Here is a 96477-nt window from a genome sequence, read left to right as displayed (position 1 = left end):
CGCGCAGCGAGCCGAAGGCGAGCGAAGTCGATCGGGCCGCCCCCCGCGCCGGCAACCCCGGAAGCGAGCGCGCAGCGAGCCGAAGGCGAGCGAAGTCGATCGGGCCGCCCCCGCGCCGGCAACCCCAGAAGCGAGCGCGCAGCGAGCCGAAGGCGAGCGAAGTCGATCGGGCCGCCCCCCGCGCCGGCAACCCCGGAAGCGAGCGCGCAGCGAGCCGAAGGCGAGCGAAGTCGATCGGGACGCCCCCGCGCATCGGGACGCCCACGGCCGGGCGAAGCGGCTCGGCTAGCATCCGCCGCCGTGCCCGCCCTCACCTTCGGCTACGACGGCTTCGAGGCGCAGGTGTGCACGCCGAGCCCCACCCTGCTCACCTGGCTCGAGGAGTTCCTCTCTCCCTGGTTCACGACCCGGGTCGGCCCCCCGCACGCGGGCGCCCCGCGCGTCGTCGTCGAGATCGACGCCGACCTGCTCGCGGGCCGGCTGGCCGGCGCCGAGCCGACCGGGCAGGCCGCCGAGGTCTTCACGCACGACGACCCGCAGCCGCCCTGGCCGCTGCTGCGCGCCGGTGACGCCGGCACCCTGGCCGCCGACCCTCGCGGGTGCATCGCGATCGGAGTGAAGGCGGCCGGCCCCGGGTCCCCGCGCACGGTGCACGCGCTCGTGGCGGCGGAGCGCCCGCACGGCCGGCTCGTCGCGCTGCGCGCCCTGCGTGAGCTGGCGAGCGCATACGCGCTCGCCAGCGGCGCCCTCCCGATCCACGGCGCAGCGCTCGCCGGGGACGCCGGTGTCACGCTCTTCGTCGGCCGCCGGAAGGCCGGGAAGTCGACGCTCCTCCTGCACGCCCTTCTCGAAGGCGGCGGGCGCTTCGTTGCGAACGACCGGGTCTTCGTGGGCGTCTCCGCACGCGGCGCGGACGTGCGCGGCATGCCCACCATCGTGAGCCTGCGCGAGGGCACGCTCGCGCTCTTCCCGCAGCTGCGCGGCGAGCTCGACTCGAAGACGTGGCACTGGAGTGGAACGCTCGAGGAGACCCGCGCGCGGCGCCGCTCCGGCCGGCCCGCCGAGGGCGCCGGGGATCGTTGGCCGCCGGGGCTCTCGCCCCCGCAGCTCTGCGCGCTGCTCGGCGTCGCAGCCCGGGCCGGCGATCCGCTGGTCCGGATCGTGCTGCCCGCGGTCGTCGCCGAGAGCGGGAGTCCCCGCTTCGCGCTCCGGCGGCTCGCGCCCGACGAAGCAGCCGCCCGCCTGCTGGCGACGGGCCTCGTCGCGGGCGGACGTCTGGCACCCTTCGTGGCCGGCGCGCAGGGCGGCGGCCGCGACGCGCTCGCGGCGCCGGCACGCGCCCTCGCGGCCACCGTCCCGTGCTTCGCGTGTGCGCTCGGCCCGGACGCCTACGCGCCGCCTCCGGTGTGGGAGGCGATCCGGGGCGCCTAGCCGCCTCCTCACCGGGGCGTGTCGCGGAGGGTGGAGAGGAAGGCCTTCGTCCGGACGGAGGCGTTCTCGCGCAGGTTCATGAAGAAGAGCTGGTACTCGATCGGGTGGTAGTTGCCGCGGCCCAGCACGCGATCGACGATGCGGCTCGGCAGGTCGCGGGGGGCCGCCGCGACCCGATGCAGGACCAGGGTGCCCGCGACGCAGCGGGCGTCCGCGAAGCCGGGGCGCGGAGCGCGCTCGTCGCTCTCGAGGAACACCGCGCCGAGGTTGCGCTCCCTGGGCACCGGGACGCCGTCGGTGCGCCAGGACAGGGGATTCGTGCACAGCCGCTCGCGCGCGTCGGGCCGCACCATCTCGAAGTCGGTCGGCACGTACCCGGCGCCGCGTGCGTTCCACGCCACCACGCAGTGGAGGTCGGAGGGCCCGGTGCAAGGCGCGATGCCGGGGGCGCGCTCGCGCAGGCCTTCGGCCGTGACCGCTGCCCCGATCAGGTAGGCGGCGACGAGCCGGTCTCGGCGCGGCGTGCCGGCGATCCCGTCTTCGAGCAGGCGCTCGGCCAGGACGGAACCCTGGCTGTGGGCCGCGAGCAGGAACGGGCGCTCCGCACCGCGGCGGGCCTCGAAGGCCTCGAAGGCGCGCCGCACGTCGGCGTAGGCCAGGTCGATCGCGCGCTCTCCGTCCGGCGACGGGCGCGTGAAGGACGTCCCGTTCGCCTGCCGGTAGCGCGGGGCGTACACCGCACAGCAGCCGTTGAAGGCGGTGGCCTGGATGGCGGTCGCGACGCGATCGGTGGCTTCGTTCAGGGCAGGGTCGTCCACCGGCGCATTCCAGCGGCGGCCGACGTAGGAGGTGGGGTGGACGTAGAACACGTCGACCGGGACGGCGCGCTGGTCGGCGGCCGGAACCCCGTCCGGACGGGCGTCGCCCGCGTCCTCGCGCTCCGGGAGCGCGCTCCAGCTCGAGGGATCCTGGTAGTCGGGCGCCACCGGCGGGCTCTCCGCGTCGAAGGGAGCCCCCGGGGCCATCGAACACCGGACCAGCGGGCCCGGGTCCAGGGCCACGAGCGCGACGAGGAGCAGCACCGCCAGGACCACCGCGAGTGCAGGGCGTCGGGTGCGGGGCATGTCGCGCATCGGCCAACCGAGGATACGGGGCGCACGAGGCGGTAGGCGAGGCGAATCGCCGCAGGGAGGTCTGTGGCACCTCATCGCGCTGTGGCCGTTCGCAGCATCCCGATCGGGCTCGGGAGCGCTGGGACCCGACCGGACGGTCCGGAACCGGAATCCGCCGGGTGGCACGCAGCTTGCGACCCCTCCGGGCCGGCTCGCCCCACGAAGGACCCTCCCGATGGCCGACTTCCTCTCGATGTACTCCATCCAGCATTGGCTCGAATCCTGTCCCCAGGGGTACCTGGCGGGCACGGCGTACGGGCACGGCCCGGACGAGCGCGAGCCGGCGCTGGTGCTCGAGAACGACCTGCTCCGGGAGCAGGCGATCGGCGCAACGGTGCAGCTCGTCGTCGGCGAGCGCTGCGCGCTGGCGGCCTCGTCGGGCCTCGTGAACGCGGCGCCGGACGAAGCAAGCAAGCGCTTCCTCGCCACGCAGACGCTCGACGAGGCGCGCCACGTCGAGATCTTCTCGCAGCGGCTCCTGGACCTCGGCGTGAAGAAGGGCGAGATGGAGGACACGATCCGCGAACACGCGAACCCGAACCTGGTGCGCTTCGCGGAGGTGCTGCTCGAGAAGGTCGACCGCAAGGACTTCGTGGCCGGCGTGGTCGGCCAGAACATCGTGCTCGAAGGGATGGCCTTCAGCGTCTTCGAGATGATGCAGGCCGCCATGCAGGAGGTGAACCCGAAGTTCGCCCACACCCTCTCCGGCACGATCGCCGACGAGCGCCGCCACGTCGGCTTCGGCGAGAACCGGATCGGCTCGCTGATCGCGGAGCACCCCGAGAAGAAGCCCGAGATCGAACGCATGCAGAAGGAGATGTCCTACTGGATGCTGGCGACCTTTGCCGACCGGTTCCGCAACCTGTCCGCGCGCGAGGAGATCCGGAAGCTGCGCTCGGAGCTCTCGGGCTACGGATCGGCACCGGCGAAGTGGCAGGGCGCCGACTTGAGCGCGCTCGAGCCGGCCGAGATGGAGCGGCTCCTCGCCGACACCGTGCTGAAGGAGTTCAAGACCCGCCTCGGCCGGATCGGGATCGAGTACCAGACGCCCGCCCGGCCCTGAGCTGCGGAGTCACGGGATGAACCGGGTATCGGCCGATGTGCACCAGCTCGATCCGCGCGCCTTCCACGAGGAGGTGCACTCCTTCGAGTTCTGGTTCCAGTCCGTCACCGGCTACCTGGCCGGCACCCACTTCGGGCAGCGTCCCGACACGCCCGACGAGGCGCCCGCCGATCGCGAGCGGCTCGTCACCGTCCTGTGCAACTACTGCGTGGGCGAGACGGCTGCCCTCGAGGGCGCGAGTGGCCTGATCGCGATCGCGCCGGACCGGCTCTCCAAGGTGTTCCTCGCCACCCAGGTCGCCGACGAGGGCCGCCACCTCGAGGTGCTGCTGCACCGGCTCTCGGAGCTCGGCGTCGAGCAGCCGGAGCAGGAGATCGAGCGGCGCGCGAGCCGCAACCTGCTCCAGTTCAAGCGGCGGCTGCTCGCGCTCGTGGCCGGGCGCGACTGGGAGGCCGCGATCTTCGCGCAGAACGTGATCCTCGAGGCAATGGAGTTCACCGTGTTCCAGCACCATGCCCGGGAGGCCGACCCGAAGACCCGCGACGTGCTCCAGGGCATCGTGAAGGACGAGCGGCGCCACATCGGCTTCGGGGAGAACGAGCTGGGCCGCCGGATCCAGGCGACGCCGCACATCCGGGCGCGGCTGCTCGAGGTCAAGAACGAGCTCGACCACCTCGTGCTCGAGACCTTCGAGGAGACCACGCGCGAGCTCGGCCTCGCGGCCAGCGAGCGGCCCGAGCTCGGCCGCAACTACCTCGAGACCGTGGCGCGCCTGGGGTTCGAGTGATGGTCGACCCGCTCGAACGCAAGGCGGACGAGGCTCCGCGCCAGCGCTTCCTGCTCGAAGAGACCGACTTCGACGAGGTGCCGCCGAAGTACCGCCGCTTCTACCGCCGGCGGAAGGGGCCGGGCGACCCGCTCGGCCCCAACGAGGTGGTCTGCCCGGTCTGCAAGGTCGTGATCCGCTCGACGCGGGAGCTGCGCGAGGGCGATCGCGTATACTGCATGCCGTGCATGTCGCGCCTCGTGGTGGTGCGAGCCGACGACGGCACGCTCGAGGCGCGCGTCGCCTACTGATGCGTGCCGGCGCCCGCCGGCGCGAGCCGGGGCCCCGATGAGCACCCTCGACGACCCGCGTGTCGCGCAGCTCCTCGACCGGCTCCACGCGCGCAGCCGGGCGCAGGACGCGGCGCTCGGGAGCTTCTTCGCGGAACGCGTCCGCGAGGAGGGCGCCCGTGACGGGCTGCGCTTCGACGAGCGCAGCGAGCGCTTCCTCGCCGACAAGCTCGTGGCGCTCGACCGCGACAAGGGCGAGCTCTGCTACCAGCTGTGTCGCGCGCTGCGCGCGCGGCGCGTGGTCGAGGCCGGGACCTCCTACGGCGTGTCCACGCTCTACCTCGCCGCGGCGGTGCGCGACAACCTGGACGACGAGGGCGGAGCGGGCGTGGTGATCGCCACCGAGCACGAGCCCGAGAAGGCGACGGCCGCGCGCGCGCACTGGGCCGAAGCCGGCCTCGCCGACCTGGTCGAGCTGCGCGAGGGCGACCTGCGCGAGACCCTGGCGGAGCTGCCGGGGCCGATCGACTTCGTGCTGATGGACGTCTGGACGCCGATGGCACGCCCGGCGATCGAGCGGATCGCAGCGCAGCTCCGGCCGGGTGCGATCGTCGTCGCCGACAACACCGAGAGCTTTCGCGAGGGCTACGCCGACTACTTCGCGTTCGTGAACGACCCGCGCAACCGTTTCCGCACGCTCACCCTTCCCTATCCGGGCGGCCTCGAGCTCACCGTGAGGCTCTAGGCGCTCGGGACGGCACGAGGAGCCGCTCACTCGGCCGCGGCGTGGCCTGCGCCGGCACTCGCGGCCCGCCTGCGCTACGCCCGTAGGTGTGTACTCCGAACGGATCCGCCTGCGCCGGGCGCTCTGGTGGGGCCGCGACACGCCGCGCTCGCCGCGCGAGGACCTGCGGCGTCTCGCGATGCTGCTCACGCGGATCCCGGCGGGCGCCCCCGCGAGCCGCTGGCGCCGGGGCGAGCACTGGGAGCGGCGCCTGTTCAACAAGCTGAACGCGCGCGCCTTCGCGTGCGCCCAGGGCTGCCGGGTCCCAGATCTGTACTGGGAGGGCCGCTGGCTCACCCGCTCGGCCCTCGCCTCGCTCCCCGATCGGTTCGTGATCAAACCGGCGATCGACGCCGTACGCCGGAATGCGTACGTGATGGCGGGCGGGCAGGAGCTGCTCCGGGGCGAGCCCCTGTCGCGCGCCCGCCTCTTCGATCGGCTGCGGGCCGCTCGCGGTCTCGTCTCCCACGTTCCCCTGCTCGCGGAAGAGCTCGTCCCCGACGAAGCGGGGGAGCGGGTCCTCGCCGTGGACTACAAGGTCCACACCTTCGCCGGCGTGATCGGGGCAATCCAGGTGATCCACCGCTCGCCGGGACCCGCCATGCCCGCGGTCAACCGCTTCTACTCGGCGGACTGGGAGCCCTTCGACGACCCGATGTTCGCGGGCCTTCCCCAGGCGCCGCCGGGCGAGCCGCCGGCCTGCCTGGCCGGGATCCTCGCGGACGCCCGCACGCTCGGGGCCGCCGTCGGCAGCTACGTCCGGGTCGATCTCTATGCGACCTCTTACGGCAGCGTCTTCGGCGAGTTCTCGAGCACGCCGCACGGCGGCGATGGCTTCACGCCCTTCGCCAACGCGTACTTCGAGTCGCTCTGGCGGCGGCACTGCCCGGACCGGATCTGAAGAGCGACTCGGAGACGCCGCCGGTGCGGCGGGACGCGACGCCGGCGGGGCTCCGAAACGGGGATCCGGCCCTTCTCCTCGCGGCGTCTTCCGGGGGGCGTGGTCCGGCTCCCGGCTATGACCGCCATCATACCCCGGCGCCGTGCCGGGCTGGCAGCATCGCGCCGCCGACCGGGGCGGCCGATCCGCTGCCGCCCCCCGGCTCCCTGGAGGACCGCATGTCCGTCGACGAGATCGTCACCACCCTCAAGACCCTCTGGCGCTTCGACTACGAGCCCAAGGTCAAGGCCCTGCGGGACCTCTACGAGGTGGCGAAGAAGGAGCAGTGGAACGCCTCCGCGGACATCCCCTGGCACCTCGAGACCGAGCGCCCGGACGAGGTCCTGGATCCGCGCCAGGACATGCTGCGCGAGCTCGACGTCGTGAAGGCGCTCCCCGAGGAGAAGCAGGTCGAGGTCTCCGTGCGCAACGCCGCCTGGATCCTGTCCCAGTTCATGCACGGGGAGCAGGGCGCCCTGCTCTGCTGCGGGCAGCTCGTCGAAGTGGTTCCCGACATGGACGGCAAGCTCTACGCAGCCACCCAGGTGGTGGACGAGGCCCGCCACGTCGAGGTCTTCCACCGCTACATCACCCGGCTCCACCACGCCTATCCGATCGATCCCATCCTGCAGGCCGTCCTCAACCAGATCCTCGAGGCCGACCTCTGGCAGATGAAGTGCGTCGGGATGCAGGTGATCGTCGAGGGGCTCGCGATGGGCTCCTTCAAGATCATGAAGGAGGGCACCAAGGACGAGCTCTTCCGCCGGATCGTCGGGCTGACCTCGCAGGACGAGGCGCGCCACGTCTCCTACGGCCTGATCTACATGAAGGACGAGCTGCCCCGCATGCCGGATCGCGACCGCGAGCGCGTGGAGGACTTCGCGTTCGCCGCCGTCGACGCCCTGTGCGGGCGCCGGCCGGGAACCGGCCTCCTGTCGCAGGGAGCGATCCTGGCCGAGGTCGGCGCGGACCTCGGAGCGGCGGTGACCGAGATCCAGGCGAAGATCGCCGATGCCGAGTTCATGGCCTCGCAGCCGGACCCGTTCCGCGACTACGTGATGCCGCAGCTCACGCGCCTCGGGATCATCACCGACCGGACCGCTCCGCGCTATCGCGAGCTCGGATTCGAGGTCTAGCGACCGGCCGCTGGCGCCGTCCTTCGTTCCCGGCTCGCGCGTCAGGAGAGGCCCCATGGCAGCTCGCAACCGCATCCGGCCCCTGGTCGCGCTGCGCGCGATGCGCAGGCTCGGCGAAGACCCCGACGACACGGCGCAGGCGATCGTCGTGATCGCGGCCCTGGCGGGGAACTGGAGCCAGCGGCTCCTGCGCCGCTTCCGCCGCTCACCGCGCGCGGAGGCGATCCTGCGCGCGCGCCGGGACCTCTACGCCGTGCTCGGCGATCTCGAGGGGCTGCGAGCGCTGCCGGCGGGCTCGCTCGGCCGGGAGATCGGCGCATGGTTCGCGCGCGAGCGGATCGGGACCGAGGGCCTGGCACAGGCCGCAGCGGTGGCGCGGGCGCAGCTCGGGTCCGCGCCACCGGAGGCCGGCGACGAGCAGGTCTTCCTCACCCGGTTCATGAACCTGCACGACGTCGTCCACGTGCTGACCGGCTACGACCGGGATCTGCGCGGCGAGGCGGCGGTGCTCGCCTTCACGCTGGCCCAGTCCCGGAGCCCCGGAATGGCCTACATCGTGCTGCGCGTCCTGCTGCGCGAGGGTTGGGGCTCGGAGACGGGGCGGCTGATCCGGCAGGGGTTCCGGCGCGGCCTCCGGTCGGCCTGGCTGATCGACCAGGACTGGGAGGCGCTGCTGGTCCGCCCGATCGCGGAGGTCCGCAGCCAGCTCGGCATCGGCGAGCCGCCCGTCTACCCGCAGCTGCGGTCGCCCGGGGCGCCTGCGCTCGTGGCGAGCTAGGGGCTCGACGGCCGAATGCCCGCCGGTACGATGCCCGGGATCGAGCAGCCACCACCGTGGAAGACAACGTCATCTCCCTCCGGCCGGCGCGGCGGCCGCGCAGGGTTTCCCTCGACACCCGCATGGCCGCGGCGCTCGTCATCGTGGCCTTCGAGGCGCTGGTCTTCGTCGGCCTGCTGGGCGGCTTCCTGGTCACGCGGGCGGCGGCCGGCGCCGCGTGGCCGCCGCCCGGCCAGCCCTGGTTCTCCCTCGGCGAGGCGGCGCTCAACACGGCGGCCCTCCTGGCGAGCGGCACCCTGGTCTTCCGGGCGGCCCGCAGGTGGGAGGACCCGGAGGCGCGGATCTCCCCCGTCCTCTTCGCCGCCATCCTTCTCGGCGCCTTCTTCCTGTTCTTCCAGGCCGTCGTCTGGCTCCGCCTGATCGGCGCAGGGCTGCACGTGACCTCGAGCCATCACGGCAGGTTCTTCTGCCTGATCAACGCGCTCCACGCGCTCCACGTCGCCGGGGCCCTGGCGCTGCTCGGGAGCGTATGGCTGCGCCTCGGGCCGCTTCGCGACGAGGAGTCCGCTCTGCCGAGGGGACCCCTGCGCGGCAGCACCTTCTCGGCGGCGCGCATCCCCTGGTACTTCGGGGTCGGGATCTGGCCCGTCCTCTACGTCACTCTGTACCTGTGAGCGCCTGCTTCCCCGCCTCGACGACCCTCGCGAACTCCCACGCGGTCTCGTGGTACTGGTAGATCCAGACCTCCTCGCGGAGCTCCGACCCCCCCGGCTCCCGGAACGAGATCCGGCAGCGCACGCTCGACGGGGACCCCTTCTCGGCCTCGGAGCTCACGAGCACCTGGCCGGGCCGCATCCGCGCGAAGTCGGTCCTCAAGAGCCGGTGGCAGGGGTCCGCCATGTACGTGTAGGCGAGCACTGCCGCAACGGCGGTGAACAGGAGCGCGTAGTACTTCCACATCCCTGAGCTCCGGCGTGGAGTCGCGGGAGCCTCGAGGGTCTCCGCCGTCACCTGCGCTCCTTGCGCTCCTGGTCGGCGGACGGGCTCGACGATCCCTGGAACAGGCCGCCGAGTCTACGGGCCATCTTCCCGAGCGTCGAGCCGGTGCTGCGCTGGTCGGCCCGGAAGTGCGAGGTCTCCGGCCCGAGCTCCAGCGTGCGGCCGAGCTTGGCGGCCATCTTCTGGGCCCGCTCGAAGAGCACGTCCTCGGTCTCCGCGTTGTCCGGGTCCACGACGCTGGCATCGACCGGGCAGACGCGCGCGCACTGCTGGGTGTGGTAGAACCCGACGCACTCGGTGCAGAGCGCGGGGTCGATGACGAAGACGTCCTCGCCCTTGGAGATTCCCCCGGCTGGGCAGACGCTCTCGCAGGCGCCGCAGTTCACGCACGCCTCGGTGATCTTGTTGGCCATGGGTTCGGGGAGCCTCCGCGCGCGCTAGGCGGCCGGCTCGGAGAGCCGGCCGCCTAGCTTCCTGCAGCCGAGCGGAACGAGACGGTTCCGAGCTATGCAGCCCAGTCCTTCTCGTAGACGCTCCACTCCCCCTCGGACTCGAGCTCCGGCGTCTCCGCCCGCAGGCGGCCCGCCCGCGACACGAAGAACCACATCAGGGGCAGCACGCCGCCCACGATGAACAGCGTCCCACCGATCGAGCGCAGATAGGTGAGGGTGCTCCACACGGGGCCCGTCAGGACCTCCTGGGTCCGCGCGAACCAGAGGCCTTCCTGGAAGACGATCATGAGCTGGTAGAGGCCCACCGGGAACAGGTCGAGGGTCATCATCAGCAGCAGGCCGATCTGCATCGACCAGAATGCCGTCTTGACCAGCTTCTCGTTCCAGTCGTTCTTGTGGAGCAGATGCTGCATGCAGAACAGCATCCCGCCGATCGCGATGTTGCCCTTCACACCGAACATGGCCGCGTGCGCGTGGTTGCCGGTGAGATAGGTCGCGTGCTCGTAGTAGTTGACGATCGGAAGGTTGATCAGCGAGCCGAAGAGCCCGGCCCCGAAGATGTTCCAGAAGTTCACCGCGAGGATGAACAGCCAGACACCCTCCATCACGTACACCTGCCGGCCGGCGACGACGTGCCCGCGCGCGTTGCCCGCCTCTGCCTTCATGCGCCACGCGTCGAGCGTGAGCAGGAGCAGCGGCAGCACCTGGAGCGTGGAGAAGACGCCGCCCACCGCGATGATCCCGGTCGGCTTGGCGATCCAGTAGAAGTTGTGCGAGATGCCCAGCGTCGCCGTGATGAGGAACATCATGACGGCGAGGAAGATCACCCGCTCGCACATCATCCGCGAGATCAGGCCCATCTGGACCAGCATGTAGCCGACGATCACGGTGGTGAAGACCTCGAAGGTCACCTCCACCCACATGTGCACGACCATCCAGCGCCAGTAGTCGGCGACGGCCCAGTTCTGGTCCGGCGAGATCATCAGACCGAAGAACAGGAAGGCGACCATGATCCCGCTGCCGTAGAGGAGCCAGGAGGGCACCGACCAGATGTTCTTCACCGTCAGCCACGGGCGGACCGAGCGGTAGATGATGAAGATCCAGAGCGCGAAGGAGAGCAGGAGCGTGTACTGGAAGAAGCGGCCGAGCTCCATGAACTCCCAGCCCTGGCTTCCGAGCCAGTAGGCGGTCGCACCGGTGATCATCCCGGTGTGCGAGGCGTAGATCCCGACCAGCGCCCCGACGCCCGTGAGGACGCTGATCCCGAAGAGCAGGTTGATCAGGAACAGCTGCCCGCTCGGAACCCGCGAGATCCGGGGCAGGAAGAACAGCGTGTAGCCGACCCACGCCATGAAGAACCAGTAGATCTGGAACAGCGTGTGGTAGGCCCGCAGGACCATGAACGGGATGATGCTCGCGAGCGAGATCCCGAACGGGCGGACGAAGTCGGTGGCGGCCAGCATCCCGGCCAGGACCTGGAGGCCGAAGAGCAGGATCGAGAGGACGAAGAACTTGTAGGTCGCCCGCTGCGTGGCGCGGATCCGGCCCATCTCGAGGTCGTTCGTGGTGAGCGAGGTCCCGTTGCCGGTGAACGCGTCGCCCATCTCCTTGAACTGGCCGTAGATGTAGAGGATCACCAGGATGCCCGCGAACAGGCCGAAGATCGAGATCACGCTCCAGAGCAGCGTCTGGTTCGTCGCCACGTTCCCGGCTTCCGGGTCATAGGGCCAGTTGTGCGTGTAGCTGTAGTCCTGCCCCGGCCGCTTCGCGCCGGCGACCCAGCCGCCCCAGTAGAAGAACGCCGTCAGGGCCTCGATCTCCTTGGGGTCGCTGATGAACCCGGCGGGATCGAAGGCCTCCTCGTAGTTCGGGTCGTTGAACATCCGCTGGTAGTGGACCTTCAACTGCTCGATCGCGTGGATCTGGCCATCGGTGAGGACGATGTGCCCGGCGGCCTCGTCCCAGGTGTTGGTCTTGATCTCCCGGGTCACCTGGGCGTCGATCGCGTCCTTGTCGTACTGGCTGAGCGCCTGCTCGCCACCACGCTGCTGGGTGTAGAACGCCCGCATCGCGACGACGCTCCGGTGCAGCGCGTCGGCCGTGAAGTCCGGCCCCCGCTCGGCACCGTCGCCCCAGAAGGAGCCGTAGCCCATGAGGCCCCGGAGGTGGAACACCTCCTGGCCCTTCTTGATGGTGGCCTCGGGGAGCACCACCTCGCCTCGGGAGGAGACGAAGTCGACCAGGGGCGGAGCGCCCGTGTAGGTCTCCGTACCGAGGTAGACGAGTCCAGCGAGGCAGATCGCCGCGACGATCAGGAAGTGGACCCACCAGGTCTTCTTGTCGTGCAGGATTTGCGCGAGGTTCCTCTTCGCGTTGCTCATACTCGACTTCGGCTCCTGCGCCTGTCTGGCGCCCAAAGCAAGGCGGCTCGTCGCCGCTACGGGTTTCCAGTCGGCCCGGGCTCCGGGACTTCCCGGCTTCGTGGAAATCTACGGAGCACCCGGAGCGACGCGCATCGGTCGTTCGGCCGATGCCGGGGGCAGGAAACAGCGCCCCGGTGGATCCTCCTATGACCGCGATCATAGGAAGCCACCGCCCCCTCAGGGCGAGGGGGTGGGCGGCTGGGCGCTCGGGCCGATGCTGCGCACCTGGCCCGTGCGCCAGCGCCGCAGCCCGGCCGGCTGGTAGGCCGCCACGAAGACGCGGCGGTCCGTGCGGCTGCGGTTGCTCCGCGACCCGTGCACCAGGTCGCGGTGGAAGGTGAGGACCGAGCCGGCCGGCAGCTCGACCGGGTAGGGCGTCCCGGGAACCCCACGAACGTCGGTGTACAGGGCGCCGAGCGTCCCCCGGTCCGCGAGGCCCGGAAGGTGCCCGAGCTCGTGGCTGCCGGGGATCACCCAGAGGCAGCCGTTCTCCTCGCTCGCGTCGTCCAGGTAGAAGAGGACGCTCACGATCCGGTCGAGACGCTCGGCTCCGTACGCCCAGTACGGGCTCTCCTGGTGCCAGGGGAAGGGGGCGCCGCCCGGGCGCTTCACGTTGAGCTTGTCGCTGAACAGGCTCAGCGCCTCGCCGCCGAGGACGCTCCGCACGGGACCCCAGAGCCGCGGGTCGTCGACCAATGCCGCGAGGCGCGGGTCGAGGTGGTGGCAGGGCTCCATCGAGCGGACGGCGCGGAGGTCCTCGCGCCACTCCCACTTGATCGTCGAGCCCCGCAGCACCTGGTAGCGCTGGTTGTCGATCTGCTCGATGGGTGTCGTGGGCTCCGCCAGGGCGGCGTCGAGGATCGCCTGGTGCGCGCTCTCGGCGGCCTCGCGCAGCGGCCCGAGCTCGGCCTCGGAGAACACGGACGCGCGCGCGAAGAACCCGAGCTTCCGGAACTGCTCGAGCTCGTCGGGGGTGGCGTCGATCCGGGGGTCCACGGGCGTCCGGGTCCTTCCTGGCCCTGCGCGGGCGCCGCCTCAGAAGGCGCTGCGCGCGCAGCGGAATCCGAGATGGTGCAGGGTGAAGCGAGGCTGGAGGCTCGAGCGGAAGGCGTGACGCACGAAGCCGGCGTAGTTGCGCACGTCCCCGGCGCTGGACGCGCTCCCGCCGCACCAGCCATCCGATTTCCGGTCGCCCGCCTGGCCGCCCTCTTCCGGGGCCTGGAGCGCGGCCTGGCTCTCCTGGAAGTCGGACACCCATTCGAAGAACACGCCGTGCTGGTCGCGCAGCCCGTAGCGATTGGGCGGCGACGTTCCGACGTCGGGGAGCGGCTGCCGGGGACGGCCGTAGAAGGCGAAGGTGCGCTCGCGGATCTCCGCCTCCTCCTCGGGCCCGGCGGGCATGGCGGCCCACTCCCACTCCGCCTCGCTCGGCAGGCGCGCGTCCCGCGCCTGGCAATAGCTGCGGGCCGCGTACCAGGAGACGAACGTGACCGGCTGGCGCGGCCCGGCCTCGGGCCCGAGCTCGAGATCGCCCGCCCAGTGCGAGAGATAGGCGGCGTCCACGACCTCCGGCGCCGCCCGCGAGCGGCGCCAGCGCGGCTGCTCGCGGACGAAGGCCAGGAACTCCTCGTTCGTGACCGGCCGCTCGTCCATCCAGACGGCGTCGACCCAGCGGCTCGCCTGGCCCCCTCCCCGCGAGTGGAAGGGAACGTGGTAGCCGGCGGGGACGAGCCGCATCCCGGGCGGCGTGCTGGACGCCGTCACCGGGGCGGCTGCGAGCCCGAGCACGACCCCGAGCCACGCGATGGCGGTGCGGCAGGGCCTCAGTGGAGTGCCGCCTTCTGCTCCGTGCGGAGCGCCTCGCGCACGAGCGCCACCTCCTCCTCGCGGACGGCGTCGCCCTGGTTGCCGAAGCTCTTGCGCACGAAGGTCAGGACGTCGGCGACCTCGCGGTCCCCGAGGTGCATGAGCGGCGGCATGACGCTGTTGAAGGTCTTCCCGTTCACGACCACCGGCCCGGTGAGGCCCCCGAGGACGATCCGGATCGAGCGCTCCTTGTCCATCAGGTAGTCGCTCTGGGCGAGCGGCGGGAAGACGTCCCCGAGGCCCTGGCCTTCGCTCTGGTGGCAGGTGGAGCACACGGACTGGTACACGGTCTGCCCCCGTGCATGGCTCGCGTCGGGGGAATCGCCGCCCGCGGCGGCGCTGGCGCCGGCCGCCGAGTCGGAGGGCGCGCCCGCCAGGTAGGTCCCCTCCTTCTCGCGCCCGGAGTAGACCAGCCGGTTCTCGGGGCCCTTCACCTGGAGCAGCCCGAGGGTTCCCTTGTGGAAGGTCCGGAAGATCGAGTGATCGACGAGGACGTAGTTGCCCGGCACCTCCGTCGCGAACTCCGCGATGGCGGCGCCACCGGCCGGGATCAGCGTGGTCTGGACGTCGCGATTCACGGTGGGGCTGCCCTCCGGGTGCACCACGTCGAAGATCTCGCCGATCACGTGGAACGAGCTCACGAGGTTCGGCCCCCCGTTTCCGATGAACAGGCGGATCGTCTCGTTCACGTCGGCCTGCAGGGCACCCTCGCCGACCAGCGACCCCTCGCGCCCGTTGAAGAGCACGTAGGAGGGGTCCTCGTCGATCGCGCGCTGCATGTCGAAGGGCTGGTGGCCCGGCTCGCGAAAGTCTCCCTTCGTGTAGAAGTCGCCCTGCACCACGTAGTACTCGCGGTCGACCGGGCGCAGGCCCTCCTCGGGCTCGACCACGATCATCCCGTACATCCCGTTGGCGATGTGCATGCCCACCGGAGCCTCGGCGCAGTGGTACATGTACACGCCGGTGTTCAGGGCCCGGAAGCTGAACTGGGTGCGGTTGCCCGGTGCCGTGAAGGTGCTCGCGGCGCCGCCGCCCGGCCCCGTGACCGCGTGCAGGTCGATGTTGTGGGGCATCGTGTTGTCGGGGTGGTTCAGGAGGTGCAGCTCGACCACGTCGCCCCGCCGCACCCGGATCATCGGCCCGGGCACCGAGCCGCCGAAGGTCCAGAACGTGTACTTCACGCCCTCGGAGATCTCCTTCACGGCCTCGCGCACCTCGATCTCGACGACCACGCGCGCGGGGTGGTCGCGGTTCACCGGGGGCGCCGCGAGCGGCGCCACCCCGAGGCGGGCCTCGACCACCGGCAGCTTCGCAGGGTCGATGTCGGGCAGGGTGGAGGCGGACTCGGAACCGGGCGCGACCGGGGACCCGCAGGCAAGGGCCAGCAGTGCGCTACAGCCATACAACGATCGCAACGCTCGGATCACGGTCGCTCCTCCGTTCGCGCCCCCCGCCTTGGACGAGGAGCCGCCGTGCCGCACAGACGGGAGCACTTCCCCCATGCCCGGGTTATGACGATCGTCATGTCGCTCCACGAGCGTGACCGGCCGAGGCCGTATCCGGCAGGCACTCGGGATTCGAGCGCGCCTCGTCGTGCGGCCGACACCACGCCGATCGCAGGACGGGCCTCATGCGAGACGGCAACGACCAGCATCAGGCGTGATGGCGATAACCCGGAGGAACGGTCGCCTGCGGCCCTGCGGCACATGACGGCGGTCATACCCGCCGGTAGAACCGGTTCTCGACCCTGCCCGGGATGAGCGGATCCGGCGGGCGGGTGGTCGTGGTCGGGGGGGCGGTAGCCGGGCTCATCGGCGCGCTCGCGCTCGCGCGCAACGGCTGGCGCCCGGTGATCCTCGACAAGGATCCGCTGCCGATCCCGACCTCGCCAGACGACGCCTACGACCCCTGGGAGCGGCGCGGCTCGCCCCAGATCCGGCACTCGCACGCCTTCCTGGCGCGGATGCACAACCTGATCCGCGACCGCGAGCCCGAGCTGCTGCGGCGGCTGCTCGCGCTCGGCGCCGAGGAGATCCCGTTCCGCGGACAGGCGCGGGCCTGGTTCCCGGATGCCACCTTCGAGCCCGGCGACGACGACATGGTCCTGCTCGCCTGCCGTCGCGTGACGCTCGAGTGGGCGCTGCGCCAGCACGTGCTCGAGACGGGCCTCGTCGAGTACCACAGCGGCGTCGAGGTGACCGGGCTCGTGGCCGAGAACGGGGCTCCCGGCCCGCCCCGCGTGCGCGGCGTGCGCTTGCGCTCCCGCGGCGGCGAGGAGACGACCCTTCCCGCAGACCTCGTCGTCGACGCGAGCGGCCGCCGCTCGCGCCTGCCCGACTGGCTCGTGGCGATCGGCGCGCCGCGTCCGCAAGAGGTGCGGCAGGCGTGCGGGATCTACTACAGCTCGCGCTTCTATCGACTGCTGCCCGGCGTCGGGCGCCCGGCCCCCGATGCCGTGATCGGCGCCGATCTGGGCTACCTGAAGTGCGGGATCTTCCCGGGCGACGGCGGCACCTTCTCGGTCACGATCGCCGCCGCCCCCGACGACGACCCGCTGCGCGCGATCCTGCGCAAGCCCGGCTTCGAGGCCGTCACGCACGCCCTGCCGCTCGTCGAGCCGTGGGTACGGGCGGACGTCTCGACGCCGATCTCCGACGTCCACGGCATGGCGAACCTGAACGACGTGCGCCGTCACCTCGTGCAGGACGGCGAGCCGCTGGCGCTCGGCCTGGTGGCGATCGGCGATGCGCTGGCGCACGCCAACCCGATCACGGGTCGTGGCTGCACGCTCGCCTGGATCGCCGCCTACGCGCTCGCCGACGCGCTCGCCCGCCACCCCGACGATCCCCGCGCGCTGGCGCTCGACCTCGAGAGCGCGGTCGAGCGCGAGTGCGCGCCCTGGGTGGGCGCGCAGATCGCGCAGGATCGCGACGCCGTGCTCGTCAACCAGGCGCTGCGGCGCGGCGAGGACCCCTACCACTTCGAGCGCGCCGACGGGACGGTCGACCCGGTCGCCTGGGCGCGCAACGTGCTGCGCAACGGGCTGCTGCCGGCGCTGCGCGAGGACCTCCACGTGTTGCGCGCCTTCCTGCGCGTCGTCCACATGCTCGACGATCCGGGCGCGATGACACGGCCGGATGTCGCCTCCCGCGTGCTCGCGGCCCACGCCCGCCGCCACGAGCGCGCCCCCGCCCTTCCAGGCCCGCCGCGGGACGAGATGCTCGCGATCCTGGCGCGAGCCGCCTAGCATCGCGCGCGCGGCCCGAGCTCGCGCACGGATCGAGGAGGCAGGACGCGTGGACACCACCGACGGCGGCGAGCTCTTCGTCCGGGCGCTCGAGAGCGCGGGCATCCGCACGCTCTTCACGCTCCACGGCGGGCACCTCGACGCCATCTACCAGGCCGCGAAGGACCGCGGGCTGCGGCTCGTCGACACGCGCCACGAGCAGGCCGCGGGGCACGCCGCCGACGGCTGGGCGCGCGTCACGGGCCAGACCGGGGTCGCCCTCGTGACGGCCGGGCCCGGCCTCACCGACTGCATCACGGCGATCGCCAACGCCCGGCTCGACTGCGTGCCGACGCTCTTCGTGGCCGGAGCCGCTCCCCTGCGCGACGCGGAGCTGCTGCCGCTCCAGGGCGGCTTCGACCAGCTCGCGCTGGTCACGCCGATCACGAAGTGGGCGCATCGCGTGACCCACACCCATCGCATCCCGGACCTGGTGGCGCAGGCGCTGCGCATCGCACGCTCGGGCCGGCCCGGTCCGGTGTACCTCGAGCTCCCGATCGACGTGCTCTTCGCGCGCACCGACGCCGCCCGGGTGCGGCGGCCCGCGAAGGTCGCCCCCGATGCGCCCCCGGCCCCGCCCGCGGTGGCGGTCGAGCAGGCGATCGCCTGGCTGCACGGGGCGGAGCGTCCCGCGATCGTGGTGGGCGGCGGCGCGCGCTTCGCCGAGGCTGCGGGCGAGCTCACCGCCTTCGCCGAGGAGACCGGGATCCCGGTCTTCTCGAACGGGCGCGGCCACGGCCTCGTGCCCGCCGGACATCCGCTCTGCGGCCGCGGGCTGCCGCATCTCGCCTTCCTCGGCCGCGCCGGCGGGGGCGGCGACGCCGACGTCGTGCTGGTGCTGGGCGCCCGCCTCGGCCTCTTCACCGGACATCCCGCCCACCCGCTGATCCCCGCTGCCGCCCGGCTGATCCAGGTCGACGTGTGCGCCGAGGAGATCGGCCGCAACCGCGACGTCGAGCTCGGCATCGTGGCCGACTGCCGCGAGGCGCTCGTCGCGCTGCGCGCCGCGGCCAAGGGACGGCGCTGGCCCGAGGGTACGGCCTGGCAGCAGGCGGTGCGGGGCGTGCGCGAGGGGCACCGGATGCTCTTCGCGCAGGCGCTCGCGAGCGAGAGCGGGCCGGTCCACCCCTATCGCCTCGTCAGCGAGATCGTGAAGCGCCTGCCGCAGGACGCCATCGTGACGGCGGACGGCGGCGAGACGGCCTCCTGGATGGAGATGGTGGCGGAGGTCCACGCGCCGGGGCGCTTCCTGTCGCACGGCTACCTCGGCTGCCTCGGCACCGGCCTGCCCTTTGCGCTGGCGGCCCAGGTGGCCCATCCCGGGAGCCCGGTGCTCTGCATCGTGGGCGACGGCTCGGTCGGCCTCAACTTCGCCGAGTTCGACACCTTCGTGCGGCACGGGCTCCCGATCGTGACGGTGATCGCCAACGACGGCCAATGGGGCATGTCGGCGCACGGCCAGGAGCTGCTCTTCGGCCCCGGCCGGCGCGTGGTGACGGACCTCGCCCCGACCCGCTACGACCTCGCGGCCGCCGGCTTCGGCTGCCACGCCGAGCACGTCGAGAGCCCGCGCGAGCTCGGGCCGGCGCTCGAGCGGGCCTTCGCGAGCGGCAAGCCGGCCTGCGTGGACGTGCGGGTCGACCCGGCCGTGATCGCGCCGATCACGCTCGCGATGGTGGGCGCGGCGCGGGCGCCGTCGGGAGGGGCCGCGCCGGCACAGGGCGTCCGGATCCCGTACTACGGGGATCTCGACGCGTAGCCGCAGCTCCCCCTCGCGCGTGCGAAGGCGCGCGTCGTCGCCCTGCCCTCCGATCTCCGCCGGCTCACCGGCCTGCCGGCTGCTATCCCTGCCCGGCTGGAGCGAGGATCCAGCCGAGGGGGGGCGATGGTCGCTGGCGGTCCGGGCCTGCGCGTGGCGCTCTACGCGCACGACGCCATGGGGCTCGGGCACCTGCGGCGCAACCTCGCGATCGCCCGGGCGCTCGCCGAGTCGCCGCTCGGCGCGTCGGTGCTGGTCGTCTCGGGCGTGCAGGAGGCCGGCGTCCTCGAGCTCCCGCCGCGCACCGACTGCCTCACCCTGCCCTCGCTCGCGAAGGAGGGGGACGGCCGCTACCGGTCGCGATCGCTGGCACTCGGGCTCGGCGAGCTGACGGGTCTCCGCGCGCGCACGATCGCCGCGGCGCTCGAGGCCTTCGCGCCCCGCTTGCTGATCGTGGACAAGCGCCCGCTCGGCGTGGAGGGGGAGCTCGCACCCGCGCTCGCGACGCTTCGCCGCCGGGGCGGCACGCGTTGCGTGCTCGGGCTGCGCGACGTCCTCGACGAGCCCGCCGCCGTCGAGCGCGAGTGGCGCGCCGATCGCGCCACCGAGGCGGTGCGCGCCCACTTCGACGCGATCTGGGTGTACGGCGACCGTGCCCTCTACGACCCCCTCGCCGAGTACCCGGTCACCGCCGGGCTCGCGGACCTCGCCTCCTTCACGGGCTACCTGGCGCCGCGCTGGCAGGCGCCGGCGCCCGCGGCAGCGCGCGCGCACCGCGCGCGGCTCGGTATCCCGGAGGGCCGGCTCCTGCTCTGCCTCCTGGGCGGCGGACAGGACGGCTTCCCGGTGGCCTGGAGCTTCGCCCACGCGCGGATCCCCGAGGACGCCGTGGGCGTGATCGTGACGGGGCCCTTCCTGCCACCCGACGCGCGCAGGCGTCTGGAGGCGCAGGCGGACACGCATCCCCGCCTGCGCCTCATCGAGTTCGTGAAGGACGTCGCTCCGCTCGTGTGCAGCGCCGACCGCATCGTCGCGATGGGGGGCTACAACACCGTGTGCGAGGCGCTCGCGGCGCGCAAGCCGCTGCTCGTCGTCCCGCGCGTGCGTCCGCGCAGCGAGCAGTGGATCCGCGCCGAGCGCCTGCGGGCGCTCGGGCTCGCCGAGGTCCTGGCGCCGGAGGCGCTCACCCCCGAGCGCATCACGGGCTGGCTCGCCGCGGCGCTCGCGCCGCCCGATCCGAGCGCGATCGACCTCGCCGGACTCGAACGCGTCCCCGAGCAGGCCCGCGCGCTGCTCGCGACGCCGGCGCCCGCCCGCCACCGCAGCCGCCGCGCGGCGTGGCGCGGCGCTTCCGCCTGACGCGCCGGCGCCCGCCCGCGCCGGGCACGCGCCAGCTCACTCGATCCCGAGCAGCCGTGCTCCGTTCGCCCACAGGATCCCGTGTCGCGCCTCCGGACGGCCTTCCGTCGCGATCAGCACCTTCGCCACGCTGATCGCCGGGTGGTAGAACGGCCAGTCCGAGCCGTGCACGATGCGGGTGGTGTCACCGGCCTCGACCATGCGGCGCACGCTGGCGAGCGACTGGCTCGAGGTCTCGAGCCACACGTTCGGATACCGGCGCTGCAGCGCAAGGGCCTGCTCGAACTGGCGGGCGCCCGCGTGGCCGAGCACGAAGGTCGTGCGCGGATGCCCGGCGATCGGCGCCTCGTACCAGCGCACCTGGTTCAGGTGCCGGCCCAGGCGCGGCTCGATGCCCGCCGGCCCGCAGTGCCAGAACACGGCCATCTCGCGCTCGCCGCACATCCCGTAGAGCCGGCGTGCGCGGCGGGCGTCGGGGCGCACGAGCTGGACGCCGGGGTGCACCTTCACCCCGCGCGCGCCCTGCGCGAGCTGGCCGTCGAGCCGGCGCTCGGCGTCGCGTGCGAAGGGGTGCACGGAGCCGAACGAGAGCAGGCGTCCGGAGTGGGCGCGGGCCTGGGCCAGCGCCGTGTCGGCGTTGCGGGAGAGCACCGGGTAGTCGATCGGCAGCAGGAGGGCGGCGCGGATCCCGGTCTCGTCCATCTCGCGCAAGAGGTTTGGGGCGGTGTGGGTCGCGCGCATGCCGCGCGGGCCGAGGCTTCGCCAGGTGAGGTCGCGGGTGAGCTCCCGCACGTGCTCGCGCGTCATGTTCTGGTTCGCGTAGACGTCGAGGTCGAGGCCGCAGCAGCTCGGGAGGTAGTGCTGCGTCTCCGGGTGGAGCCGCTCCAGGTCCACGCTCGGCGGGCGGCCGAAGGAGAGCGCCAGGTGCGTGTGCAGGTCGGCGATCGGGCCGACGCTGCGGTCGCGCAGCACGAGCCGGCCCTCGTCGCTGCGCGCGAACCAGGGCAGCGCGGCGAGCCCGAGCAGCGAGGGAAAGCGCGTCGGCAGCGGTGTGGACATCCGGAGACCGTAGCCCGCGGAGACGCTTCGCTTCAGGCCGCCCCGCCGTAGCCGCCCGGCGCTTCGGGGGAGGCGTACCAGGCGGCGAGATCCGGCTCGTCGTGGTTCTGCCAGGGATGGAAGTCGCGCCGGAAGTAGTCGCGGACCAGGCGGAGCTGCGGGCCCATGGCCTTGCGGTTCAGCTCCCGCGCCTGCTCGCGCATGGAGCCGGTGACGGGCGTCGGGTCCTCCCGCATCATGCGCCGCGTGATCTTCACGAAGGGGAGCGTGAGGAGCAGGGCGGCCGTGAGCGCGGAGGTCACGCGCAGCAGGTAGCCGCCGCCGACCTCGCGGAAGAGGTCGAAGGCAACCGCCTTGTGCTCGAGCTCCTCGACCGCGTGCCATCGCCAGAAGCGCAGCATCTCGGGGTGCATGGCGCGCGCGATCGCCGGCTCGAGGAAGAGCATGTGCGCGCCGGTGGCGGTCAGGTGCTCGAGGAAGACCGTGACGCCGAGCTGCATCTTCCGGGGCAGCCACCGCTGCAGCCGGGCCATCACGCGGTCGGCGTAGGCGATCTCGCGCTCGACGCGGACGCCGAAGCGCGCGAGCGAGGCGTTGAAGTCGTTGTGCGCCCGCGTGTGCAGGGCCTCCTGCTGGACGAAGGCGCGGATCAGCTCGCGCAGCTCCGGATCCTCCGCGCGGTCCGCGTAGTGCTGCACGGACCGGATGAAGAAGCGCTCCCCGGGCGGGATCAGGATCGAGAAGGCGTTCTCGGTGTGCGTGAGGATCGGGTTGTCCCCGAACCAGTACTGGGGGATCCGGTCGAGACCTTCGAAGTCGAAGCGCCGCGGCTGGATCGCGACGCCGTCGGGAAGGCGCGCGGACCGCGCGGCCGGGAGGGTCACCGTGAGGGGCATGGCGGGCGTCTCCGATCGGGCGCGTCGAAGGAAGGGGCGCTGCGGGAAGTCGATCGGCTGTCGGCCCCGCTGTCAAGACCGGGGGGCCGCGGGCCGGGGCTCATGCGCCGAGCGACGCTGCGAGCGGAGCACCGGTCGGGCCCGGCACCGGCTCGCCGTAGGAGGCCCGCAGCGCGGGCCGCGCGAGCACGGCGGCGAGACCGACGTCGTGGACGTTGCCGAACGAGGGCCCGCGGCGAGCCGTGTAGACGTTGCCGGCGTAGTCCACCGTGAGCGGCCGCACGCGCTGCACCGGCGCGACCCTCCCGCCGAGGATCTGCCCGAAGGGGTGGCAGAAGAACAGCGTCCTTGCCGAGGTGGAGAGCGCCGCCAGCCGCACGAGGGCGTCGGCGTAGAGCCCGGGGTCGAGCGCCTGGCGGCCGTCCCGGGTCTCGCACGGGGAATACGACAGGAAGTGGCAGCCGGCGGCGACGAGCCGCTCGACGAAGGCCCGGCTCGTCGCCTCGCGCCAGTTGTCCGACCGCAGCGTGACGCTGGCCCCGCACATGCCCCGGCCGTAGCGGCGGTAGGCCTCGACGGCTTCGCACGCGCGCTCGAAGCTGCCGCGCGGGCGGATCCGCTGGTGGGTCTCCGGAAGGCCCTCGAAGGACACGAGCAGGGACAGGTTGCGCAGCGCGCCGAGCTCGCGGCCGAGCTCCGGCCCGATCCCCGGCTCGCCGCTGGTGCAGATCAGGAAGCGCGTGCGCGGGTGATCGCGCACGAGCTCGACGTTGCGCTCCACGACCGAGCCGTCGAGGGGCTCGCCGCCCACCAGGCAGACGAAGGCGAGCGGCAGGCGCCCGGCGTCCGCGAGCAGGCGGTCGAGCGTGGCGCGGTCGAGCTGGAGATGCCGGCGGCGGTCGGCGGCCGGCACGTAGCAGTCGGCGCAGGCGCCCTCGCAGTAGCTCGACGTCTCGAGGAAGAGGGCCGTCGGGAGCCCCGCGTCGGGGCCCGAGAGCCGGCGCCGCAGCCACCGGCGCAGCTCGTAGGCGAGATGGAAGCGCAGGACCCCGGCGTCGATCTCGCGCGCCATCCGCGCCAGGCTCGGTCCGCGGAAGCGGGGACGCCTCCAGTCCCCGGCCGGCGGGCCCGCAGGGACGGCACGCGCGGCTTCGCCCGCACGCATCAGCGCCTCACCCGAACCCCGGCCGGCCGCGATCACCCTCGTCACGCTCCAAGCCCCGCCCACCTTCGTGTCGGCCTTTGTATGAGGGATGGGACCCCGGGGGTATGACTGTCGTCATAGCTCGCGGCGCCCCCTCAGCGCGGCTTCAGCTGCTCGAGCATCGCCGCCATCTTCTGGTGCATCAGGTTCACGGCCTGGAGGGGGCGGACCATCACCTTGAACTCGACGATCCGGCCCGCGTCGTCGCAGGTGATCATGTCGACGCCGTTCACGGTCTTGCCGTCCACCGTGGCCTCGAACTCGAGCACGGCGTGGCGGCCCGACAGGACCTCCTTCACGTAGCGGAGCTTCGCCTCGGGAACGCCGCCCTCGAGCCCGCGTCCGTCTCCCTCGCCGCGGAAGGTGGCCCCCGCCGCCTCGAGATAGAGCCTGGTGATCGCCTTGCCCTTCTGGGGCGTGAACACGATCGGCGAATGGAAGACACAGTCGTCGGCCAGGAGCTCGTCGAGGCCGCCCGGGAGCTCCCCGCGGACGATGCGATGCCAGACCTCGATGGTCTTCTCGATCATGCCTGGAAGCTCCTCCTCACACTCTCCCGGGCCCGGCGATCCGTACGGTCGCGAGGCCCGGCTCGTGACCGACCCGACGGTGACCGATCTCACGGCCCGGCGCCCGCCGGGAGGGCTCAGAGCGATCGGACTCGTCGTCGCGCCTTGCATCTGGCCTACCGGCGACGGCGCGCTGCTCGGTCGCCGATTCCCTCACAGGCTCTCAGGCCGGCAGCGCGTAGCGGAGCACGGCCACGAAGTGGCAGGCGCTCCCGCCGAGCACGAAGAGATGCCAGACGGCATGCCCGTAGCGCAGGCGCTCCCAGGCGTAGAACGCGATGCCCGCGGTGTAGAGCAGCCCGCCGGCGAGGAGCCAGGCCAGGCCTGCCGCCGGCAGATGCTCGGTCATCGGCCGGATCGCGACGATCCCGAGCCAGCCCATGGCGACGTAGAGCACGGTCGAGAGGCGGGGACCACGAACCCCCAGGAGCAGCTTCGTCACGACGCCGGCCGCCGCGAGGCTCCAGACGACCCCGAAGAGCGTCCAGCCCCAGGCCCCGCGCAGGACGCCCAGCGTGAAGGGCGTGTAGGTGCCCGCGATCAGGAGGTAGATCGCGGCGTGGTCCACCACCTGCAGGGTCCCCCGGGTCGGGGTGCGCGGCCAGGCGTGATAGGTCGTCGACGCCGCGTAGAGCGCCACCAGCGACGCGCCGAAGACGCTCGCGCCGGCGACCTCGAGGGCATCACCGCGGCCCGCTGCGGCCAGCACCAGGACGGGCAGACCGACGAGGCTCGCCAGCAGGCCGAGCCCGTGGGTGACGCTGTTGGCGACGTCCTCCCCTCGCAAGGCGCCGCCTCTAGGCGGCCAGCGGAGGCGTGCGCTTCAGCACCTCGAGAGCGTCCCGGCGCACGTGCCCCTGGGCCATCTCGTCGTGCAGCATGGCCTCGCTCACGATGCCCTGGTCGAGGCACTCGCGCAGCAGGCCGAAGAAGAGCTGCTCCTGGCGGGGGTCGGGGTGCGGCGCGTAGTGCTTCGGACGGCCGTCCCGCCCGAGCAGCCGCTTCACCGGCCGGATCCAGGTCGCCGGCTCGTTTGCCCGCACCGGGCGCGGGGACGGCTCGAACTCGAGCGGCAGCCCGGTCTTCCAGGGCTGGGTCTGGCGCTTCGTGTTGTGGATCAGCCGGGTGGCCGGCGTCAGGCGATCGAAGTCGTTCCACTCGTCCTCGAAGAGCCCGATCGAGTCGCTCGGCTCGAGCTTCAGGCAGATCCAGTCCTGGTAGTCGCGCTCGCCCTCGAAGAGCTCCGCGAAGTCGTGCTCGCAGCGCCAGTGCCGCAGGCGCGCGCAGTCGAGCAGCATGACGCTGCTCGCCCGGCCGCCGGCCTCGCCCTTCGACTTGGCGCGCATCCGGCACAGGATGGCCTTGCCCTGCATGTCGCGGGTCAGGAGCTCGGTCACGTCCCCCACGGCGAAGACGTCGGGGTCGACCACCAGGGCGCGCCCCTGGTAGCCCATCCGCTCCGGCGGAAGGAAGCGCAGGGGGGTGAAGGACTGGAGGTCCTCGAAGCGCCAGACCACGCGCCGGCCGTTGCGCAGGAAGGTCTGGCCCTCCCGCGCGCGCAGGAAGGCGTGGTCGCGGGCGTCGAGGATCTGGACGTCGAAGGCGCCGGGGTCGCGCGCGTTCCGGCGCATCGAGTACTGCGACACCAGCGCACCCACGTACTGGCGGTGGTTGGTGTGGACGAAGATGCAGGGCTTGTCGGACACGGTCCCTCCCGGTGTGCGGGCGGCGCCTCAGCTCGGGATCTCGATGTTGATCGTCAGGGTGCGCCGCATGCGTTCGCGGTCGGGTGCGGTCATCGGCCGCACCGAGTGGAGCGAGTTGAAGGTCTTCACGAAGATGACGGCCTGGTTCGGCTCGAAGGCGAAGGTGTCGAGCACGGTCACCTCGTCGAAGGAGAGCTGCGCGTTGCGCCGGTTGAAGATCCGGGTGTCGTCCTTGGGGCGGTTGATGTCGGTGCCGCCTCCCCAGGCGTGATCCCACTCCCCCTCCTCGAGCACCGAGACCACCAGCGTCACCACCTTCTGGACGCCGTCGGTGTGCGGGAGGATGTGGCCGCCGCGGGCCGGCATCATGGAGAGCTCGAAGCGCGAGTGCAGCTCGAGCGAGCTCGTGCGCGAGCCGCCCCGCCAGGCGTCCGCGAGCCGCCGGAGCAGCAGGACGCTCCGTTTCTCGCCGAGATCGAAGCCGAGATCGACGTGGCGCTCGGCGAGCGCGGCGAGCACGCCCCGCACGAAGCGGTCGCTCTTGATCCAGCCGTGGAGCTCGCGCCAGAAGGGGTCGCTCGTCATGAGGTCGCGGTACTGGTCGCCGTTGAAACGCTCCGAGAGCGTGAGCTTGTCGCCGACCTTGGAGAGCGAGGTGAAGCGCTCGCGCGACGGCCATGCGGAGAGCAGCGCGCGGTAGTCCGCCGGATCCATCAGCGGGCGCGCAAGGCCGATCGGGAAGGGGTCGTAGCGCAGGCGCAGGTGGTCGTAGTGGAAGAAGTCCTTCATGGCATCCTCCGGCTCGCTGCGGATCGGATCTCGGGGGGTGTGAGCGAGGAGGTTTGCGCTTCGCTCGCAGGTTCCTATGACGACGGTCATATCCCAGCGCGGGAGGGGCTCCCACGTTCCGCCGCAGGAGGAGACACGCAGGGTGGGAACGGTGAAGTTCGGCGACAACCGCACGGCGGCGCTCCGGGCCCGGTTCCGGCAGACGAGGCAGTACCAGGTGGCCGCCGTGGCACCCGCGGGTGGCGCGCTCTTCCTGCTCGTCAAGGCGCCCCGCTACTCGGTCGACCTGGGTCTCCTCCCGATCCTGCTCGGCGCGGCGTTCCTGCTCGGGGTCGCGGTGGTCTTCTCCTGGGTCAACTGGCGCTGCCCCGCGTGCCGCAGGCACCTCGGTCCGCGTTGGAATCCCCACCACTGCATGGCCTGCGGGTTCATCCTCCGGCCGCGTTAGACCCCGCCGCTCGGACTACGCCCCGCCGGGCCGGAGCTCGGCCGCGAGCCCGCGGGCGATCCGGGTCGCGAGGGCCATGATCGTGAGCTGGGGGTTGAGCCGCGTCGAGCCCGGCAGGAGGCTCGCGTCCGCGACGATCACGCTCGGGGCGTGATGGAGCCGTCCCGCGGGGTCGGCGGCGCCGCGCGACGCATCGGCCGCCATCCGCGCCGTGCCCATCGGATGGAAGGCCATCATCTCGAAGTCCGCCGCGCGCAGGGAGGCGCGCCCGAGCGCCTCCGCCTCCGCGGCCGAACGCAGGACGGGCGCCTGGCGCACCCCCGGGTAGACCTCGCGTGCGCCCGCGGCGAACCAGATGCGCGCGAGCAGCGACACGGCCCGCTGCATGCGGCGCACGTCGTCGCGGCCCATCCGGTACCAGGCGAAGCCGCGACCGCCCGTGGTTCGACCCTCGCTGGTGTCGCTGATCAGGGCGCCGAACGACGCCAGGTGGTCGACGGCCTGCATGCGCTCGGCGTGCGCCCGCCCGGCTCCGGGCACGGTGGCCGCGAGCAGGTCGGGCGGCACCCAGATGCCCTGGAGCACGATGCCCTCGTCCTCGAAGTCGCGGACCTGGAGGCTCTGGGGCACGCCCTCCCAGGCGCGCACCGGCTCGTCGAAGCGCGCCGCCACGCGCGACGCCGGGTGCAGGCGGAGATGCCGGCCTACCGGCGATCCGCGCGGCGCGAGCCCGCTGCGCGCGAGCAGGCCGGGCGTGAGGAGGGCCCCCGCCGCCACGACCACGCGCGGCGCCGCCACGCGCAAGGTGCCGACCGGCCGATCCTGCCCGTCGAGGCGGGTGGCGACGACGCCCGCCGCGCGGCCGTGCTCGAGCTCGATGCGCTCGGCGCGGGCGCGCAGATGGAGCCGCGCGCCCGCTGCGAGCGCGCGCGGCATGTAGGAGACGTCGGTGGACTGCTTGGCGCGCCGCGGGCAGCCGAAGGCGCAGACGCCGGTGCCTCGACACCCGACCGCGTTGCGGGGGAGCGGCTCCGTGTGCAGCCCGAGCGCCTCCGCCCCGCGGCGCACGAGCCGGGCTCCGGGGCCGAGCAGGGCCTCGGGCACGCGCGACACCGAGAGCACCTCCTCGACCCGCGCGTACTCGGCGTCGAGCCCGCCGTCGGCGAGGCCCCGGACGCCGGTCTCGCGCTCCCAGCGCGCGAGCACCTCGGCGGGCGCGCGCCAGCAGGTGCCCGAGTTGATCGCCGTCGTGCCGCCCAGGGTCCGGCCGATCGGGACCCCGATGAAGGCGTTGCCGAAGGCGCCCGTCATGCCGCCGTTGCGGTAGAGCGCGCCGATCCGCGCGAGGGGGCCCAGGCGCGGCGCGAGCCGCGCCGGGTCGTCGCCCTCCTCGAGCACGACGACGTCGATCCCCGCCGCCGCGAGCTCCGCCGCCACCACCGCGCCGCCCGCCCCCGTGCCGATCACCACGACCTCGGCGCGCTCCTGGACGTCGCCCGGGCGCTCGGGATCGGGGCTCACGGCGCGACCCCGGCGCGCGGGGCGGCAAGCGGCTCGTCGAGCGGCACGCGGTCGAGCGGGTCGGGATAACCCAGGGCCCGCAGCAGCTCGGGCTCCCCGTAGATCTGCGGCAGCGCGAGGAGCTTGAGCAGCGCCACGCCCTCCCGGCGTCCCGGCAGGCGCGAGTGCTCCCATGCCTCGAGCACGCGCACCCGGTCCTCGAGCGCGAGCTTCGAGAAGCGGCGCAGCCAGACGGGAGGCAGCACGAAGGGCGAGAGCTCGAGCGCGCAGAGCAGCGCGCGTACCCCGGCGAGCCCACCGGCGCCGCGCGCGAAGTCCTCGACCGCCGCCGTCCACGCGGCCGGGTCGGCATCGCGCGGGATCGCTCCCGCACCGGGGGGCGCCAGCGCCTCGAGCGCCGCGCGCAGCACGCGCCGGCCGCGGGCCCCGAGGGCGGGAGCCGCGCTCGGCCGGGGCGCGTGGAGCTCCGCGGCGAGCTGCGGGGCCGCCAGCCAGATCCCGGCGACCCCCGCGGCGATCGCGCCGTCGACCAGGAAGTTCGCGAGGTAGGGGAAGGCCGGCGCGACGCCGTGGTAGGCCGCGAGGGCCCCCAGCGACGAGCTCGCCTTGCCTGCGAAGAGCAGCGCGAGATACGGGCGCGCGTGCGCGAGGTCGCGCTGCGCGAGCCAGGCGAGCAGCGTCACCAGCACCATGTACGCGACCGCCAGCGCGAGCCACAGGCGCGCACCGGTCGCGGGCGTCGGTGCGAAGTCGCCGAGCCAGGCGCCCGCGGCGTCGAGCCCGCGGATCGTCGCGTCCGGGGCCAGCGCGAACTGCGTGCCGACCAGCGCGAAGGAGAGCGCCAGGAGCCGCAGTGCCAGGAGCGCGAGCTTCGTCGACATGCCGGGATCTCCTCGGAACGGGCGCTGCGCCGCCGTCCTCCCGATCATAGGCCGGCGCGGAGGATCCGGGTCGGGCGGGGACCCGGGCGCGATACAGTCGCGCCCGGCAGGCGCCGGCGCGAGGCCCGAGGAGCAGGGGGAGGAGCGGGTGGACGGCGGGCAGGATGGCGCGCTCGGGGGCTCGAGGGTGCTCGAGCTCTGCGACGAGACGGGCGCGGGCTGCGGCAAGCTCCTGGCCGACCTCGGGGCCGACGTGATCAAGATCGAGCCCCCGGGCGGCGACGCGAGCCGCCGGATCCCTCCCTTCTGGGGCGGCGAGGCCGGCGCCGACCGGAGCCTTCCCTTCCTCTACGCCAACACGAACAAGCGCAGCCTGACGCTCGACCTCGGGCGGGCCGCGGACCGCGCGCGCCTGCGAGGCCTCGCCCGCGGCGCCGCGCTCGTCGTGGAGACCTTCCCGCCCGGCCATCTCGACGCCCTGGACCTCGGCTGGGAGGCGCTGCGCGCGGACAACCCGCGCCTCGTGCTGACCTCGATCACCGGCTTCGGGCAGACCGGGCCGCGGCGCGCCTGGCGCTCGTCGGACCTGGTCGCGAACGCGCTCGGTGGCGCGCTCCAGGTGATCGGAGAGGCCGACGACCCGCCGGTGCGGCTGGCCGGCCGGCAGGCCCACGTGGCGGCGTCCCTGGTGGCCGCCTCGGCGAGCCTCGTCGCGCTGCTCCACGCCGTGCGCACCGGCGCGGGGCAGCACGTCGACGTGTCGGTGCAGGAGGCGGTGGCCTCGGTGTCGCACATCTGTGGGGCCGGGAAGTTCCTCGACGACGGCATCCTGCCCCGGCGCGCCGGTGCGGGGCTCTTCGCTTCGGTGCCCTCGGGCATCTACCGCTGCCGGGACGGGCTCGCCTACCTGATGGTGAACCGTCCCGGGCACTGGCAGGCGCTGGCGCGCTGGGTTGCCGAGGTGACGGGCGTCCAGGAGATCCTCGATCCCCTCTTCGAGGGCCCCTCCTCGCGGCGCATCCCGTACCGCGAGCTGATCGACCTGTGGCTCGTGGAGCTCGCCGAGCGCTTCAGCGTCGACGAGCTCTACCGCGAGGCGCAGACCCGCCACCTCGCCTGCACGCCGCTCCAGGGGGCCGGCGCCGTGATCGCGGATCCGCAGCTCGCCGCGCGCGGCTTCTTCGTCGCGGTCGAGCACGCCGGCCGCGGCTGCCTGCAGATGCCGGGCGCGCCCTATCGGCTCTCCGAGACGCCGTGGGCGGTGCGCCGGCCAGCGCCGCAGCCGGGCGAGCACGACGCCGAGCTGCGGCGCGAGGAGGCCGCCCGCGACGGCTCGGCGCTCGAGCTGGGCCCCCCGGCGCATCCGACACCGGAAGGCGTCGATCTCCCGGGATCCGGCCCGGCGCCGCCGCTCGCCGGCCTGCGCGTGGTCGAGTTCTCGGCCGCGATGGCGGGGCCCTGGATCGGCCGCCTCCTCGCGTGGTGCGGCGCCGACGTGATCCGGGTCGAATCGCACCGGCGCCCCGACGTGGTGCGCCAGTACGTCCCGCCCCGCGAGCCCGAGCGCGGCATCCAGCCCCGGCTCTCGCCCTGGTTCACCGACTGGAACGCCGGCAAGCGCTTCGTGGCGCTCGACCTCACCCGTCCCCGCGCGGTCGAGCTGGCCCGGCGGCTCGTCGCCACGGCGGACGTGGTGGTCGAGAACCAGAGTGCGGGCGTGCTCGACAAGCTCGGGCTCGGCTGGGAGGCGCTGCGCCGGGTCCGGCCCGAGCTGGTGATGCTCTCGAGCTCCGGCTACGGCCGGACGGGGCCCTGCTCCCGCTACGTCACCTGGGGGCCCAACATCGAGGCGCTCTCCGGGCTGGCGCGTCTCTCCGGCTTCCCGGAGCGCGACTGCGCCGTGACCCAGTTCGCCTATCCGGATGCGATCGCCGCCCTGCACGGCCTGGTCGCCGTGCTGGCCGCGCTCCACTTCCGCGCGCGGAGCGGACGCGGCCAGCACGTCGACCTCGCGCAGTACGAGGCGGCCGCGGCCGCGATCGGCCCCGTGCTGCTCGAACGGCTCGCGAACGGTCACGAGCCCGAGCGGCTCGGCAACCGCTCGCTGCGCGCCGCGCCCCACGGCGTCTACCGCTGTGCCGGCGACGACCGCTGGTGCGCCGTCTCCGTCTCCGGCGACGGCGAGTGGGCGCGCCTGTGCGCCGTGCTCGCGCGCGAGGACTGGGGCCGGGACGCGCGCTTCGCAACCCACGCGGCGCGCCTCGCCCACGCCGCGGCCCTCGACCGCGAGCTGGAGCGCGCCACGGCCGGGCGCGACGCCTTCGAGCTGATGCACGCGCTCCAGGCGGCGGGCGTCGCGGCCGGGGTCGTGCAGACCGCGGCAGACCTGCTCCGCGACCCCGGGCTCCTCGCGCGCGGCTTCTTCGAGGAGATCGAGCACATGGTCCGGGGCCGCGTCGTCGCGACCGGCGTGCCGCTCGGCCTGCGCGGCACCCCGGGCCGCAGCGGCCGCGCGGGGGCGCGCGTCGGCGAGGACAACGACGCGGTGCTGCGCGGCCTGCTCGGCCTCGACGCGCGTGAATACGCCGCGGGCGTCGCCGACGGCGCGATCGAGCCGGCCGAGGAGCCCGCCTAGCGCGGCCTCGAGCGGAGCCCGCCGCTCATCCCTCGAGCGCCTCCGCCACGAGCTCGGCCAGGTCCGCGGTGCGGACGCGCCGCTCGGGATCGAGGGTGTTGCGCGCATCCTCGAGCATCTGCAGGCAGAACGGGCAGCCGAGCGCCAGGGTCTCCGCGCCCGAGGCCTGCACCTCGGCGAAGCGCAGGTGGCTCGGCCGGCGCGGCGCCGGACTGGCCATCCAGGCGTGCCCGCCGCCGGCGCCGCAGCACAGCGAGCGCTCGCGGCTGCGCGCCAGCTCCACCGGCGCCCCCTCCTCCGCGACGGCGTCGAGGACGGCACGCGGCGCGTCGAACACGCCGTTGTGTCGACCGAGGTAGCACGGGTCGTGGAAGGCGACGCTGCCGATCCGCCGGCGCAGCGGGAGCCGGCCCTGCGCGATCAGCTCCGCGATCAGCTCCGTGTGGTGGCGCACCTCGAAGCGGGCACCGAAGGCCGGGTACTCGTTGCGGAACGCGTGGAGGCAGTGCGGGCAGGACGCGACCACCCGCTCGACGCCGTGGCGCACGAAGGCCTCGAGGTTGGACCGGACGCAGGACTGGAAGGTGAGTTCGTCCCCGACGCGGCGCGCGGGGTCACCGGTGCAGCGCTCCTCCGATCCGAGCACCGTGAAGTCGACGCCGGCCGCCTGCAGCACCCGGACCAGGGCGCGCGTCACCTGCACGTTGCGGTCGACGAGCGCGCCCGTGCAGCCCACCCAGAGCAGCCACTCGGCGCGCTCGCCACGGCGCAGGAGCTTCACGTCGAGGCCCTGGAGCCAGGCTTCCCGGTCGAGCGAGCTGCCACGCCAGGGATGGCCGCGGTCCTCGAGGCTGCGCAGCATCTGCTGGGCCTCGTCCCCGAGCCGCGACTCCGTCATCACGAGGTGGCGGCGCATGTCGACGATCTTCGGCACGTGCTCGATGTGGACCGGGCACGCCTGCTGGCAGGCGCCGCAGGTGCGGCAGTCCCAGAGCTCCGCGTCGAGCACCGCCGGCGCGGCGGCCCCGGGTGCGCCGTCGCCCACGAGCGGGGGCAGCTCCAGCGCCCCGGCGTCGTCGCCGCGGCTGCGGGCGGCCAGCAGCGAGGGGCCCACGGCGTCGCGGTGCTGCTTCAGGTCGAGGATCAGCTTGCGCGGGCTCAACACGCTGCCCGACAGGCTCGCCGGACACACCGCCTCGCAGCGCCCGCACTGGGTGCAGGCGTCGAGATCCGCCAGATCCTTCCACGAGAAGCCGTCCACCCGGCCGACCCCGAGCGTCGCCAGCGCGTCGGGATCGCGCTCGAGCGTCGCCTCGATGTCGGGATGGGCGAGCGTGCCGCTCGAGCCGAGGTTGCGCAGGAAGACGTTGAGCGGCCCGTAGACGAGGTGGTCGAGCTTGGAGTGGCCGATCCAGCCGAGGAACACGAAGGCGCTCGCCGCGTGCAGCCACCAGCCCGCGCGGTGCAGCGCGCGAAGCGTCCCGGGATGCAGGCCCGCGAGCGCGTGCGCCGCGAGCCAGCCCCCGGGCGACCAGTACGCCAGCGGCTGGCCGAGCTCGGTCACCGCGATGCGGGCCCCCTCGATGAGGAAGCCCTGCACGTAGAGGACGAAGAGGAAGCCGAGCGCGAGCCAGTCGCCGCGGCGGGTGGGCAGGTGCGCCGGGCGCGTGACGGCGCGGCGCCACGCGAAGACGCCGAGCGCCACGAGGCCCACGAGGCCGGCGCTGTCGCTCACGAGCGAATAGCCGAGATAGAACGGGCCCGCGAGCAGGTGCCAGCCGCTCCACTCCTGGACGGCGATCAGGAGCGACGCCACGAAGAGCAGCACGAACGACACCGAGAGCGTGAAGTGCGCGCCGCCCGGGATGCGCACCCCGCGCAGCCGCCGCTGCGCGACGGCGTCGACCGCGACGCCGCGCAGCCGCTCCCACAGGCGATCCCACCGCGCCGCCGGAGCGCCGAGCCGCCACCGCTGCACGTGCCGCAGCACCCCGAGCACGAGCGCGACGCCCGCGAGGGCGGCCAGCAGGTAGATCCAGCCCCCGCCCTCGATGTTCCAGTAGATCTCGCGCGTCGCCGTCATGGGACGCCAGTTTGCCGTCGCTGGCGCGCGATGCTACCCCGAGTGCCCGATCCCGTGACCCGCGAGGCGACGATGCCCTCCAGCCGAGCGCCCGTGCGCGAGCTCCTGCGCGAGATCGGGCGCTGGCAGAGCGAGGGCGAGGAGGTGGCCCTCGCGACGCTCGTTCGCGTCGACGGCTCGGCGCCGAGCGGGCCGGGCGCGCGTCTGGCCTGCACGCGCGGCGGCCGCATGGCGGGCTCGGTCGGCCCCGGCTGCGTCGAGAGCGACGTCTTCCTGCGCGCCCTCGAGGTGCTCGGGGAGGGGGCGCCGGCGCGCGCGCGCTATGGCATCGCCGACGAGACGGCGCTCGAGATCGGCCTGTCCTGCGGCGGCTCGATCGAGCTCCTGATCGAGCCCTTCGCGGCGGACGAGGCGTGGCGTGCCCTCGTGCGGGCGGTCGAGGCCGAGCGGCCCGTCGCGCTCGCGACCGCGCTGTCGCCCGCGGCGCTGCGCGGCCGCCGGCTCGCGGTGGATGCGGAGGGCGGACGGACGGGCTCGATCGACGCGGCGCTCGACGAGCCGGCGCGGGCGGCGGCGCAGGGCCAGCTCGCAGCGGGCGGGACGCGGGTCGTCGAGCTGCCGTGGCGGGACGGCGTCGCGGAGCTCTTCCTCGAGGCCGTCGGGCCACCCGAGCGCCTCTACGTGGTCGGCGCCACGCAGATCGCCGCGGCGCTGTCGCGGATCGCGCCGGCGCTCGGCTTCCAGGTGACGATCATCGACGCGCGGACCGCGCTCGCGACGCGCGAGCGCTTCCCGGAAGCGGCCGCGCTCGTGCACGAATGGCCCGGCGAGGCGCTCGCCGCCGCCCGCCTCGATGCGGGCGCATACGTGGTCGTGCTCACCCACGATCCGAAGTTCGACGTGCCGGCGCTGGTCCACGCGCTGCGCTCGCGGGCGCGCTACGTCGGTGCACTCGGCAGCCGGCGCACGGACGCGCGGCGCCGCGACCTCCTGCGCGAGCAGGGTCTCTCCGACACCGAGCTGGAGCGCCTGCGCGCGCCGATCGGGCTCGACCTCGGCGGCCGCGAGCCCGCCGAGGTGGCACTCGCGATCCTCGCGGAGATCCAGACCGTGCGCTACGGGCACGAGGGCGCCGCCCTCTGCCTCGGCAGTGGACCCATCCATGGCGGCTGAGCACCGGGGCGACGCGTTCGCGAGCGCAGTCGTGCTGGCGGCCGGCGCCTCGGCGCGCATGGGCAGCGCGAAGCAGCTCCTGCCCCTGCACGGCCGGCCGCTGCTCCAGCACGTGCTCGACGCCGCGGCCGCCGCCCGGCTCGACGAGATCGTGCTCGTGCTCGGTCCGCGTGCGGCCGAGATCGGGCCGGCCCTCCGGCTGCCGCACGAGCGCGTCGTGCGCGTGGTCGACGACCCCGCCTGCACGAGCGGGCAGGCGGCCTCGCTGCGCGCCGGCCTGCGCGCGGCCGACCCGCGGGCGGCGGCGGCGGTCGTGCTCCTCGGCGACCAGCCGGGGGTCGGCGCCGGGCTGATCGAGCGCGTGCTGGCGGCCTTCCGGGCCGGCCATGCCCCCGCGGCGCGGCCCGTCTACGGCGCGCCGGGGGGCGCGCGCACGCCTGGCCATCCCGTCGTGCTGGCGCGCCGCCTGTGGCCCGCGCTCGCCGGCCTGCGCGGCGACGAGGGCGCGCGGGCGCTGTTCGCCGCGCACCCGGAGTGGCTGCTCGAGGTGGAGGTCGAAGGCGAGCCGCCCGCCGACCTCGACACGCGCGAGGACTATCGACAAGCGCTACAGAGAGCCGACGCGAGACCCTGAGCGCGGGGAGTGGAACGGACGTGGCGATCGAGATCCAGCAGCGATTCCAGGTGGCGGCCCCCGTCGAGACGGTGTGGCGCCTGCTCCTCGATCCGGCCCAGGTCGTGACCTGCCTGCCCGGGGCGAAGCTCGAGCAGCAGGTGGACGAGCACACCGTGCTCGGCGCGGTCCAGGTGAAGCTCGGCGCGATCACCACGCGCTACCAGGGGCGCGTCCGCTTCGTGGAGGTCGACGAGGCGCAGCACCGCGTTCGCATCGAGGGCGAAGGGCGCGAGACCGGTGGCGGCACGGCCCGCGGCGCGCTCACGAGCCAGCTCGTGGCCCTGCCCGAGGGCGGCACCGAGGTCCTGGCCGACGCCCGCATCGACCTCACGGGGCGCATCCAGCAGATGGGCCGCGGCATGATCCAGGGCGTCGGCGAGCAGCTCTTCCGCGAGTTCGCCGAGCGCGTGCGCCGGCACTGCGAGGTCTCCGGCGCGGGCGTGTCGGCGACCGGCGAGCGGGCGCCCCTTCCGGCCGCGGACGAGCCGCTGGCTCTCCTCCCGCTACTCTGGCGCGCCCTCCGCTCCGCTCTCGGACGCTGGTGGCGCCGCCTGCGGGGCCACCCGGCGGACTGAGTCCGGCGCGGCGGGCCGTGGCGCGGACGGCTCCATGACCGGCATCATAGGAACCAGCCGCGCCGGCTCCCAAGATCCCTGCCCCACCCGACGACCGGAGGCGACGCACACCGATGTCCCGCTATCTCGTCGCCTGCGACGCCGGCGGCACCATGACCGACGTGATCGTCGTCGACGAGCACGGCCGCTCCGTGATCGGCAAGGCGGCCACGACCCCCCACGACGAGAGCCAGGGCTACATGGAGTCCCTCGAGGAGGCCCTCGAGGAGATGGGGCTCGCGATGCCGGGCTTCGGCCGGCAGATCGAGACCGCGATCTACACCGGCACCTCGATGCTCAACACGGTCATCAACATGAACGGCCTGCGCACGGGCCTCCTGGTGACCCGCGGCTTCGAGGACATCATCGCCCAGGGCCGCGGCGCCCAGACGATCATCGGCGCGCAGTGGTCCGAGATCACCCACATGCAGTACCGCCGGCCGCGCATCCCGCTCGTGCCGCGCCGGCTCGCGCGCGGGGTGACCGAGCGCATCGACATGTTCGGCCGGGTCGTGATCCCGCTCTACGAGCACGAGGTGGAGCGGGGCGCGCGCGAGCTGCTCGTCGACGAGCAGTGCGAGGCGCTCGCGATCGTCTTCCTCCAGTCCTTCACCAACGCCGCCCACGAGGACCGCGCCGCGGAGATCGTGCGCCGGGTGATGGCGGAAGCGGGCCGCGAGGTGCCGCTCGAGCTCTCGAGCCGCGTGGCGCCCACGATGCGGGAGATCTCGCGCGCGAACGCGACGGTCATCCAGGCCTACGCCTCCGACCCGGCCCGCAAGCAGCTGTTCCGGATCGAGGAGAAGCTCGCGGGCATCGGCTACGAGCGCAGCCTGAAGACCGTGCTCGGCTACGGCGGCATCACGAACATCCGCTACCCGCGCCTCTTCGAGGCCGCGATGTCGGGGCCGGTCGGCGGGCTCATGGGCGCGCGCTACCTCGGCACCGTGATCGGCGAGGAGAACATCGTCTGCTCGGACGTGGGCGGGACGAGCTTCGACGCCGGCGCCATCACCGCGGGCGTGCTCCCGATCGACCGCGAGCCCGGCTTCCAGGACATGTACGTGAACGTCCCCATGCTCGACATCACCTCGATCGGCGCGGGCACCGGGACCTACATCCGGCTCGATCCCCAGACGCGCCGGATCCGCCTCGGCCCCGACAGCGCGGGCGGCACCCCGGGCCCCGCCTTCCTCGAGGCGGGCAACACGACCCCCACGATCAACGACGCGAACCTGCTGCTCGGCATCCTGAACGAGCGCAACTACCTGGGCGGCAAGCTCCACGTGAACAAGGACGCCGCCTACCAGGCCTTCCGGGAGAAGATCGCCGATCCCCTGGGTCTCGACGTCCACGTGGCCGCCGAGACCTGCCTCGAGCTGCTCAACGTGATGATGCGCGAGCACCTGGTGCGCAACCTCATGGTCGGCCACGACCTGCGCGAGTACGTGCTGCTCGGCTACGGCGGCGGCGGCCCGATGCACCTGCTCGGCTACGCCGGCGACCACCCCTGGAAGGCGGTGATCACGGTGCCGCACGCCGGGGCGTTCTCGGCCTGGGGCGGCGCCTGCATGGACTACGCGCATCGCCGCCACAAGACCGTGTCGGTCGTACTGCCGCCCGGCGGTGACGGCCCGACCCGGCTCGGGATCGTGCGCCCGGTGGCGGCTGCCTGGCGGGAGCTCGAGGCGGAGCTGCTCCGGGAGCTGCTCGCCGAGGGCTTCCGGCGCGACCAGATCGAGCTCCAGCAGGTGGCCTACGCGCGCTACTACGGCCAGCTCGAGGATGTCGAGGTCGCCGCGCCGTCCCCCGCGCTCGACACGCCGGCGGACCTGCAGAAGCTCCTCGACCGCTTCGAGGAGCTCTATGCCCGGATGTTCACGCTGGCGGCGAAGCCGGACCGGGGCACGGTCCAGATCACCGAGGTGTGCGTGATCGCCCGGGTCGACACCGTGAAGCCCCGCCTGCACAAGCACGAGCTCGCGGCGCCGGCGCCGGCGGCGGAGGCCTTCGCGGGCACGCGGCCCGTCTTCCAGCACGGTCGCTGGGCCGACGCCGACATCTGGCGCATGGAGGCGCTCGTGCCGGGCAACCGGATCGAGGGGCTGGCGGTCGTCGAGGCCTCCAACACCACGCTGTTCGTTCCCGCCGAGTGGCGCCTGCGCATCGACGCGCACGACATCTACTGGCTCGAGAGGAAGACCGGGACGTGACGACCGATGGCATCCTTTCGCTGAAGGAACAGCTCGGGCGCAACGACGAGCTCTTCGCCCGGACCGGGCACCTCTTCGGCCTGGAGCGGCTCGCCCGCAAGGAGTCGGACCCGGGCACCTACGAGGCGGTCTGGCAGATCCTCTCGAGCGTGTGCAACACGGCGTGGGTGGCGGGCTGCAAGGTCTCCTCGTCGCCGATCGCGGCCGAGGGCGGCGACGCGCTCTGGGCGCTCCACCTGCCGACCGGCGAGGCGATCTGCATCTCGCGCGGGATCACGGCCCACCCCGGGCTGATCTCGGACATGATCCGCCACTTCATCGAGCTCGGCTACGAGGAGTACCCGGGCTTCCACCAGGGCGACATCTTCGAGAACAACGACCCGCACTACGGCGGCATCCACGCGCCCGACTTCGACATGGCGATGCCGATCTTCTACCAGGACCGCCTCGTCGCCTGGGCCAGCGCCGTGAGCCACGCCAACGACGTCGGATCCGTGACGCCGGGCTCGATCGGGTTCCTGAACCCGGACTGCTACTCCGACGGCGTGTGCATCTCCATGGAGAAGGTGGGCGAGAAGGACCGCTACTTCCCCTGGTACGAGATGCGCATGCGTTCGCGCACGCGCACCCCGGACTGGGTGATGGGCGACGCGCGCGGGCGGCTGGCGGGCTGCCTCATCGTCCGCGAGCGGCTGACCCGCGTGATCGAGAAGTACGGCCTCGACTTCTTCCTGGAGGCGAGCCGGGAGTACGTGGAGGACAGCCGCCGCTACGCGGTGTCGCGGATCCGCACCCAGGCGGTGCCGGGCCGCCTGCGCAAGTCGCAGTTCAAGGACCTGGCCATGAAGGGCAAGCGCGTGCTGCTCCCGAAGCAGGACGTGGACTGCCTGTTCAACCTGCCGATGGAGCTCGAGGTGCGCCCCGACGCGACGATCCGCATCTCGCTGCGCGGCGCCTCCGGGACCGTCCCCTTCGGCGAGAACATCAGCCCGGTCGCGCTCAAGTCCGGGCTCCTGAACGGCTACTCGCACGTGGTCGGCTTCGACATGTTCAACTCGGGCCCGACCGCGGCCTGGCGGATGGAGACGCCCCCCGAAGGCTCGTGGGCGAATCCCTTCCCGAAGGACTTCAGCGCCTCCTCGGGCGTCGCCTGGGCACCCGCCGTGCTGTGGGTGAGCAGTCTCTACGAGGTGATGGGGCGCCTCTACCACGCGCGGGGCTTCGTCGAGGAGATGGCGGCGGGCGCGGCGACGACCATGACCGCCGAGTTCTCCGGGATCAACCAGCAGGGCGTGTACGTGGCGGGGCTCACCCTCGAGCAGGCCTCGAACGGCCAGCCCGCGCGCGGCTTCGCGGACGGCGAGAACAGCGCCTGGTGCATCTACACCGCCAACGCCGACTTCGGCAACGCCGAGATCTCCGAGCTCTTCTACCCGGTCCTGTTCCTCGGCCGCAACATCGAGCCGGACTCGTCCGGCTACGGCCAGCACCGCGGCGGGCTCGGCCATACGGCGGTGTGGCTGGTCCACGGCACCCCCGGCATCGAGTACCAGTGCGGCTGCGCCGGCATCCGCAGCAAGACCATCGCGAACCACGGCATGTTCGGCGCCTACCCGGCGTTCCCCGATCGGCCGGCCTTCGCGCACGAGACGAACCTGAACGAGCGGATCGCGGAACGGCTGCCGCTCGTGCACGAGCGCGGCGACCCGGACGATCCGGACCTCGCCCGGAACATCCGGGCGACCCGCCTCGAGACGGGCGTGATCGCGCCCTTCGTGACGCCCGAGCCGCTCGTCGAGGGCGACCTGATCATCCACCCCGTCGCCGGCGCCCAGTCGATGGGCGACCCCCTCGAGCGCGATCCGGCGGCGGTCGCGGCGGATCTCGACCGGGGCTGGACCCGGCCATGGGTGGCCGAGGACGTCTACGGCGTCGTCGCGAAGCCGGACGGTGTGGAGTGGAAGGTGGACGAGGCCGCCACCCGCGCCCGCCGCGAGCAGATCCGCAGCGAGCGCCGGGCGCGCGCGATCCCCTTCCGGCAGTGGTGGGAGCAGGAGCGCGAGCGGGTGGCCGCCCGGCAGGACATGGACCCCGCGGTCCTCCAGATGTGGCGCAGCTCGATGGCGCTCTCGCCCGACTACGGCGCCGAGCTGCGCGCCTTCTGGGACCTGCCCTCCGACTTCGAGTTCTGATCCGCTCCCAGCGAGGAGGCCCCGTGGCCGAGTTCCACAAGTCGGACGTCGAGAAGCTCCTGGACGGCGTGCTGCCCTGGCCCGCGGTCCAGGACATGATGCGCAGCCCCAAGGACCCCGACCGCTTCGACAAGTACGTGGAGATCCTGCAGAGCCGCGTCCCGTGGCCGGAGCGGATCCTGCTGCCGCTGACGCCCGCGCTCTTCATCGTCGCGAAGGACGGCGCGCGCATCGTCAAGTGCCGCTGCGGGCACGAGTTCGGCGACTACCGCGTGAACTGGAAGCTCGCCGCGCTGATCCACGTGCGCGCGGACGAGGCGAGCCTGCGCGAGGTCTACCGGGGCCGCGAGACGCCCGACCCCGCCTGGATCCAGGTGCGCGAGTACGTGTGCCCGGGCTGCGGCAGCCAGCTCGAGGTCGAGGCGGTGCCGCGCGGCTGTCCGCCGGACTTCGAGTTCCTGCCCGACCTCGACAGCTTCTACCGCGACTGGCTGGGCCGCCCGCTGCCGGACGCGCAGGCCTTCGAGGATCGCACGCTCGAGGTGGTCCGGAGCTGGCGCCGCGACCCCGCGCCCGCCCCACGCCGGAAGGCGTGATGGGCGCAGCCCTCGCGGACGTGGTGGTGGTCGACCTCACCACGGAGTACTGGGGCTCGCTCGGGGCCGCGCTGCTCGCCGACTTCGGCGCTCGCGTGATCCGCGTCGAGGATCTCGGCCGGGGCCGCGTGGCGCCGCGCGCGCCGCGCGCGCTCCATCCCGACGCGCGCTACGACTACGACGCCGATCTCGTGCAGCGCAACAAGCAGGGCCTGGCCCTCGATCTCGACGACCCGAGCGGGCGCGAGCTCCTGCACGCGCTCGTCGCGAAGGCCGACCTGCTCTTCACCGACTGGCCCGCCGACCGGCTCGAGGCGCTCGGGCTCGACCCGGCGGGTGCGACGCGGCTGCGCGCGGACCTGGTCTACACCCGGGGCAGCGGCTTCGGGCCGAAGGGGCCCGACCGCGAGCTCCCGCCGCTCGACGAGCTCGCCGCGGCGCGCACGGGCATGATGCCGATCCTGCCGCAGCCGGGCGAGCCGCCCGTCTACGCGGGCGCCGGTCCACTCTACACGGCAGCGCTGCTCGCCCTCGGCTCGCTCGTGGCGCTCGTCCACCGCCAGCGGACCGGCGAGGGCCAGGAGGTCGACGCCTCGCTCTACTCGGGGAACCTGTACGGGGCGAGCCTCGACCTGCAGGCCTTCCTCGCGATGGGCGGCGACCGGCTGACCCAGCCGGTGGCGCGCACCGACGCCGGGAACCCGATGAGCGGCGTCCTCTACCCGGCGAAGGACGGGCGCTGGCTGTGCCTCACGATGCCCGACACCGACCGCTGGTGGCCGGGGCTCGCCGGGGTCATGGGCCTCGCCGTCGACGACCCGCGCTTCGACAGCCACGAGAAGCGCTGCGGCGAGTACCGCCTCGAGCTGATCCGCGTGCTCGAGGAGCGTTTCGCCTGCCACGACGGGGAGCACTGGCGGGCGCGCTTCGTCGAGGCCCGGCTGAGCGCGGACGTGATCGAGGACTTCGAGCACCCCGCGACGGATCCCCAGGCACGCCGCAACCGCTACGTGCTCGAGCTCGAGCGCCCGGGCGCCGGGACGATCCGCACGCTCGGCTTCCCGATCTTCATGAGCGAGACGCCGGCGCGCCTCGATCGCTTCGCGCCCTGCGCGGGGCAGCACTCGGCCGAGATCCTGCACGGACTGCTCGGGCTCGGCGAGGCACGCATCCAGGAGCTCGTGGAGCGCGGCGTCGTCGCCTGACGAGGGGAGGAGTCGGGTTCGTGGGAGCGTTGGACGGCATCCGGGTGATCGACCTCACGGTCTGGTTCCAGGGCCCCGTCGCGGCCCAGTTCCTGGCCGACTTCGGGGCCGAGGTGATCAAGGTCGAGCGGCCCCAGGGCGGCGACCAGGCGCGTGGCGTGCGCAGCATCAAGGCCGTGCCGGTGGGCGACTGGAACCAGTACTTCCTCGTCATCAACCGCAACAAGAAGAGCCTCGCCGTCGACCTGAAGAAGCCGGCCGGGCGCGCGGTCCTCGACCGGCTGGTGGAACGCTCCGACGTGTTCCTCTCGAACCTGGGTCCGGAGCTGCTCGCGAGCTGGGACCTCGGCTACGAGCGGCTGCGGGCGCTCAACCCGAAGCTCGTCTACGCCACCAACACCGGCTACGGCGCGTTTGGCCAGGTCGACCGGCCGTCCTTCGACATGACGGTGCAGGCGCTGACGGGGCTGATGGCGCGGCTCGGCGAGCCGGGCCAGCCGCCGATCTACCTCGGCATGGGCTCGGGCGACGCCTACGGCGGGCTGCTCTCCGCGCTCGGGATCCTGCTCGCCCTCTACCACCGCAACCGGACCGGACAGGGGCAGATGCTCGACGCGTCGCTCTACGGCGCGCAGCTCTTCCTGACCGCGCCGACGCTCCAGGCCTACCTCGCCACGGGACGCCGCGAGTTCGCGCAGCAGCGCTCGCGCGAGGAGCCGGAGAACCCGACCTGGAACCGCTATCGCGCGCGCGACGGCTGGCTCTTCCTGTGCGTCCCGAACCAGGACGAGGCCTTCGCGAAGCTGTGCCGGACGCTCGGGGACGACGCCCTCGGCGCGGATCCGCGCTTCGCCGGCGCGGACGGGCGGCGCACCCACGCCCGTGCTCTCGTCGCGCGCCTCGACGCGACCGTGGCGGGACGCAGCGTGGCGGAGTGGATGGAGCGCTGGCGGAGCGCCGGCATCGCGGCGAGCCCGATCGGCACGCTCGCGGACGCGGCGCGCGACCCGCAGGCCTGGGAGAACGACTACCTGCTCGAGACCCACTGCCACGAGGTCGACCGCCAGGTCGCGATCCGCGGCTTCCCGATCGGGCTCAGCCGGACACCGGGACGTGTCGAATCGCTCGGTCCCGAGCTCGGGCAGGACACCGAGCTCCTGCTCGCCGACACCCTCGGCTACAGCTGGGAGGAGATCGGCGAGCTCAAGGCGCAGGGCGCCATTCCCTGAGGTCCATGCGTGGCCCGCCCGTCCCACGAAGCCGCTCCGGGGCCGCTCGCCGGCATCCGCGTCCTCGAGTTCGCGACCATGCTCGCGGGGCCCTACGGCGCCACGCTGCTCGGCGACCTCGGCGCCGACGTCGTCAAGGTGGAGCCCCCCGGCGGCGACGAGAGCCGCCGCCTCGGCCCGCGCTGCGGCCGGGAGCGGACCGCCTTCCTGAGCCTGAACCGCAACAAGCGCTCGCTCGTGCTCGACCTGCGCGAGGCGGCGGCCCGCGCCGTCTTCGCGCGCCTCGTGGCGACCGCCGACATCGCGATCACGAACGTCCGCGAGCCCGCGCTCTCGGGCCTGGGCCTCGCCTACGAGCAGCTCCGCGCGCACCGGCCCGACCTGATCTGGATCGGTGTCACCGCCTTCGGCCCCGACGGCCCCTATGCCGGGCGGCCCGGGATCGACTTCCTCGCCCAGGGCTATTCGGGCCTGCTCGCCATGAACGGCGAGCCCGGCCGCCCGCCCGTGCGCGTGCTCGTCCCGCTCGTCGACGTGATGACCTCCCAGCACGTGTGCAGCGCTGCCCTCGCGGCGCTGCTCGTGCGCGAGCGCACGGGGCGGGGCCAGCGCATCGACGTCTCGCTGCTCGACGCGGCCGTACACGCCCACGCGAGCAACCTCGGCAGCCTGCTCAACGCCGGCGAGCCGCCGCCCAGGACCGGCAACCGCAGCCAGTACTTCGCCCCTTCGGGCGTCTTCCCGACCGCCGACGGGAAGAGCGTCGTGATCACCTGTCCCTCGGACAAGTTCTTCCGCCGCCTGTGCGCCGCCCTCGACCTCGAGCTCGCCGACGACCCGCGCTTCGCGCACGTCGAGGCGCGTCAGGCGAACCAGGAGGAGCTCGAGCGGCGGCTCGCCGAGCGGACCGCCGCGCTCCCGCGCGAGGCGCTCGTCGAGCGGCTCGTGGCGGCCGACGTGCCGAGCGCGCCGATCCAGGAGGTGCCCGAGGTCGTCGCCGACCCCCAGGTGCTGCACAACGGCATGATCGTCGAGCTGCCGCACCCTGCGCTCGGCTCCGTGCGCGTGACCGGCGTCCCGATCAAGCTCCGCGAGACGCCGGGTAGCGTGCGGCGCCACCCGCCGGGGCTCGGCGAGCACACCGAGGAGGTCCTCGCGGAGCTCGGCCTCCCCGCGCAGGAGATCGCCGGCCTCGTCGCCTCGGGCGCCGCCGCGACGCTCGCGCCGGCCGGGGCGCCACGCCCGGCGCGCACGCCGGCCGGGCCCGCGCGCTGACGCGCGCCTACTTGCGCTCCGATTCCTTCTCGTATGCCTCGACGAGGGTGCGGCGCAGCCGCGCTTCGCGTTCGCGCAGGCTCCAGAAGCGCGGGCGACGCTTTTCCGTGAAGGCCGCCCCGCCCTCGCGCCCTTCGGGCAGGTCGAACCAGTTCGGGTAGAGCTGGCTCGAGATCACGCCGAGCTCCGCGTAGCCGTCCATCTCCTGGTCGAAGGCGGCCTTCAGGATCTCGAGGCAGCCGGGGCTCACGGCAAGCAGCTCTTCGCACCAGCGGTCCACCGCCGCGTCGAGCTCGGCGCGCGGCACCACCTCGTTCACGAGGCCCATCGCGAGTGCCTGCTCGGCGCTGTAGCGCCGGCACAGCATCCACATCTCGCGCGCCTTCTTGGCGCCGACCACCTTGGTCAGGTACGGGACGAAGAACCCGTCGGCCGGGCTCGACACGCGCGGGCCGGCCTGACCGAAGCGCGCGTCGTCCGCCGCGATCGTGAAGTCGCAGCAGTAGGCCATGTGGTTGTGCCCGCCCAGGCAGTAGCCGTGCACGGCCGCGATCACCGGCTTGCGCGAGATGCGGATCAGGCGGTTGTGCGGGTAGCGGTGGTAGAAGGCCGCGCGCAGGCCCCACTTCTCCCACTCCACGTCGCCGCCCACCCCGAAGTGCTTGCCCGCCCCCGCCACCACGATGACCCCGATCGTGTCGTCGTGGTTGGCGTCATAGAAGGCGCGGAACATCTCCTCGACCGTCTCGAGCGTCATGGCGTTGAAGCGGTCGGGCTTGTGGAGGGTGACGCGCGCGACCCCGCCGCCGAGCTCGTCGTGGCGCTTCGTCTCGTACACGATCTCGCGGAAATCGAGCCCCTCCCCCTCGTTGCGCTTCCACTCGCTCCACGACATACTGCCCCTCCCGGCGGCGCCCGCGGAGCGCCGCCCTTCCTGAGATCCCCGTCATGGTGCCGCAGTCGCGCGTGGTTGGGATCGGCCGTTCCTCGTGGCGCTCCGGGGATCCATGAAGCCGCCCCCTTTCGAGTATGCTGCACCCGGCACCGTGGAAGAGGCGGTGGCGCTGCTCGCGCGCGGAGAGGGCGAGGCGATGCTCCTGGCCGGAGGCCAGAGCCTCGTGCCGCTGCTCGCCATGCGGCTCGCGCGGCCGGCGCTGCTCGTGGACCTGCGCCGTATCGGAAGTCTCGTCGGGATCCGGGAGGAGGGGCAGACGCTCGTGGTGGGAGCCATGACCTCCAAACGCGAGCTCGAGCGCTCGGAGCTCGTGGCGCGGAGCCAGCCGCTCCTGCGCGCGGCGACGCAGCTCATCGGCCACCCGCCGATCCGCACCCGCGGGACCGTGGGCGGCTCGCTGGCCCAGGCCGACCCCGCCGCCGAGTACCCCGCGCTGGCAGTGCTGCTCGACGCCGAGCTGCGTGCGCTCGGCCCCGCCGGTGCGCGCTCGATCGCCGCGGGCGACTTCTTCCTGGGCCCGCTCACCACCGCGCTCGGACCGGCCGAGGTGCTCGTCGAGGCGCGCTGGCCCGTGCTGGCGCCGCGCACGGGCTGGTCGATCCAGGAGATCGCGCGCCGGCACGGCGACTTCGCGCTGGTCGGGGCCGTGGCGACGCTCGCGCTCGACGCGCGCGGCAGCGTGGAACGGACCCGGCTCGTTTTGTTCGGCGTCCGCGCGACGCCGCTGCGCGCCGAGGCCGCGGAGCGCCTGCTCGCGGGCCAGCGCCCCGACGCCGAGGCCCTCGGGCGGGCCGCGCGCGCGGCGGCCGAGGCCATCGAGGAGCCGCTCGAGGACGTCCACGCCTCCGCGGACTACCGGCGCCACCTGGCGGGCGTCGTGGCGGCGCGTGCGCTGGCCGAAGCGGCCGCGCGGGCGGGCGAGGTGGCGCGTGCCTGAGCCGGTGGCGATCCGCGTCGTCGTGAACGGCTCCGCCCGCGAGGAGCGCGTCGAGCCGCGCACCACGCTGGCCGACTTCCTGCGCCACACGCTGGGTCTCACCGGCACCCACGTCGGCTGCGAGCACGGCGTCTGTGGCGCGTGCAACGTGCTGCTCGACGGCCGCGCCGTGCGCTCCTGCCTGATGCTCGCCGTGCAGGCCGACGGGGCGCAGGTCACCACCGTCGAGGCGCTCGCGCGCGACGGCGAGCTGCACCCGATCCAGGAGGCCTTCCGGGAGGCGCGCGGCCTCCAGTGCGGCTTCTGCACGCCGGGCATGCTGCTCACCATCCACGAGCTCCTGGCCGACGACCCCGAGCCGAGCGACGAGGCGATCCGCGAGGCCCTCGGCGGGCAGATCTGCCGCTGCACCGGCTACCAGGCGATCCTCGAGGCGGTCCGGCTGGCGGCGGCGAAGCTGCGCGCGGCCGGGGCCGCGGGGGGCTGAGGTGGCGGCCGACATCCCGAAGCGGATCGAGGACCTGCCCGCGAGCGAGCCCCGCTTCATCGGGCGCTCGGTGCCGCGCGTCGAGGATCCCCTGCTGCTCAGCGGCCGCGCGCGCTTCGTGGACGACCTCTCGTTCCCGGGCATGCTGCACTGCGCGATCCTGCGCAGCCCCTACCCGCACGCCCGGATCGCCTCGCTCGACGCGAGCGCGGCCCGCGAGCTGCCCGGCGTGGTCGCGGTCGTGGACGGCACGGACGCCGGGCGCTGGACCCAGCCCGGCCCGAGCGCGCCCGAGGGCTGGGGCGCGCCCTGCCTGGCGATCGGCACGGTGCGCTTCGTGGGCGAGCCGGTCGCGGCGGTGGCGGCCACGAGCCGCGCCCTCGCCGAGGACGCGCTCGAGCGGATCGTCGTGGACTACGAGCCGCTGCCGGCCGCCGTGGACCCCTTCGAGGCGATGCAACCCGGCGCCGCCCTGCTCTTCCCGGAGCAGGGCAGCAACGTCGTGCTGCAGCGCACCTTCACCTGGGGCGACGTCGAGGCGGCCTTCGCGGGGGCCGACCGGGTGTACCGCGAGCGCTTCCGCTGGCATCGCCTCGGGGCGAACCCGCTCGAGACCTTCGGCGTCGTCGCCCAGTGGGACCCGGTCGAGGGCAGCCTCACCTGCCACGGCAGCTTCCAGAGCCCGTCGCACATGGCGCTCGGCCGCTCGCTGGTCCACGGCCTGCCCTCGAACCGGGTGCGGATCGTCGCGCAGCCGCACGGCGGGAGCTTCGGGGGCAAGGGCGGCGCGCGCGGCACCGACATCGCGACGCTGCTCTCCCGCAAGGCGGGCGGGGCGCCGGTCAAGTGGATCGAGGACCGCACGGAGTACCTGATCGCCGGGGGCGGCCAGGCCTGGGACCGACACTACGACGCGTCGATCGCCGTCCGCAGTGACGGCCTCGTGACCGGCCTGCGCGTCGAGCTCGTGGAGGACATCGGCGCCACCGGCGAGAACTTCGGCGCGCTCTCGGCCGCCAAGCCGCTCGCGAGCTTCACCGGCTGCTACGCGATCCCGGTGGCGGAGTACCGGCTCACGCTGGTGGTCACGCACAAGCTCCCGACGAGCCCCTATCGGGGGCTCGGCCCGCCGCCCCACAACCTCGTCCTCGAGCAGATGCTGGACGTGGCGGCGCGCGATCTCGGGATCGACCCGGGCGAGCTGCGCCGCCGCAACTACATCCCGAGCGACCGCTTCCCCTACACGATCGCGAGCGGCAACGAGTACGACAGCGGGGACTACGTCGCGGCCCTCGACCGGGTGCTCGAGCTCTCGGACTACGCGCGGCTGCGCCGCGAGCAGGCGGAGGCGCGCGCCCAGGGCCGGCTCGTCGGGATCGGCCTCGTGAGCACGATCGAGCCCGGGGTCTTCGACTGGAACGCCTACGCGATCGTCGGCGTGGCCGGCACCGGCGTGCCCGAGGGCGCCACGGTGGGTATCGACATGCTCGGGCGCATCGTGGTGCGGGTGGGCTTCGCGCTCGAGGGCCAGGGCCAGTACACGGTGGCGGCGCAGCTGCTCGCCGACTACTTCGGCGTCGAGCCCGGCGACGTGCGCGTGGTGCCGCAGGACACGCTCTCGGCGCCGCCCCACTTCGGCCCGGGCGGGAGCCGGCTCGGCGTGGCGCTGACCGGCGCCGTGCTCGGGGCCGCCGACCGCCTGCGCGAGAAGCTCGTCCGGGTGGCAGCGCACCTGCTCGGGGTGCCCGCCGGACAGGTCGAGCTGCGCGACGGGCGGCTCCTCGTGCCGGGCGTCGCTGGCGCCGAGCTGCCGCTCGCGCAGGTGGCCGGGACGATGCTCGCGCGCTCCGATCTGCTGCCGGCCGGGATCGACCCGCGCCCCGAGGCCACCTACGCCTGGACCGCCTCGGGCCGGACCCCGGCCGACGAGCAGGGCCGCGCCAAGAGCTACCTCACCGCCGCGAACGCCTGCCACTGCGTCCAGCTCGAGATCGACCGCGAGACCGGGCTGGTCACGATCGGCGGGTACTGGATCGTCGACGACTGCGGCACCCGCCTGAACCCCGCCAACGTCGACGGGATGATCCAGGGCGGTGTCGCCCAGGGGATCGGTGCGGCGCTGCTCGAGGAGTACGTGTACGACGAGTCGGGCCAGCCGCTCGTGACCTCGCTGATGGACTACCTGCTGCCCGCCATCCACGACGTGCCCGAGACCGTGAAGGCGGCCCTGGTCACGCCCTCGCCCTTCACGCCGCTCGGGGCCAAGGGCGCCGGCGAGAGCGCGATCCACACCACGCCCGCCGCCGTGCTGTGCGCGATCAACGACGCGCTGGCGCCGCTCGGCGTGCGCGCAACCGAGATTCCCGCGACGCCGCAGCGCCTGTGGCGCCTGCTGCGCGAGCCCCGGACGTCCGGGGCCGGCGGCCCGCTCTAGAGGAGGAACCCCCGTGGCCAGGCCCGAACCCTTCGTCGCACTCTCCGAGTGCCACCTGATGAACCCGCAGACCCTCGCCGAGATCGCCTACTACCCGGGCGTCCAGCGCTGGTGGGGGAGCGTCGACGGGGTCATGCGCGCCTGGTCGGGGCGCGGCCTCACCGGCGAGGACGCCCACTGGCCGGCGCCGATCGCCTCCGAGCTCGTCAAGCACATGGACGAGGCGGGGGTCGACGTGGCCTTCGCCCTGCGCGAGCCGATGATGGACGTGACGGGAGGCGCCACCTGCCTGTCGAGCAACGGCTTCGTGCTCGAGCAGATCGCTCCCTACCCGGAGCGGGTCTACCTCGAGTGCAACGTGGGCCCGATCCTGCGCCGCGGGGTCGAGCACGCGATCTGGGAGCTCGAGTACCTGGTCAAGGAGCGCAACGCGCGGCTCTGCAAGGTGTACGCGCCCGAGGACCTGGGCCCCCTCGACGACCGGCGCCTGTGGCCCTTCTACGAGAAGGCCTGCGAGCTGCACGTACCCCTCACGGTCCACACCGGGATGTCGTACGTCGTGCCCCAGCCGAGCGCCCACAGCATGCCCGGCGCCCTCGACCGCGTGCTCCTCGACTTCCCCGAGCTCGAGGTGATCGCCTACCACATGGGCTGGCCGCGCACGGAGGAGCTGATCGGGCTCGCCGGCAAGCACCGCAACCTCTACCTGAGCCTCTCGGGCATCGTCGGCTGGTACCAGCGCTCGCCCTACCGCGGCTACCACGCGATCGGGACCGCGCTGCAGTGGGTCTCGCACGAGAAGATCGTGATGGGGCTCGACCTGCCCTTCGACGACACCCGTCGCGTCGTGGACTGGGTACGCACGCTCCGGATGCCCGACGAGCTGCGCGAGAAGTGGGGCTACCCGGAGATCACCGACGAGATCCGCGCGGGGATCCTCGGGCTCAACCTGGCGCGGCTCGCCCGGATCGAGCCGACCAAGCGCGTGAAGTAGGAAGCGGGCGGGGGCGCGGGCATGCGGGGCGGCGCCTGCATCGTCGGGGTCGGCGAGACGGCGTACACGCGCGACGTGGCGCGCGCGCCGACCGCGCTCGGGCTCCAGCTCGAGGCCTCGCTCGCCGCCCTCGAGGACGCGGGCCTCGCGCGCGCCGACGTCGACGCGATCCTGCCCTTCCCGAACCTGGTGAGCGCGGAGGAGCTGGCGGCCAACCTGGGCTGCCCGGAGCTCCGCTTCGCGACCACCCACCACGTGGGGGGCGCCGCGCCGGTCGCCTCGCTCGGCACGGCTGCGCTGGCCGTCAGCGCGGGCGCCGCCGACTGCGTGCTGCTGCCGGCCGGCTGGGCCGGCTACTCGGGCCGGCGTACGCGCCAGATCGTCGCGCAGGACGTGGCGTCGATCCCCGGCGGCGCCATCGCGCGCGACTACTACCTGCCGCACGGGCTCACGGCGCCGCTCCAGTGGTACGCGCTCCTCGCGCGCCGCCACATGCACGAGTTCGGGACCCGGCCCGAGCAGCTCGGCGCCGTGGCGCTGGCCATGCGCCGGCACGCGCAGCGCAACCCGCGCGCCGTGATGCACGGGCGCCCGCTCTCGATGGAGGACTACCTGGCCTCGCCGATGCTCTCGGACCCGTATCGGCTCCTCGACTGCTGCCTCGAGACCGACGGGGGGGCCGCGGTGGTGGTGACGAGCGCCGAGCGCGCTCGCGACCTGCGCCGACCCCCGGTGGCGGTGCTCGGGGCGGCGTGCGGGCAGCCCGATCCCGCCGACGAGATCACGGGGCGCGCCGACCTCTTCCGCACCGGCCTGAGCTCCGCGGCGCCGCGCGCCTTCGCGGCGGCCGGCGTGCGCCCGGCGGACGCCGACTTCGCCCAGATCTACGACTGCTTCACCTTCGAGCTGCTCCAGCAGCTCGAGGAGTGCGGCTTCTGCAAGCGCGGCGAAGGGGGCGCCTTCGTCGAGGGGGGCCGCATCGAGCTCGGCGGCGAGCTGCCGGTCAACACGCACGGGGGCCTGCTCTCGGAGGCGCACGTGCTCGGCATGAGCCACGTGGTCGAGGCGGTGCGCCAGCTCCGCGGCGAGGCGGGCGAGCGGCAGGTGGCCGGCGCCGAGCTCGGGGTCGTGACCGGTTGGGGCGACTTCGGGGACGGCAGCATCGCGATCCTCGGGCGCAGCGCGTGAGCGCAACGGAGGTCCGGCGATGACGGCGGCCGACGCGAGCGCCCTCCCCCTGCCCGGGCGGGACGGCTTCGCCGGGGCGTTCTACGAGGCGTGCCGGAGCGGCGAGCTGCGCTTCCAGCGCTGCAGCGCCTGCGGCGCCTGGCGGCACGTGCCGCGCGCACTGTGCGCGGCCTGCGGCTCGCCGGCCTTCACCTGGACGCCGTCCAGCGGGCGCGGGCGCGTCTTCACCTACACGATCGTGACGCGCGCCATGCACCCGGGCTTCGCGGCGCGCGTCCCCTATGCGCCGGCCGTCATCGAGCTCGAGGAGGGCGTGCGGATCCTCAGCGAGGTGGTGGACTGCCCCGTCGAGGAGCTCCGGATCGATCTTCCGGTCGTGGTGGTCTTCCAGGAGGTGGCCGAGGGCGTCACGCTGCCGAAGTTCCGGCGCGCCGTGCCGGCGGGCGCCGGCCGGGAAGCAGGAGGTTGAACGTGGAGCTGCCGTCCACCATCCGCTTCGAGAGGCGCGGCGCGATCGCCCTCGTCACCCTCGACCGCCCCGAGGCACGCAACGCGCTCACGCGCGAGATGCTGGTCGGCCTCGAGACCGCCTTTGCCGCGTTCCAGGCGGATCCGGAGCTCCACGTCGCGGTCCTGACCGGCGCCGGCGAGCAGGCCTTCTGCACCGGCATGGACCTGAAGGGCGACGCCCAGCAGCTCACGGCGGGCGACGACATGGGCTTCTCCGACACCACCAAGAGGCAGCTCTCCGACGTCTTCAAGCCGGTCGTCGCGGCGGTGAACGGCTACTGCGTGGCGGGCGGCCTCGAGCTCGTGCTCGGGACCGACCTGCGCGTCGCCGCCGAGCACGCGAGCTTCGGCCTCGGCGAGGTGCGCTGGGGCCTCGTCCCGCTCGGCGGCTCGCACGTGCGCCTCCCGCGCCAGGTCCCCTGGGCCGTCGCGATGGAGCTCCTCCTCACCGGCGAGCGCATCGACGCCCGGCGCGCCTACGAGGTCGGCCTCGTGAACCGCGTCGTCCCCCAGGCGGAGCTCCTGCCGGCGGCGCTCGCCCTCGCCGAGCAGATCTGCCGCAACGGCCCCCTCGCCGTCCGCACCGCCAAGGAGATCGCCGTCCGCGCCCTCGCCCTCGAGCCCGGCTTCGTGCTCGAGAAGGCGCTCGGCGCGCGCGTGCTGGCCTCCGAGGACGCGCGCGAGGGTCCGCGCGCCTTCGCCGAGAAGCGCCCGCCCCGCTTCCGGGGGCGCTAGCTAGCGGCTCCGGCCCCACGGAGAGCCCGCGTGCGGACGCGATCCCCCGTGGGCTCCTCCCCGCCGCGCCGGCAGGGTGCTCGACCCGGAGCGCGTCGGCAACGTGATGCGCACGTGGGAGACCTCTACGCGGAACGCCAGGTTGCTCTTCCGGTAGTGGTCCGCGTCGTTGGGCGCGAGCTCCATCCGGATCGTGTGGCCAATCGGAAAGCGGTAGCCGTTCCCGTTGAGCTGGAAGCGGATCCAGCCACACTGGTCCTCGAGCAGTCGGTAGACCCCGCGGCTCACCAGACGCATCTGGCCGTTGGGCATCACGTCCCACAGACGCGCGGCGATCATGCCGCCGTCGCCGTCCGTGCGGATCCGGGCCTCCACCTCGGGAAGCCCGAGCATCAGGACACCGGGGCTCTCCCGATCGTAGGTTGCGGTACCCGGCGCGATCTCCGCGGCGACCGTCTTGCACGCATCCTGGGTCCCGAACACCGGGTCGAAGGCCTGCCCGAGGGCCGGATCACCGCCCGTCGACACGATCGTGCGCGAAGCGCGGGCACCGAAGCCGATCGACCCGTTCGCGAGCCGCTCCCACGAGCGGGCGTGGAACGGACCCGCCTCCGGGTCCGGGGGGCAGGTCTGCGCGAAGGCGGTGACGGCGCCGGGCTTCGGACCGCCTCGCGTGCCGCGCATCCAGTGGTCGATGAACGCCACGCCCTCGTCGCGCAGGTAGGTGCTGGCTTCGACGCGGTTCGAGCCACGCGAGTGCCCCACGTCGCCGAGCTGGAGCGAGACGGGAACCCCCGGTCCGAAACGCTGCCGCAGCGTGACGTAGGGGCGCAGCGACTCGCGCGGCGGGAACACGTCGTCGGTCCAGCCCGATTGGAGCAGCATCGGCGCCGGGTGCGCATCCGGGATCGAGAACGCGCCGTGGTGGCGATAGACCTCGTTCACGTAGCCCGCCATCTCGGCGGGCCACGGCTCCCCGGCCATGATCGCGCCGTACCAGGTCGTGATGTCCGCGCTCGGGTCGACACCGACCGGTGCCAGGAAGGCAGTGAACAGCCCCGCCAGGTAGAGCCCGCTCGTGACGCTCTTCTGCGGCACACCGATCGGGAAACGGCTGAGCCACCCGGTCCAGGGGCGGTCGCTGAGGAAGCGCCCGTTCGGAGCCAGCGCGCTGACGAGGTCCGAATAGGGCGCGATCGCCCACGCGGCAGCGATCCGCATCGGATGGCCGCCGGGGCTGCGCCAGCGGCGGAAGCTGCCGTCGGGCAGGCGGATGCGGTCGCGGAGGTAGGCGAGCTCCAGGCTCGTCGCGCCGCCGTACGAGCCGCCGGTCGTGGCGACCGGTCCGCGGATCAGGCCCTCGTCGGCCAGCAGCCCGAGCAGGTACTGCACGTCGCGGGCCTCGTAGCGAGGATCGGCAAGATGCAGCCAGCCCTTCGTACAACCCGGGCTGGTGCTGGTGTCCGCGTTCTCGTAGCGGCCGCACGACCGCCCGAAGCCGCGCATCGAGAGGTTCACGACCAGGTAGCCGCGCCTGGCGAAGCTGAGGTTGTCGTAGCCGCCGGGGCTGGTCGCCTCGTACTGCGTCTTGTTCGTGCCCCAGCCGTGGATCATCACGATCGCCGGATACGGCCCGGGGCGCTGCGCGGGGATCGTCACGTCGACGTCGATCGGCGTACCGTCCCAGCTCGGGACCCGGTCGGCAAGCTCGACCGTCGGGCAGAAGCGCACGCCCTCCTGCGCCGTGCACGCATGGCCGAACGGGGCCTGGGCGCCCGCGATGGCCGGAAGGGCTGCGACCGCGAAGGAAGCCAGCAGGACGCAGAGGACGAGGCGCCGCGCGGGCGAAGCAGGGCCGAGGGTACGCACGCCCGACATCTCGAAGGCCTCCGGCTCCGCCACCCCCAGCGGCCCGGCACTCTACCCGAGCGCTCGCCGCGCCTGCCAGAGCGGACCCGCCTGCGCCCGGGATCAGTAGATCACCTGCTCCTCGACGAGCTGCGCGTAGCGCTCGGGCGCGAGGCCGAGGAGCCCCTGGAAGACGCGCTCGTTGTCCTGCCCCATCGCGGGGCCCGGGCGCACGGCGGGCTCGCTGCGGCTCGGCTTCACGTAGGCGCCGTAGATCGTCTCGCGGAAGCCGAGCGGGTGCTCGACCTCGACGAAGGTCCGGCGTGCCCGCCAGTGGGGGTCGTCGAGCAGGTCCGCGATCCCGAGGACCGGCGCGGCGCACAGCCCGCGCGCCTGCAGGCGCTCGGCGAGAGCGCGCGCCTCGTGGCCCGCGGTCCAGGCCGCGAGCTGCTCGTGGAGCGCGTCGAGGGCGGCCAGGCGACCCTCGTGGCTCGCGTAGGCCGCGGCGCGGGCCCACTCCGGGTCGTCCATCGCGGCCACGAGCGCGCGCCACTCCTCGTCGCCGAACACCGCGAGGCTGATCCAGCGGTCGTCGCCGGCGCACGGGAAGACGCCGTGCGGGGCCGCCGCACCCGCCGGATGGCGGTTGCCGAGGGGGCCCGCCACGCGGTCGTTCAGCACCCAGTCCATGAAGGCCGGTCCGACCATCTGCATCACGGCCTCCTGCTGCGAGTAGTCGACGTGCTGGCCGCGGCCCGTGCGGTTGCGGTGGTGGAGCGCGGCCAGGATCGCGAAGGCGCCGAGGATGCCGTTGTAGGGGTCGGAGAAGGCGTTCTCGAAGGGGATCGGAGGACCGCCGGCGTAGCCGGTCACGCTGTCGAGCCCCGTCGTGCTGGTGAGCGAGAGGCCGTAGGTCCGGATGTCCTTGAGCGGGCCGAAGAGCCCGGCGGCGGGCATCGAGAACATGACGAGGTCGGGACGCACCGCGCGCAGGTCCTCGAAGCCGAGGCCGAGCCCCTCCATCACGCCCGGGCCGAAGTTCTCGATCACGACGTCGCAGCGCGCGACGAGCTCGCGCGCGAGCGTGCGCGCCTCGGGCTTCTTCAGGTTCAGCGTGACGCTGCCGTTGCCCGCCCAGCAGGCGTGGTTCGAGAGGCTGCGATCGGGATCGCGCACGCCCCCGGCGAAGGGGGGCAGCGTGCGCGTCATGTCGACGCGCGCGCGCGACTCGATCTTGTAGACCTCGGCGCCGAGGAAGCCGAGCGTCTGGCCGACCACCGGGCCGGCCCACACCCAGCCGAAGTTGGCGACCCGGATCCGGGCGAGCGGAAGCGCCTGCGTCACCGTCCTTCTCCTCTCGCGCGGGCTAGATCACGCCCTCGGCGCGCAGCGCCGCGAGCTCGTCCGGGCCGAGCCCGAGCAGCCGGCCGTACACCTCGTCGTTGTGCTGGCCGAGGAGCGGGGCCGCCGTGCGCGGCCCGCCCGGCGACGCGGGCAGCCGGAAGGGTGCCCCGAGGTCGCGCAGGCGGCCCAGCACCGGGTGCTCCACCTCGACCAGGTAGCCGCGCTCGCGCAGGTGCGGGTGCGACGCGGCCTCGGCCACGTCGAAGACGGCGGTCACCGGCACGCCCGCGGCCTGGCAGCGCTCCATGATCTCGGCCTTCCCGTAGCCGGCGGCCCACTCCTGGATCAGCGGGTAGATCAGGTCGGCGTTCTGGGCGCGCACGAACATGTCGCGGAACATCTCGAGCTGGGCCCACTCCGGCTCGCCCATCACCTTGACGAGCCCGTCCCACTGGCCGGGCTCGAGCGCCAGCATCCAGACGTGACCGTCCTTGCAGGGCAGGATCGTCGCCGGAGCCCCGAGCGGCATGCCGACGCCGGTGCGGTGCTCCCATTTGCCGTCCTGCGCATAGGCGCCGATGTTCTGGCCGCCGACGAAGGCCGCAGCGATCGCCTCGGCACACGACACGTCCAGGTGTTGACCGCCACCCGCGACCTCGCGGCCGAAGAGCGCGCCGAGGCCCCACGCCGCGGCCGCCGCCGCGCCGAAGAAGTCGGCCGCGAAGGTGCCCTGCTCGAGCGGCGCCTCGCCGGGACGCCCGCAGTAGCGATGGCCCGCCGCCGAGAGGTGGAAGGCGTTGAGGTCGCAGCCCCGCCAGTCGGCGTAGGGGCCGCTGCGCCCGTAGGGCGTGATCGAGACCATCACGAGGCCGGGGTTGGCCTCGGCGAGCGCCTCCCAGCGCAGGTCGAAGGCGCGCGCGCGGTCGGCCGGCTGGTTCTCGATCAGCAGGTCCGCGCCGCGCGCGAGGGCGCCGAGCAGCGCGCGGCCCTGCGGCCGGCCGGCGTCGAGGGTGACGCCCTGCTTGTTCGTGTTGAGGAACTGGAACAGGCCGCTCTTCTCCGGGTGCGGGCGGTCGCCCGGAAAGGGCCCCCAGCGGCGCGCCACCTCGCCGCCCGGGGGCTCGATCTTGATCACCTCGGCGCCGTAGTCGGCGAAGAGCTTCGCGCAGTAGGGCGCCGAGACGGCCTCGCCGAGCTCGAGGACGCGGATCCCGGCGAGCGCCCCTTCGCTCATCTCCACTCCCCCCACACCGCTCTCCCCACGGCTCCCCCCTTCGTCCCCGCTGCCCGAGCGCCGGACGTCCCGCCGCGCGGGTCCGGGCCAACGTTCCAGGGGCGAGCGATGTTCCGTATGATACGGGTCATACGGAATCGGTGGAAAGCCGTCATCTTCGGCCGACCCGAGGGACAGGAGTCGATGCGCAAGGATCCGCTGCGAACGAAGCTCACCGACATGCTGGGGATCGAATACCCGGTCATCGCGTTCACGCACTGCAAGGACGTGGCCGTCGCGGTCATCAACGCCGGCGGCTTCGCGGTGCTCGGCGAGGCGATGCACCCGCCCGAGACGATCGCCGCCGACATCGCGTGGATCCGCGGGCGGGTCGGCGAGCGGCCGTTCGGGATCGACCTGGTGCTGCCCGCCTCGGTGCCGCCGGCCGGAACCCTCGACGAGCTCGAGGCCCAGATCCCCGAGACGCACCGGGCCTTCGCGCGCCGCATCAAGGAGGAGTGGAAGGTCCCCGACCCGAAGGGGCCCGTGGCGCTCCACCAGTGGGGCGGCCTCAACCAGGCGATGGCGCGGGCGCAGCTCGAGGTGCTGCTCGAGGAGCGCGTGCCGGTGATCGCCTCGGGCCTCGGCAACCCGGCCTTCCTGCTCGACGCCGCCCGCGCGCGCGGCATCAAGGTCTTCGGCCTGGTGGGCAAGACGCGCCAGGCCCGCAAGGAGATCGAGGCCGGCGTGGACGCGGTGATCGCCCAGGGTTTCGACGCGGCCGGGCACACCGGCGCGATGGGCACCTTCTCGATCGTGCCCGAGGTGGCCTCGATCGCCGGCGACACCCCGGTGATCGCGGCGGGCGGCGTCACCACCGGGCGTCACCTCGCGGCAGCGCTCTGCCTGGGAGCCTCCGGCGTGTGGACCGGCACCCTCTGGCTCGCGTCGCGCGAGTCCGACGCCGACATGATCGTGAAGGAGAAGCTGATCGCCGCCTCGGCCGCGGACACCTCGTGGTCGAAGAGCATCTCCGGCATGACGATGCGGGTGCTCGAGTGCCCGTGGACGGAGGCCTGGGCGAAGCCCGACGCCCCGCCGGTCCTGCCGGCTCCCTACCAGATGCTGCTCAGCGCCGACTACATCCAGGGTGCCAACGACCACCGCCGCGCCGACCTGATGACCGAGGCCGCGGGGCAGGGCGTCGGCTTCGTCACCTCGCTCAAGCCGGCGCGCCAGATCCTCTTCGACCTCGTCGAGGAGGCACTCGACACCTTCGAGCGCGTGGGCTTCGCGGGCGCGGACGCGTAGGCGGGCGCGGGGAGCGGGAGCCACGTGAGCGAGCGGATCCCGGCAGCGCGCGCCGGCTTCGACGCCCGGCTGGCGGGCCGCCGCGCGGAGTGCGACGGCGGGCGGGCGATCCCCGGCACGCGCTACGCGGGCCGCGAGGAGTTCGCGGGCGTGCTCACCGGGGACTACGTGGACCACGGCGATCCGCCCTGGCGCTGGTACCTCCTTGCGGATCTCACGCGCAAACCCGAAGGTCACCCGGACGCGGTGTGGTGCGAATCGGGGAGCCTCTTCCTCGAGGGCGAGTGAGCACGGCTGCGAACGCCGGGAGCGACCGGGAGGACCATGCGTATCGTCGTCTGCGTGAAGGAGGTGCTCGACCCCGACGCGGTGAACAGCCTCGCGCTCGCGGGGCGCCTGCAGCTCGCCGGGGACGGCCGCACGCTGGTCCAGGACACGATCCCGACGCTCATGAACGGCTTCGACGAGCAGGCGCTCGAGGCGGCCCTGCGGATCCGAGACGCCGGCGTCTCGTGCTCGATCGCGGTGGTCTCGGTGGGCGGAGGCAGCGAGAGCGTGCTGCGGCACGCGGCGGCGCTCGGCGCCGACGAGCTGGCTGCGATCCAGGTCGAGGCCGATGCGCTCGATCCCCACGCGGTGGCGTGCCTGCTCGCAGCGTGGATCCGGAACGCCGGCGGTGCGGATCTCGTGCTCTGCGGCCGCCAGGCCTCGGACGACGATCAGGGGGTCGTGCCGGCGCTGCTCGGCGAGCGCCTCGGCCTGCCCGTCGTCACCGTGGCGCGCGCCGTGGAATGGAGCGAGGCGGGGGGCGCCGGGGTGGCGCGTGTCACGCGCGCCACCCCGGACGGGGACGAGCGGGTCGAGGTGCCGGGCCCGGCCGTCGTCACGGTGAGCAACGAGCTCGGCGCCGTGCGCTATCCGACCGCCGCCCGCAAGCTCCAGGCGCGGCGCATGAAGCCCGCCGTGGTGACCCCCGCCGAGCTCGGACTCGCCGCCGGGGACTGGGCGCCGCGGGTGCGGATCGTGCGGCAGTTCGTGCCCGCCCTCCACGGCCGCTGCGAGCTCGTCGAGGGCGCGAGCGCCGCAGAGGTGGCCGAGCGCCTCGTCGGCCGGCTGCGTGAGGAAGGAGTGCTGGCGACGTGAGCGCGCGGAATGCCGTGGTGGCCTGCGCCTGGAAGGAAGGGGCGGAGGGGGCACGCAGCCTCGAGGAGGCGCTCGGGCTCGCCCGCCGTGCGGCCCGCGCGCTCGGCGCTCCGCTCCACGCTCTCGTGCTCGGAAGCGACGCGGGCGCGGCGGAGGCCGCGCGCGCGGTGGCCGCGCGGCTCGGCGCCGCCGAGCTCCTGCACGTCGACCTCGGCGGCCGGCCGGCCACGCCCGACCTGCTCGTCGCGGCGCTCGCCCAGACCTGCGCGCAGGAGGCGCCGCGGCTCCTCGTCGTGCCGCAGGGCGGCGACGGCAGGGTCGTCGGGGCGCGCCTCGCCGCGCGGACCGGCGCCGCGGTGTCGATGAACGTCGTCGAGGTCGAGGCGGCCGCGGACGGCAGCCTGCAGGTGACGGCCACCGCCTACGGCGGCGACACGCGCGTGGTGTACGCGCTCGCGGGCGCCGCGGCCCCCGTGCTCGGCGCGTCGCCCTCGGCCCCGCGCGGGGCGGCCGAGGAGGTCGCGGAGACGGCTCCGGTCCTGCGCCGGGTCGCGGTCGACCTCGCCGCGGTGGACGAGCGGGTCCGCGTCCTCGAGCCGGCGCGCCGCGAGGGGCCGCGCCTCGAGGAGGCGCGCGTCGTCGTCTCCGGCGGGCGCGGGCTCGGGTCGGCCGAGAACTTCAAGCTCGTCGAGGAGCTCGCCGCGGCGCTCGGCGGGATGGCGGGCGCCTCGCGCCCGATCGTGGACGAGGGCTGGGTGGACGCCGCGCGCCAGGTGGGCCTCACCGGCCGCATCACCCGGCCGGAGCTCTACGTGGCGATCGGGATCTCGGGGGCCAGCCAGCACATGGCCGGCTGCTCGGCGGCCAAGACGATCGTCGCCGTGAACCGTGATCCGGACGCCGCGATCTTCCGCTACGCCCGCTTCGGTGTCGTCGGCGACTGCCTCGAGCTCCTGCCCGAGCTGATCCGGGCGGCGCGGGCGCGCTGATGGCCCAGGACGCGACGGGCGGAACCCCGGTGGTGGAGGGGCTCTTCGCGCAGACGGCGGACGGCCCCCGCCTGCTCGGCTCGCGCTGCAGCGGCTGCGGCACGCCGTACTTCCCGCGCGCCTCCGTCTGCAACCATCCCGAGTGTCCCGGCGGCACGCTCGAGAGCGCCGCGTTCGGGCCCGCGGGCACGCTGTGGAGCTGGGCGGTCCAGAACTACCCGCCGCCGCCGCCCGCTCGCTACGACGAGCCCTACAGCCCCTACACGCTCGGGCTCGTCGACCTCGCCGAAGGCCTGCGCGTGCTCGCGCGCCTGCGCAGCGCCGACCCGGCGAGGCTTCGGGCCGGGATGGCGGTCTCGCTCGTGCTCGCGCCCCTGTGCCGCGACGCGAGCCGGGGCGAGCTCCTGACCTGGCAGTTCGAGCCGGCCTGACGCCGCCGCGAGGCGCGCGCGAACGGGAGACCTGCGGATGAGAGACGTCGTGGTGCTCGGTGCGGGCATGCATCCGTGGGGCAAGTTCGAGAGCAAGTCGGTGACGGCGTTGTGTCGCGATGCCGTGTCGGCAGCGCTGGCCGACGCCGGCGTGGCCTGGCGCGAGGTCGAGGCGGTCGCGGCCGCGAGCTCGCGCTTCTCGGGCGGCAAGGGCTGGGGGCTCAGCGGCAACGACGTCGTCGAGGACCTGGGCTCGACGGGGGTCCCCGTCTACAACCTGTCGGCCGGCTGCGCGGCGGGTGGCAACGCCTTCGCGATCGGGAGGCTCCTGGTCGCGAGCGGGGCCCACGACCTCGTGGTGGTGGTGGGTGGCGAGAAGCTCCCGAAGGGCTTCATCCAGACCTCCGGCGTCGAGGACCTGAACGACCCCGAGTACCTGCGCCAGCTCTGTGTCGGCATGCCGGGGCCCGCGTTCTGGGCGTTCCTCGCCCGGCGCCGCATGGAGGAGCACGGCACGACCGAGCGCGACTTCGCCGCCGTGGCCGTCAAGGCGCACCAGGTGGGCAAGCACAACCCGAACGCACGCTTCCGCAAGGAGTTCACGCTCGAGGAGGTGCTCGCCTCCCCGCTCGTTGCCGATCCGCTCCACCTCTACGAGATCTGCCCGGTGAGCGACGGCGCCGCAGCGGTGGTGCTCGCCTCGGCCGAGCGCGCACGCCGGCACACGAGCCGGCCGATCCGGGTGGCGGCGAGCGCCGTCGCCACGGCCCGCTTCGGCGACGGCATCCCGCGCGGGCTCGCGAGCGTCGTCCCGGACGGCCCGACCCTGCACAGCGAGGCCGCACGGGCCGTGCGCGAGGCGCTCGAGACCGCCGGCGTCGGCCCGCGCGACGTCGATCTCGTCGAGCTGCAGGACAACACCGTCTACTACGAGCTTGCGTTTCCCGAGGAGTGGGGGCTGGTCGAGCCCGGCGAGTCCGAGCGCATGGTGGCGGCCGGCGAGACGCTGCCGACCGGGCGGCTCCCGATCAACCCGAGCGGCGGCTTCCTCTGCTTCGGCGAGGCCACCACCGCCCAGGGCCTGTTCCAGATCTGCGAGCTCACCGCGCAGCTGCGCGGCGAGTGCGGGCCGCGCCAGGTGCCGGACGCCCGCATCGGTCTCGCCCAGACCCTCGGTCTCGGCGGGAACGGGACCGCGGTGGTGCTTTCGCGCTAGGGACACCGTCCAGCGGCTTCGAGGTTGGACTGCCTTCCGAGGCGGCCCGTCGATGCCCGGCCGCGGCCGGGGCCTCCTCGCAGCCGGGCTTCACCCGAGGTCCGTGGCGTCGTGACGCTCCGGGACCCGCAGCTCCTCGGGCCCCCAGACCTTGTTCACGCGCTCACCGCGCCGCACGGCGTCCCGCCCGGCGATCTCCTCGGCCCACCGGACGACGTGGCGATAGGACCGGACGTCGAGGAACTCCGCGGCGTCGTAGAGCCGGCCCAGCACGAGCGCGCCGTACCAGGGAAAGGTCGCGATGTCGGCGATCGTGTAGTCGTCGCCGGCCAGGAAGCGGCGCTCGGCGAGGTTGCGATCGAGGACGTCGAGCTGGCGCTTCACCTCCATGGCGTAGCGGTTGATCGGGTACTCGTACTTCTCCGGGGCATACGCGTAGAAGTGACCGAAGCCGCCGCCCAGGTACGGCGCGCTGCCCATCTGCCAGAACAGCCAGGACAGGCACTCCGCGCGCGCGTCCGGCTGGGTCGGCAGGAACGCGCCGAACCTCTCCGCCAGGTAGACGAGGATGGCGCCGGACTCGAAGACCCGGATCGGCGGCGCAGCGCTGCGATCGAGCAGGGCCGGGATCTTGGAGTTGGGGTTGACGGCGACGAATCCGCTTCCGAACTGCTCCCCCGCTCCGATGTCGATCGGCCAGGCGTCGTACTCCGCGCCCGTCCGGCCGAGGGCCAGGAGCTCCTCGAGGAGGATGGTGACCTTCACGCCGTTGGGCGTCGCCAGCGAGTAGAGCTGCAACGGATGGCGGCCGACGGGCAGCTCCTGGTCGTGGGTGGACCCTGCGACCGGGCGGTTGATCCGCGCGAAGCGGCCACCGCTCTCGGCGTCCCACTTCCAGACCCGGGGCGGCGTGTAGGCCGGCGGCGAGGCGGAGGACGAGCCGGACATCGTGATCTCCTCTGTGCAGGGAGCGGCCGACCCTGGATCGACTCGCGGAGGCGCCGGGATCGGCCCCGCCCCCGGGGCCTCCTGTGATCTGGTTCATAGCAATCGGCCGTGCGCTGGCGGTAGATGGTCGCATGATGAGGTCCCCTTCGGCCGTACCGGAGTCCTTGTGGGAGCGAGGCGGAGTCCGCCCACCGCCGGTCGGGCTGGCTGGCCCCCGCCTGTCGCTCGGCCGCGGGTACGAGATCGACGCCCTGGCGGAGGTGCTCGTGAGCAACGGCCAGCGCGTTCCGATCCAGCAGCAGGCCTGGAAGCTCCTCACGATCCTCGTGCGTGAGCCCGGGCGCGTCTTCCCGCGCGAGAGCCTGTACGAGCGCCTGTGGCCCGCGGGGACCTTCGTGGACTTCGAACACGGGCTCAACACGGTCGTGCGGAAGCTTCGCCGGGCGCTCGGCGATTCCCCGGCGCACCCGAGCTTCATCGAGACGGTGCCGAGGCGCGGCTACCGCTTCGTCGGATCGGCCGTGGTCACGGACGCACCCGGCTGCGGGTCCGGTCAGGACTCCGACGTGTAGTCCGACGGAGGGCCCTCCGAGCCTCCCATCGCCCGGCCCCGCTAGCGCCCCCGGAACACCGGCTTGCGCTTCTCCACGAAGGCGCGGGTGCCCTCGCGCGCGTCCTCGGTGTGGGCGGACAGGGTGGAGGCGACGGCCTCGTAGTCGAGCATCTCGTCGAGGCTCGCGCGGAGCGACTTCCAGACGAAGCGGCGTGCGAGGTCGATCGCCACGCTCGGGCCGCGCGCCAGCTCGCGCGCGTAGGCCAGCGCCGCCTCGAGATCCTGGCCGGGCTCCACGAGCTCGTCGACGAGACCCTCGCGCAGGCACGCGTCGGCCTCGAGGATGCGGCCCGTGGTGACCATCATCAGCGCGGTGGGCAGGCGCGCCACGTGTGCCAGGAGCCACGTGATCCCGCAGTCCGGCGCGAAGCCGAGCCGCACCATCGCCGCGCACATGCGCACGGTGGGGTCGGCGAAGCGGCGGTCGCAGGCGAGCGCGAAGGCGAGCCCCACGCCCATCACCGGCCCGTGGAGCGCCGCGATCACCGGCTTCTCGACCTCGACGATCATGCGCACCAGCTCGGCGATCGGGCCGGCGGGGGTCTTGCGCTGGTAGCGCTCGAGGGGCTGCTCGGAGAGGCCGGGCATGCCGCGTGCGGCGTCTCCCGAGAGCCACTCGGCGTCGCCGCCCGAGCAGAACCCGCGCCCGGCGCCGGTCAGCACGATCACGCGCACCTCGTCGCGCGTGCGCAGCTCGCGCAGCAGCTCGACGAGCTCGGCGGCCAGGTCCCAGGTGACGGCGTTGAGCCGCTCGGGGCGGTTCAGCGTGATGACGCCGATCCCGTCCTCGACGGCGAAGAGGACCCCGCTCGTGTCTGCCATGGCTCGCCTTCCCCTTTGCCGCCGGCGGCGCTCAGCCGGGCGCCCGGAGCGCCGCCACGATCTCGCGCACCCGCTCCTCGTCGCGCCGCAGGCGCGGCGGCAGATCGAGGAGCAGGGTGGAGAAGAGCCCGGTGCAGCGCTCGCGCAGCTTCGGCACGAGCTCCTCGTCGCGCGCGACGATCGCCCACTCGTCGAGCATGGCGTCACTGATCAGCCCCGGCAGCTCGGTCCAGCGACCCTCGCGCGAGAGCCGGTGGAGCTCCCGGCCGACGTCCTGCCAGCCGTGGTGATCGAGAACCGACTGGTAGGTCGGCGTCGAGCCGTAGAAGGCGATGTGCTGCTTGAGCGCGTGCCGCGCGGCCTCGAGCCCGGCGTCGTCGGCACCGAGCGCCAGGAACGGGGCTCCCACGAGGTCGATGCCACCGCCTTCGCGGCCGCCCTTGCGAAGCCCGGCCTCGACCGCGGGCAGCACCACCTCGCGGGCGAAGCGGAAGGTCGCGATCGGGTGCAGGCGCAGGCCCGCGCACAGCTCGCCGGCGAGCCGCGCCATGTAGGGGTTCACGGCGGCGAGGTAGACCGGCGGCGCGGGGTGCTCGATCGGGCCGGGATGGAAGAACGGGGACATCAGCGTGAACTGGTAGTGCTCGCCGCGGAACCAGCGCGGCGCGTCCGGCTCCGCGAAGGTCGCGAGGATCGCCTGCAGGCACTGCAGGTACTCGCGCAGGCGCGGACCGGGGGGCGCGTTCCAGGTCGCGCCGTAGCGCCGCTCGACGTGCGGCTTCACCTGCGTGCCGAGGCCGAGCTGGAAGCGGCCGCCCGAGAGCTGCTGGAGGTCCCAGGCGAGCTGTGCGCTCACCATCGGGCTGCGCGGGAAGGCGATCGCGACGTTGGTGCCGAGCGTCACGCGCGTCGTGTGCCCGGCGGCCACGGCGAGAGGCAGGAAGGGATCGTGCCCGGCCTCCGCGCTCGTGATGCCGTCGAAGCCCAGATCCTCGCAGCGCCGCGCTTCGCTGGCGATGCGCGCGAGGCTCCACGGGCGCTGCGCGCCGCCGGCGTACTGCTCGGTCTCGGGACCGAGGATCACCGTTTCGACCCGGAAGCTCAGGCCGCGGGCTCCCGGCTCGCATCGTGCGCTGCGATCCAGCCGAAGGTCATCGCCGGGCCCAGCGTCGAGCCGGCTCCGGGATAGGTGCGCCCCATCACCGACGCCGTGCAGTTCCCGGTCGCCCACAGGCCGGGGATCGGCTCACCCGCCTCGTTCAGCACCCGCGCGCGGGCGTCGGTCCGCAGGCCGCCCTTGGTGCCGAGCTCGCCGGGGAAGGCCTCGATGCCGTAGAAGGGTGGCGTCTCGAGCGGCGCCAGACACGCGTTGGGCTTGACCTTGAGGTCGCCGTAGTAGCGGTCGAAGATGTTCTCGCCGCGGTGGAAGTCGAGATCCTGGCCGCTCCGCGCGAACTCACCCACGCGCCGCACCGTGGCTTCGAGCCCGGCCGGGTCGATGCCGAGCGCGGCGGCGAGGCCCGCCAGGGTGTCGGCCTTGCGCAGGTAGCCGTCGGTGAGCCGGCGCGGGAGCACCCAGTCCGGCTGCTGCGTCGACTGCAGGATCGGGCCGAAGGGATAGCGGCGCCGGTAGGCCGCGTCGAACACCAGGTACGCGGGCACGCACGGGGTCGCGGGGGCATTGCGCTTGTACATCGCGTCCACGACGTCGACGTAGGGAGCGGCCTCGTTCACGAAGCGCTCGCCGCCCTTGTCGACGAGGATGCTGCCGGGCAGGCCCTTCTCGATCACGAGCATCCGGGCGTGCTCTTCGCCCGGGACGAGCGTGGTCGGGCCCCACCATGCCGCGTCCATCAGGTCGAGGCCGGCGCCCACCTCGGTCGCCATCGCGATCGCGTCGCCCGTGTTCCCCTTGTGGGCGGCCGACCACTCGGCGCGCGTCGGCTGCGGCAGCCAGCGCTCGCGCAGGGCCTGGCTGCCTTCGAAGCCACCGGTGGCGAGGACCACGCCGCGCTGCGCCCGGATGCGCATCCGGCGCCCCGCGCGCTCCGCCTCGACGCCCACCACGCGACCGCCCTCGACGATCAGGCGGCGGGTCGGGCTCTCGAGCCAGAGGGGAATGCCCCGGTCGAGCATCGAGAGGCGCAGCATGCCGACGAGCGCGTTGCCCATGGTGAGGTTGCGGTCACGCTTCGACTGCAGGCGTCCGGTCACGTCGAGCGCATAGCCCAGCATCAGGCGGACCAGGAGCCGCACCCAGCCACGCGAGCGGACCAGCATCGTGCGGGCGTCGCGAGCGGTCATTGCCACCCGGCCGAAGATCAGCGTCTGCACGCTCGGCTCGCGCAGCCTTCGCAGCTCGTCGCCGAGCAGCCGCCCGTCGAAGTAGTCGACCTCGACCGAACGCGCACCGGGCCGCGCGCCCGGCAGGCCGGGGTAGTAGTCCGCGTAGGTCGGCAGCGGCAGCAGCGCGAGACGCGTGCGCTCGACCATCCACTGGAGCATCCGCGGAGCGGTGTCGACGTAGGTGCGCAGCCGCTCCTCGGAGCTCGTGCCGGCAGTGGCACGCTGCAGGTAGAGCAGCGCGTCCTCGGGCGTGTCGTTGACACCGGCCTCGGTCATCAGATGGTTGTTCGGGATCCACAGGCTCCCCCCCGACATCGCGGAGGAGCCTCCGTAGCGGTCGCACTTCTCGAGGACGAGGACGCTCGCGCCGGCGTCGTGGGCGGCGATCGCGGTGGTGAGTGCGCCGGCGCCCGAGCCGACGACGACCACGTCCACCGCGTGATCCCAGGCCCCGGTCCCCGCCTCGCTCCCTGCCACCATCTCCTCCTTCCGCCACGTCCCGGCTACAGGCCACGCTCAGGGCCAGGCGCCGGTGGACCCGCGAGGATGCGACGCGGCTCTCCCGCGCGTATGACTGGGGTCATACGACCGCCGATCGGCGCAACCGTAGCGAGCGGTGTGGTTGGCCGTCCAGCGAGGGATGCGACGGGTGCCGGGCAGGCTGCGGGTCGCCCGGCGCGGCGCGCGGGCCTACTGGCTTCGGATCGCCTCCCAGGCGAACTGGGCGGCCTGTCGCAGCCTCTGCTCGATCGGATAGTCGGCGTTCGCGAGCCAGTTGGTGATCGCCGCGTTCAGGATGCCGACCACCATCTCCGCGAGGAACGCGGGATCCTGGTCGGCGCGCACGTCGCCGCGCTCCTGACCCTCGCGCAACATCGCGGCAAAGGGCTCGTGGATGCGTCCGAGGTAGGGGGGCTGCTTGCCCAGCTCCGACTCGGTGCGCATCAGCTCGAGCAGCACGTCGCGGGCGAGGCCGCGGGTCTCGGCGATCTGTTCGGCGGCCACCTTGGTGAAGCCGATGAGGCGGTCCCGGGTCGACTCCTCCGTCACGAGCTGGCTCTTCAGGAGCAGCTCGATGACGCCGACGACCTCGCCGGCCATCTGCCCGAGCACCGCGTTCTTGCTCGGGAAGTGGTTGAAGAAGGTGGCGGGCACGACGTCGGCCGCCTCGGCGATCTGGCTCACGGTCGTGCGCTCGAAGCCCTGGCTGCGGAAGAGGTCGACGGCGGCGTCGTAGATGCGCAGGCGCCGTTCGAGCTTGCGCTTCGCGAGCCGGCTCGGCATCGCAGGCTTCGTGGTGGGATCCGCCTTCACGCGGGCAACCTTAGCATCCTGACCCATCGGTCGAGCCTCCAGGCGATATCCGGGTGACGCATCTTATCATTGTAAGTATCTGTAGAAACGGAACTTTTTAAGAAATTTAGATTACTATACAAAACTGGCTTCGACTCTTCGATTAGTGTGATATAAAACCGTGGTCCAGGGCACCGCGGGCCACGACCCGCCGGGAGGCTTCCATCCTATGCCGCGCGAATACGAGGTCATCGAAGACGATTGCATCGGCTGCCGGCTCTGCGTCGAGCGCGCGCCGGAGAACCTCGAGATCCCGGAGGGTGCGAGCGTCGCGCGCGTCTTCCACCAGCCCGCGAACGCGGAGGAGGAGGAAGCCGTTCGCGAGGCTGCCGAGTACTGCCCGATGGGCGCGCTCCACAAGAACAAGGAGGTCGGTGACGCCCCGTCCCTGGGGAGCCACGACCGATCGGCCTTCGCTCCGGCTGGAGATTCCATGCCGGCCGATTCCACGCTGACGGAACTGGAGAACTGAGCCATGAAGTTCGAAACGATCGACACGGCGGTCCAGGCGCTCTGGCGCTTCGACTACGACTCGAACATCAAGCAGCTCCGCGACCTCTACGAGGTGGCGAAGAAGGAGCAGTGGAACGCGGCGCTCGACGTCCCCTGGGACATCAAGACCGACCCGGCCACCGTCGGCGACATGAGCGCGCCCAACGCCGAGCCCTACGACTTCGTGAAGGCGCTGCCCAAGGACAAGCAGATCGAGTTCGCCAAGCGGCGTTCCGCCCACCTGCTCTCCAACTTCCTGCACGGCGAGCAGGGCGCGATGATGATCTGCGGGCAGCTCGTCGAGGTGGTGCCCGACATGGACGCCAAGCTCTACGCCTCGACGCAGGTGATCGACGAGGCGCGCCACGTCGAGGTCTTCTATCGCTACATCCAGCGCCTCGACCGCACCTACCCGATCATGACGGGGCTCAAGAACCTGCTCAACGCGGTGCTGCAGGCCGACATGTGGCAGATGAAGTGCGTGGGGATGCAGGTGATCGCGGAGAGCATCGCGATGGGCTCGTTCAAGATCATGCGCGGCATCACCCACGACGAGGTCTTCAAGAAGATCCTGGAGCTCACCTCCCAGGACGAGGCGCGCCACGTGTCCTACGGCCTCATCTACATGAAGGACGCGATCCCGAAGATGAGCGAGCCCGACCGCGATCGCCTCGAGGACTTCGCCTTCGCGGCGATGACGATGCTCGCGACGACGCCCCAGATGGAGGGCGACAAGCGGGTCGATCCCTTCGAGCAGATCTACGCCGAGCTCGGCATCGACCCGGCACGGGCGAACTCCGAGATCATCTCGCGGATGGCGGATCCGGAGTACGTGAAGACCCAGCCGAACCCCTTCCGGGAGTACGCCTATCCGCAGCTCGAGCGGCTCGGCCTGATCACGGACCGCACGCGTTCCAAGTACCGTGAGGTGGGCCTCGCGGAGTGACGGCGCGCCGACGCGGCGCCCGGGACCCCGATCCTCGGACCCGGGCGCCGCAGGCCGCCCCGTGACACGACGGACGGCCTTGCACGGCCCCTCCCGCCTTCGCTAAAGATCTGCTCGTCTAACGCCGTTAAAGCGCCCGAACGGCGTTCGAACCCGATCCGACGAGTACGACGATGCGATCCCTCCAGCCCGCGGAGCGGCGGCGGCTCCAGAACCGCGCCGAGGCGCGTCGCGCGATCCTGGACGCGACCGAGGCGCTGCTCGTGGAGGGAGGCCTCCAGGCCTTCTCGATGCGCCGGCTGGCGGAGCGCTGCGGCTACACCGCGCCGACCATCTACCACTACTTCGGCGACAAGCAGACCCTGATCGACGAGCTCGTCGAGGAGCGCTGCCGGGTCCTGCTGCGCGGGCTCGAGCGGGTGGCACTCGGCGCGGACCCGATCGGGAACGTCCGCACGATGTGCCTCGCCTTCGTCCGCTTCGGGCGGCGCTACCCCACCTTCTACCGCCTGCTCTCGATGCCGCTCGAAGAGGAGCGCCCGCCGCCGCCGTCGGCCGAGGCGGCGCGCGGCCTCCTGCAGGGTCCGCTCGAGAAGCTCGGCGCCGAGGGGCGCGTGCCGGCCGGGGTCGAGGCCGCCGGCCAGGCGATCTGGGCCTATCTGCACGGGCACATCCTGCTGCGTGCGGCGCGGCCCGACTACGCCTGGGAGCCGGGCGTCCTCGAGACCGGCCTCGACGCGCTGCTGCGCGGCCTGATCCAACCGGGGCGCGACGGCGCCGCCGCACCCGACGGAGAGGAGTCGCCCGCATGAGCTTCCACCGCGCGCGGATCGGACTCGCCGCGTCGCTCGCGATCGCGGTCGCGTCGGGCTGTGGCGGGGAGTCGGCCACCGCGCCGGTCTCGGCCCCGCCCGTGATGGCGAGCCCGGTCGAGGCGTTCCGGATCGAAGACCGCATCGAGGCCACCGGTCAGCTGCTGGCGCAATCGGAGGCAGCCGTAGCCGCGCAGGTGGGCGGGCAGGTGACGCGCATCGTGCGCGACGAGGGCCACGAGGTCGCCGAGGGCGAGCTCGTGATCGAGATCGACCCCGAGCGCCGCCAGCTCGAGGCGGACAGCGCGCGCGCGATGCTGGCGCAGGCCGACGCGCAGGCCGCCGAAGCGGCACGCGAGCTCGGGCGCATGGAGAAGCTCCACGCCGAGGGCGTCGCGGCCGACGCCAAGCTCGATCAGGTGCGCACGGCGCTGCACGCGGCGCGTGCGAGCCGCGAGTCGCTGGCCGCGCAGCTCGGGATGGCCGAGCGCTCGGTGCGCGACTCGAGCGTGACCGCGCCCTTCGCCGGGCTCGTCGCGCGCCGCTGGGTGAGCGAGGGCGAGTTCGTCGCGCCCGGGCAGAAGCTCTTCGACCTCGTGGCCCTCGATCCGATCGAGGTCGAGTTCCACCTGGCCGAGCGCGACTCGAGCCGCGTCGCCGAGGGCGCGCCGGTGGCCGTGCGCGTGGCGCCGTTTCCGGACGAGGTCTTCGACGCGCAGGTGACCGTGGTCTCCCCCACCATCGACCCGACGACCCGCACGCTGCGCGTCAAGGCCGTGCTCGCGAATCCCGACGGCCGCCTGCGCCCGGGCCTGTTTGCGCGCGCCGACCTCGGCATCGCGGTGCGCGAAGGCGTGCCGATGATCCCGGAGGAGGCCGTGCTCCAGCGCGCGGACGGTGCGGTGGCCTTCCGTCTCGTGGGCGGAGGCCGCGTCGAGCGGCGCCGGCTCGAGCTCGGCGTGATCCGCGACGGCCGCGTCGAGGTGCGCAGCGGGCTCGCGGCCGGCGATCGCGTGATCGTGCGCGGGCAATCCGAGCTGGTGGACGGCGCCGCGGTGTCGGAGCGCGACACGGCCGGCCAGCCCGTCGCGGACGCGACCCTCCCGGCCGGGCAGCGCGACGTGGCGCAGCCCGTGATCCGCTGAGGCCCCGTCTTGACGCTCTCCGATGTCGCGATCCAACGCCCCATCCTCACCTGGATGATGACGCTCGCGCTGATCGTCTTCGGCACGATCGGCTTCCTGCGCCTCGGCGTCGACCAGTTCCCGAACCTCGACTTCCCGGTCCTCACCGTCCAGGCGGTGCTCGAGGGCGCGACGCCCGAGGGCATGGAGGAGGACGTCACCGACATCCTCGAGGAGTACCTCAACACGATCAGCGGCGTGCGCTCGATCCGCTCCACCTCGTACCAGGGCGCCGCGATCCTGATCGTCGAGTTCGAGCTCGGCAAGAACCTGGACGTCGCCGCCCAGGACGTGCGCGACAAGGTCTCGCTGGCGCGCGTGGACCTGCCGCCCGAGCTCGACCCGCCGGTGGTGGGCACCTTCGACCCGAACGACATGCCGGTGCTGTGGATCCCGCTCGACAGCCAGCGCTCGGTGGTCGCCACCAGCGAGGCGGTGCGCCGGCAGATCAGTCCCTACCTCCAGACCATCCCAGGCGTGGCCGGCGTCGCGATGTTCGGCCGCCGCGACCGCAACATCCGGATCTGGCTCGACGGCGACGAGCTGCGCGCTCGCGGCCTCGCCGCCGGCGACGTCCTGGCGGCGCTCCAGCGCGAGCACGTGGAGATGCCGGGCGGCTCCGTCGAGAGCGCCCGCGTCGACTACTCGGTGAAGACCGACGCCGAGTTCCGCACCGTCGCCGAGATGGAGACGCTCGTCGTCGCGCACCGCGACGGCGCGCCGGTGCTGCTGCGCGACGTGGCGCGGGTCGAGGACGGCGCCGAGGACCCGGCCATGGTCGTCCGCTACAACGGCGAGCCCTCCGTCGGGATGGGCATCCGCAAGCAGAGCGGTGGCAACACGGTGGCGATCGTGGACGAGGTCCTCTCGCGCCTCGATCAGGTGGCCGCGGTGCTCCCGGCCGGCATCCGCCTGCACGCCACGAGCGGCTACATCGACTTCTCGAAGGGCGTGCGCGAGGCGGTCTCGGAGACCGAGTTCGCCCTGCTCTTCGGCGCGCTCCTGGCGGTCTTCACGGTCTGGGTGTTCCTGCGCCGCGCCCGCCCCACCTTCATCATCGCGCTGGCCATCCCGGTCTCGCTGATCGCGACCTTCGGGCTCGTCTACGTGGCCGGCTTCACGCTCAACACCATGACCCTGCTCGGCATGGCGCTCGCGGTGGGCGTCGTGATCGACGACGCGATCGTGGTGCTCGAGAACATCGAGCGGCACCGCGAGCGTGGCGAGAGCGGCTGGGACGCCGCCAGCAAGGGCACCCGTGAGATCGCCTTCGCAGCCACGGCGGCCACCTTCTCGGTCGCCGCCGTCTTCCTCCCGGTGCTCTTCGTCGAGGGTCTGGTCGGCAGCTTCCTGCGCGACTTCGGGCTCACCGTCGCGGGCTCGGTCCTCCTCTCGCTCTTCGTCGCCCTCACGCTGACGCCGATGCTCGCTGCGCGCATGCCGCCGCCGTCGGAGCGCCAGCACGGGAGCGTCTACCACCGGCTCGAGCAGGGCTTCGAGTGGATCGAGGAGCGCTACCGCCGGATCCTCGACTGGACGCTCGCGCACCGGCTGGCGACCGTCCTCGTCGCGCTGGCGAGCTTCCTGGGCGCCTGCGGGCTCTCGACCCAGCTCGACAGCGAGTTCTTCCCGGCCGCCGACGAAGGGATCTTCTTCGCGCGCCTCGAGGCCGCGCCAGGCACCTCGCTCGAGGCGACCGACGAGTACCTGAAGGCCGACGAGCAGTGGTTCCTTCGGCAACCGGAGCTTGCGGGCCTGTTCTCGGCGGCGGGCTCGAGCGGGGGCGGCAACGAGGCTGCGCGCCAGGCCGAGACCAACATGGGGATGGTGTTCGGCACCCTGAAGCCGCGCGACGAGCGCGAGCGCAGCGTGCACGAGCTGATCGCCGACGCGCGTGCCGAGCTCTCCGCGATCCCCGGGCGCAAGCTGCGCATCTTCAACCCGAGCGAGATGATCACCGCGGGTGCCAACCAGGGCTCCTTCGAGGTCGAGATCCTCGGCAACCTGGAGCTCGTCGAGCTCGACCGCCTGGCGCAGGAGATGATCCGCCGGCTCGACGCGCTCGGCGGCTTCGTCGACCTCTCGTCGAGTCTCAAGCTGGGGCTTCCCGAGGTCCGCATCGTGCCGGACCGCGAGAAGGCGGCGGCGCTCGGCGTCGACGCGCGGACCGTGGCGCAGGCGATCCGGGTGATGGTCGGCGGCCAGGACGTCGGGATCTTCAAGGAGGCCGGACGCCGCTACGACATCCGCATGCGCCTCGACGAAGAGGACCGCCGCGACCCGGCCCAGATCGGCCAGCTCTACGTTCGCACCGGAGCGGGCGAAGTGGTCGAGCTGCGCAACCTGGTCCGCATCGAGACCGGGGCGGCACCGTCGGCGATCACAAGGACCAACCGCCAGCGCTCGGTGACGATCGGCGCGAACCTCGCCGACGGCCGCAAGCTCGGGCCGTCGATCGAGGACGCCCGGCGCATCGCGGACGAGATCCTGCCCGAGGGCGTCGCACTGGGACTGTCCGGGCAGGCCCAGGCGATGCAGGAGGGCGCCGGGCAGCTCGCGCTCGCGCTCGGGCTCGGCATCCTCGTGATCTACATGGTGCTGGCCGCGCAGTTCGAGAGCCTCGTGCACCCGCTGACGGTGATGCTGGCACTGCCGCTCGCGATGGTGGGCGCAATCCTGGGCCTGCTCGTCACCGGCCACACGCTGAATCTCTTCAGCATGATCGGGATCCTGCTCCTCTTCGGGCTCGTGACGAAGAACTCGATCCTGCTCGTCGACTATGCGAACCAGCTACGGCGCGAGGGCATGGACAAGCTCACGGCGATGCGCACCGCCGCACCGGTGCGGCTGCGCCCGGTGCTGATGACGGCCATCTCGATGATCTTCGGAGTGCTGCCCGCGGCGATCGGCATCGGCCCCGGCTCCGAGACGCGCGCCCCCATGGCGGTCGCGAGCGCCGCCGGCATGTTCTCGTCGATGCTGCTGACGCTGCTCGTGGTACCGGTCTTCTACCTGCTCTTCGACGACGCCGCGGACACGATCAAGCGCGCGGTGAGCCGGATCGGCTCGCAAGCTCGCGAAGCGAGCGCGCAGCGAGGCGAAGCCGAGCGAAGCCCATGAGGCCGGCTCGCGAAGCGAGCGCGCGACGGCGACCCCGAGGGACCCTCGGGATCGCCGTCGCGCCGAACGTTGCCGCTTCGAGGGCCGGGCGCGCCGCTCAGCGCCGGCGGCGCGAGGCGACCAGCAGGCCCGCTGCGAAGACGAGCGCGGCCGACGGCTCGGGGATCGTCGGGCCCCCACCGCCGGCGGATTCGAAGTTCACCGCCAACGCGCTGAACGCGACCCGGAAGTCGCCGCGTCCGACCGAAGCGATCGTGACCTCGACCGAGTCGCCCGCGCTGTCGATCCAGCCCGAGACGCTGCCGCCGAAGAAGCCGGCCAGGAAGTGGCTCCGGTCTCCGTCGAGCGCGCTGCCGTCGATCGAGATGAGCAGTTCCTCGGACTCCAGGTCGAAGTCGTCGATCACCGAGACCACCAGGCATGCGCTCACGACCGAGGAGACCGGCACGTCCGGGGAGAACGTGTGGGTGGTCACGATCGGGTTTCCCGCGTCGACGCGGGAAGCACCGAGTCCCGTGCCGAGGTAGTCGAGATCGCCGCCGGCGATCAGCGCGTGGAGGCTGCCGGGGTTGGTCGGCAGCGTCACCGTACCGTGGACGTTGCCGAGCATGCTCGACGTCTGCACGTCGGCGTACCAGTAGGAGAGAGCAGCGGCGGGGCCCGCGTACAGCAGGCCGGCAGACGCGACGAGGGACAAGAACAGCTTCCGCATTTGGATCGATTCCTTGTGGCTCGAGCCGTGGGTGTCGCGCAGATTACCACCGCGCAATGTGCAACTGCAAGCGCGGCGACCCTGGCGGCCCGCCGAGCGCGGACCCGGAAGCGGGCACGGCGGCCGAGCACAATCGATCTTCCCTCGGGGGATCGAAGGACCAGCCGCGACCGGCCGGCCCGGCCCGCTCTTCCGGGCAGGTCGGCGTCGATCGCACGCTACCTTGCCGCGGCGCCTGACTCCGGAATCGACGGAGAGCCGGCACCAGCCCAGGAGAGCCCATGCCCCCCCGCGAGCAAGGCTTCGGCCCCCGGATGCGCTTCGGTGCCTTCGTCGCCCCGTTCCACCCCGTGCGCGAGAACCCGGAGCTGGCCCTGCGGAGGGACTTCGAGCTCGTCGAATGGCTCGACCAGCTCGGCTACGACGAGGCCTGGATCGGGGAGCACCACTCCGCGGGCTACGAGCTCATCGCCTCGCCCGAGCTCTTCATCGCCGCCGCCGCCGAGCGCACCCGCCACATCAAGCTCGGCACCGGCGTCTCCTCGCTGCCCTACCATCACCCCCTGATCCTCGCCGACCGCATCCACCAGCTCGACCACCAGACCCGCGGCCGCGCGATGTTCGGGGTGGGCCCCGGCGCGCTGCCGAGCGACGCCTTCATGATGGGCATCCCGGTGGCGGCGCAGCGCGATCGCATGGACGAGGCGATCGGCGTGCTGGTGCCGCTGCTGCGCGGCGAGACGGTGACGCACGAGAGCGACTGGTTCACGCTCCGGGACGCCCGCCTCCAGCTCGCACCCTACACGCGCCCGCACATCGAGATCTGCGTGGCCTCGCAGGTGTCGCCGGCGGGTGCGCGCGCGGCTGGCAAGCACGGCCTCGGGCTGCTCTCGATCGGTGCCACCTCGACCGGCGGCTTCGACGCGCTCGCCAGGAACTGGAAGATCTGCACCGACAAGGCGGCGGAGCACGGCCGCACGGTCGAGCGCAGCGCCTGGCGGCTGGTGGGCCCGATGCACGTCGCCGAGACGAAGGAGAAGGCGCGCGAGAACGTGCGCTTCGGTCTCGAGCGTTGGCTCTACTACTTCCAGGAGATCGCCGCGCTGCCGCTCGCGCCGCCCGGCTCGGTCGACAACGCGATCGACGCGCTGATCGCCTCGGGCCTCGCCGTGATCGGCGATCCCGACGACGCGATCGCCCAGCTCGAGCGGCTCGAGAAGCAGTCGGGTGGCTTCGGCTGCTTCCTGCACATGGCCCACAACTGGGCCGACTGGGCGGAGACGCGGCGCAGCTACGAGCTCTTCGCCCGCTACGTGATGCCGCGCTTCCAGCACCTGAACCGCAACCGCGATGCGAGCATGGCCTGGGCCGCGCAGAACCGGCCGACCTTCATGGGCGCGATGGGCAACGCGATCAACGCCGAGATCCAGAAGCACTTCGCCGAGCAGCGGGAGAAGGCCGGGCCCGAGAAGGGCGCCGCCTGAGCGCGCCGCGAAGCCCCGGGGAGCCCTCGGGCGGCGCGCTGCTCGTCTCGTCGTGGGTCGAGGCGCGCTACGCCGCCGCGCTGGACGCGGCGGCGCCCGGCGTTCCGCGGGTGGTGCTCGCGCCGCAGCGCCCGGGGAGCCCGGGCGCGGAGACCGGCGCCGTACTGCGCGGGGATCCGGCCACCGTGGAGCTCGCCTATCTCTCCGGCGACTGCTACCCGGACCACGTGCGCGACGTCGTGCGGGCGCTCGGCGCCGCGCCGCGCCTGCGCTGGCTGCACACCTTCAGCGCGGGCGTCGACCATCCGTGGTTCCAGGCCCTGCGGGCGCGGGGCGTGCGGCTCACGACCTCGTCGGGCGCGCACGCCGTGCCGATCGCGCAGACGGTGCTGCTCTACCTGCTCGCGCTCTCGCGCGGTCTGCCCGCCTGGCTCGACGCGCAGCGCCGGCGCACCTGGGAGCGCCACGAGATCACCGACCTCCAGGACCTCGTGCTGGGCGTCGTCGGGCTGGGCCCGATCGGGCTCGAGGTGGCGCGCCTCGGGATCGCGTGCGGGATGCACACCCTGGCCGTGCGCCGCACGCCCCGCGGCGACGAGCCCTGCGAGACCTGGCCACTCGCGCGCCTCGACGAGCTGTGCGCACGCGCCGACGCGATCGTGCTCGCGCTCCCGCTCACCGGCGACACCCGCCACCTCTTCGACGCCGCGCGCCTCGCGCGCATGAAGCGCGGAGCGTGGCTCGTGAACGTCGGCCGCGGTGCGCTGGTGGACGAGCCGGCGCTCGTCGCGGCGCTGCAGGAGGGCCGCCTCGGCGGCGCCGGCCTCGACGTCTTCGAGACCGAGCCGCTGCCGCCCGGGAGCCCGCTCTGGAGCCTCCCGAACGTCATCGTGACCCCGCATGCCTCCGGCGACACGCCCGGCAACCTGGTGCGAGCGAGCGAGATCTTCCTCGACAACCTGGGCCGCTTCACACGCGGCGAGCCGCTGCGCAACGAGGTGGCCTGAGCATGGGCCCGCGGGCGCGCCGGCTCGCGCTGCTCGCCGCGCTCGCGCTCGGCACGCTGGCCTCGCCCGCGCGCGCCCAGGGCGGCCTGCCCACGCGCGAGATCCTGCTCGGCGGCGAGCGCTTCCGCCTCGAGGTCGCCGCGGATCCGCAGGCCATGCACCGCGGCCTCGGCGGCCGCCGCGTGATCCCCCCGAACGGCGGCATGCTCTTCGTCTATCCCGCCCCCGGCCCACTGGCCTTCGTCATGCGCGACTGCCCGGTACCGATCGACGTCGCCTTCCTCGACGCGCAGGGTCGCGTCCTCAACGTCCACACGATGCAGCCCGAGCCACCGCGCCGGCCCGGCGAGAGCGACGCCGCCTACGAGCGCCGCCTGCCGGGCTACCCGAGCGCCGGCCCCGCCCGCTACGCCATCGAGCTCGCGGGCGGGCGCTTCGCCGCGCTGGGCATCGGCCCGGGGGATCGCGTCACGCTCGAGCCCTGAGCCGGGCCGGGCTCAGGAGCGCAGCTCCGGGTGGTCGGCGAAGAGGGCGAGCGCCTCGGGGTTCGCGAGCGCCTCGCGGTTGCGCACCGCGCGGCCGGCCACCACGTCACGCACGGCCAGCTCCACGATCTTGCCGCTGCGGGTACGCGGGATGTCGGACACCTGGACGATGCGTGCGGGCACGTGGCGCGGCGTCGTGTGGGTGCGGATGCGGGCGCGGATCCGCTCGCGCAAGGCGTCGTCGAGCGCGAGCCCCTCGCGCAGGCGCACGAAGAGCACCACGCGCACGTCGCCCGCGAAGGGCTGGCCGATCACGATCGCCTCCTGCACCTCGTCGAGGGTCTCCACCTGGCGGTAGATCTCGGCCGTGCCGATGCGGACGCCGCCGGGGTTCAGGGTCGCGTCGCTGCGGCCGTGGATCACGATGCCGCCGTGCGCCGTCCACTCGGCGAAGTCGCCGTGGTGCCAGACGCCGGGGAAACGCCCGAAGTAGGCGGCGCGGTAGCGCGCGCCGTCCTGGTCGTTCCAGAAGCCGACCGGCATGGAGGGGAAGGCGCGCGTGCAGACCAGCTCGCCGGCCTGGCCCGCACCGGCCGGGCGGCCCTCCTCGTCGAAGACGTCGACCGCCATGCCGAGGCCCGGCATCTGGCACTCGCCCCGCCAGACGGGCGCGGTCGGATCGCCGCCCACGAAGCAGGAGACGATGTCGGTGCCGCCCGAGATCGAGGCGAGCTGCACCTCGGGCGAGACCGCGTCGTAGACCCAGTCGAAGCCCTCGGGCGCGAGCGGCGAGCCGGTCGAGAGGAGCACGCGCATGGAGCCCAGGTCGTGGGTGTCGCGCGGCCTCACGCCGGCCTTGCGCACGCTGTCGAGGAACTTCGCCGAGACGCCGAAGAGCGCCGTGCGCTCCTGCTCCGCGAGATCGAAGAGTGCCGCCGGGCCCGGGTGCAGGGGCGAGCCGTCGTAGAGCACGAGCGTCGCCTCCGACGCGAGCCCCGAGGCCAGCCAGTTCCACATCATCCAGCCGGTCGTCGTGTAGTAGAAGAAGCGGTCGCCGGCGCGCAGGTCCGCGTGGAGGCGCTGCTCCTTCAGGTGCTGGAGGAGCGTGCCGCCGGCCCCGTGCACGATGCACTTGGGGGGGCCGGTGGTGCCCGAGGAGTAGAGCACGTACAGGGGATGGTCGAAGGGCAGGCGCACGAACTCGGGCGCGCCGGGCGTGGCCCCCGCGCCGAGCGCCTCCCAGGCGCAGGCGTCGCGGATCCCGGCCAGCGCCGGCGTCTCCCCGAGCCCCGCGACCATCACCACGCGCTCGACGCTCGGGAGCGCGCGGGCGATCTCGGCCACGCGCTCGCGCACGTCGTGGAGCTTGCCGGCGTAGGGATAGCCGTCGGCCGCGAAGAGCACGCGGGGCGTGATCTGGCCGAAGCGGTCGAGGACGCCGCGGGCCCCGAAATCGGGCGAGCACGACGACCAGGGCGCGCCGAGGCTCGCCGCCGCCAGCATCGCGATCACGGCCTCGGGGCCGTTCGGGAGGTAGCCCGCCACCCGATCGCCCGGGCCGACGCCGGCCCCGCGCAGTCCGCGCGCAACGCGCGCCACCTCGGCGTGGAGCTCGCCCCAGGTGAGCACCCGGCGCCGGCCGCGCTCGTCCCGCGCCACCAGCGCCGGCGACACGTCACGGCGTCGGAGCAGGTTCTCGGCGAAGTTGAGCCTCGCGTCCGGGAACCAGCGCGCGCCCGGCATCTGCTCGCCGGCGACGAGCGCGCGCTCGCCCGGCTCGCCCACGACCCCGCACCACTCCCAGAGCGCGCTCCAGAAGGCGCCGCGCTCGGCGACCGACCAGGCGTGGAGCGCGCGCGAGTCCGGGAGGGCGCGCCCCGCGCGCGGCTCGCACCACGCGCGGAAGGCGCTCATCTGCGCAGCGCGTGCGCGGCCCGGCGACGGCTGCCAGAGCGGCGGCGCCGCCGCCGGGCGCCCGAGCGGCGCGTCGCTCACGGCTCCAGCACCACCTTGCCATGCGTCCGCCGCGAGCCGAGCGCGGCGAGTGCGGCCGATGCCTCCTCGAGCGGATAGCCGCGGTAGATCACCGGCCGGATCTTCTTCTCCTCGTAGAGCCGGAACAGCGCCCGGTAGGTCTCGGGCACCCGAGCAGGCTCGTGCTTCAGGTACGCGCCCCAGTGCAGGCCCACCACCGCGACGTTCTTGAGCAGGATCCGGTTCGCCGCGACCGACGGGATGGTCCCGCCCGCGAAGCCGATCACCAGCAGGCGGCCGTTCCAGGCGATGCACTTGAGCGAGCGGTCGAAGACATCGCCGCCGACCGAGTCGTAGATCACGTCCGCGCCACGCCCGCCGGTCAGCTCCTTCACGCGCGCGACGAAGTCCTCGCTCGCGTAGTCGATGCCCTCGTCGGCCCCGGCCTCGAGCGCGACGCGCACCTTCCCGGCGCCGCCCGCCGTCGCGAGGACGCGCGCGCCGAGCGCCTTGCCGATCTGCACCGCCGCGAGGCCCACGCCGCCCGCGGCGGCGTGCACGAGCAGGGTCTCGCCGCTCTGGAGGCCTGCGCGGAGCACGAGGCCGGCGTAGGAGGTCGGGTACACGATCGGGAACGCCGCGCCCTCCGCGAAGGACATGCCCTCGGGCATGCGGTGCGCAAAGGCCGCGGGCATCGCGATGCGCTCGGCATAGCCTCCGATCGGCACCGCGGCGAGCACGCGGTCGCCGGGGGCGAAGCCGCTGACTCCTGCTCCCACCTCGCGCACGACGCCCGCCACCTCGCCGCCCGGGACGAAGGGAAAGGGCGGCTTCACCTGGTAGCGGCCCTGTACGAGCAGGATGTCGAAGAAGTTGCAGCCCGCGGCGCGCACCTCGACGCCGAGCTGGCCGGGGCCCACGACGGGTTCGGGCAGCTCGGACACCGTGAGCTCGGCCGGCTCCATCCAGCGGTCCACCACGATCGCGCGCACGTCCGCCCTCCTCGGCGATCCCCGATGCTAGCGCCGGGCCCGGGCGGGGTATCCTCGGCGCGTGTCCCACCCGGACGGGATCGACGTGGCGGCGATCGGCGAGGAGGTGCCGCTCCTCGAGGGCATCCGCACGACCCGCGCGATCCGCCGGCTGCGCCCCGATCCGGTGCCGCCGGCGCTGATCCGCAAGGTCTGCGAGGCCGGCACCTTCGCGCCGAGCGGCGGCAACCGGCAGCCCTGGCTCTTCGTGGCGGTGACCGAGCCCGAGCGGCGCGCGTTCGTGGCGGAGCGCTACCGGCGCGCGTTCTCGGCCTACATCGCGCCGGCTCTCGCCGCGCTGGAGGCTCCCGGCCATTCCGAGCGCCAGCGGCGCACCGTGCGCTCGGCCGTGCACCTGGCCGAGCACCTGCACGAGGCGCCCGTGCACCTGTTCGTGGCCGGCTGGCTGCGGCGCGGCCAGGAGCAGACGCAGGCGCTCTTCCCCGCGATCCAGAACGTCCTGCTCGCGTGCCGTGCCGTCGGGCTCGGCGCCTGCCTCACGACGATGCACCGCGCCTTCGGAGACGAGATCGACGCCTTCCTGGGTCTCCCGGAGGACCGCCCGAGCTGCGCCCTGCTCCCGATCGGCTGGCCGCTCGGCCGCTACGGCCGGCCGCCGCGCCGCTCCGTCGACGAGTGCCTGCACTGGGAACGTTTCCGGGAGGATGCACCGGCAACGTGAGCACCGCGGCGCAGGACGGACCCGGGCGCACCCGGATCGGAGCTCGGGTAGCGGGCGCCCCGCGGCCGAGCGCGTTCCCGGCGCTCCCCGGCCAGCGTCCTGGGGCAGGGTAGGCAGCATGCGGATCGAGGACTACGCGCTCATCGGAGACACCCAGACGGCCGCGCTCGTCGGGCGCAACGGCTCGATCGACTGGCTGTGCCTGCCCCGCTTCGACTCGGGTGCGTGCTTCGCCGCGCTGCTCGGCGATCGCTCGAACGGACGCTGGCAGATCGCGCCGGCGGCGGCCGACGGCCCGGGCCGCGGCGGCCTGCGGGTCGAGCGGCGCTACCGGCCCGGCACGCTCGTCCTCGAGACGACCTTCCACAGCGACGAAGGCAGCGTCCGCCTCACGGACTGCATGCCGGTACGCGGGACGGCTCCCGACCTGGTGCGGGTGGTGGAGGGCGTGCGCGGCGCCGTGCCGATGACGCTGGATCTGGTCGTCCGCTTCGACTACGGGTCGACGGTGCCCTGGGTCCGCCGGCTCGACGGCACGCTCTCGCTCGTCGCCGGTCCGGACGCCCTCGAGCTCGTGAGCGGTGTCCCCGTCCACGGCGACGACCTGTCGACCCGGGCCACCTTCACGGTGCGGCCGGGCGACCGGATCCCCTTCGTCCTCACCTGGCACGCGTCGAACGAGCCGGCGCCCGCACACGCCGATCCCGATCGTGCCGTCGACGACACCGCAGCGTGGTGGGAGCAGTGGTCCGATCGCTGCGTCAGCCACGGGCGCTGGCAGGAGACGGTGCGCGCGTCCCTCGTGACGCTCAAGGCGCTGACCTACGCACCGACGGGCGGCATCGTCGCCGCGGCGACGACCTCGCTCCCCGAGGTGCTCGGGGGGTGCGCAACTGGGACTATCGCTACTGCTGGCTGCGCGACGCGACCTTCACCCTGCAGGCCCTGCTGGCGGCCGGCTACGAGGGCGAGGCGGTGGCCTGGCGCGACTGGCTGCTGCGCGCCGTCGCCGGGGACCCGTCCAAGCTCCAGATCCTGTACGGCGTGGCGGGCGAGCGCCGGCTGCCGGAGCTCGAGCTGCCCTGGCTCGCCGGCTACGAGGGCAGCCGGCCGGTCCGGATCGGGAACGCCGCGTCCACCCAGCGCCAGCTCGACGTCTACGGCGAGGTCATGGACGCCCTCCACCAGGCCCGCTGTGCGGGCATTCCGCCCGAAGCCGAGTCGTGGGAGGTCCAGAGCGTCCTCGTCGAGTGGCTGGAGTCGGGCTGGCGCGAGCCCGACTCCGGGCTCTGGGAGATCCGGGGGACGCCGCGGCACTTCGTCCACTCCAAGGTGATGTGCTGGGTCGCGTTCGACCGCGCCGTCCGCGCCGTCGAGCGCTTCGGGCTCGCGGGGCCGGCCGGGCGCTGGCGCGCGCTCCGCGACGAGATCCACCGCGAGGTGTGCGAGCGCGGCTGGAACGACGCCCGGCGCACCTTCACCCAGTCCTACGGCTCGACCGAGCTCGACGCGAGCCTGCTGATGATCCCGATGGTCGGCTTCCTCGATCCGCGCGACGCACGCGTCCGGGGAACGATCGACGCCGTTCGCCACGAGCTCTCCGTCGACGGCTTCGTCGCGCGCTATCCCACCGAGCACGGGAGGTCGGTCGACGGGCTTCCGGGCCGGGAAGGGGCCTTCCTCCTGTGCACCTTCTGGCTGGCCGATGCCCTCGCCCTGTCGGGCAGGACCGACGAGGCCACGGCCCTGTTCGAGCGGCTCCTCGGGCTCGCCAACGACGTCGGACTGCTGGCCGAGCAGTACGACCCGGTGCAGCGGCGGATGCTCGGCAACTTCCCGCAGGCCTTCTCCCACATCGGGCTCGTCAGCACGGCCTCGAACCTGAGCGAAGCCGTCGGCCCCGCGCGCCACCGCAAGGAGGCGACCTGAGAGCGACGATCCCCCGCCCCGGATCGGGCCGGGGGATCCGCGCGTCAGCCCGGCGCCGGCGCCCGCGCGACGCCCCGGAAGAGCAGCTCGAGCGAGGAGTCGATCGCCGCGGCGCAGCCGTCGGCGGAGAGCAGGCCGTTCGCCCACGAGATGCGCGCGCCGAGCGCGGCGTGGAAGAGCGCGCGCGAGGCGAGCATCACGTCGGCGTCGCGGGCCAGGTCGCCGCGCATGCGGCCCTGGAGCAGGATCTCGGCGAGCAGGCCGATCGTGCGGTCGTGGAGCGCCAGCACGCGACGGGCGACGCGCGCCTCGGGGTGCGTGAGGGCGCGCAGCGCGATCATCGTGAGGTCGGGGTCCTCGGAGAGGAGCTGGTGCTGGTGGGCGAAGAAGCGCTCGAGGCGCTCGCGGGCCGGCCGCGCGCGCTCGTCCTCGGCGCGGAAGCGCCGCCAGGCCTCCTCCTGGCGGACGGCCAGGTCCTCGACCAGCAGCTCCTCCTTCGAGCGGATGTGCCGGTAGAGCGAGCTCGCGCCCATTCCGCAGCGGCCGGCGATCGCGCGCAGCGTGGCGCCGTCGAAGCCGTGCTCGCGGAACAGCTCGCGCGCTGCCGCCAGGATCCGCTCGCGGCTGGCGCGCCCGCGCACCAGCCGGCCGTCATCGGGCCGCAGCGGCGGCCGGGCGACGCGCGCGGGGGACTCCATGGCCCGGCGAGGATGCGCTAGCCCGCGGCCGGGCCGCAAGCGCGGAGCTCAGCGGCCCGTTGCCTCCCGCACCCGCTGGCGCAGCGCCACGAGTGCGGGCCGCGCGCGCAGGAGCCGTGGTCCGCCCGGCACGCTCCCCGCCTCGAGGGTGCCGAGGAAGGCCGTCGCGGTGAGGTCGGCGCGGCTCGGGCGGTCGGCGTGGAAGAAGGGACGCGCGCCGAGGAAGCCCACCAGGTCGTCGAGGCGTCGCTCGAAGCCGGGGTCGAACTCGCCGGCGCGCTCGGGCGGCCCCGTCATCAGCTCGGCGATCCGGCCCAGGACTCCGAGCCGGGCGAGCTCGCTTCCCGAGCCCGCGCCGGGATCCGCCGGCGCCACGTTCGCGCGCAGCCAGCGCACCCAGTAGAAGAAGAAGGTCTCGCCGATCCACGACTCGAGCTGGCGCTGCTGGCGCGCGACCCACGCGTCGCGTGCCACGAGCGGCGGATCCGGGAAGCGCGCGTCGAGCCAGTCGAGGATGCCGCTCGAGTCCGGCACGCGCGTCCCCTCGAAATCCATCAGCGGCAGCATGCCCGTCTCGGGGCTCCAGCGCCGGTAGTCCTCGGGGCTCTGCGGCGCGATCAGCTCGGCGTCTCCGAAGCCCTTGAGGGCGAGGCCCAGGAACACCTTCTCGACGAAGGGCGATCCCGGCGGCCCATAGACGACGATCTTGCGTCCGCTCACATCAGCTTCTCGGGCTGCTCCAGTCCCTCGCGCACCAGGCCGAGGCCGAGTGCCGCGTTGAAGCCGTCCTCGATGCGCTCCTCGTAGGTCCACTTGATCGTGACCCGCCGGCGGCCGTCGGGGCCTGCGGCGATCCGGCCGAGCACGCCGAAGACCGGGCAGTTGCCCCACTCCCAGAGATGGTGGTAGCCGGCGTCGATGCCGATCGAGCCGAGGTTCGCGATGAAGCCGGAGGCGAAGAGCGGGTCGGCGTCGATCATCGCACGCGGCAGGAGCCCGAGGGCGTCGAGACCACGCGCCGCCTGCAGCAGGAGCCGGATCAGCGGCGGCGGCAGGCGCAGGAGCAGGTCCATCTCGCTGTCCGAGCTGGTGCGCGCGCCGCGGCGGCCGGCGCCGAGCTTGTCGAGGATCCCGTCCACCATCTCGAGGAGCCCCGCATCCGTGTCCATGCGGCGCTTCACGGTGAGGATCGGCGCGTCGTCGGTGAAGGCGCGCTTGGCGCTGAAGGTCAGCCAGATGCCGTCGCGCTGGTAGAGCCGCCCACCTGCGACGAAGCGGTTCAGGCGCGGGCGCTCGGCGAAGCAGCGCGCGAGCGCGCGCAGCACGAGATGGAAGTAGGTGACCTGGCGCTCGGGCGGGCGGTCCGCGTTGATCCGCGCGAGGAACGCGAGGCCCGGCTCGGCGTCGACCTCCTGCGCGAAGTAGACCAGCGAGTCGTTGCGCCGCGGCGAGACGAAGGGCATGAAGCGCCGCATCGCCGAGAGGTCGGTGACCAGGGTTCCATCGGGTCGGCGTCCGAACATGGGCGCTGAACGTAGCGTCCGGACGGGGCCTTCACCGGCGCCCGCGAGGCCCCGCGGTGCTGCGCGCGAGCTCTTCGAGCGGGCGCGCGGCGCGGCGGCCGCCCGACCCGCACCGCCCGAGGCGCGATTCCGCCCGCCCGCCCCCTACCAGCGGATCCGGTAGCGCACCTCGTAGCCCCAGTGGTCGGAGAGGGCACCGTCCTCCCCGCCGGCGAAGGGCTCGGTGAAGTTGCGGATCACCTCGATCGGCTCGATGCGCACGGGGCTTCCGGCCGGCTGGTAGTAGAACTGGCGGTCGTTGGCGGTCTTCCAGACGTCCGTCCAGTCGGTCCGGCCGTCGCTGCCGACCACGATCTGGCAGGTGTCGGGTGCGCCGAGGCAGTCGAAGCCAGCATCGGCGAAGGGCATCTCGCGCAGGAACTTGTGGTAGCTCGGATGCTTCGGCTTGAAGTTGAAGTCGCCGGCAAAGACGGCCGGGTGGGTACCGAACGGGATCCGGCGCAGGAACACCGCGAGGTCGTCGATCTGGTTGCGGCGCACCGGCTCGTTGCGGGTATCGGCCTGGAGGTGGGTGGTGAAGACCTGGATCGGCCCCGGCACCCCCGGCAGCTCGAGCTCGACACCGACGACTGCCTTGCGGATCCAGCACTCGGGGAAGGCGCAGTCGTTCAGGGCCCGCTCGTAGTGGGCGACGATCGGGTGGTTGCTGAGCACCTCGAGGCCGCTGTCGTTGGCGAACGGGCCGCCGTCGTCGGGGCCGCGGAGCGCGTAGGGGTAGCCCGCCCGGCGGCGCACCCGCGCCGACTCGCGGACGAAGGCCTCCTGGAGCACGACCACGTCGGGCTCGTCGCCGCGCCGGCGCCTTTCGGCCAGGATCTCGCCGATCCGCGCGAGCCGGTCGAGGTCGGTGATGAGCGGCAGGCCCTTGATGTTGTAGGACAGGACGTCGAGCTCGACGGCGTGGGCCGGCTCGCTGCTCGCCGCTGCGCGGGCGGAAGGAGCCGATCGAACGGTCGGTGCGGGGACGGAGAGCGCGAGCAGCGCGGCCAGCGTGAAGAGGATGCGAGCCGCGGTGCGTCGAGCGAGCAAGTACGCGTGCGTCACGGATCGGCTGTCCTTCGCGCCCCTCCCTCTGGTGGAGTGTCCAGCAGACGCACCTGGTGTCGAGCGTGCGGATGGCGGACTGCAACGCCACACCCGCACGCATCGGCAGGCGGCCGGCAACATCGCTCGTGCGCGATCCCTTCTGGGAAAAACTCTTCACAGCGTCGCAACGCGCTGCTCGGCCGGAGCGCCGGGCAGCGCACGCCGAGCGCCCGCAGACGCTGGATTCGACACCATACTGCGGCACGTGGATTGCACCGGAAGACGGGCAGCTCGGTGGGGAGGAGAGAGGAGAGGAGGTCGCAGGCGATGCCCTTCTCCAGGCGCTCGGTCTCCTTCGACACGGTCCTGCTCGGCGAGATCCTGCTCGGCGCCTTCCTGATCACCGCCGCTCCGCCCGCCCGGGCGGGGGGCGACGACGACGAGGACGACGAGTACCAGGGGCGGATCTCGGCCGGCCAGCTCATGGAAGCGATCGACGATCACGCCCGGTACCGCTCCGAGCTCTTCTTCGGCAACCAGGACGCACCGGACCCCGTCCTGTTCCGCGGCGGCCGCGGCGGCGATCGCTACGGCAACTTCGACGATCCCGAGCGGGCCCGGCGGATGGTGGCCGAGGAGTGGCTCGAGCGGCTCGAGCAGCGCCTCAACCAGAAGAGCAAGGACTGGAACCCCTTCCGCGACGAGGACGACGAGGCGCGCGATCGCGGCGGGGACCGGGATCGGAACCGGAAGCGGGACCAGGAGCGGGACGAGGAGTGGCGCAGCTCCGGTCCGAAGCTCCTGTTCGGCCTCGAGGACCCCACCCCGGACCCGGTCGTGCTCGGCGAGTCCTGGAAGAGCCGCTTCCGGATGAGCCTCGTGCGCGGCCTCGAGTACCGGCAGGAGTGGCCCGCCGGCGGCGGCGATCGGAAGCTCCAGATGCGGGTCTACGGCCCGATCGTGCCCGGCGGCCCCGGCCTCGGCCTGCAGCTCAAGGGCCACCTCCTCGACCACCGCTTCCGGCTGAACGCCTACGGCGCCGAGAAGGAGTTCGGCCTGACGATGGACCTCGAGTTCTAGCCGATCGCTGCGTCTCGCTGCGCGGCGGTCGCGGGCGATCCGGGATAGGCTCGCCCGCGCGGTGAGGAGGCTTCGGATCGCGATCGGGGTCGTGCGGGCTGCCGCGCTGATCGCCGCGGGACTGGCCGGGGCTGCGCGCGCCGACACGGTGGCGCTCTGGCTCTTCGACGAGCAGGAGGGGGTCTACCCCGGCTCCGTCCTGAACGACGCCGGCCCCGACCGGGCCTTCCTGAACCTCGGGCGTGGCGGCCGGCTCGAGGCCGGGCGTTTCGGCCGCGCGCTGCGCCCCGTCGAGCCGGGCCCCTTCGCACCGGCGGCCGCAGCGCTCGATCCGGAGGACGCGGTCGCGATCGGCCTGCGCCCGCCGCCGGCCCGCCCCGGGCGCGGCGTCGAGCCGATGACCTGGGCGAGCGCGACCTTCGCGGCCGCGCTCGTCCACGGCGAGACGCACCTGCGCGGCACGCCGCTCCTCCACCCGACGGCCGGCCGGCTGAACCTCGGGGGCGGCGACTTCACGATCGAGTTCTGGCTGCGCGCGGACCCGACGGCCCAGGGCGAGGGCGTGCTCCTCGAGCTCGGCAGCGGGCCGCACGGCGGAAGCGAGCACGTGACCCGCCTCTCGCTCCACCCGGCCGAGGCGCGCTTCGAGCTGTGGAACGAGCCCTCGGGCGCGCGCCTCTCGCTTCCGACCGATGCCGCGGCGCTCGCCGCCGGCGGCTGGGTGCACCACGCGTTCGTCTACGACGCGGCGCGCGGCGAGCTGCGTCACTACGCCGGCGGGCGCCGGCAGGGCGAGCCCGTGGCGGGCCGGCTCGCACCCCTGCCGCCGGGCGACGAGGACTACCTGAGCGTCGGGCGCGACGGCCGCTGGGAGCGGCCCCTCGCGGGAGCGCTCGACGAGCTGCGCCTCTCGGACGCGCAGGTCTACGCCGGGGACTTCGCCGTACCCGCGAGCTTCGCCCGCCACCCCGGCCCCGCGCCCGCGCTGCCCGAGGGCCCGCCGCTGCTCTTCCCCGACGGCCGCTCGCCGCCCCGCACGATCGAGCTCGGCGGGCGCAAGCACCTCTTCCTCGACGGCGCCCTCCTCGCCCGCAGCGACCACGTCACCTTCACCGCCCACCCGCCCCGGCTCGAGGCCGCGGCCCTCGCGGCCGACCCCGGCTGGAGCACGGTCGTCGACGACGGCGAGGGCGGGATCCGCCTCTACGGCGAGTGCCCGGGCGGAACCTGCGTCTGGCTCTCGCGCGACGGCCTCCGCTTCGAGGCCCCCGACCTCCCCGGCGGGCGCGGCAACCTGGTGGCGGCCGACCCGGCCCGCCGCGCCTCGGTCCTGCTCGATCCGAACGCCGGGCCGGCCGCGCGCTGGAAGCTCCTCGGCGGCTCGGCCGAGCGCGGCCTCTTCCTCTACACGTCGCCCGACGGCCTCGCCTTCGAGCGCAGCGACGCGACCGCCCTGCCCTTCGCCGCCGGCTCCGCCCCGACCCTCTTCTACGACGACCAGCGCCGGCTCTACGTCGCCCACCTGCGCAGCGACTACGGCCGCACCCCCGCCGGCGCGACCTCGCGCTTCGCGGTCCGAGCCGAGACCGGGGACCCGCTGCACGCGTGGCCGTTCGCGCCCGCGAGCGCGGCGCAGCGCGCCGCGGCGGCGCGCCGGATGCGCCTCGCGAGCGAGATCCTCGATCCCTGGTGGCTCGACAACGGGCCGCTCGCACCCGCCGGCCCGAGCCTCGAGCTCCCGATCGCGATGGCGCACGACCGCGAGCTCGACCCCGTCGCCACCGATCTCTACAACCTGCGCGCCCTCAAGTACCCCTGGGCGCCCGACGCCTACCTCGCCTTCCCGCTCTGGTACTTCCACTACGAGCACGACGGCCCGGCAGCGCGCCAGGCGCTGGCGGCGCCCGAGCGGGGGCTCGGCAGCGGGCTCGTCGAGGCCCAGCTCGCCGTGAGCCGCGACGGCCTGCGCTGGACGCGCCACCCGCGCCCGGCCTACGTCCCGGTCGGCGACCACGCGGGCTACCCGATCCGCCGCCCCTACCTGGCCTCCGGCATGGTCCGGCGCGGCGACGAGATCTGGCAGTACTCCTACACGCGCTCGTCGTACCACAGCCCGCACGGAGCGGCGCCGCACCCGCCGGTGCTCCACCGCCTGGTGCAACGCCTCGACGGCTTCGTGTCGGCCGACGCACCCTACGAGCGCGAGGCCCTGCTCGTCACGCACCCGCTGCGCTTTGCCGGAGGGCGGCTCGTGCTCAACGTCGACACCGGCGCCACCGGCTACGCGCAGGTGGGTTTCCTCGACGAGCGCGGGCAGCCGGTGCCGGGCTTCGGCGCCGACGACTGCGTCTACGTGAACGCGAGCTCCGTGGCGCATCCGGTCGAGTGGCTCGGCCATGGCCACGACGTCTCGAGCCTGGCCGGCCGCACCGTCCAGCTCGTGGTGCGCATGCGCGGCGCGGCGCTCTACGCGCTGCAGTTCGTGCCGGCGGTCGAAGGGGAGCAAGCCCCGGAAGGCAACGAGGCCGGCGCCAGCCGATGATCGCCGATCGGGTGCGGCGGAGGTACGCACCCTCGCGTCGCCTCCGAGATCCTAGGCGAAGCGCGCGAGGAGCTTCCGCAGGCGCGCCGGATCGACCGGCTTGGTCAGGTGGTGGTCGAAGCCGGCCGCGAGCGCGCGCCGGCGGTCGTCCTCGAGCCCGAAGCCGGTCAGCGCGACGAGCGGCACCTCGCCGAGCGCCGGTGTCTCCCGCACGCGCCGGGCCACCTCGTAGCCGTCGATCCCGGGCAGGCCGATGTCCACCAGCATCACGTCGGGGGGATCGCCGCGCGCCGCCTCCAGCGCGCTCGGCCCGTCGCGCGCAACGCGCACCTGGTGGCCGAACACCTCGAGCAGCATCATCAGGCCCTCGGCGGCGTCCGCGTTGTCCTCGACGATCAGCACCCGCAGCCCGCCCGGCTGCGGCGCTGCCGGCGATTCCCCTCCGGCGTCCGGCTCCGTGCGGAACGTCCCCCCGACGCAGGGCAGGAAGACGACGAACTCGGCGCCCCGGCCGGGACCCTCGCTGTGCGCCTCGACCCGCCCGCGGTGCAGGGCCACCAGGTCGCGCACCACCGCGAGCCCGATCCCGAGCCCGCCGACCGCGCGCTCCGGCTGCTGCCCTGCCTGCACGAAGAGCTCGAAGATCCGGGGCAGGGCCTCGGGGGCGATTCCGATCCCGTCGTCGCGCACGCGCAGGACGGCGTCGTCGCCGCAGCGCTCGAGGTGGAGCTCGATGTGGCCCCCGGCGTTCGTGTAGCGGGCCGCGTTGTCGAGCAGGTTCCCGACCACCTGCTCGAGGCGCACCGGGTCCCCCTCGCAGAGGAGCGGCTCGGGCGGGACCGACACGGAGAGCCGGTGGCCGCGCGCCTCGAAGAGCGGGTACGCCGTCGCAGCCGCGCGCTCGACCAGCTCGTTCAGCGGGACCCGGTGCCTGCTCAGGCGGATCGCGCCCTGCGTGATCCGCGAGAGATCGAGCAGGTCGTCGACGAGCCGGCCGAGCTGCTCGGCCTGGTGGGTCGCGATCTCGAGCGCGCGCTCGCGCCGGCCGGGATCGAGCCGCGCGGAGTAGACGGCGTTGCGGAGCGCGGCCAGCGGGTTGCGCAGCTCGTGGCTCAGCATCGCCAGGAACTCGTCCTTGGAGCGGCTCGCCGCCTCGGCCTCCGCGCGGGCGCGCTGTGCCACGCCGAGGAGCTGCTCGCGCTGCGCCTCCAGCGCGCGGCGCGCCGTCACGTCGCGCACGATCTTGGCGGCGCCCGTGACGCCGCCGCTCGCGTCCCGGATCGGCGACACCGAGAGCGAGACCTGGATGCGGGTGCCGTCCTTCCGGATCCGCTCGGTCTCGTAGTGGTCGACGCGCTCGCCGCGGCGGATCGCGCCGAGGATCGCGCTCACGTCGTCGGGGCGATCGGCGGGGATGAGCCGGGCGGTGGGCTGGCCGATCATCTCCTCGGCACGGTACCCGAAGATGCGCTCCGCGGCCGAGTTCCAGCTCGTGACGACACCCTCGAGCGTCTTGCCGATGATCGCGTCACCAGAGCCCTCGACGATCGCTGCCAGCCGCGAGCGCGACTCCGCGACCTCGCGGCTGCGCTCGAGCGCGCTCTCGAGCGCCCGGGTCCGCTCCTCGAGCCGGTCGAGCGTGACCGCGCGCCCGGCCGGGCCGAGCGGGACGTCGCCGTCCTCGGCCAGCACGACCTCCGAGTGCGCCGCACAGATGCGTCGCAGCGCTTCCCGGCTCGCGCCGGCAAAGCCCGCGAGCGGATAGGCGCAGAGCCCCGTGCACGGCAGCTCGGCGACGAGGTCGTTCCACAGCGCTTCGAGCTCGGCCGCGGCCTCGGCCCTCGCCTCGGCCCACAGGAGGGCCACCATCTCCCCGAACGCGCGGACCGGGGCGCCCCGCGCCGCCACCTTGCGGAGCGCGCCGCCCACCACTTCGGCGAAGCGCTCCCGATCGGGACGGCCCTCGCGCAGGATCGCGCCGAGCGTCGCGGCGGCGTCGAAGCGCTGGAAACGGCCGCTCGCCTGCGCGGCCGCGACGTCGAGCCCGTTCGCGCTGAGCCGCCGCTCCAGCTCGTCGAGATGCTCCTTCGTCGCGATCGCCAGGAAGGAGTCGCCGGCGCCGAGGCCGCCGCCCGCGAAGCGGGCAAGCGGGCGGAGCAGGGCCTCGTCGTCCTCGTAGAACTGCACCAGGTGCGTCGGGGGGTCTCCGGGGCGTCGGCCCGTCACGCGGCCCTCCCGCGACCCCTTGCAGCAGGGAGCATGCCAGCTCCGCCGCTCGCACGCTGCCGTTCGAACGAGGGCTGCCCGGGCCGCTCGCGAGGCGCGATTCTACAACTTCCCGCTGGCCCTCTGGAATCCACGCCAGCGCTGGACCCGCTCCGGGAACGACGCGAAGCCGATCCGGGCGCAGAGCTCGCGCAGCTCGGGCCGCGCGCCGTGCCACGCGAGGTCCCCGAGCGCTTCGGCGAGCGGGACGTCCTCGCGAAGGGTCGCGAGGCGCTTGTAGAGGAGGGCCTCCTCGCGCCGCTCGGCGAGCGTCGCGGCCAGCCGCGCGGCCCCGCGGACCTCCGGCGTCCAGGCCGATGCCGACGCCGGGATCGCCTCGAGGTGCCCATAGCAGGCCAGCAGCGCGGCGGCCGAGCGCGCGCCGAAGCCCGGCAGGCCCGGGTAGCCGTCGGCCGCGTCGCCCACCAGCGCGAGCCAGTCCGGGATCGAGGCCGGCGACACGCCGAAGCGTTGGAGTACGCCGTCCTCGTCGACCGTGCGCTTCCGGCGGCGGTCGAGGAGCACCACGCGGCGGCCCCGCACGCACTGGGCCAGGTCCTTGTCGGGCGAGGCGATCACGATCTGCCCGGCCTGCGCCGCGAAGCGGGCGGCGCCCGTCGCGAGGGCGTCGTCGGCCTCGAACTCGACCATCGGCCAGACCACCAGCCCGAGCGCGGCCATCGCCTCCTCGGCGAGCGGGAACTGGGCCAGCAGGTCCTCGGGCACCCCCGCCTCGGTCTTGTAGCCGGCGTAGAGATCGTTGCGGAACGAGCGCACGACGTGGTCGGTCGCACACGCGACGTGGGTGGCCCCTTCGTCGCGGAGCAGGGCGAGGAGCGTCGACAGGAGCCCCCGCACGGCCCCGACCTCGCGCCCGTCGGGCGCCTTCGACGAGGGCAGCGCGAACCAGGCCCGGAACAGCTCGTAGGTGGCGTCCACGAGATGGACGCAGGCCGGCGGCGCCAAGGACCCTCCATCCGCGCCGGACACACGAGACGCCGAACGCACGCAACGCCGAACGCACGAAAGGCTGGCGCCCCGGGAGGGACTCGAACCCCCGACCCGCGGATCAGAAATCCGCTTCTCTATCCGGCTGAGCTACCGGGGCAATCCAAGGAATCCGGCTACTTACGCCATCCTGGGCCTCCGTGCGATCCGCTTGAGAGAGGTCCGATGGAGGTGGCTGCTGAAAGCCCAGGAGGGCGCGCGCGGTTCCTACCTTAGACCACGGCCGGCTGGTGCGCGTGGTTACGCGCTGGCGCGTCGCTGCCTGCTACGGTGCCCACCGGGAGGGGATGCGCCATGCCCGCCGTCACGTGCCCGAAGTGCGGCGCCGTCGTGCAGATGGTCCCGACCGGCCGCAGTAGCTTCAAGACGAAGATCGGAACCGACGCCAGCCTGCGGTGCATCGAGATGCGCGACCACATGAAGGTGCACGGCAGCGCCGGGGCCGAGTTCGAGTGCCAAGCTCTGAAGGCCGAGCTGAGTCGCGTGTTCCATGAGTGGACGAAGCGGCTCGGCGCCGTCGCGGCGCTGCTAGGGATCGCCTTGGGCGGCGGAGCGCAGGCCCAGGGGGACAACCCGGTCCTGCGATCGCTCGAGGTATTCTGCATCACGACGGCCGAAGTCGCGCGCCAGGGCGCGTTGCGCGACTACTCGGACTCGCAGATCGAGAACGGCCTCTGTATGACTTCGGCGCTCTTGACCCGCGCGGTCGCCTCGGGCGACTCGCTCACAGAACGAACCTGCACGGAAGCCGCCACCGCAATGATGTGGGAGTTCAAGCAGCGCTTCCCGAGTGGCGATCCGAAGCGAGTGATGGGGCGCTGTACCCCATAGCGTGATCCCGCGGTTGGGGCCGCCGGTCAGTAGAGCTCTTCGGTCTCGGAATTTCGCGCCCACTGCGTTTGCCACCCGGCGGGAAGTTCGTTCGCCTTCACCCCTCGCCGTATCTCGCCGGCCGCTTCGCCCCCGGCCACCCACTCGTCTCGCGCCTTCTTGGACGGGAAGGGGTAAAGGCGTAACCGGCCAGCCTGAGGCGTCCTTGCGCGGGCGAGCGGAAGGCGGCTGGGTCAGGTGCGGTCGAGGAGCGAGCGCAGCGGGGCCTGGGCGAAGTGCTGCTTCCAAAGCCGCGGCGTGA

General features: G+C 73.4%; 83 protein-coding genes, 1 tRNA gene and 2 pseudogenes. 50 read left to right on the top strand and 36 right to left on the bottom strand.

The genetic code is table 11. From position 1 onward, the window contains the following. The first annotated feature begins 300 nt into the window (after nt 1-300). Nucleotides 301-1431 (top strand): hypothetical protein, encoded by a 1131-nt coding sequence (locus OZ948_13890; protein MEB2345818.1) that lies wholly within the window; start codon nt 301-303, stop codon nt 1429-1431. Nucleotides 1432-1439: 8 nt separating this feature from the next. On the opposite strand, the gene OZ948_13885 is transcribed toward OZ948_13890, so the two are convergent. Further along, nucleotides 1440-2555: a DUF3089 domain-containing protein gene (locus OZ948_13885; GenBank protein MEB2345817.1), complete on the bottom strand. Its 1116-nt coding sequence runs from the start codon at nt 2553-2555 to the stop codon at nt 1440-1442. 223 nt (nt 2556-2778) lie between these two features. Between OZ948_13885 and OZ948_13880 the strand changes: the two genes are divergently transcribed. The 8 genes from OZ948_13880 to OZ948_13845 all read left to right on the top strand — a co-directional run bounded on the left by OZ948_13880 (nt 2779) and on the right by OZ948_13845 (nt 9034). Next, on the top strand, nt 2779-3666 hold the full coding sequence (locus OZ948_13880) for a hypothetical protein (GenBank protein MEB2345816.1): 888 nt from the start codon (nt 2779-2781) through the stop codon (nt 3664-3666). Nucleotides 3667-3682: 16 nt separating this feature from the next. Next, a complete protein-coding gene (locus OZ948_13875) occupies nt 3683-4453 on the top strand; it encodes a ferritin-like domain-containing protein (protein ID MEB2345815.1) in 771 nt (256 codons plus the stop codon). Then, nucleotides 4453-4743 (top strand): hypothetical protein, encoded by a 291-nt coding sequence (locus OZ948_13870; GenBank protein ID MEB2345814.1) that lies wholly within the window; start codon nt 4453-4455, stop codon nt 4741-4743. Before OZ948_13875 ends, OZ948_13870 begins: the two co-directional genes overlap by 1 nt. A 37-nt stretch (nt 4744-4780) precedes the next feature. Further along, nucleotides 4781-5467 (top strand): class I SAM-dependent methyltransferase, encoded by a 687-nt coding sequence (locus OZ948_13865; GenBank protein MEB2345813.1) that lies wholly within the window; start codon nt 4781-4783, stop codon nt 5465-5467. Nucleotides 5468-5555: 88 nt separating this feature from the next. Continuing rightward, nucleotides 5556-6407, top strand: a complete 852-nt coding sequence (locus OZ948_13860) for an ATP-grasp fold amidoligase family protein (protein ID MEB2345812.1) — start codon at nt 5556-5558, stop codon at nt 6405-6407. 218 nt (nt 6408-6625) lie between these two features. Further along, on the top strand, nt 6626-7582 hold the full coding sequence (locus OZ948_13855; GenBank protein ID MEB2345811.1) for a ferritin-like domain-containing protein: 957 nt from the start codon (nt 6626-6628) through the stop codon (nt 7580-7582). A gap of 55 nt (nt 7583-7637) precedes the next feature. Beyond that, on the top strand, nt 7638-8360 hold the full coding sequence (locus OZ948_13850) for a Coq4 family protein (protein ID MEB2345810.1): 723 nt from the start codon (nt 7638-7640) through the stop codon (nt 8358-8360). Nucleotides 8361-8416: 56 nt separating this feature from the next. Beyond that, on the top strand, nt 8417-9034 hold the full coding sequence (locus OZ948_13845) for a cytochrome c oxidase subunit 3 (protein MEB2345809.1): 618 nt from the start codon (nt 8417-8419) through the stop codon (nt 9032-9034). Here OZ948_13845 and OZ948_13840 read toward each other — a convergent pair. The 6 genes and pseudogenes from OZ948_13840 to nirK form a co-directional block, all read right to left on the bottom strand. Then, nucleotides 9018-9320: a hypothetical protein gene (locus OZ948_13840; protein ID MEB2345808.1), complete on the bottom strand. Its 303-nt coding sequence runs from the start codon at nt 9318-9320 to the stop codon at nt 9018-9020. The genes OZ948_13845 and OZ948_13840 overlap by 17 nt on opposite strands. Nucleotides 9321-9526: 206 nt before the next feature. Beyond that, a pseudogene (locus tag OZ948_13835) lies at nt 9527-9772 on the bottom strand (YfhL family 4Fe-4S dicluster ferredoxin). Between the two features lie 92 nt (nt 9773-9864). Continuing rightward, on the bottom strand, nt 9865-12192 hold the full coding sequence (locus OZ948_13830; protein MEB2345807.1) for a cbb3-type cytochrome c oxidase subunit I: 2328 nt from the start codon (nt 12190-12192) through the stop codon (nt 9865-9867). A 219-nt stretch (nt 12193-12411) separates the two neighbouring features. Continuing rightward, nucleotides 12412-13230, bottom strand: coding sequence for a phytanoyl-CoA dioxygenase family protein (locus tag OZ948_13825; protein MEB2345806.1), 819 nt, complete (start codon nt 13228-13230; stop codon nt 12412-12414). Nucleotides 13231-13269: 39 nt separating this feature from the next. Then, nucleotides 13270-13998 carry a formylglycine-generating enzyme family protein gene (locus tag OZ948_13820; GenBank protein MEB2345805.1) on the bottom strand — a complete coding sequence of 243 codons (729 nt, stop codon included), beginning with the start codon at nt 13996-13998 and terminating at the stop codon, nt 13270-13272. A 59-nt stretch (nt 13999-14057) separates the two neighbouring features. Continuing rightward, a complete protein-coding gene (nirK, locus tag OZ948_13815; protein MEB2345804.1) occupies nt 14058-15506 on the bottom strand; it encodes a copper-containing nitrite reductase in 1449 nt (482 codons plus the stop codon). Between the two features lie 350 nt (nt 15507-15856). Between nirK and OZ948_13810 the strand changes: the two genes are divergently transcribed. The 3 genes from OZ948_13810 (at nt 15857) to OZ948_13800 (ending at nt 20504) form a co-directional block, all read left to right on the top strand. Further along, nucleotides 15857-17347 (top strand): FAD-dependent oxidoreductase, encoded by a 1491-nt coding sequence (locus OZ948_13810; GenBank protein ID MEB2345803.1) that lies wholly within the window; start codon nt 15857-15859, stop codon nt 17345-17347. A gap of 49 nt (nt 17348-17396) precedes the next feature. Then, nucleotides 17397-19145, top strand: coding sequence for a thiamine pyrophosphate-binding protein (locus OZ948_13805; GenBank protein MEB2345802.1), 1749 nt, complete (start codon nt 17397-17399; stop codon nt 19143-19145). A 126-nt stretch (nt 19146-19271) separates the two neighbouring features. Further along, nucleotides 19272-20504 carry a glycosyltransferase gene (locus OZ948_13800; GenBank protein MEB2345801.1) on the top strand — a complete coding sequence of 411 codons (1233 nt, stop codon included), beginning with the start codon at nt 19272-19274 and terminating at the stop codon, nt 20502-20504. A 36-nt stretch (nt 20505-20540) separates the two neighbouring features. Here OZ948_13800 and OZ948_13795 read toward each other — a convergent pair whose 3' ends face one another. The 7 genes from OZ948_13795 to OZ948_13765 all read right to left on the bottom strand — a co-directional run bounded on the left by OZ948_13795 (nt 20541) and on the right by OZ948_13765 (nt 26727). Next, entirely contained in the window at nt 20541-21563 is a 1023-nt protein-coding gene (locus OZ948_13795; GenBank protein ID MEB2345800.1) for an amidohydrolase family protein, read from the bottom strand. Between the two features lie 32 nt (nt 21564-21595). After that, a complete protein-coding gene (locus OZ948_13790) occupies nt 21596-22459 on the bottom strand; it encodes a metal-dependent hydrolase (protein ID MEB2345799.1) in 864 nt (287 codons plus the stop codon). 100 nt (nt 22460-22559) lie between these two features. Then, nucleotides 22560-23531, bottom strand: a complete 972-nt coding sequence (locus tag OZ948_13785; GenBank protein MEB2345798.1) for a radical SAM protein — start codon at nt 23529-23531, stop codon at nt 22560-22562. Between the two features lie 227 nt (nt 23532-23758). After that, nucleotides 23759-24193 (bottom strand): nuclear transport factor 2 family protein, encoded by a 435-nt coding sequence (locus OZ948_13780; GenBank protein MEB2345797.1) that lies wholly within the window; start codon nt 24191-24193, stop codon nt 23759-23761. 202 nt (nt 24194-24395) lie between these two features. After that, nucleotides 24396-25019 (bottom strand): hemolysin III family protein, encoded by a 624-nt coding sequence (locus OZ948_13775; protein ID MEB2345796.1) that lies wholly within the window; start codon nt 25017-25019, stop codon nt 24396-24398. A 10-nt stretch (nt 25020-25029) separates the two neighbouring features. Next, a complete protein-coding gene (locus tag OZ948_13770; protein ID MEB2345795.1) occupies nt 25030-25938 on the bottom strand; it encodes a hypothetical protein in 909 nt (302 codons plus the stop codon). A gap of 27 nt (nt 25939-25965) precedes the next feature. Beyond that, entirely contained in the window at nt 25966-26727 is a 762-nt protein-coding gene (locus tag OZ948_13765; GenBank protein ID MEB2345794.1) for a hypothetical protein, read from the bottom strand. A 142-nt stretch (nt 26728-26869) separates the two neighbouring features. Between OZ948_13765 and OZ948_13760 the strand changes: the two genes are divergently transcribed. Beyond that, entirely contained in the window at nt 26870-27175 is a 306-nt protein-coding gene (locus tag OZ948_13760) for a hypothetical protein (protein ID MEB2345793.1), read from the top strand. Nucleotides 27176-27190: 15 nt separating this feature from the next. On the opposite strand, the gene OZ948_13755 is transcribed toward OZ948_13760, so the two are convergent. After that, on the bottom strand, nt 27191-28696 hold the full coding sequence (locus tag OZ948_13755) for a GMC family oxidoreductase (GenBank protein ID MEB2345792.1): 1506 nt from the start codon (nt 28694-28696) through the stop codon (nt 27191-27193). Next, nucleotides 28693-29577, bottom strand: a complete 885-nt coding sequence (locus OZ948_13750; GenBank protein MEB2345791.1) for a hypothetical protein — start codon at nt 29575-29577, stop codon at nt 28693-28695. The genes OZ948_13755 and OZ948_13750 overlap by 4 nt, the downstream gene beginning before the upstream one ends. A 148-nt stretch (nt 29578-29725) precedes the next feature. Here OZ948_13750 and OZ948_13745 point away from each other — a divergent pair, with 148 nt between their 5' ends. Further along, nucleotides 29726-32212: a CoA transferase gene (locus OZ948_13745; GenBank protein ID MEB2345790.1), complete on the top strand. Its 2487-nt coding sequence runs from the start codon at nt 29726-29728 to the stop codon at nt 32210-32212. Nucleotides 32213-32237: 25 nt separating this feature from the next. Here OZ948_13745 and OZ948_13740 read toward each other — a convergent pair whose 3' ends face one another. Next, the gene (locus OZ948_13740; protein MEB2345789.1) at nt 32238-34295 is read right to left on the bottom strand and encodes a (Fe-S)-binding protein; all 2058 of its coding nucleotides are present in this window, start codon (nt 34293-34295) and stop codon (nt 32238-32240) included. A 72-nt stretch (nt 34296-34367) separates the two neighbouring features. Here OZ948_13740 and OZ948_13735 point away from each other — a divergent pair, with 72 nt between their 5' ends. The 9 genes from OZ948_13735 to OZ948_13695 all read left to right on the top strand — a co-directional run bounded on the left by OZ948_13735 (nt 34368) and on the right by OZ948_13695 (nt 45468). Continuing rightward, nucleotides 34368-35468: an XdhC family protein gene (locus OZ948_13735; protein ID MEB2345788.1), complete on the top strand. Its 1101-nt coding sequence runs from the start codon at nt 34368-34370 to the stop codon at nt 35466-35468. Then, nucleotides 35458-36102, top strand: coding sequence for a nucleotidyltransferase family protein (locus OZ948_13730; protein ID MEB2345787.1), 645 nt, complete (start codon nt 35458-35460; stop codon nt 36100-36102). Before OZ948_13735 ends, OZ948_13730 begins: the two co-directional genes overlap by 11 nt. A gap of 20 nt (nt 36103-36122) precedes the next feature. Continuing rightward, on the top strand, nt 36123-36719 hold the full coding sequence (locus tag OZ948_13725; protein ID MEB2345786.1) for an SRPBCC family protein: 597 nt from the start codon (nt 36123-36125) through the stop codon (nt 36717-36719). A 113-nt stretch (nt 36720-36832) separates the two neighbouring features. Continuing rightward, entirely contained in the window at nt 36833-38971 is a 2139-nt protein-coding gene (locus OZ948_13720) for a hydantoinase/oxoprolinase family protein (protein MEB2345785.1), read from the top strand. Beyond that, on the top strand, nt 38968-41163 hold the full coding sequence (locus OZ948_13715; protein ID MEB2345784.1) for a hydantoinase B/oxoprolinase family protein: 2196 nt from the start codon (nt 38968-38970) through the stop codon (nt 41161-41163). The genes OZ948_13720 and OZ948_13715 overlap by 4 nt, the downstream gene beginning before the upstream one ends. Nucleotides 41164-41186: 23 nt before the next feature. Then, a complete protein-coding gene (locus tag OZ948_13710; GenBank protein ID MEB2345783.1) occupies nt 41187-41759 on the top strand; it encodes an acetone carboxylase subunit gamma in 573 nt (190 codons plus the stop codon). Next, nucleotides 41759-42964 (top strand): CoA transferase, encoded by a 1206-nt coding sequence (locus OZ948_13705; protein ID MEB2345782.1) that lies wholly within the window; start codon nt 41759-41761, stop codon nt 42962-42964. Before OZ948_13710 ends, OZ948_13705 begins: the two co-directional genes overlap by 1 nt. Before the next feature lie 20 nt (nt 42965-42984). Further along, complete coding sequence (locus OZ948_13700; GenBank protein ID MEB2345781.1) at nt 42985-44193, top strand: CoA transferase; 1209 nt, start codon at nt 42985-42987, stop codon at nt 44191-44193. 9 nt (nt 44194-44202) lie between these two features. Then, nucleotides 44203-45468: a CoA transferase gene (locus tag OZ948_13695; GenBank protein MEB2345780.1), complete on the top strand. Its 1266-nt coding sequence runs from the start codon at nt 44203-44205 to the stop codon at nt 45466-45468. A 7-nt stretch (nt 45469-45475) separates the two neighbouring features. Here the strand turns inward: OZ948_13695 and OZ948_13690 are convergent, their stop codons facing one another. Next, entirely contained in the window at nt 45476-46363 is an 888-nt protein-coding gene (locus OZ948_13690) for an enoyl-CoA hydratase-related protein (GenBank protein ID MEB2345779.1), read from the bottom strand. 112 nt (nt 46364-46475) lie between these two features. Here OZ948_13690 and OZ948_13685 point away from each other — a divergent pair, with 112 nt between their 5' ends. Genes OZ948_13685 through OZ948_13655 form a run of 7 tightly spaced genes read left to right on the top strand, consistent with a single transcriptional unit; the run spans nt 46476 to nt 53708 of the window. After that, on the top strand, nt 46476-47360 hold the full coding sequence (locus tag OZ948_13685; GenBank protein MEB2345778.1) for an FAD binding domain-containing protein: 885 nt from the start codon (nt 46476-46478) through the stop codon (nt 47358-47360). Next, entirely contained in the window at nt 47353-47847 is a 495-nt protein-coding gene (locus tag OZ948_13680; GenBank protein ID MEB2345777.1) for a (2Fe-2S)-binding protein, read from the top strand. The genes OZ948_13685 and OZ948_13680 overlap by 8 nt, the downstream gene beginning before the upstream one ends. A 1-nt stretch (nt 47848) precedes the next feature. Beyond that, entirely contained in the window at nt 47849-50281 is a 2433-nt protein-coding gene (locus tag OZ948_13675) for a xanthine dehydrogenase family protein molybdopterin-binding subunit (protein MEB2345776.1), read from the top strand. 13 nt (nt 50282-50294) lie between these two features. Next, complete coding sequence (locus OZ948_13670) at nt 50295-51275, top strand: amidohydrolase family protein (GenBank protein ID MEB2345775.1); 981 nt, start codon at nt 50295-50297, stop codon at nt 51273-51275. Between the two features lie 21 nt (nt 51276-51296). Continuing rightward, nucleotides 51297-52463, top strand: a complete 1167-nt coding sequence (locus OZ948_13665; protein MEB2345774.1) for a transporter — start codon at nt 51297-51299, stop codon at nt 52461-52463. A gap of 19 nt (nt 52464-52482) precedes the next feature. Next, nucleotides 52483-52932 carry a Zn-ribbon domain-containing OB-fold protein gene (locus tag OZ948_13660; GenBank protein ID MEB2345773.1) on the top strand — a complete coding sequence of 150 codons (450 nt, stop codon included), beginning with the start codon at nt 52483-52485 and terminating at the stop codon, nt 52930-52932. Further along, nucleotides 52929-53708, top strand: coding sequence for an enoyl-CoA hydratase-related protein (locus tag OZ948_13655; GenBank protein MEB2345772.1), 780 nt, complete (start codon nt 52929-52931; stop codon nt 53706-53708). Before OZ948_13660 ends, OZ948_13655 begins: the two co-directional genes overlap by 4 nt. Here the strand turns inward: OZ948_13655 and OZ948_13650 are convergent, their stop codons facing one another. From OZ948_13650 to OZ948_13640, 3 genes are all read right to left on the bottom strand, one after another. Next, nucleotides 53709-55586 carry a hypothetical protein gene (locus OZ948_13650; protein ID MEB2345771.1) on the bottom strand — a complete coding sequence of 626 codons (1878 nt, stop codon included), beginning with the start codon at nt 55584-55586 and terminating at the stop codon, nt 53709-53711. Nucleotides 55587-55679: 93 nt separating this feature from the next. Then, a complete protein-coding gene (locus tag OZ948_13645; GenBank protein ID MEB2345770.1) occupies nt 55680-56900 on the bottom strand; it encodes a CoA transferase in 1221 nt (406 codons plus the stop codon). A 22-nt stretch (nt 56901-56922) separates the two neighbouring features. Continuing rightward, nucleotides 56923-58134 carry a CoA transferase gene (locus OZ948_13640; GenBank protein MEB2345769.1) on the bottom strand — a complete coding sequence of 404 codons (1212 nt, stop codon included), beginning with the start codon at nt 58132-58134 and terminating at the stop codon, nt 56923-56925. A gap of 183 nt (nt 58135-58317) precedes the next feature. Between OZ948_13640 and OZ948_13635 the strand changes: the two genes are divergently transcribed. From OZ948_13635 to OZ948_13610, 6 genes are read left to right on the top strand one after another with little or no spacing between them, the layout of a single operon-like run. Continuing rightward, a complete protein-coding gene (locus tag OZ948_13635) occupies nt 58318-59424 on the top strand; it encodes a nitronate monooxygenase family protein (protein ID MEB2345768.1) in 1107 nt (368 codons plus the stop codon). Between the two features lie 24 nt (nt 59425-59448). Next, a complete protein-coding gene (locus OZ948_13630) occupies nt 59449-59712 on the top strand; it encodes a hypothetical protein (GenBank protein ID MEB2345767.1) in 264 nt (87 codons plus the stop codon). Between the two features lie 36 nt (nt 59713-59748). Then, entirely contained in the window at nt 59749-60567 is an 819-nt protein-coding gene (locus tag OZ948_13625; protein MEB2345766.1) for an electron transfer flavoprotein subunit beta/FixA family protein, read from the top strand. Beyond that, on the top strand, nt 60564-61556 hold the full coding sequence (locus OZ948_13620; protein ID MEB2345765.1) for an electron transfer flavoprotein subunit alpha/FixB family protein: 993 nt from the start codon (nt 60564-60566) through the stop codon (nt 61554-61556). Before OZ948_13625 ends, OZ948_13620 begins: the two co-directional genes overlap by 4 nt. After that, nucleotides 61556-61987, top strand: a complete 432-nt coding sequence (locus OZ948_13615; GenBank protein MEB2345764.1) for an OB-fold domain-containing protein — start codon at nt 61556-61558, stop codon at nt 61985-61987. The genes OZ948_13620 and OZ948_13615 overlap by 1 nt, the downstream gene beginning before the upstream one ends. A gap of 37 nt (nt 61988-62024) precedes the next feature. Next, complete coding sequence (locus tag OZ948_13610) at nt 62025-63203, top strand: lipid-transfer protein (protein ID MEB2345763.1); 1179 nt, start codon at nt 62025-62027, stop codon at nt 63201-63203. 90 nt (nt 63204-63293) lie between these two features. On the opposite strand, the gene yghU is transcribed toward OZ948_13610, so the two are convergent. Beyond that, on the bottom strand, nt 63294-64151 hold the full coding sequence (gene yghU, locus OZ948_13605) for a glutathione-dependent disulfide-bond oxidoreductase (protein ID MEB2345762.1): 858 nt from the start codon (nt 64149-64151) through the stop codon (nt 63294-63296). A 266-nt stretch (nt 64152-64417) separates the two neighbouring features. Between yghU and OZ948_13600 the strand changes: the two genes are divergently transcribed. Beyond that, the gene (locus OZ948_13600; GenBank protein ID MEB2345761.1) at nt 64418-64723 is read left to right on the top strand and encodes a helix-turn-helix domain-containing protein; all 306 of its coding nucleotides are present in this window, start codon (nt 64418-64420) and stop codon (nt 64721-64723) included. Between the two features lie 41 nt (nt 64724-64764). Here the strand turns inward: OZ948_13600 and OZ948_13595 are convergent, their stop codons facing one another. The 4 genes from OZ948_13595 to OZ948_13580 form a co-directional block, all read right to left on the bottom strand. Then, a complete protein-coding gene (locus OZ948_13595) occupies nt 64765-65586 on the bottom strand; it encodes an enoyl-CoA hydratase-related protein (protein ID MEB2345760.1) in 822 nt (273 codons plus the stop codon). A 31-nt stretch (nt 65587-65617) separates the two neighbouring features. Further along, nucleotides 65618-66670, bottom strand: a complete 1053-nt coding sequence (locus tag OZ948_13590; GenBank protein ID MEB2345759.1) for a TIGR03617 family F420-dependent LLM class oxidoreductase — start codon at nt 66668-66670, stop codon at nt 65618-65620. 17 nt (nt 66671-66687) lie between these two features. Next, the gene (locus OZ948_13585; protein ID MEB2345758.1) at nt 66688-68412 is read right to left on the bottom strand and encodes an FAD-dependent oxidoreductase; all 1725 of its coding nucleotides are present in this window, start codon (nt 68410-68412) and stop codon (nt 66688-66690) included. A 210-nt stretch (nt 68413-68622) separates the two neighbouring features. Further along, nucleotides 68623-69273 (bottom strand): TetR/AcrR family transcriptional regulator, encoded by a 651-nt coding sequence (locus OZ948_13580; protein MEB2345757.1) that lies wholly within the window; start codon nt 69271-69273, stop codon nt 68623-68625. 181 nt (nt 69274-69454) lie between these two features. Here OZ948_13580 and OZ948_13575 point away from each other — a divergent pair, with 181 nt between their 5' ends. The 5 genes from OZ948_13575 (at nt 69455) to OZ948_13555 (ending at nt 75839) form a co-directional block, all read left to right on the top strand. Then, nucleotides 69455-69757, top strand: a complete 303-nt coding sequence (locus OZ948_13575) for a ferredoxin (GenBank protein MEB2345756.1) — start codon at nt 69455-69457, stop codon at nt 69755-69757. 3 nt (nt 69758-69760) lie between these two features. Continuing rightward, on the top strand, nt 69761-70723 hold the full coding sequence (locus OZ948_13570; GenBank protein ID MEB2345755.1) for a ferritin-like domain-containing protein: 963 nt from the start codon (nt 69761-69763) through the stop codon (nt 70721-70723). Between the two features lie 173 nt (nt 70724-70896). After that, nucleotides 70897-71535: a TetR/AcrR family transcriptional regulator gene (locus tag OZ948_13565; protein ID MEB2345754.1), complete on the top strand. Its 639-nt coding sequence runs from the start codon at nt 70897-70899 to the stop codon at nt 71533-71535. Beyond that, nucleotides 71532-72680 carry an efflux RND transporter periplasmic adaptor subunit gene (locus OZ948_13560; GenBank protein MEB2345753.1) on the top strand — a complete coding sequence of 383 codons (1149 nt, stop codon included), beginning with the start codon at nt 71532-71534 and terminating at the stop codon, nt 72678-72680. Before OZ948_13565 ends, OZ948_13560 begins: the two co-directional genes overlap by 4 nt. 9 nt (nt 72681-72689) lie before the next feature. Further along, nucleotides 72690-75839 carry an efflux RND transporter permease subunit gene (locus OZ948_13555; protein ID MEB2345752.1) on the top strand — a complete coding sequence of 1050 codons (3150 nt, stop codon included), beginning with the start codon at nt 72690-72692 and terminating at the stop codon, nt 75837-75839. Nucleotides 75840-75936: 97 nt separating this feature from the next. Here OZ948_13555 and OZ948_13550 read toward each other — a convergent pair whose 3' ends face one another. Next, nucleotides 75937-76551, bottom strand: a complete 615-nt coding sequence (locus tag OZ948_13550) for a hypothetical protein (GenBank protein ID MEB2345751.1) — start codon at nt 76549-76551, stop codon at nt 75937-75939. 281 nt (nt 76552-76832) lie between these two features. Here OZ948_13550 and OZ948_13545 point away from each other — a divergent pair, with 281 nt between their 5' ends. From OZ948_13545 to OZ948_13535, 3 genes are all read left to right on the top strand, one after another. Continuing rightward, nucleotides 76833-78035, top strand: coding sequence for an LLM class flavin-dependent oxidoreductase (locus OZ948_13545; protein ID MEB2345750.1), 1203 nt, complete (start codon nt 76833-76835; stop codon nt 78033-78035). Nucleotides 78036-78145: 110 nt separating this feature from the next. Then, entirely contained in the window at nt 78146-79042 is an 897-nt protein-coding gene (locus OZ948_13540) for a D-2-hydroxyacid dehydrogenase (protein ID MEB2345749.1), read from the top strand. Between the two features lie 2 nt (nt 79043-79044). Beyond that, nucleotides 79045-79527: a DUF192 domain-containing protein gene (locus OZ948_13535; GenBank protein MEB2345748.1), complete on the top strand. Its 483-nt coding sequence runs from the start codon at nt 79045-79047 to the stop codon at nt 79525-79527. A 12-nt stretch (nt 79528-79539) separates the two neighbouring features. On the opposite strand, the gene OZ948_13530 is transcribed toward OZ948_13535, so the two are convergent. Together OZ948_13530 and OZ948_13525 are read right to left on the bottom strand one after the other, a co-directional pair. Beyond that, nucleotides 79540-81522, bottom strand: coding sequence for an acetoacetate--CoA ligase (locus OZ948_13530; protein MEB2345747.1), 1983 nt, complete (start codon nt 81520-81522; stop codon nt 79540-79542). Beyond that, the gene (locus OZ948_13525; protein ID MEB2345746.1) at nt 81519-82493 is read right to left on the bottom strand and encodes an NADPH:quinone oxidoreductase family protein; all 975 of its coding nucleotides are present in this window, start codon (nt 82491-82493) and stop codon (nt 81519-81521) included. The genes OZ948_13530 and OZ948_13525 overlap by 4 nt, the downstream gene beginning before the upstream one ends. A 61-nt stretch (nt 82494-82554) precedes the next feature. On the opposite strand from OZ948_13525, the gene OZ948_13520 reads away from it, so the two are divergent. Together OZ948_13520 and OZ948_13515 are read left to right on the top strand one after the other, a co-directional pair. Continuing rightward, nucleotides 82555-83214 (top strand): nitroreductase family protein, encoded by a 660-nt coding sequence (locus OZ948_13520; GenBank protein MEB2345745.1) that lies wholly within the window; start codon nt 82555-82557, stop codon nt 83212-83214. A 118-nt stretch (nt 83215-83332) separates the two neighbouring features. Further along, nucleotides 83333-85143 (top strand): annotated as a pseudogene (locus OZ948_13515) (glycoside hydrolase family 15 protein). Between the two features lie 44 nt (nt 85144-85187). Here OZ948_13515 and OZ948_13510 read toward each other — a convergent pair. The 4 genes from OZ948_13510 to OZ948_13495 all read right to left on the bottom strand — a co-directional run bounded on the left by OZ948_13510 (nt 85188) and on the right by OZ948_13495 (nt 88468). Next, on the bottom strand, nt 85188-85841 hold the full coding sequence (locus OZ948_13510; GenBank protein MEB2345744.1) for a helix-turn-helix domain containing protein: 654 nt from the start codon (nt 85839-85841) through the stop codon (nt 85188-85190). Nucleotides 85842-85889: 48 nt separating this feature from the next. Beyond that, entirely contained in the window at nt 85890-86561 is a 672-nt protein-coding gene (locus OZ948_13505; protein ID MEB2345743.1) for a glutathione S-transferase family protein, read from the bottom strand. After that, nucleotides 86558-87364 (bottom strand): hypothetical protein, encoded by an 807-nt coding sequence (locus OZ948_13500; protein ID MEB2345742.1) that lies wholly within the window; start codon nt 87362-87364, stop codon nt 86558-86560. Before OZ948_13500 ends, OZ948_13505 begins: the two co-directional genes overlap by 4 nt. Before the next feature lie 144 nt (nt 87365-87508). Then, complete coding sequence (locus OZ948_13495; protein MEB2345741.1) at nt 87509-88468, bottom strand: endonuclease/exonuclease/phosphatase family protein; 960 nt, start codon at nt 88466-88468, stop codon at nt 87509-87511. A gap of 309 nt (nt 88469-88777) precedes the next feature. Here OZ948_13495 and OZ948_13490 point away from each other — a divergent pair, with 309 nt between their 5' ends. Both OZ948_13490 and OZ948_13485 read left to right on the top strand, forming a co-directional pair. Then, a complete protein-coding gene (locus OZ948_13490) occupies nt 88778-89530 on the top strand; it encodes a hypothetical protein (protein MEB2345740.1) in 753 nt (250 codons plus the stop codon). Nucleotides 89531-89591: 61 nt separating this feature from the next. Further along, the gene (locus tag OZ948_13485; GenBank protein MEB2345739.1) at nt 89592-92072 is read left to right on the top strand and encodes a hypothetical protein; all 2481 of its coding nucleotides are present in this window, start codon (nt 89592-89594) and stop codon (nt 92070-92072) included. 51 nt (nt 92073-92123) lie between these two features. Here OZ948_13485 and OZ948_13480 read toward each other — a convergent pair whose 3' ends face one another. From OZ948_13480 to OZ948_13470, 3 genes are all read right to left on the bottom strand, one after another. Further along, nucleotides 92124-94298 carry a PAS domain S-box protein gene (locus OZ948_13480; GenBank protein ID MEB2345738.1) on the bottom strand — a complete coding sequence of 725 codons (2175 nt, stop codon included), beginning with the start codon at nt 94296-94298 and terminating at the stop codon, nt 92124-92126. A 102-nt stretch (nt 94299-94400) separates the two neighbouring features. Continuing rightward, entirely contained in the window at nt 94401-95303 is a 903-nt protein-coding gene (locus OZ948_13475) for a flap endonuclease (GenBank protein ID MEB2345737.1), read from the bottom strand. A gap of 65 nt (nt 95304-95368) precedes the next feature. Then, nucleotides 95369-95445 (bottom strand) — tRNA-Arg (locus OZ948_13470). Between the two features lie 194 nt (nt 95446-95639). On the opposite strand from OZ948_13470, the gene OZ948_13465 reads away from it, so the two are divergent. Beyond that, on the top strand, nt 95640-96176 hold the full coding sequence (locus tag OZ948_13465; protein MEB2345736.1) for a hypothetical protein: 537 nt from the start codon (nt 95640-95642) through the stop codon (nt 96174-96176). Nucleotides 96177-96477 lie beyond the last annotated feature (301 nt).

This window comes from Deltaproteobacteria bacterium, assembly GCA_035063765.1.
Lineage (GTDB): Bacteria > Myxococcota_A > UBA9160 > UBA9160 > PR03 > CAADGG01.
This window is presented reverse-complemented; position numbering and strand designations above follow the sequence as displayed.

Bases quoted from the DNA above. Each gene is read 5' to 3' on its own strand.
- OZ948_13565 (MEB2345754.1), top strand. From the start codon at position 70,897: ATGCGATCCCTCCAGCCCGCGGAGCGGCGGCGGCTCCAGAACCGCGCC.
- OZ948_13635 (MEB2345768.1), top strand. From the start codon at position 58,318: ATGCGCAAGGATCCGCTGCGAACGAAGCTCACCGACATGCTGGGGATC.
- OZ948_13875 (MEB2345815.1), top strand. From the start codon at position 3,683: ATGAACCGGGTATCGGCCGATGTGCACCAGCTCGATCCGCGCGCCTTC.
- OZ948_13560 (MEB2345753.1), top strand. From the start codon at position 71,532: ATGAGCTTCCACCGCGCGCGGATCGGACTCGCCGCGTCGCTCGCGATC.
- OZ948_13730 (MEB2345787.1), top strand. From the start codon at position 35,458: ATGGCGGCTGAGCACCGGGGCGACGCGTTCGCGAGCGCAGTCGTGCTG.
- OZ948_13465 (MEB2345736.1), top strand. From the start codon at position 95,640: ATGCCCGCCGTCACGTGCCCGAAGTGCGGCGCCGTCGTGCAGATGGTC.
- OZ948_13595 (MEB2345760.1), bottom strand. From the start codon at position 65,586: ATGGCAGACACGAGCGGGGTCCTCTTCGCCGTCGAGGACGGGATCGGC.
- OZ948_13780 (MEB2345797.1), bottom strand. From the start codon at position 24,193: ATGATCGAGAAGACCATCGAGGTCTGGCATCGCATCGTCCGCGGGGAG.
- OZ948_13870 (MEB2345814.1), top strand. From the start codon at position 4,453: ATGGTCGACCCGCTCGAACGCAAGGCGGACGAGGCTCCGCGCCAGCGC.
- OZ948_13855 (MEB2345811.1), top strand. From the start codon at position 6,626: ATGTCCGTCGACGAGATCGTCACCACCCTCAAGACCCTCTGGCGCTTC.
- OZ948_13690 (MEB2345779.1), bottom strand. From the start codon at position 46,363: ATGTCGTGGAGCGAGTGGAAGCGCAACGAGGGGGAGGGGCTCGATTTC.
- OZ948_13610 (MEB2345763.1), top strand. From the start codon at position 62,025: ATGAGAGACGTCGTGGTGCTCGGTGCGGGCATGCATCCGTGGGGCAAG.
- OZ948_13550 (MEB2345751.1), bottom strand. From the start codon at position 76,551: ATGCGGAAGCTGTTCTTGTCCCTCGTCGCGTCTGCCGGCCTGCTGTAC.
- OZ948_13785 (MEB2345798.1), bottom strand. From the start codon at position 23,531: ATGGCGCGCGAGATCGACGCCGGGGTCCTGCGCTTCCATCTCGCCTAC.
- OZ948_13490 (MEB2345740.1), top strand. From the start codon at position 88,778: ATGCCCTTCTCCAGGCGCTCGGTCTCCTTCGACACGGTCCTGCTCGGC.
- OZ948_13885 (MEB2345817.1), bottom strand. From the start codon at position 2,555: ATGCCCCGCACCCGACGCCCTGCACTCGCGGTGGTCCTGGCGGTGCTG.
- OZ948_13765 (MEB2345794.1), bottom strand. From the start codon at position 26,727: ATGAAGGACTTCTTCCACTACGACCACCTGCGCCTGCGCTACGACCCC.
- OZ948_13500 (MEB2345742.1), bottom strand. From the start codon at position 87,364: ATGTTCGGACGCCGACCCGATGGAACCCTGGTCACCGACCTCTCGGCG.
- OZ948_13625 (MEB2345766.1), top strand. From the start codon at position 59,749: ATGCGTATCGTCGTCTGCGTGAAGGAGGTGCTCGACCCCGACGCGGTG.
- OZ948_13660 (MEB2345773.1), top strand. From the start codon at position 52,483: ATGACGGCGGCCGACGCGAGCGCCCTCCCCCTGCCCGGGCGGGACGGC.
- OZ948_13850 (MEB2345810.1), top strand. From the start codon at position 7,638: ATGGCAGCTCGCAACCGCATCCGGCCCCTGGTCGCGCTGCGCGCGATG.
- OZ948_13800 (MEB2345801.1), top strand. From the start codon at position 19,272: ATGGTCGCTGGCGGTCCGGGCCTGCGCGTGGCGCTCTACGCGCACGAC.
- yghU (MEB2345762.1), bottom strand. From the start codon at position 64,151: ATGTCCGGCTCGTCCTCCGCCTCGCCGCCGGCCTACACGCCGCCCCGG.
- OZ948_13865 (MEB2345813.1), top strand. From the start codon at position 4,781: ATGAGCACCCTCGACGACCCGCGTGTCGCGCAGCTCCTCGACCGGCTC.
- OZ948_13580 (MEB2345757.1), bottom strand. From the start codon at position 69,273: ATGGGTCAGGATGCTAAGGTTGCCCGCGTGAAGGCGGATCCCACCACG.
- OZ948_13735 (MEB2345788.1), top strand. From the start codon at position 34,368: ATGCCCTCCAGCCGAGCGCCCGTGCGCGAGCTCCTGCGCGAGATCGGG.
- OZ948_13840 (MEB2345808.1), bottom strand. From the start codon at position 9,320: ATGTGGAAGTACTACGCGCTCCTGTTCACCGCCGTTGCGGCAGTGCTC.
- OZ948_13535 (MEB2345748.1), top strand. From the start codon at position 79,045: ATGGGCCCGCGGGCGCGCCGGCTCGCGCTGCTCGCCGCGCTCGCGCTC.
- OZ948_13795 (MEB2345800.1), bottom strand. From the start codon at position 21,563: ATGTCCACACCGCTGCCGACGCGCTTTCCCTCGCTGCTCGGGCTCGCC.
- OZ948_13705 (MEB2345782.1), top strand. From the start codon at position 41,759: ATGGGCGCAGCCCTCGCGGACGTGGTGGTGGTCGACCTCACCACGGAG.
- OZ948_13510 (MEB2345744.1), bottom strand. From the start codon at position 85,841: ATGGAGTCCCCCGCGCGCGTCGCCCGGCCGCCGCTGCGGCCCGATGAC.
- OZ948_13685 (MEB2345778.1), top strand. From the start codon at position 46,476: ATGAAGCCGCCCCCTTTCGAGTATGCTGCACCCGGCACCGTGGAAGAG.
- OZ948_13570 (MEB2345755.1), top strand. From the start codon at position 69,761: ATGAAGTTCGAAACGATCGACACGGCGGTCCAGGCGCTCTGGCGCTTC.
- OZ948_13585 (MEB2345758.1), bottom strand. From the start codon at position 68,412: ATGGTGGCAGGGAGCGAGGCGGGGACCGGGGCCTGGGATCACGCGGTG.
- OZ948_13615 (MEB2345764.1), top strand. From the start codon at position 61,556: ATGGCCCAGGACGCGACGGGCGGAACCCCGGTGGTGGAGGGGCTCTTC.
- OZ948_13790 (MEB2345799.1), bottom strand. From the start codon at position 22,459: ATGCCCCTCACGGTGACCCTCCCGGCCGCGCGGTCCGCGCGCCTTCCC.
- OZ948_13665 (MEB2345774.1), top strand. From the start codon at position 51,297: ATGCGGGGCGGCGCCTGCATCGTCGGGGTCGGCGAGACGGCGTACACG.
- OZ948_13545 (MEB2345750.1), top strand. From the start codon at position 76,833: ATGCCCCCCCGCGAGCAAGGCTTCGGCCCCCGGATGCGCTTCGGTGCC.
- OZ948_13640 (MEB2345769.1), bottom strand. From the start codon at position 58,134: ATGAGCGAAGGGGCGCTCGCCGGGATCCGCGTCCTCGAGCTCGGCGAG.
- OZ948_13650 (MEB2345771.1), bottom strand. From the start codon at position 55,586: ATGTCGGGCGTGCGTACCCTCGGCCCTGCTTCGCCCGCGCGGCGCCTC.
- OZ948_13740 (MEB2345789.1), bottom strand. From the start codon at position 34,295: ATGACGGCGACGCGCGAGATCTACTGGAACATCGAGGGCGGGGGCTGG.
- OZ948_13750 (MEB2345791.1), bottom strand. From the start codon at position 29,577: ATGTCGACGAAGCTCGCGCTCCTGGCACTGCGGCTCCTGGCGCTCTCC.
- OZ948_13880 (MEB2345816.1), top strand. From the start codon at position 2,779: ATGGCCGACTTCCTCTCGATGTACTCCATCCAGCATTGGCTCGAATCC.
- OZ948_13575 (MEB2345756.1), top strand. From the start codon at position 69,455: ATGCCGCGCGAATACGAGGTCATCGAAGACGATTGCATCGGCTGCCGG.
- OZ948_13720 (MEB2345785.1), top strand. From the start codon at position 36,833: ATGTCCCGCTATCTCGTCGCCTGCGACGCCGGCGGCACCATGACCGAC.
- OZ948_13810 (MEB2345803.1), top strand. From the start codon at position 15,857: ATGAGCGGATCCGGCGGGCGGGTGGTCGTGGTCGGGGGGGCGGTAGCC.
- OZ948_13830 (MEB2345807.1), bottom strand. From the start codon at position 12,192: ATGAGCAACGCGAAGAGGAACCTCGCGCAAATCCTGCACGACAAGAAG.